A 110,926-nucleotide genomic window follows, 5' to 3' on the forward strand; every position below is an offset into this window, starting at 1 on the left:
TGGAACACCGTCCTCCAGCAGGGCCACGGCGGCTTCCAGGATCGCCCGCTCGACGGCCTCGCTGCGGGGCCTGCCGCGCCGGGGCTCCTTCTCGTCCCCATGGCTCTCCCCGTGGCTCTCATGCCCCGCGTGGCCCTCGTGCCCCCCGTGGTCCCGCTCCCGCACCTGTCCCGCCTCTCCGCCGTGCCCGTACACGGCGCCCGTTCGCCGCGATCGCACCGTGTCGATTCTCGTACACGGGGTGATCCGCGGGCGGCGGCGTGTCCAACTGCCGCCCCTACCCGCCGCCCCTACCCGCCGCTCGTGGCACCCGCGGGTTCGGCGGCGTCGGAGGTCCCGCCCGCAGCGCCGCCCGCCGCCTTCTCCATCGGGGGCCTGCCCGGCAGGAAGAGGGCCACCACCACGGCGCCCGCCAGCGCGACGGCCGCCGAGCCGAGGGCCGTGACATGCATGGCGTCCAGGAACGCGTCGTACGCGGAGCCGATCAGCGGCCGGCCCGCCGGGCCGAGCTTCTCCGCGACGGCGAGGGTGGCCTCGATGGACTCGCCCGCCGCGTCCCGCGCGGCGGCCGGTACGGCGCCGAGGTGCCCCTCGATCCCGCCCCGGTAGGTCGCGGACAGCACCGAGCCGAGTACGGCGATGCCCAGGGCGCCGCCGACCTGGCGGAAGGTGTTGTTGATCGCGGAGCCCGATCCGGCCTTCTCGCGGGGCAGCGCCTGCATGACGGCGACCGTGACCGGCGGCATGATGTGCGCCATTCCGGTGCCCTGGACGAAGAAGACCAGGCAGAGCACCCACACCGGGGTGTCCGCGTCGAAGAGCGCGAACGCCGCGAGGCCGCCCGCGACCAGCAGCATGCCCGCCGTACAGACCGCGCGGGCGCCGAAGCGGTCCACGACCAGCCGGGCGCGCGGCGCGAAGACCATCTGCGCGGCGGCCAGCGGCAGGATCAGCAGCCCCGACCGGAGCGCGCTGTAGCCGCGCACGCTCTGGAGGTAGAAGGCCGAGAAGAACGTCACACCCATGAGCGCGAAGAAGGCCAGCGCGATGGCGGCGACGGCCGCGGCGAACGCGGGCTTCCTGAAGTACGCGATGTCGATGGCCGGGTGGCTGCTGCGCTTCTCGTGCAGGACGAACGCGGTGAGCACGGCCAGGCCGCCGATCAGCGAGACCAGCACCGTGGCGTCGGTGAAGTCGGCGAGTTCGCCGCCGCGGATGATGCCGAACACCAGCAGGACGAGCCCGACGACGGAGAGCACGACGCCCAGCGGGTCGACCCGGCCCGGCGCGGGGTCCCTGGAGTCCGGTACGAGCAGGACCATCGCGATCAGCCCGACGACCGCGACGGGGACGTTGACCAGGAAGATCGAGCCCCACCAGAAGTGTTCGAGGAGCAGCCCGCCGGTGATCGGGCCGATCGCGATGCCGAGGCCCACGCTGCCCGCCCATATACCTATGGCCTTGGGCTGCTCGTCACGCTCGAAGACGTTCATCAGGACGGCGAGGGTGGCGGGCATCACGAACGCGGCGCCGAAGCCCATCAGGGCGCGGTAGCCGATGAGTTCGGCGGGCGATCCGGAGAACGCGGCGAGCGCGGAGCCGAGGCCGAAGACGGTGATGCCGAAGAGCAGCACCTTCTTGCGGCCGATCCGGTCGCCGAGCAGGCCGGAGGTGAAGAGGAGCCCGGCGAAGACGAGCGTGTAGGAGTTGATCGCCCACTCCAGCTCGCTCTGGGTGGCGCCGATGCCGGTGGGCGCGGGGGCGGCGATCGTCCTGACCGCCACGTTCAGGATCGAGTTGTCGAGTACGACGATGAGAAGGCTGAACATCAGCACGCCGAGGATGGCCCACCGGCGGCGGTGGATGTCCTCGGGTACACGGGGTGCGGGCATGCGGGAGGCGGCGCCTGGGGCGCCGGACGGTGCGGACATGGGATACAGCGTAAACGTGTTTCGATACGAGACCGTCTCGTATTGGAAACTCTTTACCGAGGGCGCCACCACAAGAGCGTGCGTCACTACAAGAGCGTCACCACGAGGCGTCACCATGGGGCCCCACTTCCCGTGCGGGTCCGGGGATGCCACCATGGAGGCGGTCCGGGGACACCGTCAGGGTGCCTCGAGATGACGAAAGGGCCTTCGGCCATGACTGCTCAACTGGCGCTCTACGGCGGCAAGCTCTCCCGCCGTATCTCCGTCCACGACATCACCGCTTCCAAGGAACGCGGCGAGAAGTGGCCCATGCTCACCGCCTACGACGCGACGACCGCGTCCGTCTTCGACGAGGCCGGCATCCCGGTCATGCTCGTCGGCGACTCGATGGGCAACTGCCACCTCGGGTACGAGACCACCGTGCCCGTCACCCTCGACGAGATGACGATGCTCTCCGCCGCCGTCGTACGGGGCACCAAGCGCGCCCTGATCGTCGGCGACCTCCCGTTCGGCTCGTACCAGGAGAGCCCCGTGCAGGCGCTGCGCAGCGCCACCCGGCTGGTGAAGGACGCGGGGGTCGGCGCGGTCAAGCTGGAGGGCGGCGAGCGCTCGCACGGCCAGATCGAGCTGCTGGTGCGGGCCGGCATCCCGGTGATGGGGCACATCGGGCTCACCCCGCAGTCCGTCAACACGCTGGGCTACCGGGTCCAGGGCCGGGGCGAGGAAGCCGCGCAGCAGTTGCTGCGCGACGCGAAGGCCGTCCAGGACGCGGGCGCCTTCGCGGTCGTGCTGGAGCTGGTGCCGGCCGAGCTGGCCGCCGAGGTCACACGGGTCCTGCACATCCCGACGATCGGGATCGGCGCCGGGGTCGAGACGGACGCGCAGGTGCTCGTCTGGACGGACATGGCCGGGCTGACGAGCGGCAAGGTGCCGCGCTTCTCCAAGCAGTACGCGAACCTGCGGAAGGCGCTCGGCGACGCGGCGAAGGAGTTTGCCGAGGAGGTCGTTGGAGGAACGTTCCCTCAGGAGGAGCACACCTTCCACTAGGCAGATTCGGCCGGAGCCGAACCGCCCCGGTCCGGCTCCGCCCCCAGACCACTGCCCGCACGACGACAGCCCGCCGATCTTCCCCCGTCGGCGGGCTGTCGAGCGCCCGGCACCTGGATGTCGACGAGTTATCCACAGGCTGTCGGCGGCTTGTCGGCGGGTTGTCGGTGGCGGATGCTCTGATGGGGCACATGACGAAATTCGGCAAGAACCCCAACGGCGGCCGGGCCGGCAACGCCGTCGAGGTACGGGGGCTGGTCAAGCAGTACGGCGGACCGCAGGGCACCCGGGCCCTCGACGGCGTCGATCTCGATGTGCGCGAGGGCACCGTGCTCGGCGTCCTCGGACCCAACGGCGCGGGCAAGACCACCCTCGTCCGCATCCTTTCCACGCTGGTCGCGCCCGACGCGGGCACGGCCATGGTCGCCGGGTACGACGTACTGCGGCAGCCGCGCCAGTTGCGCCGCAGGATCGGCCTCACGGGCCAGTACGCCTCGGTCGACGAGAAGCTCTCCGGCTGGGAGAACCTGTACATGATCGGGCGGCTGCTCGACCTGTCCCGGGCGGACGCCCGGCGCCGCGCCGACGAGCTGCTGGAGCGCTTCTCGCTCACCGAGGCGGCGAAGAAGCCCGCGATGCAGTACTCGGGCGGCATGCGGCGCCGGCTCGACCTGGCCGCGTCGATGATCGGCCGTCCTTCGGTGCTCTACCTGGACGAGCCGACGACGGGGCTCGACCCCCGTACGCGCAACGAGGTATGGGACGAGGTGCGGCGGATGGTCGACGAAGGGGCCACCGTCCTGCTCACCACCCAGTACATGGAGGAGGCCGAGCAGCTCGCCGACGAGCTGACGGTCATCGACCGCGGCCGGATCATCGCCAACGGCGGGGTGGACGAGCTGAAGGCGAAGGTCGGCGGCCGGACGCTCCAGATCAGGCCGGCGGACCCGGCGCAGCTCGCCGCGATGGCGCGGGCGGTCTCCGAGAGCGGTCTCGACGGGATCTCCGGCGTGCAGCCCGTGCCCGACGAGGGACTGCTGTACGTGCCGATCCTGAGCGACGGCCAACTGACCGCGGTCATCGGCCTGCTGGCCGAGCGCGGCTTCGCCATCACCGACATCGGGACCCACCTGCCCAGCCTGGACGAGGTGTTCCTGGCCATCACCGGCCAGAAGACCTCGTCCGTGCCCCCGTCCGACACCACACCCGAGGAGGTCGCGGCATGAGCACGACCGACACCACCGTCACACCGCCCGCTTCGGGCGCCGCCTCCGGCGCGGCCGTCGCCACCTCCCCCGCCGGCTCCGGCGGCCCCGGCTCCCGGGCCGTTCCGGCCGCCGGTTCCGACGAGGGCCGGATCGGGCTGCGGGCCAATCTGCGCCACATCGGCGCGCTGGTGCGCCGCAACGCCCTGCAGATCAAGCAGGACCCCGAGTCGATGTTCGACGTCCTGCTGATGCCGATCATCTTCACGCTGCTGTTCGTGTACGTCTTCGGCGGGTCCGTGGGCGCGAGCCTCGGCGGCAGCCGCGAGGACTACGTGAACTACGTGGTCCCGGGCCTCATGGCGATGATGGGCATGAACATCGCCATGGCCGTCGGCACGGGGGTGAACGACGACTTCCGCAAGGGGGTCATGGACCGGTTCCGTACGATGCCGATCGCCCGCTCCTCCGTACTGATCGCGAAGATAGTCGTGGAGATCGGCCGGATGCTGGTCGCCATAGCGATCCTGCTCGGCATGGGCTTCCTGCTCGGCATGGAGATCAAGACATCGGTGCTCGACCTGGGCGCCGCCATCGGTCTCTCCCTGGCGTTCGGCGCCTCGCTGATGTGGATCTTCATTCTGCTGGGACTCACCATGAAGACGGCACAGGCCGTCCAGGGGGTGGCCATGCTCGTACTGATGCCGATGCAGTTCGGTTCCTCGATCTTCGCCCCGCCGTCGACGATGCCCGGCTGGCTCCAGGCGTTCACCGACTACAACCCGCTCTCCAACCTCGCGGACGCCGCCCGCAACCTGATCAACGGCGGCCCGGTGGCGCACTCCGTGTGGATGACGCTGGGGTGGGCGGCGGCGATCACAGTGGTGACGGCTCCGCTCGCGGTGGCCAAGTTCCGTAAGAAGTCATGAGGTGAGGTGCGGCCCGGGTTCAGACGAGGGCGACGGCCTCCTCCAGCGAGAGGCCGGCGCCCTCGGCCCGCGCCGCGTCGAACGCGGGGCCGTCGAGAACGGCCCGGGTGGCGTCCTCGGCGGCGGCGAGCAGCTCCCGCTCCAGGGTGTTACGGAAGTGCCCGGCGGGGAGCAGCGCCTCGTTCGCGCCGATCAGCCGGGCGGCGTCCAGGGCCCGGCCCCCTGCGGCGGCGGGGAGTCCGCTCAGCGCCCAGGCGGCCGTCAGCAGGTGCCCCACGGCCATCTCGGGCGCGATCATCAAGGACAGCGGGGTCAGCGCCATCCCCAGGGCCACGCGCACGCCCGTCAGCGCCTCGGCGAAGTGGCCTTCCTGGCAGTCCAGCCAGGCCAGGCCGCTCCGTACGAACCCCTCGAACGGGTCCAGGGACTCGTTGCGGAACATGCCGAGCAGCACCGTCATCTGTTCCCTGGCCTCGTCGCGGCGTCCGGTACGCCCCAGCCGCAGCGCGAGGAAGAGCCGGGCGCCCACCACCGCCTCGTGCCCGCCGTCCCGCTCGCCGAGCAGCACATCGCGCAGGATCCACTCGCCCTCGTCGCCCGCGCCCGTCTCGAACATCGTCCCGGCCAGCCGGGTGCGCAGCAGGGCCACCTGGCTGAGCGCGCCGAGCCGTTCGGCGTGGCCGACGGCCGCCGCGTAGTCCTCGGCGGCGGGGGCGTACTCGCCGCGTTTCTCCCGGGCCTCGCCCCGGGCGGACAGCGCCTCCGCGGTGCCCCAGCGGTCGCCGAGCCGGTCGTAGATCTCCAGGCTGCGATCGGCGTCCGCGCGTGCGTCGCCCGCCCATTCGGCGCGGTTGGCGAGGACGTTGGCCCGCATGTGCAGCGCGCCGGCCAGTTCCCATTCGTATCCGAGCTCCTCGCAGGCGCGCACGGTCCCGTCGAGCGCCACCCGCAGGCCCTCGGCGTCCCCGGTGAGCATGATCGCGAAGAACCAGAGGGTGGCCGGGAATCGGCAGGTCTGCGGGAGCCCCGGCCGGTAGACGGTGGACACCACACCGAGCCAGGCGATCCGTTCCGGGGAGAGCCAGTCGCCGTCGTCGTGGTCCATGTTGACCATCTCGACCAACCGCACCTGGCGCCGCGCCTCCTGGAGCAGGTCGGGGGACATCGGCGGCGGCGCGTCCGTGCAGCGGGACAGGATCGGCGGGGCGGGCTCGCCGGGCGGGGCGAACGGATCGGGCCCGAGGGCCGAGGCGGCCTGCGTCCACTGGCGCGCCTCGGCGCGCAGGTCCAGCATCTGCCAGAACCAGACGAGGGAGAGGACGAGAGTGAGCGCCTCCTGCTCGTCGGCGGCGGCCACGGCGCGGCGCAGGGCGGTGCGCAGGTTCTCGTACTCCTGCTGGAGCAGCCGGATCCCGGCGACCTGACCGGGACCGCGCAGCGTGATGTCGGTGGTGCGGGCCAGCTCCCGGAAGTGGACGAGATGGCGGCGCTCGGCGGCGGCACGCTCGCCGCCCCCGGACTCCCCCGACTCGCTCGACTCACCGGAGCGGTCCGCCTGGTCGAGGCGTTCGGCGGTGTACTCGGCGACCGTCTCCAGCAGCCGGTACCGCATGGTGCCGTCCGGCGCGGGTCCGGCGACGACGAGGGACTTGTCGACGAGGGAGCCGAGCAGCCCGGCGACGTCCCGGGCATCGACGACGGGCGCCGACGCGCGTGCCCCCGGGCCGGCGGCCGGGCGGGCGCCGTCGGCGCAGACCGCCTCGGCGGCCGTGAGGTCGCAGCCGCCAGCGAAGACGGAGAGCCGCCGCAGCACGGCGCGCTCCTGGGCGTCCAGCAGGTCCCAGGACCAGTCCACGACGGCGCGCAGGGTCTGCTGGCGCGGCAGTACGGTCCTGCTCCCGCTCGTCAGCAGACGGAAGCGGTCGTCGAGCCGGTCCGCAATCTGACGTGGCGTCAGCATCCGCAGCCGCGCCGCCGCCAGCTCGATCGCCAGCGGCAGACCGTCCAGCCGGCGGCAGATCTCCGCCACCGCCCCCGGGTCGTCCGCCGGGTCGAACCCCGCCCGTGCCGCGCGCCCGCGCTCCGCGAACAGCCGGTGCGCCGGGTCCGGCGGCAGCGGCTCCACCGGGCGCACCACCTCGCCCGGCACCCCCAGCACCTCCCGGCTGGTCGCCAGGACGGTCAGCCCGGGGCAGTGCGCGAGGAGTTCGTCGGCGAGGGAGGCCGCCGCGCCGATCACGTGCTCGCAGTTGTCGAGCAGGAGGAGCATGCGGCGGCGGGCGCAGTGCTCGGTCAGCCGGGCGAGCGGTTCACCGGCGTGCCGGTCGGCGGCGCGCAGTTCCTCGGCGCCGGCGCCGCGCAGTACGGCCTCCCGCGCGCCGAGAGCGGTGAGGACGGCCTCGGGGACCGTCGCGGGATCGTCCACGGGGGCCAGCTCGGCGAGCCAGACGCCGTCGGGCCAGTCCTCGGCCATCAGCTCGGCGGCCTCCTGCGAGAGCCGGGTCTTCCCGGCCCCGCCGGGGCCGAGCAGGGTGACGAGCCGGGCGCCGCCGAGGTCGCTCCGTATCGCCTCGATGTCCGTCTCGCGCCCGACGAAGCTGGTCAGCCGGGCGCGGAGGTTCCCAGGGCGTACGGGCGCGGGGGCGAGCGGCGGAACGGGGGTGCCGGGGCCGTGGGCGGGGGCGGGGGTGCCGTTGGTGAGGGGGCCGGCGGGTATCTCCGGTGTCTCCGGGGGGCGTGGGGCCCTGCGGCCCGTCCCCTCGCTCCCGCCGCTCCCGCCGTGCAGCAGCTCTCCGTGCAGGGCACGCAGCTCCGGGCCCGGGTCGGTGCCCAGCCGGTCCGCGAGGGCGCGGCGCACCTGCTCGTAGGCGGCCAGCGCCGCCGCCGGGCGCGCCGCGTCGCGCAGGGCCCGGATCCGTAGCGCCTGGAGGGGTTCGTCGAGCGGGAACTCACCGCAGAGCGCGGCCAGTTCGGGCAGGGCCTCGTCCGCCCGGCCCAGCGCGAGCGCGGCCGTCAGCCGGGTCCTGCGGGCCTCCATGCGGCGGGTCTCCCAGCGGGCCGCCTCCGTCGTACGGTCGGGGAGGTCGGCCAGCGCGGGCCCCCGCCAGAGCGCGAGCGCGTCGTCCAGCAGGTCGGCCGCCTTGGCGGCGTCGCCCGCCTCCAGCGCCTGCGCGCCCTCGCGGGCGAGGGAGCCGAAGCGGTGGAGGTCCACGTCGTCCTCGTGGGCGCGGAGCAGGTAGCCGCCGTTCTCCGAGGTCACGGCCGAGGCGCCGAGGACCCGCCGCAACCGTCCGACCAGCGCCTGGAGCGCGCCGACCGCGTCGGCGGGCGGATCGCCGTCCCAGACCTCCGCGACGAGCACGCCGACCGGGACGGTACGGCCCGGCCGCAGCGCCAGCACGGTCAGCAGCGCGCGCAGCCGGGCGCCGCCGAGGGCGGCGGGGGTGCCGTCGGCGTGCTGGGCAAGGGTGGGGCCGAGAATCCGGTAGCGCGGGCGCATGGGCCCATTGTCCTGGACGGCGCTCACCGGGACCGCCCCGCATGCGGTGACACCGGACGCCGGGGGCCCACGAGGAGCCCGGCCCGTCCGTCGCGGGCGAGCACCCCGCCCGTACCGTCACGCCCGCCCGTACCGTCACCCGCGCCCCAACCGTCACCCCAGCCCGTCGCCCCGCTGCCGCCCCTTGCCCCGGCCTCGTCCTGCCCCCGGCCGTCCTGCCGCCCGTCGTCGTACGGGATCGTCCACAGCGCCATACGCCCAGCCTCCCCGGAACCGTGCCCGGGGGCGAGACGTTTTCCGCGTGTCGGACGTTCGGGAAGAGTCGGCGGTACGGTCGGGGAGGTCCCGGGCCGTACGGTCCTGCCACGCCCGCCCGCCGGACCAGCCCTCCCCGGGGAGCCCACCCACGACCACGGAGCCCCAGCTATGACCAGCGTCACCTCCCGCCACGGCGACCGCCGGATCTCCCCCGTCTTCCTGGGCATCGTCGCCGTCACGGCGGTCACCGGCTGGGCGGTGTGGACGGACTTCGCCGCGGACATCAGGATCGGCGTCTTCCTCTTCGTCACGGGCGCGTGGATCACCTCGCTCTGTCTGCACGAGTACGCGCACGCCCGCACGGCGCTGCACAGCGGCGACATCTCGATCGGCGCGAAGGGCTATCTGACGCTCAACCCGCTCAAGTACACGCACGCGCTGCTGAGCATCGTGCTGCCCGTCATCTTCGTGATCATGGGCGGGATCGGGCTGCCGGGCGGGGCGGTCTTCATCGAGCGGAACCGTATCCAGGGCCGCTGGAAGCACAGCCTGATCTCGGCGGCCGGGCCGCTGACGAACGTGCTGTTCGCGATCGTCTGCACGGCGCCGTTCTGGCTGGACGCCCTGTCCGGCGTCCCCCTCGGCTTCCGTTACGCGCTCGGCTTCCTCGCCCTGCTCCAGGTCACGGCGGCCCTGCTGAACTTCCTGCCGGTGCCGGGCCTGGACGGGTACGGGATCATCGAGCCCTGGCTGTCCCACAAGTTCCGCCGCCAGGTGGAGCCGTTCGCGCCGTTCGGGCTGCTCGCCGTCTTCGGCGTCCTCTTCATCCCCGAGGTGAACATCGCGTTCTTCGACGGCATCGACGCGCTGCTGCGGGCGCTGGGCGTCTCGGAGCTGGAGACGTACTGCGGCCGGAACCTCTACAGCTTCTGGACGAGCCGGCAGGAATTCGTGTGCGGGCCGGTCGGGTAGCGGTGCAGCGCGGTCCCTACGGCTGGGCCGCCGCCCGCTCCGCCTTCGCCTTGCGTACGTAGTACCAGGCCATGTTGGACGAGAGCCCCGCGAGCAGCACCCACACGACACCGAGCCAACTGCCCTGGGCGAAGGAGACCACGGCCGCGGCCACGGTCAGGACGCAGACGGCGAGGGCGTAGAGAGCGAGGCGGGGCATGCGGGTCGGCTCCTGTCGGGGGCTTTCCGGGCCGGTGGACCGGGCGAACCGGCCAGGACCCGGGGGTCCGGGATGGACCGGGGGGCGTTGTACGGCCCCAGTCTCCCCCAGACCCGCCCGGCGGCGCACGCACGCCCCACACGCACCGGCCACCCACCGGCTGCCGACGGGCCACCGACCCCGGCCACTGACCGGCCGCTGATCGGCCACTGACGGGCGCGGGCTACCCATCGGTAAGGGTGCGCGTCCACACCATGCGGCAGGGAACGGAAGGCAGAGTCCTCGGTTTTCGGGGCAGAATACTTGGCCCCTGCGCTACCTGACGGGGGTCCGCGCGACCGCTAACGTCAGCGCGTGAGCCTCTGGACTTCTCTTGAGCCCGCGTCCACCACGGTGGCCCCTGGCGAAACGACCACCGTGCGGCTGCGTATACGCAACACCGGTGATGTCGTCGACGAATACCACTTCGTTCCCGTCGGTGATGTTGCCCCGTACATCACCGCCGAACCCTCTTCCCTCCGACTTTTCCCGGGGACCACGGGCATCGTCGAGCTCACCTTGTCACCGCCCCGTACCCCGGACGCGACCGCCGGGGCGCATCCGTACGGGGTGCAGGTCGTCCCGACGGAGCACCCCGAAGCCACCACGGTCGCCGAGGGCAACGTCAGCTTCACCCCCTTCACGGAGGTGCGGACCGAGCTGGTCCCGCCGACCGTGAAGGGATGGTTCCGCGGCCGGCCCAAGCTGGCCATCGACAACCTCGGCAACACCCGCCTCACCGCCTCCCTCTCCGGCAGTGACAACGGCGACTCGCTCTCGTACGAGATATTTCCCGCCAGCGTGCAGATCGAGCCGGGCCGCGCCGCGTTCGTGGACGCGAAGCTCAAGCCCCGGCAGATCATCTGGTTCGGCCAGAAACAGGAACGGCCGTACACCCTGGACCTTCAGCGATCGGGAACCACTCGGCTGGAGACGGAAGGGACGTACGTACAACGGGGCTTCCTGCCGCTCTGGCTCGCCACCCTGCTGAGCATCCTCCTCGCGCTGGCGATCACCTTCGCCGTGCTCTGGTTCGCCTACAAGCCCGCGCTGCGCAGCCTCGCCCAGGAGAAGTCCCAGTCGGCCGCCGTGCGTGCGATCCCCCCGGCGGAACCGTCGAAGCCGCCGAGCCTGCCCTCGGCCGAACCGCCCGCCCCCGCGCCCCCCACTCCTGAGCAGGAGTCACCGGCCGCGGAAGAGGACAGCGGGAAGTCGGGCGGCGGCGAGAAGGAGGAAGAGGAGCCGGCCGAGCCGGTGGAGAACACCGCGGCGGTCGCCGTGACCAAGCTGAACGAACGGACCCCGGGCCGGCACATCTGCTACCGCGCCTACGTGCGGGGCACCGGCTGGCAGGACCCGGTCTGCGACGGCCTCACATCGGGTACGGAGGGCCAGGACCGGCCCATCGAGAGCATCAACATCGCCGTGTCCGGCACGGACCGGGTGAGCGCCAACGGGTTCATCGAGAACACGGACTGGGAACCGAAGTGGAAGAGCGTCGAGAACCTGAAGGACCTGTACATCGGCACCCCGGACAAGGACGTGTTCATGCGGGGGATGGCGATCAGCGTCGGTGAGGGCAGCGTCTGTGTCACCGCGCGGGTCCAGAGCCAGGAATGGCTGGAGAAGGCGTGCACCGAGCCCGGCGGTTACAAGTTCGGCGGCACCTTGATCAAGGATCTGGCTCTGGAAGCCTTCAAGCTCATCGTGTGACGGCGGGAACCCGAGAACCCGGGAAGCCGGGAACCCGGGAACCCGGGAACCCGGGAAGCCAAGAAGCCGAGAAGCCGAGAAGCCGCAAAGACATGAGCTGAACGCCTGATGCCGGCCCGCCACCGGGCCGGCATCAGGCCGTCGCGGTCACGACCACGTCTCCGGCCGACCACGCCCCCGGCTACGCGCCCGGCTGGACGCCCTTCGACTGGACGTCCTTCGGCTCGACGTCCGTGATCCGCAGCCCCGCGTGCGCCTTGTAACGGCGGTTCACCGAGATCAGGTTGGCCACCAGCGACTCCACCTGGTGGGCGTTGCGCAGCCGCCCCGCGAAGACCCCGCGCATGCCCGGGATACGGCTCGCCAGCGCCTGGACGAGGTCGGTGTCCGCGCGCACCTCGCCCAGCACCATCACATCCGTCTCGATCCGCTCGATCTCCGCGTCCTGGAGGAGCACCGCGGAGAGGTGGTGGAAGGCGGCGGTCACCCGCGAGTCGGGCAGCAGGGCGGCGGCCTGCTCGGCGGCGCTGCCCTCCTCGGGCTTCAGGGCGTACGCGCCCTTCTTGTCGAAGCCGAGCGGGTTGACGCAGTCGACGACCAGCTTGCCCGCCAACTCCCCGCGCAGCGCCTCCAGCGTCTTGGCGTGCCCGTCCCACGGCACGGCGACGATGACGATGTCGCTGCGGCGCGCGCAGTCGGCGTTGTCGGCGCCCTCGACGCCGTTGCCGAGTTCGGCCGCCGCCGCCTCGGCCCGGTCGGCCGCCCGGGACCCGATGATCACTTTCTGTCCGGCGCGCGCCAGCCGGTAGGCGAGCCCCTTGCCCTGCGGCCCCGTACCGCCCAGCACACCGACGACCAGCCCGGAGACGTCAGGGAGGTCCCACGGGTCCTTGGCGGCGGGCCTGGCCGCGGGCTCGGCGGTGGGCTCGCCGGTGGGCTGGGCGGGCTGGTTGGGCGTGCTGCCACTCTCTGTTGAAGTCATGGTCAGACTCTACGGGTCGGTAACCGGGCTCCCCGCGGCCCCGTTCGCCGGTCACAGGGGTCCCGGCAGCCCCGTTCGGGTGAGAGGGGCCGAGACCCGCCGCGCCCCGCCCCGCACTGCGGCAGGATGCGGGCCCATGGATGCCGTACGCGTCGCCCTGCTCCGCGAAGTCCTCACCGGTACGCAGTGGCCGTCCGCGACCCGGCGGTTCGCGGGGGCGCTGCGCTCCTCCGTCGTGCCCCAGGGCGGCGGGCTGCTGCTGGTCGGGACCGAGGCGTACGAGCCGTGGCACCTCGCCGCGCACCTCGTGGACGAGGCGGCCTGGTCGGGCCAGCCGGAGCTGAACCCCACCCTCGTACGCCACCGGGTGCTGCCCGGCGATCCGGCCCATCTCGCCGTCGGGCTCGGCCGTCTGGAGGCGGCGGGCCGGGGCGAGACGCTGCTCGTCGTGGCGCCGGAGCGGCCGGACGGCGGGCTGCTGGAGCGGGTGCACGACGCGCGGCGCGCCGGGGCGACGGTGCTGTCCCTGGACGGTGGCGACGCGGATGTACGGGGGCTCGCGCATGACGCCCTGACGGTGGCGGCGGCGGACGCGGCGCAGGGCGTGGACCTGGACACCGTGCAGCATCTCGTGGCCGCCGCCACCGGCGAGAACAGCCTGCCCGCGCCACGCGGCCGGCGCCGCTTCCGGGACCGGTTGTCGCGGCTGGCGGACCAGTTGACGGCGCCGCCGCCCGCCCGTTGGTGAGTCGCCCGGCACGCCCCGCCGTCGTCGGGTGAGCCGTCCGGCCGCCCCCCTGGGCCGCCCAATCGGCTTGCCGTGGCACCCCCACGCCACGCACCATGGCCTCTCGTGACCACAGCCCCCCTCCGTTCGATCCGCTCGATCCTGCCGGACCTCTCCCCGTTCCGCTCCTCCCGGGACTTCCGGCTGCTCTGGGTGCAGGGGCTGGTGACGACCTTCGGCAGCTTCATGGCGATGATCGCGCTGCCGCTCCAGATCAAGGACCTCACCGGATCCCCGCTGGCCGTCGGCGCGATGGGCGCCGTGGAGCTGGTGCCGCTGATCGTTTTCGGGCTGTACGGCGGGGCCCTCGCCGACGCCGTCGACCGGCGCCGCGTCATCCTGCTCACCGAGGCGGGGCTCGGTCTGCTGGCCGCCGTCCTGCTGATGAACGCCCTGCTGCCGCAGCCCCTGCTGTGGCCGCTGTACGTCGTGGCCGCCGGGGTCTCCGCGCTCGCCGGGCTCCAACGGCCCGCGCTGGACTCGCTGATGGCCCGTATCGTCCCGCACGACCAGCTCACCGCAGCGGCGGCGCTCAACGCGGCGCGCTGGCAGCTCGGCACGATCGCTGGACCCTCGGTGGCGGGCGTGGTCGTCGCGTACGCCGGTCACGCCCCCGCGTACGGGATCACGATCCTGGGCTTCGCCGCCTCCGTACTCCTCTGTCTGCGCCTGTCGCCCGCGCCCGCCGCGCACGACGCGGAACGCCCGTCGCTGCGCGGCATCGCGGAGGGCGCGCGCTACGCGTGGAGCCGGCCGGTGCTGCTGGGGACGTACGCGATCGACCTGGCCGCGATGTTCTTCGCCTTCCCGAACACGATCTTCCCCTTCCTCGCCGACGAACTGGACGCGCCCTGGTCGCTCGGGCTGATGTACGCGGCGGGCGCGGTCGGCTCGGTGCTGCTCAGCGTGACCAGCGGCTGGACCTCACGGGTGCGGCGGCACGGCCTCTTCGTGGTGTTCGGCGCGGCGGCGTGGGGGCTGGCGATCACGGCCGCCGGGTGGTTCTCCAACATCTGGCTGGTGCTGGTCTGCCTGGCCTTCGCCGGCATGGGCGACACCCTGAGCGGGCTGGGCCGTTCGACCATCTGGAACCAGACGATCCCGGAGGAGCTGCGCGGCAGGCTCGCGGGCATCGAGGTGCTCTCGTACAGCATCGGCCCGCAGCTCGGCCAGGTCCGCGCGGGCGCGATGGCGGGCTGGACGGGGACCAGGCCGGCGATCTGGGGCGGCGGGGTCGCGTGCGTGGCCACGGTGGGGCTGCTGGCGGCGGTGCTGCCGAAGCTGGTGACGTACGACGCGGACACGGACGAGGACGCGCTGCGCCGCCGCGCCCAGAAGGAGGCGACGACGACGGCCGCGCGGGAGTCGCCCGCTCCGGGGGCGATCACGGGTACGGCGACGGAGACGGCGGCGCCCTGAGCACGCGGAAGAGGCGGCGTCCGCGAGGTCGGGGCGGGGGCCGGCGTCCGCGAGGCCGGGGCGGGGGCCGCTGAAGGGCGGGGCGGCCCGGGATCAGCCTCCCGTCCGACCGCCCTGCGAGGTCCCTCCCCGGATCCCCCGGATCCCCCGGGTCCCCCGGGTCCCGGGGCCCCTAAGCTCCCTCCGTCCCGCCCGATCCGCCCGATCCGCCCTTCGACGGGTCGTGCCAGCGCGGATCCGTCTCCCACTCCAGATTGCGCTCCCGCGCCGTCTCCATCGCGTGCTCCGCCTCCTGGCGGCTGGCGTACGGCCCGAAGCGGTCCTTGGCGGGGCAGTCGGGCCCCTCCTCCACCTTCTGGTGCCGCAGGCAGTAGTACCACTCGCCGGGCTTGCCGACCGTGCGCTTCTTGAACAGGGCCATCATCGGCTCCCTTCCTCTGACGTCATGCTGCCCCACCTGGGCCGGTTGAGCCCTGCCATAGACTCGCCGGTATGTCTGGCCAGTCGCTGCTCGTACCAGGGGAGATCTCTCCCGTCCGTTCCGTTCCCGGAAAGATCCGGCGCCCCGAGTACGTCGGGAAGCCCGCTCCCACCCCGTACACCGGGCCGGAAGTGCAGACCGCCGAAACGGTGGAGCTGATGCGGATCGCCGGGCGCATCGCCGCGCAGGCGATGGAGGAGGCCGCGAAGCTCATCGCGCCGGGCGTGACCACGGACGAGCTGGACCGGGTGGCGCACGCGTTCATGTGCGACCACGGGGCCTACCCCTCGACGCTCGGTTACCGGGGGTTCCCCAAGTCGCTCTGCACCTCCGTCAACGAGGTCATCTGCCACGGGATCCCGGACTCGACCGTGCTCCAGGACGGTGACATCGTCAACCTGGACGTGACCGCGTACATCAACGGGGTGCACGGCGACAACAACGCCACCTACTTCTGCGGGAACGTCGACGAGGAGTCGAAACTCCTGGTGGAGCGGACCCGTGAGGCGCTGAACCGTGCGATCAAGGCGGTACGGCCGGGGCGCAGGATCAATGTGATCGGGCGGGTCATCGAGTCGTACGCCAAGCGGTTCGGCTACGGCGTGGTCCGCGACTTCACCGGGCACGGGATCAACTCGTCCTTCCACTCCGGGCTGATCATCCCGCACTACGACAGCCCGCACGCCACCACGCTGATCGAGCGGGGCATGACGTTCACGATCGAGCCGATGCTCACCCTCGGCACGTACGAGCACGACATGTGGGACGACGGCTGGACCGTGGTGACGAAGGACCGCAAGCGGACCGCGCAGTTCGAGCACACGCTCGTGGTGACGGAGACGGGCGCGGAGATCCTGACACTGCCCTGAGCCGGACGTACACACGTACGCCTCGCCTGACGCCTGACACCTGACCGCGCGAAAACCCCGGTATTGCCATGTGGCGATGCCGGGGTAACGTTTTTACCGACAGGACGTCGGGAACCATTGACTTAGGTAAGCCTAAGCAAGAGTATCGGTCCTGGCGGCCGTACGTCGTATCCGCTGCCGGTCCGTCTGCCAGTCCGTCCTTCCCGTCCCCCTCGGTCTCCGGAGGCCCGCCTTGGACGCAACCGCCACCGCCGCCACCCCCTTCTCCACGCTGATCCGGGTCGCCTCGCACGAGAAGCACGACGAGGCGAACGCGGCGCCGTTCATGAGCAACCTGCTCGGCGGCCGGCTCGGGGTGGACGCGTACGTCCGGTACACGGAGCAGCTCTGGTTCCTGTACCGGGCACTGGAAGGCGCCTCCGGGGCGCTGAAGGAGGACCCGGTCGCCGGGCCCTTCATACAGAACGAGCTGGCGCGCACCCCCGAGCTGGAGCGCGACCTGGCACATCTGGGGGGCGCCGACTGGCGTACGGGGCTCGAACCGCTGCCCGCGACGGCCGCGTACGCCGCACGGGTCGAGGAGTGCGCGCGCGAGTGGCCCGGCGGATTCGTGGCGCACCACTACACGCGTTACATGGGGGACCTCTCCGGCGGCCAGATCGTCCGCGACAAGGCGGAGAAGACCTATGGCTTCGCCCGCAAGAGCGACGGCGTACGGTTCTACGTCTTCGAGGGGATCTCCAACCCGGCCGCCTTCAAGCGCGGATACCGGGAGCTGCTGGACACGATCGCGGCGGACGACCTGGAGAAGCAGCGGATCGTCGACGAGTGCAAGCGCGCGTTCGACTTCAACGGGGCGGTGTTCGAGGAGCTGAGCGCGGAGTTCCCGCTGAGCGCGTAGGCGTACGCAGGCGTACGTACGGGGGCCGGCCAGCTCAAGCGGCCCGGGGCCCCTCGGGGCTCAGAGGGCGTGCTCCGTGAGCAGCCGGACGCGTCCGCCGATCTCGATGGTCCCGTCGGGGCCGGGGGCGGTGATGAGCTGCGAACCCCGGCCCTGCGTGATGTTCAGCGCCCGCCCGAGGCGCGCCGTGAGCAGCAGGGCCGCGGCGCCGGTCGCCTCGTCCTCCACGATGCCGTCGTCCCGGCGCGGGAAGGCCCGCGCCCTGACCCGCCCCGCGGCCTCGTCCTCCCAGGCCCACGCGTACAGCCACCCCTCACCGGGCGGCGGCGCGGGCAGCGCCTCGACCTCGGCGGCGGAAGCGCACTGCTCCAGCGCGCGCGGCGGCGCCCACTCGGGGCGCGCGGTGATCCAGGTGAACTCGCCGTCCTGCCGCACCCAGACCTCCCCGGCGGGCGGGTTCACGGCCTCCAGATCGAGCAGCCACGCCGCGCCGACGAGCGGATGCCCGGCGAACGGCAGCCTCAGCCCGGGGGTGTAGATGTCGACCACGCCCCGGTCGGGGTCGTCGACGAAGACGGTCTCGCTGTAGCCGAGTCGGGCGGCGATGGCCTGCCGGGCCGCCGGGTCGGGGTGGTGCCGCCCCTCGCGGACGACGCCGAGCATGTTGCCGTGCCGGCCGTCGGCGCCGCAGAAGACGCTGAGCACGTCGATGTCAGCGGCGGTCGGAGTCGCAGTCCCAGTCCCAGTCACGCACGCATTCAAACATCACCCCCCACGTACGGCTGCCACCAGCGCCCCCTCCCCTTCCTTGCCAACCGGAACATCGTTCCGTATCGTCGAAGTTGAACGATGTTCCGTTTACGCGGCGGAGTGCGCCGCGGCGGGCCACCACACACCTGGGGAGTTTCATGAAATACCGCACACTGGGCCGGACCGGCATCAAGGTCAGCCCGTACTGCCTGGGCGCGATGATGTTCGGCGTCGCCGGGAACCAGGACCACGAGGACTCCGTCCGGATCATCCACCAGGCGCTGGACGCGGGCATCAACTTCGTCGACACCGCTGACGCCTACTCGCGCGGGGAGTCCGAGGAGATCGTCGGGAAGGCCCTCAAGGGCCGCCGGGACGCGGTGGTGCTGGCCACCAAGGCCCACCTCCCGATGGGGGACGACCCCAACCGGCGGGGCAACTCGCGGCGCTGGCTGGTCCGCGCGCTGGAGGACTCCCTGCGCCGCCTGGGTACCGATCACGTCGATCTGTTCCAGGTCCACCGGCCCGCGCCGGACACCGACGTCGAGGAGACGCTTTCAGCCCTCACGGACCTCGTACGCGCGGGCAAGGTGCGGGCCATCGGCGCCTCCACCTTTCCGGCCTCGGACATCGTGGAGGCGCAGTGGGTGGCCGAGCGGCGGGGGCTGGAGCGGTTCCGGACCGAGCAGCCGCCGTACTCGATCCTCAACCGGGGAATCGAGCGCGAGGTGCTGCCCGTCTGCGAGCGGTACGGCATGGGCGCCCTGGTCTGGAGCCCCCTCGCGCAGGGCCTGCTCACCGGTCGGTACCGCAAGGGCCTGCCGGCCGACAGCCGCAGGGCGAGCTACGGCTACAGGCATCTGACCGACGAGCGACGGCTCGACACGGTCGAGCGACTCGTCCCCGTCGCCCAGGACGCCGGAATGTCCCTGACGCACCTGGCGATGGCCTTCGCGATCGCCCACCCGGCCGTCACCTCCGCGATCATCGGCCCGCGCACCATGGAACACCTCGACGACCTGCTCGCGGGTGCGGAGATCGCGCTGACCGACGAGACCCTCGACCGGATCGACGCCGTCGTACCCCCGGGCACCGACATCGGGACGCTCGACATGGCCTTCAACCCGCCCGCCGTCGAACAGGCCCGCCTGCGCCGCCGCCTGCCCGAAGAACGCTCCGCCGCCTGACCTCGCGCCGGCTACTGCCCGTCGCCGGCGTCACGCAGCAATTGCCGGACTCCATGCTCCGGGCGGTATCCGAAGGCGTTCGCGGCGGCGGTCGAGTCGTACACCCGGTCCAGATGATCGGGCACCGGCCACCCCCGGTCGCGGAACCCGGCGAGGACGTCCGGGGCCCGGTCGGCGATCACCGTGCCCGCATCGCCGTACCGGGCGAGGCAGTCCTCCCGCCGGAACGGGTGCGGCCCGGACATGTTGAACATGCCGGTCACGGTGGCGCGCTCCACTGCCAGGCCCCCCGCCGCCGCCACATCGGCCACGTCGGCCGCCCGGTGCAGCAGGTGGGCGGCCGGCACTGGCAGCGACTCCCCCGGCGGGGGCTCCTTTATTTTAAGATTCTTCGCGGCGAGAGCGCGTTTTTCTGTAGCGCATAACACCTATCCCCAGAGCGGGCCCGGCGAGAATACCAGCGGTCGTACCCCACGCCTCCCCAAGAGAAGCGCCGGCCAAGGTCCGCACCACCGCAATGGCCAGATAGAGTGCTGCGAAAACCAGGAAGAAGCCCGCCCAGGGACCTTTCCAAGCACTGGAATCTCTCACCTCAGGCATACACGGTCACTTTCCTTCATGGTGGTGGACACACTCCTCGGGCGCCCCGCCCGCTGCGGCCCGGTGGACAGATCACCCGTCGCCTCACAGACGGCGGCTACAAGGCTCCGGTCCGAGTTCCGAGTGCTACCGGCGATAGGACCTCCTCTCCTCCACATAACCCCGGACGATGGCGAGAGTGGCCACACAGGCGACAGCCACCAAGATCCACAAAGTAGTCTCCGACTCGCGCCAGAAGACGAAGAGTGGTGCTGCGACAGCACATCCCACGAGCGCCAGAGCTCCCACCGTTATCCGTCTCCGGCCCCTCAAGGGGCGCACCGAGCCAAGCGCGTCGGTGAGGTAGTAGTAGCTCTTGCCCTGGTGGTCATGGAGTTCAGGGCGCCCCCGGGCTCACGGTTGAATCCCCTGTCCCTACCGCCCGTTGATGTCGCGGACGGACCGAGCGGGCCGTTGTGGAAGAAGGTGTCACCGAAATTGAAATCGCTGGCTCCGGAACGAAAAATCATCGCCGCGTCAACACCACTATCAATGCGACCAAAAAGGCAAGCAAGACCAGTCCGATTCCCCAGATGGGCAAACTTGCGGCAGAAGAAGGCATGATCATCGCCCATCACCTCTCACAAAGACAAACCATCCCGCAACAGCGATGAGAATTGCTCCGATAACGACGGGGAGGAAACTCCTCCCGCCTTGAGCATTGCTCACGCCAGTGACGACCAACAGCAATCCGCACAATGCGGCAATCGCTGCACCTGCAAGAAAGATCGCTCGTCGCATATCCGTTCCCTTCTTGACTGGAAGTGGCCCCGGAGGTCCGCCAGCCTCCGGGGCCACCCGTGACTAGTTCTGACTGACCGCTGTGGTAGCCCCGGCAGCGCCCGCCGCTAGTACGGAACAACCGGTCAACCCGGCACCCACAGAGACACCCAATGTGGCGAAGGAACCTGCCGCAGCCCCAGTCATGCAGAGGCCCTCCACGCCTATTCCGGTGAGCATGCCCATCTTGGTTGCGTTGGCGCTCTCCGTATTTCCCGTCAGAGTGTCACTGACGAGACTTGCCCAGTCCCCCATACCCGTGACTGTTCCGAAGCTGATGAGTCCGTCTGGGTCGATGCGGTTGACGGGGTCGCCTTCGGCGTAGAGGTAGGGGTTCTTTTCCTGGCCGGAGGGGTCGGGCTGGGTGAAGCGGGCGATGTTGGGGTCGTAGTAGCGGGCGGCGTAGTGGTAGAGGCCGGTGGGGTCGTGGTAGCCGCCGGCGAACTGGTAGGGCTGCGGGACGGATTCGGTGGTGGCGGCGCGGGCTACACCTCGGGGGCTGTAGTAGTACGCGTTGACCTTGGTGCCGGATTCGTCGGCGACGGCCGCGACCGAGCCGAGCGCGTCGGTGAGGTAGTAGTAGCTCTTGCCCCCGGTGGTCATGGAATTCAGGGTGCCCCCGGGTTCCCGGTTGAATCCCGTGTCCGTACCGCCGGTTGATGTGGCGGAGAGGCCGAGCGGGCCGTTGTGGAAGAAGGTGTTGCCGAGTTTGATGCGTTCGCTCTGGTCGGTGGAGCCGTACTGGCCCGTGTAGGTCGTGCCGCCCGCGGTGAGGGAGGTGAGCTGGGAGTGGTCCGACCACTTCTCGGCCGTGCGGGCCAGGGTGGTGGTGGAGGCGCCCGCGGTTTCGTTGCCTGCGGCGTCGTAGGACCAGCCGGTGCTGTTGCCGTTCTTGGCGGTGAGCTGCGAGGCGTCGTCGTAGCTGAACTGCGAGCCGGAGCCGGGGCAGGTGCCCGTGTCGGACTGGGAGGTCAGGTTGCCGGCCGCGTCGTAGCAGTACACCCAGGTGACCTTGAGCGCGGTGCCTTCGGTCTCCTTGGCCAGGGTCATGCGTCCGGCCGAGTCGTAGGTGTAGGTCTGGGTACGGCCCAGGGTTCCGTCGGCGCGGGTGCGGATCTTCGCGGTGTCCTTGGCGCCGTTGGCGTAGGAGTACGTGAAGTCCGTCAGCGTGCCCTTGGCCGAGGTGGCCTTGATGGTCTTGGGGCGGCCGGAGTTGTCGACGGTGACCGTCTGCACCGTGCCACCGGGATAGGTGGTTTTCGTGCGGACGTCGTTGTTGTTGTACCCGTAGGAACTCACCTTGCCTGTCGGGTCTTTGAGCTCCTTGAGCTTGTTGACCTCGTTCCAGGTGTAGTCGATGACACCGGCGGGGTCCTCGTACGTGTCGACGTTCCCGGCCGGGGTGTAGGTCAGGCGGGTCTGCGAACCGTTCTGGAGGGTGCGCACGGTCTCGCGGGAGAGCGGGTCGAAGTCGTACTTCACCACCCCCGTGCCGTCCGAGCGCTGCTTGAGGTTGCCGTCGCCGTCGTAGGCGTAGCTGACCGTCGCGTTCGGCGAGGACACCTTCACGACCCGGTCGCGGTGGTCGTAGACGTAGACGGTTTTGATGCCGCGCCCGTCGGTGACGGTTTCGGGGCGGCCCGCGCTGTCGTACGTGTACGTGGTGGCGCCCTGCGGGGCGGGCGGGGTAGCCTTGGTCAGGTTACCCTTGGCGTCGTAGGTGAAGGAAGTGCTCTTGGAGCGGGCGTCGGTGGCTTTGCAGCGCTGGCCCTGGAAACCGCCGCAGGTGGCGGTGGCCGGGTTGTGGTCGAAGGTGCGGGTGCCGCCGCCCGTGCCGGTGACCGCGACGGATGTGGTGTTGCCCGCCGTGTCGTACGTGTAGCTGGTCTTCTCGTCGTCCGCGGTGGTGAGCGTGCCGGGCAGGTCGGCGCCGGCGATGGTCTGGTAGCCGGTCAGCGACGAGGTGGCGCCGGTCGGCAGCTTGGCCGAGGTGGGGTTGTTGCGTGCGTCCCAGCCGTACGCCGTGACGTTGCCGCCCAACCCGCCCGTGCCCATCGCGTCGGCCGCCGTGTCGACGTTCAGGTTCGTGTCGAAGGTCTTCGACCGGGAGTGGCCGAGCGCGTCGGTCACCTTCGTCACGGCGCCGTCCGCGCGGTGCTCGTACTTCGTGGCGTGCTGCTCGGGGTCGGTGACCGTGGTCGTACCGGCCGCCGAGGGTGAGGTGGCGCTGTAGGCGTAGGTCCAGGTGGGGCCGGTGTGTCCGGAGCCGTTGAAGTCGGTGGCGCGGAGCATCGAGGTGACGCGGTTGGCGGCGTCGTAGGTGAAGACGGTGACCCGGCCCTCGGGGGTGGTGATCTTCGTCAGGCGCCGGGAGGAGTCGTATCCGAACTGCGTCGCCTTGCCCTCGGTGTCGGTGGTCCTCACCAGGTCACCGGTCGAGTTGAGGTCGAAGACGGCGGTACGGCCGGTGTGGTCCTTGGCCTGCCACTGCGAGGCGTCGGTCTTGAGCAGGTCGACCCAGCGGCCCGAGCGGGTCTCGGTGACCTTGAAGCCCTTGTGCTCGCCGCCGCCGTCGTCGTGCTGGGTGACGGTGATGGTGCCGTTGTTGCGGTCGGTGACCTTCGTCAGCGTCCCGTTCGCGTCGTAGGTGTCCTTCGACCCCGACTTGCGGTCGGTCAGGGTGTAGGTGCCGTCCGCGTTCTTCTTCAGGTCCTTCGCGTACCCCGTCGGGGTCTTGTACGTGCCGTCGGCGTTCCGCGTGAAACGGGCCGCGTCGCCGGTCGCGCCGTAGAGGACGACCTCCGCGTCGAAGATCTGCGCGTACCGCTCGTACCCCTGCCACCAGCGCTGCGAGACCTTGCCCCACGGCGCGTCCGACGAGTTGTACGTACGGGACAGTTGGAGGTTCTGGCCGACCCCCGCGACATCGAAGTCGGTGCCGGCCAGCATCAGATTGCCGTTGGAGTAATTGACCCGCGCGACCAGCGCATCGGTGACCCGGAAGTCGGAGACCTGATGCCACGGCACCGCGCCCTGGCCCTCCGGCACATACACCGACGGCGCCGCCGCACGGGCACCGCCGCGCGCCGCCGCCTCCCCCGTAGAGGCAGAAGCGGAGGCGGAGGAGGAACGTTCCTGCTGCGCCGCGCGCCAGGCGGCGACCTCCGCCGACGGCTCCGCCTCCGCCACGGGGGCGACCGGCCTGGTCGCCCCCGTCCGCACCGGCGGTACCTGCAGCGCCGGGGCACTCCCGCCCCACACCGACCCCGGCCCGGACGGATCCGCGGCCGGCGCGACGGGCACGACCGGCGCGGCCAGCGCCGGAAGCGCCGAGGCACCGAGCGCGGCGACCACCATCGCGGCCGTCAGCGAATGCGTCATGGAATGTCTGTAATGGGCACGCCGATTGGGCGCGCCGAAAGCGCGTATGCGCACTGTTTCCCCCGATGAAACGTCAGCACCCGCAGCCTCATTGGCCACGGAGAGCCACACGCTGTCACAGACCCTTCACAGAAACGACAAGGTCCGAAAGCGGATGGTTCACGCCAACCAGAACAAGCCGAACCAGCCGCCCGGGTTCCACCCATATAGTCGCCGCGCAGCAATATTTGCCATGCGGGAACTGTCTGTAGCTTGATCATGAAGTTGGCTGAAAAGTGAGTACCTGGCACGCCGACTCACCGGGTGATCGGAACATCACGGTCAAGATCAGTCATGCCCGGTCCGCACCGGGGAAGGGGCAGATCACGCCCGCACTCCCGGACGCACCCGTCCGACCAGCGCGAACTGTCTCCAGGGGGAATCCATGAACGGCCACGCCCCACCCGAAAGATCCGGCCACCGCCGGTACGACACGGCGACCCGACGGGCCGGCCAACTCCTGTGCTGGACCCACGGCCTGGCCATGATCCTCACCGCCACCGAAGCACTGGCTCACCCCTCACCCGCCTGGTGGCCCTCCCTGTGGCCGACCGCCTGGGCCCTCACCGGCCTGTGGCTCCTCCTCTGGACCGGCCTGCGCGTGGCTCAGAAACGCGCGAGCAGCCGAACGACCCAGGAGACCGGAGAAACGGACACCACGGAACCCGGCACCGCCTTCGACCGGGCGGCCTGAACCCCGGGAGGAACCGGACTCAGGCCGCCATGAACCGGCCCAGCTCACGCGCCTTCTGCCGAAGTGCGGCCTCCCACACCTCCGCCGAGGAATGCATCGACGGGTTCCACAACGTCCGGTCACCCATGTCGTACTACTGGCTCACCGTGTCCTCTTCCTCCTGGTCGGCAGCGAACAGGGTGACGGGGACGCTGAATCCCGGGCAAGTTCCGGCAAGTCCCTCGTTCGACGGGACGGTTGAGGGCAGGCTGTGATCCATCGATCCGCGCCTTCAACCGGAGGTAAGCATCATGGCCCTGCGTAAGCTCGGCAAGGACCCGGAGAGCCCGAGTGGAGGATCGCCCACGGTCTACTTGGACGAGGAGACGGACAACTACCTCGTCCAAGGGCTCAAGGTTCTCGACAGCGAACGGCTCGATCAGATGGACATCCCCAGCCACGAGTCGGTGGTGGAGATCCCCCGACGCATGGTGCGGTTCTTTCTGGAGGTGAAGGGTGACGGAGATTCCGACGTTTGAGGATCTGTTCCGCGACTGCCAGGAAAGTGCCGTCCATCTGGAGATGCGCGACGCCTACATGAAGTCGGACCCGGCCTTCATCTCCTGGAGCGCCGGGGAACTCCTCGACCCCGCAGAACAGTGGGCCGACTGGCACTCCCTCGTTTCCGAGGCAACCTCACGCGGGGTCACCGTACGGCGAGCACGAATCGTCTCCGAGCCGATCAGCACCTACGTCCGCTTCGAATACGAGGTGACGGACGGGCTGAACATCTCGGCCGGCGAGAACGTCCGGTGGCTGTCCCGCCGGAAAGCCACCGGAATCGCTCTGCCCGGCAACGACTTCTGGCTCTTCGACTCAGATCGCGTCCTGGTGAACCACTTCGACGGCGACGGCGAGAATCTGGAACTCGAACTCACGGCGGACGCGAACGTGGTGAAGCTGTGCGCGTCGGCCTTCGACTCCGTGTGGGAACGAGCCGTTCCACACATCGAGTTCCGCCCGCTCTGACCACGGGGAGTCATCCGATTCACCCCCATCCGACATGACGTCACCCTCTTCGAGCATCCAGGAGGCGAGGAAGAACCTCGGTCGACGCCTGTGCGAGATCCGGCTTGACACAGGACTGACCAAAAGGGCGCTGGCCGCTCTCCTGGGCTGGCACGAATCAAAATGCTCCCGCCTCGAAAGCGGCGCTCGTGGCCCCTCGGAAGCGGACATACGCGCTTGGGTGGCAGCGTGTGGTGCGGCGCACCTTGCCGAGGACCTCGTCTCCACGGCGCGCGGAATCGACGGCATGTACGTCGAGTGGCGTCGCATGGAGCGCTCCGGCCTGAGGCGCGCCCAGGAATCCGTGCTTCCCCTGTGGGAACGAACACGGCGGTTCCGTATCTACTCGTCGTGGCTCATCCCCGGCCCCCTGCAGACCGCCCCGTACATCGAAGCCCTCCTCACGTCGATCCGCGACCGCAGGGGCCTCCATGACGACGTGCGGGAAGCGGTCGAGGTACGGGTGGAAAAGCAGCACATCGCCTATAAGGGAAATCGCCGCTTCGCGATCCTCCTGGAGGAAAGCGCCCTCCGTCACCGCATCGGCGGAGCCGCGGTCATGGCCGGACAGCTCGGGCATCTGCTGAGCATGGCTTCGCTCCCTTCGGTGAGTCTCGGAATCATTCCGCTCGACGCCGACCGATCAGGCATCTGGCCGGTTGAGGGATTCTTCCTCTTCGACGACCACACAGCCAATGTAGAATTGGTATCCGCCCACCTGACAATTACCCAGAAGCACGAACTGATCCTGTACGCGAAGACATTCACGGACCTCTCCGGCCTCGCTGTGCACGGGTCCGCCGCCCGCGAGTTGATCACGGCGGCTGGCGATTCCCTCGCCTGACCGGCAAGTCCCGGCACACAGGTGGAGCCTCACCTCCCTCCCTTCCTAGCGTTGTCGGCACGATCAGAAGGAGGAGTATCCGTTGGAAACCTCGGAGCGTGTAAGGCTCGACACCTACTTCGGCAGGATTGCCCGTCGGTTCGCCCCCGACGAGCGCCTTTCCTCGATCCTCGTCACTCATCTGCTGCCCGAGCGCCCGTCCTTCGTGCACGCGGTCAGTGTCGTTTCAGATCTGCGGGCAGTCCTGCCGAAGCCGAAGTCCATCAACCTCGCCGCGCGCCGCACCGTTGAGGCGGCGTTCGCGGTCGACGCGCTGTCGCGTGAGATGTTCGCGGACCCCGACACCGCGCTCGCTTACCTGGAATCCAGGACCGCCGGTGAGAACGTCGTCCTCCTGGACGTGGGCGGCTATTTCGCGCCGACGCTCGACGAGGTGTCCGAACGCTTCTCCGGGAACATCCTCGGCGTGGTCGAGGACACCGAGAACGGGCACAAGAGGTACAGCGAACGTGACAAGCTTCCCTGCCCGGTCGTGTCCGTCGCGAGAAGCCCGCTCAAGGACCCCGAGGACTTCCTCGTCGGTCAGAGCGTCGTCTTCTCGACAGAAGCTCTCCTTCGGCAGCGAGGCGACATCCTGCACGGCCGCCCCGCTCTGGTCCTCGGCTTCGGCAAGTTGGGATCGAGCATCGCCCGCCTGCTCCACGCCAAGGGGGTGCACGTCACGGTGTACGACATCGACGCCGTACGACGGGCCCAGGCCCTGGCACAAGGCTTCGGTGTCGCCAGGGACAGGGAGGCGGCGCTGCACTCCGCGGGACTCGTTCTGTGCGCCACCGGAGCCCTCGCGCTACGCGGCGAGGACTTTCCGACACTCCGGAACGGGGCCTACGTCGCCACGGTGACGAGTTCGGAGGACGAGCTCGAACTCGACGGCCTGCCGAGCGGCTACCTCCGTCACAGCGCCGGCAAGTACGTGACCCGCTACAGCGCGACGGGCCACTACTTCTACTTGCTGAACGGAGGAAATGCGGTCAACTTCATCCACGGCGCCAGCGTGGGACCGTTCATCTTCCTCGTTCAGGCCGAGATCCTCGCCGGGTTACAACTCCTCGCCAGGCGGGAGCTGGGGTGCTCGATGCACGAGGTCTCGGCCGGTCATCGCGCCGTCATCGCCGGAATCTGGCTCGACCACTACAACAGGTGATCATGAACATCACGCAGGAACACATCCGCGACACCACTGTGCAGTACGCGCAGGCCCACCCCGAGGAGAGGCCCGCACTCGCCCGGCTCCTCGAACTCCTCGACCAGGACGCCCCGGTCACCAGCCGCAAGGAATTCCGCGGTCATGTCACAGCCGGGGCCGTCCTGGTCGATCGGACCGGGAATGTGCTGTTCATCCACCACAACGCCACCGGCAGATGGCTCACCCCCGGCGGCCATCTGGAAGCCGAGGACGAGAACCTGATGGGCGCCGCCCTGCGCGAGCTGGTGGAGGAGACGGGTATCCGTGCGGGCATCGCCCCCGTCGGGACGACGCCGATCCACATCGACGTACATCCGATCGACGCCAATGAGGCCAAGGCCGAACCCGGCCATCAGCACTTCGACTTCCGGTACCTGTTCCGTACGGAGGACAGCGCGGTCCCGGTCGGCGATCTGGAACTTCAGGCCGAAGAGGTCAGTGGCTGCGCGTGGCGGAGCGTCGACGCCCTCTCCGACGAACGGTTGCGTGGCCGGGTCTCCGCGATGCTGGGCTGACGGGAGCGGAACGAGGGAGAGCGTGGGGCGGGTTCGGGCCGAGGAGGGGCCAGGGGTGTCTCGCGGCCCGCACCCGCCGCCGTGGTGCCTCTGTTACGCCGTGCCCTCTTCCGTCGGTCGGCGGCGGCGTGCCGCGTAGACCGCTGCCGCTCCCGCTGCCGCGATCGCGCCCGCCGCGCCCAGGAGGGCGCCGGTGGGGATGTCGGAGCCCGTGGAGGCCAGGGCGCCGCCCGTGCCGCCGACCGTGCCGCCGCCCACCGTGCCGCCCGTGGTGCCCGAGCCGCCTGTCGTGCCGCCCGAGGTGCCGCCTGTCGTGCCGGGGAGGTTCGCGTCGGCGTCCAGGGAGATCGCGAGGGTCAGCGGGTCGAGGGGTGTGGCCTCCGGGTACATGCCGCCGAACGCCTTGGTGCCGTCGGCGGTGAGCGTCGCCGGGACGGCGTTCAGGGTGACGACGCCGTCCTGGGCGGCCGGCAGGGTGGCCGGGACGTCGAGGGTGGCGAAGGTGAGGTCCTTGTACGAGGAGACCTTGTGCGTCTCGCGGTCCTTGGTGGAGACGTCCGCGACCAGCGTGCCCTTGCCGTCCTTCACGGTGACCTGGAGGCCGCTGAGCCGCAGGTCGAGCACGTACGTACCGTCGGACTCCTGGTGGCCCAGGAAGCGGACCGTACCGCCGAGGGAGGCGTCGAGGGTCCCCATGGCCGCGTCGAAGGCGCCGGTGGCCTTCGGGAAGCGGTAGGCGGCGCCGCCGGGCTGGGTGGCGCCGTCGCCGAGTTCGACCTTGCCGGAGGCGATCGGGCCGGTGACGTACGACCGGAACGATTCCTTCACGCCCCAGTCGAGGTGGCCGTCGACGATCGCGCCGTCCTCGGCGGACGGGGCCCGGCCCGGGGCCGTGACGCTCGGGCTGGGGATGGGCCCGGCGGGCTGGGTGGGCCGGGTGGTCGGCGCCGTGGAGGTGGGGGGCGGCGTCAGGGTCGGGGTCGGGGTCGGGGTGGGGGTCGGTGTGGGGGTGGGAGTGGGGGTCGGGGAGGAGGCCGCCTCGTATCCGACGGAGAGAGTGGCCTTGTCGAGTTCGGTGCCCTCGGCGTACATGCCGTTGAACGCCTTGGCGCCGTCGGCGGTCAGTTCGGCGGGGATGTCCTTGAAGACCATCGTGCCGTTGGCGTTCTCCGGGCGGATGCCCGTCAGGTCGATCGAGGCCAGCTCGATGTCCTCCTGGGTGGCGCCGTTGAGGGTGACGTCGGCCTCGATGGCGCCGCTCGTCCCCGAGGTGACCAGTCCGACGTCGGCGATCTTGATGTCGAAGCCGTGGGCGGTGGAGGAGAAGCGGACGCCGCCGTCGAACTCCGTCGCCACGTCGTTCGTCGTGGAGTCGTACGTGCCGGTGCCGTTGACAAAGGTGAACGGTCCGTTGCCGGTGGCCTGGGTGGCGCCGTCCGAGGGGGTGATGGTGCCCGCGGCGATGCCCGTCACGTACTTACGGAAGGACTCCTTCAGGCCCCACTCCAGGGTGCCGTCCTTCAGGACGAAGTCCGGGGCGGCGGCGGGTGCGGCGGCCGGCGCGGCGCCGAGGCCGCCCGACGCGAGCGCCGGGAGGGTGAGCACGGTCGCGCCGAGGGTGACCGCCGTCGCGATGGCGGCGGCGAGAGCTACGGGTCGGCGAGTGGCTGCCATGGGCGGGGTACTCCTCGATGGTGTGAGGCATGACGTGTCAGGGAGGGGCAAAGCGGGATCGTCAGCTCGCGTCGGGCGGGCCGGTGGGAGCGGAGGAGTGGGACGCATCGTCCGACGCCGTGGCCGCACGGCGCCTGCGCGCCACGAAGACCGTGACTCCGGCGGCCAGGACCACCCCGGCGCCGATCGCCGCGTACGTTCCCGCGCCCACGGAGGAGGACGACGACGAGGACGACGTGGTCTCGGCACCGGTCGCGGCGGTATCCGTACCGGACGGCGTGGGCGCCGGGGTGGCCGTCGCCGCGTCGCTGCCCAGGTCCGGCAGCGCGGGGAGCTTCGCCTTCGGGTCGACGGTGACGGCGAGCGAGACGGGGTCCATCTCCGTACCGGCCGGGTAGAGGGAGCCGAAGCTCTTGGCGCCCTGTTCCGTCAGTTTCGCCGGGGTCTCGGTGAGGGCGGCGAGGCCGTCCTTCGGTGTGAAGTCCTTGGCCTCGAAGGTGACGAGGGGGACGGCCTTGCGCGGCGGGCTGCCCTCGGCCGCGTCGGTGACATCGGCGGAGAGCGTGCCCTTGCCGTCCTTCACCGCCACGGCGACCTTGCTCAGCGTCAGGTCGAGCCGGGTGCCGGTGAAGCGGACGCTGCCCGCGAAGTCGGCGTCCAGAGTGCCCATCTTCGCGTCGTACGAGCCCTTGCCCCGGGGGAAGCGGAAGAGCGCGCCGCCGTCCTGGGCGCCGTCGCCGAGCGTCCACGTGCCCTGGGCGATGGAGCCGGTGACGTACTCGCGGTACGTACGGCGGACGCCCCAGTCGACGGCCGCGTCCTGGAGTGCGGCCGCCGCGGGCTTCTCCGGTGTCCCGGCGCCCTTCTTCTTCTCCTCGGCGTCCGGTGACGTGGTCGCCGTCGGCGCCGCCGTCCTCTTCGCCGCGGCGACGTCCACGGAGAGGCTGACGGGGTCGAGCGCCGTACCGGCCGTGTAGTACCCGGCGAAGGCCGTCGCGCCCTGTGGGGTGAGGGTCGCCGGGACGTTGCTGAGGGCGATCGGCGAGGAGCCGCCGCGCATGTCGATCCCGGAGAGGTTCAGCGAGGCGAACGGGACCTGGGAGGACGTGGTGACCTTGCCCGAACCCTTCGCCTTGCTGACCAGGTCGGCGTGGAGGGTGCCCTTGCCGCCGGAGATCCGCACGGTGGGGCGGGAGATGCTGAGGTCGAGTTCGTACGAGCCGTCGGACTTCTGGTGGCCGACGAACCGTACGCCGCCGGAGAACGCGGAGCGGAAGGCGCCGCTGTCCGGGTCGTACGAACCGGTCGCCGAGTGGAACCGGAACTGGCTGCCCACCGTGGCCGCTCCCCCGGTGAGGCCCCAACTGCCTTGCGCGATGGGCCCGGTGACATAGCTCAGGAAGGAGGATTTGATGCCCCAGTCCAGCCTGCCGCCCTGCACCGTCCGGTCCGCCGCGTGCGCGCCGGCGGCCGGGAGCAGGGCCGGCGACAACACCATGAGGAGCGCCACGAGCAACATGCCGGGGATCCCGCCGGGGTACCGGGCGGAGAACCCGACGCGGTACGGACGCACGGGTCTGAAGGACAGCATGGGGTCACTCCCGCATCTGGACGTGAAACAGCCTCAGGGCCTGGCAACCGAGGTAAGGCTAACCTAAGCTACTCCCAGCCTGTGCCGGAACCCTTCCGCCACAGAAGCCTCGAACTCGACTCGAACTCGAACTCGACGAAGGACGGTGCACTCCGTGCGCAGATCACGCCTGGCGGGTGCGCTCGTCGCCGTGCTCACCCTCGCCCTGGCCGCCACCGGTTGTGGCGGAAACAGCTCGGGCGGAACAGGTGGTGCAGGTGGTTCGGGCGGTACGGAGCAGCGCGCCCGGGCCGTCGACCGGGTGGAGCCGCTGGCGGCGGTCCCGGAGCCGCGACTGCCCGTCACCGTCGGCTCGGCGGACGGCAGGAAGGTCACCGTCACCTCCACCGACCGGATCGTGCCGCTGACCGGATCGCTGAGCGAGATCGTCTTCACGCTCGGCCTCGGCCAGCGGGTCGTGGCCCGCGACATCACCGCCACGTTCGAACAGGCCGCGAAACTGCCCGTGGTCACACGCGCCCATGACGTCTCCGCGGAAGGCGTGCTCTCCCTCAGGCCGACCCTCGTCCTCGCCGACACCACCACGGGCCCCGCCGAGGCCGTCGGGCAGATCCGGGCGGCGGGCATCCCGCTCCTCGTCGTCGAACCGGCCAAGAGCCTCGCGGATGTCGGCAGGCGGATCGACGCGGTGGCCGGGGCACTTGGCGTCGCGGCGGCCGGGACGGAGCTGAAGGAGCGTACGGAGCAGCGGATCGCCGCCGTACAGAAGGACATTCCGGCCCGCGAGGGCGAGCGGAAGCCGCGTGTCGCCTTCCTCTACCTGCGCGGCTCGGCCTCCGTCTATCTGCTCGGCGGCGCGGACTCCGGGGCGAGTTCGCTGCTGGAGGCGGCCGGCGCGGTCGACGCGGGCAAGGAGTCGGGGCTCGCGAAGGACTTCACCCCGATCACCAGCGAGGCCCTGGTGAAGGCCGCGCCCGACGCGATCCTGGTGATGACGAAGGGGCTCGCGTCGGTGGACGGGCTCGACGGCCTGGTGAAGATCCCGGGGGTCGCGGAGACACCGGCGGGGATGGACCGCCGGGTCGTCTCCGTCGAGGACGGGGTGCTGCTGAACTACGGCCCGCGTACGGACGAGGTGCTGGCGTCGATCGTCGAGCAGCTCTACGCGGACGAGAAGTGACCACCAGTTCCGCCGCGCGGCCCCCGGAAGGGGCAAGGGTCCCGGAGGGGTCAAGAGCCCCGAAGGCGCCGCCGCACGCCGCGGACGGTCCCGGCACCGATCCCGACCGCGGCGTGCGGCGGCCCCGTGCCACCGCCGTCCTCACCGCAGGGCTCCTCGGCGGGCTCGTCGTCCTCTGCCTGTTCTCCGCCGGGATCGGCGCGTACGACATCCCCCTCGGGGACGTCCTCGCCTCCCTCCAGCACCGGTTGGGGCTCGGCGGCGCGGCGCTCGACCGGGTCGGGGAGAGCGTGCTGTGGAACGTACGGCTCCCCCGCGTCGTCCTCGCGCTGCTCGTCGGCGCCTCGCTCGGCTGCGCGGGCGCGCTGATGCAGGGCGTGTTCGGCAATCCGCTCGCCGAGCCGGGCGTCATCGGGATCTCGTCGGGCGCGGCGGTCGGCGCGGTCGCCTCGATCGCGCTGGGGCTGAGCTTCTTCGGCAACTGGACGGTGACGGTCTGCGCGTTCGTCGCGGGGCTGGCGACGGTCCTGCTGGTGTACGCGCTGTCCCGCTCGGGCGGCCGTACGGAAGTGGTCACGCTCATCCTCACCGGCATCGCGGTCAACGCGTTCGCGGGCGCGCTGATCGGGCTGTTCGTCTTCTTCGCGGACAGCGCGCAGATCACCCAGATCACCTTCTGGCAGCTCGGTTCGCTGGCCCAGGCGACCTGGCCGAAGGTGCTCGCGGTGCTGCCGTGCGCGCTGGCCGGGCTGGTGATCGCGCCGCTGGCGTCCCGGAAGCTGGACCTGCTCGCGCTCGGCGAACGGCCCGCGCGTCACCTGGGCGTGGACGTCGAGAGGCTGCGGGTCCTGCTGGTGCTGGTCGTCGCGCTGCTGACCGCGGCGGCGGTCGCGGTGGCCGGGATCATCACGTTCGTGGGGCTGCTCGTCCCCCATCTGCTGCGGATGGCGAACGGCCCGGGTCACCGCTTCCTCGTCCCGGGCAGCGCGCTCGGCGGTGCGCTGATCCTGGTGGCGGGCGATCTGGCGGCCCGTACGGTGGCGGCGCCCGCCGAGCTTCCGCTGGGGGTGCTGACCGCGCTCTTCGGCAGCCCGTTCTTCTTCTGGCTGCTGCGCAGGACCCGTCGTAGGCAAGGTGGTTGGGCATGAGCCTGCGGGCATCCGTCGGGAGTCTGTTCGCCGCGCGGGGGCGCGCCCTGCCCTCCCCCGTCGCGCCCGGCTCCCCCGTCGCCGAGGTCACCGGGCTCCATCTGCGGCTCGGGCGGCGCGAGGTGCTGTCCGGGATCGAGCTGACCGCGCGCGCCGGGGAGGTCGTCGCCCTCGTCGGGCCCAACGGGGCCGGGAAGTCGACCCTGCTCGCCGCGCTCGCCGCCGATCTGCCGGCCGACCGGGGCACCGTACGGATCGACGGGCGCTCCGTACGGGAGTGGTCCCCGGCCGAACTGGCCCTGCGCCGCTCCGTGCTGCCGCAGGCCGCCACGCTCTCGTTCCCCTTCCCGGTCGCCGATGTCGTACGGATGGGCCGGGCGCCGTGGGCCGGGACCGTACGGGAGGACGAGGACGACGAGGCGGTCGCAGCGGCGATGGCGGCCACCGAGGTCGCCGGTTTCGCCGCCCGCCCCTTCTCCGCGCTCTCCGGCGGCGAACGCGCCCGAGTCGCGCTGGCGCGGGTCCTCGCCCAGCGGGCCCCGCTGCTCCTGCTCGACGAGCCGACCGCCGCGCTCGACCTGCGCCATCAGGAACTCGTGCTGCGGCTCTGCCGGGAGCGTGCGGCGGCGGGCGACGCCGTCGTGGTGGTCCTGCACGATCTGGGGCTGGCGGCGGCGCACGCGGACCGTACGGCCGTACTGCACGACGGGCGGATCGCGGCCGAGGGGCCGCCCGCCGAGGTCTTCCGCGACGAGCTGCTGAGCCGGGTCTACCGCCAGCCCGTGGAGGTCCTGCCGCACCCCCGTACGGGCGTTCCGCTGATCGTGCCCAAACGTCCCGGCTGACGCTGCCCCCTTGACCACCGCGCGCCCTTCTTGACCGCCGCACACCCTTCTTGACCCTGGCTTTGCCCTGCCGTGGGGCGGCCGAGGGGCTGCTGTGACCTGCCCGTGTCCGGGTGTCACTCCGGGGCGGGAGTGAGAGCTGAATCACTGGACGAAGGGGTACCACTCAGGTAAGCCTAAGTTAAGTTGAGCGCGCCGCCTTCTCCATCCATATCGGCATTACCACCTCGCATTCCCTTTGTTCCGTTGCGCCTTGCTTGCCCCGTCCCGTTGCCCTGCCCCGTTGCCCCTGTTCGGATCCCATCCGTTTCCCGCCCCTCGTGGAGCCCCGTATGCGACCTGCCCGTCTCTCCGTCGTCACCGCCACCGCCGCGGTGCTGGCCCTGACCGCCGTCACGGGGTGCGCCGAGAAGAGCGAATCCAAGGGCGGCGCGGGCGCCGTCCAGGTCACCGCGAAGGACGACGCCTGCGAGGTCTCCTCGAACGAGTTCCCCGCCGGCCATCTCGAACTGGCCGTCGAGAACAAGGGGTCCAAGGTCACCGAGGTCTATCTCCTCTTCCCCGACGACCGGATCGTCACCGAGCGCGAGAACATCGGCCCCGGTACGAAGGCGAAGATCACCGCCGAGGTGAAGTCCGGTACGTACGAGATCGCCTGCAAGCCCGGTATGAAGGGCGACGGCATCCGGCAGAAGGTCACCGTGACCGGCGGTACCGCCGCCAAGCGCAGCCCGGAGATGGACGCGGCGGTCGCCGCGTACCGCCGTTACGTCCAGGAGCAGGCCGATGCGACGCTGCCGAAGGTGAAGGTCTTCACCGACGCGGTGCGCGCCGGTGACCTGGAGGTCGCGAAGAAGGCGTACGCGCCGTCGCGGATCGGCTGGGAGCGTACGGAGCCGGTCGCCGAGTCCTTCGGTGACATCGACCCGAAGGTGGACGTGCGCGCCGACGGCCTGGAGCCGGGGCAGAAGTGGACGGGCTGGCACCGGCTGGAGAAGGAGCTCTGGCAGGACAAGAAGCTCGGCCCGGACGCGAAGCCCCTCGCCGACGCCCTCGACAAGGACCTGCTCGACTGGCAGAAGCGCGTGGGCCGCGCCGAGATCACGCCGACGTCCATGGCCAACGGCGCGAAGGAACTCCTCGACGAGGTCGCCTCCGGCAAGGTCACCGGCGAGGAGGAGCGGTACAGCCACACCGACCTCGTCGACTTCAAGGCCAACGTCGAGGGCGCGGAGCACTCGTACGAGCTGCTGAAGCCGGTGGCCGCGAAGAACGACCCGGCGCTGGTGACCGAGCTGGACAAGCAGTTCGCCGCGCTCGACACGCTGCTCGACACCTACCGGGAGGGCGCGGACGCCAACGGCTCGGCGGACACGGCCGGTTCGGCGGACTCGTACGCGTTCACGTCGTACGAGAAGGTCGGCAAGGCCGAGCGCAAGGAGCTGTCGGACGGCGTCAACGCGCTGGCCGAGCCGCTCTCGAAGCTCGCCGCCGCCGTGGTGAAGTAGGCGACCGCGCGCGATGTCCGGCACCGATGAGATGAACGACGAAGCGAAGGGCCAGGCCCCGGCCGTCCCGTCCCCGCCCGCCCCGTCCCCGGCCGTCCCGTCGCGGCGCGCCCTGCTCGGCTGGGGCGGTGCCGGGCTCGCGCTCGGGGCCGCCGCGGCCGGCGGCGCCGTGGCGGTGGTCCGGGGCGGGGACGCCGCCGAGCCCGCCGCCGACAGCGGCGCCGCGGTGCCCTTCCACGGCGCGCACCAGGCGGGGATCGCCACGCCCGTCCAGGACCGGCTGCACTTCGCGGCGTTCGACGTGACGACGGACGACCGTACGGAACTGGTCCAGTTGCTGAAGGACTGGACGCGGGCCGCCGAGCGGATGACGGCGGGGCACTCGGTCGGCGAGGGCGCGTACGGCGGTCTCGCCGAGGCGCCGCCGGACGACACGGGCGAGGCGCTGGGGCTCAAGCCCTCCCGGCTCACCCTGACCGTGGGCTTCGGCCCCGGGCTCTTCGCCCACGGCACGGAGCGCACGGACCGGTTCGGTCTGGCGGCGCGCCGGCCGGACGCGCTGGTCGACCTGCCGAAGTTCCCCGGCGACCACCTCGACCCGGCGCGCGGCGGCGGCGATCTCTGTGTGCAGGCGTGCGCGGACGATCCGCAGGTCGCCGTGCACGCGATCCGCAATCTGGCCAGGATCGGCTTCGGGAAGGTCGCGGTGCGCTGGTCGCAGCTCGGCTTCGGCAAGACGTCGTCGACGACGCCCGGCGCACAGACCCCGCGCAACCTCTTCGGGTTCAAGGACGGCACCAGCAACATCGCCGTCACCGAGACCGCAGCGCTGGACCGGTACGTCTGGGTGGGCGGGCGGGCAGGCGGGCCGGAGGGGGCAGGCTGGCTGACGGGCGGCTCGTACCTCGTCGCCCGGCGGATCTCGATGCGGATCGAGAGCTGGGACCGTACCTCGCTCCAGGAGCAGGAGGACGTCTTCGGCCGGGACAAGGGCGAGGGCGCGGCGGTCGGCAGGGCGCGCGAGCACGACAAGCCGAACCTGGCGGCGATGCTGCCGACCTCGCATGTACGGCTGGCCCATCCGGAGTCCCACCACGGGGTACGGATGCTGCGCCGCGGCTACTCCTTCACGGACGGTACGGACGGGCTCGGCCGGCTCGACGCGGGGCTGTTCTTCCTGGCGTACCAGCGGGACGTGCGGGACGCGTTCATCCCCGTACAGCGGTCACTGGCGCGCTCCGACGCGCTCAACGAGTACATCCAGCACGTGGGTTCAGCGGTCTTCGCGATCCCGCCGGGCGTCCGGGACAAGGACGACTGGTGGGGCCGGGCACTGCTCACCTGACCTGCGCATATTCGCAAAGGAGTTCCGACGTGTTCGGAAACTATCTGATCGGCCTGCGCGAGGGGCTGGAGGCGAGCCTCGTCGTCTGCATCCTGATCGCGTATCTGGTGAAGACGGAGCGGCGCGACGCGCTGCGGCCCATCTGGACCGGTATCGGCGTCGCCGTCGTGATCGCGCTGGGCTTCGGCTTCGGGCTCGAATTCGGCTCGCAGGAGCTGACGTTCGAGGCGCAGGAGGCGCTGGGCGGCTCGCTGTCGATCCTGGCCGTGGGGCTGGTGACCTGGATGGTCTTCTGGATGCGGCGTACGGCGCGGCACCTCAGGGCCGAACTGCACGGGAAGCTGGACGCCGCGCTGCGGATGGGGACGGGCGCGCTGGTCGCGACGGCGTTCCTGGCGGTGGGCCGGGAGGGGCTGGAGACGGCGCTGTTCGTGTGGGCGTCGGTGCGCGCCTCGTCGGACGGTACGCACGCGCCGCTGATCGGGGTGCTGCTCGGGATCGCCACCGCGGTCCTCCTGGGGTGGCTCTTCTACCGGGGCGCGCTGCGGATCAATCTGGCCAGGTTCTTCACCTGGACCGGCGGGATGCTGGTGGTCGTGGCGGCGGGGGTGCTCGCGTACGGGGTCCACGACCTCCAGGAGGCGCGCTTCCTGGGCGGGCTGTCGGACAGGGCCTTCGACATCAGTACGACGATCCCGCCGGACAGTTGGTACGGCACGCTCCTGAAGGGCGTCCTCAACTTCCAGCCGGACCCGACGGTGCTTCAGGTCACCGTCTGGTTCCTGTATCTGGTCCCGACGCTCGCGGTGTTCCTGGCCCCGGTAGGGTGGCGAACCGTTCGTACGGGTCCAGGTATGCGTACGGGACCTGGTAGGCGTCAAGGAGCAGAGGCGGCCGATGAGCAGGCGGGGAAGGCCGATGCGGGGGACGGGCCGGGCAGCAGGCCGGGCGGTGGCGGCCCTCGCGGCGGTGACGGTGCTGTCGCTGACGGCGAGCGGGTGCGTGACGGTGCACGGGGAGCTGGCGGTCCTGCCGTCGGCGGACCGGAGTGAGGCCGAGCGGGCCCTGAAGGATTTCACCGACGCGTACAACGCGGCGGACAAGGCGTACGATCCGGCGCTCGACGCGGACCGGGTGACCGGCGCGCTCGGCGCGATCAACCAGGCCGGTCTGAAGGCACGTTCGATCACCTCCCCGAACGGGAACCCCGCGCATCAGCCGCTGGAGCTGGGCGACGCGAAGTTCACGATCCCGAAGAAGGCCGGCTGGCCGCGCTGGTTCGTGGCGGACACCGACAGCAACCGGGACCAGGACAGCGGCGGCGAGCAGGACACCCGCTGGGTGCTGGTCTTCCTGCGCAACGGGCCCGGCCAGAAGTGGGAGGTCCCGTATCTGACGATCCTCGCGGCGGACGCGGTCCCCGAGTTCAGGACGGACGGCGAGGGCTGGGGCGAGGCGGTGGAACCGGGCAGCAAGGGCCTGTCGGTGGCGCCGAAGGATCTGAGCGCGGAGTACGCCTCGTACCTGGAGGACGGCGAGCCGGACCACTTCGCGGACGGACCGCACACCAGCGAGTGGCGGGAGACCCGCAGGCAGAAGGAGCGGCTGCGGGGTCTGACGACGCAGTACGTCGACCAGGCGGCCAGCAGCGGCGACTTCGAGCCGCTGGGGCTCGCGACCCAGGACGGCGGCGCGCTGGTCTTCTTCGCCACGCGCTACTTCGAGCGGCTGACGGGCGCGAAGGGCGTCAAGCCGGAGCTGGGCCCGGACGTGAAGGCGCTGACGACGGGCGAGGTGACGAACACGCTCACCAAGGAGTGGATCTCCAGCCAGGTCGTCCTGGTCCCGCCGGCCGACGCGGGCGACCCGAAGGTGACGGTGGCGGGACGGCTCCAGGGCGTCATCGCGGCGAAGGGCTCGTAGGCGGGGGCTCGTAGGCACGCGCTCGTAGGCGCGGGGGCTCGTAGGCGCGGGGGCTCGTAGGCGCGGGACGCACGTACAAGCCCGCCCGGACTCGTCAACGAAAGGTTCGTAACGGAGCGCGCCGGACGGAAGGGCGGTGGCCCGTCCGTCCGGCGACGCCGTCGCAGTCTTCTAGCGGCCCAGGGGCCAGGCCACCGCGTGCGGATCCAGTTCGCCGTTCTCGCCCGCGTACCGCGCGCACGCGTCGGTCAGCGTCTCCAGGAGGGTCAGCGGATCGGGAAGCGGGTGCTCGGGGCCGCGCAGCCAGCCGACGGACAGTTCGCCGGGGAGCCGCGCCGGGGGTACGAGGACATAGCTGCCCCGGCAGTGCCAGCGCAGCCCGGGGTGCTCGTCCATCGTCTCGGGGTGGCAGTCCAGCTCACAGGGCCACCACTCGTCCTCGTCCTCCGGGGTGCCGCGGGTCGCGGTGAAGAAGAGCATCCGGTCGCCGCCGGAGTCGGCGACGGGGCCGACGTCGATGCCCTGTTCCAGCAGGCGTTCCAGGGCGCGGCTGCCCGCTTCGAGGGGGACGTCGAGGACATCGTGGATCATGCCCGTCGCGGTGATGAAGTTGGCCTCGGGCTGGTTGCGCGCCCAGCGCTCGATCTGCGCCCGGTCGGTCGTGGACTGGGTCTGCCAGGCGAAGGAGATGGGGTGTCTGGCCGGAGTGGGACAGCCGATGCGTTCGCACGAACATCGGTATCCGACGGGGTGGGCGGCGGGCGAGACGGGCATTCCCGCTTCGGCCACGGCGAGCAGCAGCGCCTCACGGCCCGCCGCGTCTCCCTCAAGCGCGGAAGCGGCGCTCTTCTTGGGTCGCCTGCGCAGCCACTGGGGAATCCTGCTCTCCGTGCCGCGGTAGCGGCCGAAATCGTCGCCCATCTATCCCCTCGCCCTCATGCTCGTCCCTGCGGACTCTTCCCATGGTCGCACCATCCTGCGCCTCGGGTCGCCGCGCTCCCGCACCGGGGGAGGAGGACTCATCCCTCGCAGCGCCGAACATTGCGGCCTATGTGGCGATATGCGGGGTCGATCGAGCGTCCCGGGGCCGCTCAGGGGCCGGTGGTCTTCACCACACCCGCCCCACATGCCTCGACGCGCCCCCGCGCGCCCCCGGGACCTCCGGCCTGCCCGGCCGATTCGGGTTCGGCCCGGTTCAGGTGCGCGGGGCCAGCCCGTGGAGCGCGTACTCGACGACCGCGTCCGCGTACTCGTGCGTCAGCGGGAGCGTCCGCAGCAGCCAGCGGTGGGCGACCGGTCCGACCAGCAGCTCCAGCGCGATCCGCAGGTCGAGGTCGCGCCGTACGGCACCGGCGTCCTGCCCGGCGGCGAGGCGCCGTACATACAGCCTGAGCTGCGGTTCGAGCAGCTTGCGCGCGAACTCGGCGCCCAGCTCCGCGTCGATGATCCCCTCGGCGGCGAGGGCCCGGGACGGCAGGTCGTAGGCGGGGTTGTTCATCTCGTCGACCGTGGCGCGCAGCACCAGTTTGAGGTCGGTCTCCAGGTCTCCGGTGTCGGGGATCTCGTACGCCGTCGCCCCGCCGCCCGCCTCGCGCGCCGCCTGGTCGCCGAGGTCGACGAAGGCTTCCAGCAGTACGGCGGCCTTGGAGGGCCACCAGCGGTAGATCGTCTGCTTGCCGACCCCGGCGCGGGCCGCGATGCCCTCGATGGTCGTGCGCGCGTAGCCGGCCTCGGTGACCAGAGCGAGAGCGGCGTCGTAGATGGCGCGGCGGGACCGCTCGCTGCGGCGGGAGGAGTCGGGTGCCTTGCTCTCAGCCATGACGGCCAATCTAGTACTTCTCCCGGGTGGCGGGAGCCGCACGGAGACGGCTGGGCGAGCCGGAACGCACCGTCTCGCCCAGCCGTCTGACATGCGCAAAGAACCACCCGAACGGTGCACAGCGCGAGGACCGCACGCGGCGGACCATGACACTCACGCACACATCGTGCGCACCGCCGCTCGTGAGGAGCCTCCGTTGCCTCGTGACGCCTCGCCCCGCAGCTATCTGATGTGTCCGCCGGAGCACTTCCGCGTGACGTACTCGATCAACCCCTGGATGGATCCGACCAAGCCCGTGGACCAGGCCCTGGCGCTCGTCCAGTGGGAGGACCTGCGCGACCGCTACCGGGCGCTCGGCCACACCGTCTCCGTACTCGACCCGGAGCCCGACCTGCCCGACATGGTGTACGCGGCGAACGGTGCGACGGTGGTCGACGGCCGGGTCCTGGGGGCGCGGTTCGCGCACGAGGAGCGGTACGGGGAGGCGGAGGCGCATCTGGACTGGTTCCGGGGCCACGGCTACCCGGACATCAGCGAGCCCGTGCACATCAACGAGGGCGAGGGCGACTTCGCCGTCACCGCCTCCTACCTGCTGGCCGGACGTGGCTTCCGGTCGAGCCCGCTCTCCCACGGGGAGGCGCAGGAGTTCTTCGGCCGCCCGGTGATCGGCCTGGACCTGGTCGACCCGCGCTTCTACCACCTGGACACGGCGCTCTGCGTACTGGACGACGTGGCCGACGAGATCATGTACTACCCGGACGCGTTCTCCCCCGGCAGCCGCTCCGTCCTCGCCCGGCTCTTCCCCGACGCCCTGATCGCCGCCGGCGCCGACGCGGCCCGGCTCGGCCTGAACGCGGTGAGCGACGGCCTCCACGTCCTGCTGCCGCAGGCCGCCACCGGCCTGTTCGAGCCGCTGCGGGAGCGGGGGTTCGAACCGATCGGGATGGACCTCGGGGAACTGCTCAAGGGCGGCGGCAGCGTCAAGTGCTGTACGCAGGAGCTGCGGAGACCCCCGAGAGCCGTGGAGGCCGTGCCACGGGGCTGAGGCCGCGCCACGGGGCCGGGCCGAACCACTCCTTCGCGGGCCGTGCCCTTGTCGAACAGACGGGCGGCCACGCGATGGGGATGACGTGCGACGCGGCTTGTCGACGGATACGGCCGGATGCCGCCGGATGCCGACGGACGCCGACAGATGCCGTCCGCGGGTCAGATCTGGTTCTCGCCGCCGTCGACATACAGGTTGGCTCCGAGGATGAAGCTGCTCTGCTCGGAGGCGAGGAAGGCCACCACGTCGGCGACCTCCTCCGCGCGCCCGATCCGGCCCAGGGGGACACCCTCGGCGAACTTCGCCTTGGTGAGGGGCGCGTCTCCCGCGGTCACGGCGTCGAGCGCCGGGGTGTCGATGGTGCCCGGAGAGATCGCGTTGACCCGGATGCCGCGGCCCTTGAGCTCGTTGGCCCAGGTGCGGGCGAAGGACCGGACCGCCGCCTTGGAGGCCGCGTACGTGCCGAACGCCGCGACACCGTCGTCGGCGCGCACCGAGGAGTTCAGAATCACCGACGCGCCGTCGTTGAGCAGCGGCAGCGACTTCTGCACCGTGAACAACGTGCCCCGGACGTTGACGCCGAAGGTCACGTCGAAGTGGTCCTCGGTGACCTGCTCCAGTGTCGCGAACGATGCGGTGGCGGCGTTGGCGAAGAGCACGTCCAGGCCCCGCCCCCGGGCGCGGACCGTGTCGTAGAGCACGTCCAGGTCGGCCAGGTCGGAGATGTCGCCCACCACCGCGGTGGCCCTCTCCGGGCCGATGGTCTCGACGGCCGCGTCCAGCACGGTCTTGCGTCGGCCGGTGATGAACACGTGCGCGCCCTCGGCCGCCAGCCGGACGGCGGTGGCCAGGCCGATCCCGGTGCCGCCGCCGGTGACGACGGCGGTCTTGCCTTCGAGCTGTCCCATGATCATGACCTCCACGAATTAAGTACCGATCGATACTGAAAGACCCTAGCATCTTACGCACCGACCGGTACAGAAGAGGTGCGATCGCCATCGCATGGAGACCGAAAACGGGAAAGCAGGGACTACGAAGGCGCCGGCTCAGCCGCCCGTCCGATGCGGGGCCGTCCGATCCGGGGCCGTGACAGGCGGCCAGTTCAGCAGAGCCATGTCGGCCACCCGCTGGAGGACTTCGCGGGTGGCGCCGCCGGATGCCTGGACCGCGATGCCGTTCCCCACGGTCATGAGATAACGGGCGAGCAGGTCGGGATCGGCGTCCGCAGGCAGGTCACCTTCGTCGACGGCTCGCCGGAACCGGTCGCCGAGGTGGGTGGTGTGCTCGTCGCGCCAGGCGGCGAGGGTGTCGCGGGCGCTGCGACCCGGGTCGCCGGCGGCGAGGGACCCCTGCACGCCGAGACACCCGGTGGGGCAGCCGGGACTGGTGGTGGCCCGGACGGAACCGTCGAGGAACGCGACGGCCACCTGCCGGGCGGTCGGCTCCCGCATGGCCCGGACCCCGTACGAGGCGGGACCTTCGGTGTAGCGCTCCAGGGCCTTGCGGAACAGCTCCTCCTTGTTGCCGAAGGCCGCGTACATGCTGGTACGGGTGATCCCCATGGCGCCGGTCAGATCGGTGAGGCTGGCGCCTTCGTAACCCTGCTCCCAGAAGACCCGCATGGCCCGTTCGAGAGCCTCCTCGGCGTCGAACCCCCGCGGTCGGCCGATCGGCGCCTTCTGTCCCGTTTCCATGGCGCCCATCCTACTTCTTCCGTACCGAGCGGTGCACATGTGCGACGTTCCCGTTCGGTCGGCCCGGCGGAGGCTTCTCAGGCCCTATAGGCGCTGAACGGTACTGCGCTCTCCATGCGGCTGTAGGGCGTGAGCGGTCGGCAGACGATCTTGGCACGGGTCATCGCCGTCGGGCTGCCGCATGGTCCCGGACCGTCCGGTGCCACGGCACGTTGAAACCCTGTTCGGGATGGTCTCGGGCATCAGCACAACCGACTCACCGGCCGGAGTCAGGTGGGGCACGTCGCAGCCCTGGACAGCCACCATGCCGTCACAGGGCCTCTCGCAGGTCGACCGTGCCCGGCCCTGCCAGATACTGGCGGTGGCGCCCTTCCGTGAACAGCTCCAGCAGGTACGTTCCCGGGAAGTGCGGGAGCCTCTGCCGCCGGCTGCCAGTCGTACTCACGCCGGTCCTCCCTGCTCGTAACCGGCGGGGCCTCCTGCACATAGGCCACCGGCCCTGGCGCATGCCCCGAGTCGTGGAAGGAACAGGTACGGTCCTTCAGCGACAGAGCGGTCAGGCGCAAGCCGTCCGGTCCAAGTTCGAAGACAACGTCGGCGGCCCTTCCGAGGAACTCGCTCTCCGTACCAGTCATCAACGACAACTAGCCTTCGCGCGGCGGCCACGCGTCGCCCCAGTCCGTGTCCCTCGCCGCGCGGTAGAGGGGGCCGTGGCGCTTCGTGACGGTTTCGCGGCGCAGGGCGTCGTCCGCCGTGCAGAGTTCCAGGAGTACCTGGCCCTTGCGGATCTGCGGCCTGCGGGTCACGCGCGCCGGGGCCGGGTCCGGGGTGAAGCGGACCGCCGCCACGTAGCTGAACTTCTCGTCCTCGTACGGGAGTGAGCCGCCCTTCACCTGGCGGTGCAGGGACGATCTGCTGACCCGGGCCGAGAAGTGGCACCAGTCCGTGCCCGGGGTGATCGGGCAGGGGCGGTCGTGGGGGCAGGGGGCCGCGACGTGGAAGCCCGCGCCGATCAGGAGGTCGCGGGCCTCGATGACGCGCAGGTAGCCGTCGGGGGTGCCCGGTTCCACGATCACCACGGCCTGGGCGGCCCGCGCGGCCTCGGTGACGAGGGCGGTACGGTCCGGCGCGGCCAGTTCCTTCAGGACGTACGAGACCGTCACGAGATCGCTTCCGGCCAGCTTCAGTGCCTCCTCGATCCGGCCGCCGCGCCACTCGGCGGCGCGCAGTGCGGGGAGGCCCGAGGACTGGGCCAGTTCGCGGCCGAGGGCGAGCGCCGGTTCGGCCCAGTCCAGGACGGTGGTGACGCGTGGGGTGTCCGGGGCGTCGCCCCAGACCGCGTCCGCCGCCCATACCGCCGCCCCCGTACCGCCGCCCACGTCGAGGTGGCTGCCCGGTGTCCAGCCGGGCGCCGCGTCCGCCAGGGCCTCCAGTGCGGACCGTACGGCCTCGAAGGTGGCGGGCATCCGGTACGCGGCGTACGCGGCGACGTCCGAGCGGTCCCGGAGTACGGGGGCGTCCGTCGGGGTGGTCCCGCGGTAGTTCGCGATCAGCCGGTCGACGGCCTGCGTGGCCTGCTTGGGCGGCAGCCCGTCGAGCAGGCGGCCGAGCTGGGCGCGCAAGGTTTCCGCGGTGGAAAGAGTGGCGTTCACCGGCCGAATTTTAGTGCCCCTCCCGGCAAGCTTTGCCCCGTCGCGCCGCCCCGCACGCACGCTCGCGGCGTTGGCCAAAAGCCCTGGTAGCTCCGCTACGAGGGCTTCCGGCCGCCTTGCGATCGCACGCACCGGACGACGCTCCTTCGGGGCAAACATTGCCGGTCGCGGCACCAGGCAACCGGGGCAAGCCACAGCACCGTCACCCGTCACCCCGGTGCGAACGCCGAAGGCCCGATGGCCTGTTGCTACGCTGACGGCCTTGTCAGGCGGGGCGGGGGCTCTCACGGGAGGACCACGGGGACCATGGGGACCAGGTGGCAGCGGATCCGGCTCAAAACCATCGGCCCCACGGGGACCTTCAGACCCATGCGGCGGATGCGGCCCCTCGGCGAGGCCCCGACCAGGAGAGAGCGGATCGTACGCGGGTCCCTGGTGGCCGGGGTGGTCGTGCTCGCGCTGCTGCTCCTGCTCGCCACCTGCGGTGGCCCGCCCAAGGACACCAAGGGCGGCCGGGACGGCAAGAGCACGACCACCGGTACCAAGGCCACGATGCCGTCGCCGAGCGGTACGGCGCGGATTCCGCAGCTCCCCGTGCCGGCCGCGTACGACACGGCGCGCGGCTGGGACATCATCGACGGCTCCCCCACCTATGCGATCGCCGAGGACACCGGGCTCGTCGCCTATCTGTCCAGGACCGACGACGACCGGTATCTGATCCGTACCGTCGACCCCGCCACCGGGAAGCCCGGCTGGAACGGTGAGCCCCGGCGCACCCTGTTCCCGGCCGACCGCTTCCCCCGGCTGCTCACCGTGACGACCGGCGACAACCGGGAGTTCTTCGTCACCTGGTCGTACGGGCGGATCAACCAGAGTCCGGGGCAGCCCTCGGACGCGATCATCTCCCTCGACATCTACAGCGCGTCCGACGGCTCCGCGCGGCGGGTCGAGATCCCCTGGGCCGACGCGCCGAAGGTCACCGCGTCGGGGCCCGGTCTGCTGATCACCGACGGCAAGGCCACCAGCGCCGTCGTGGACCCGGTGACCGGCGAGGCGGTCAGTGTGCCGCCGGGCGCGCTCGGCTACCCCAAGGGGTGCAAGGAGTGCCGCAAGCTGACGCAGGTGCGCGGGACGACCGACAAGGGTCTGCTCGTCAGCGGCGCCAAGGAGTTCTGGGTGCGCGGCGGCTGGTACAGCAGGAAGGTCGCGCCGAAGGACACGGACGCGGCGACCGGGGTGCCCGCGTCGACGGCGGGCGGCTACATCCTCGCCACCTGGCAGAAGAAGAAGAGCGCGAAGGACGCCCGTACGCACGAGGTGTGGGCGCTGCACGACGCGGCGACGGGCAAGGCGGTCCTCCAGGTCCGCTGCCGCAAGCCCGCGATCACCCCGGCCGACGACCCGCAGCTCGTCATCTCGCCGCAGGGCAACTACCTGGTCGCCGGGCGGCTCGCCTTCGACCTGGAGGAGAAGCGCGCGTTCTGCTTCGAGGAGGAGGACGGTACGCGCCCGCTGACGCTGGCCACGGTCGCGGACGACGGCACGGCGTACGGGGCGCGCAGCGCCCGGAGCGCGGCGGACGCGCTGGCGGGCGGGGGCAGCGCCCCGGTCACCGTGGATCTGGCGACCGCGACGCCCGAGACGCTGGCCCGCAATGTGCGGCTGCCCGGCGCGGAGATCGCCGGGGTCGGACTCTTCCGCTGGACGGACGGCAGGGACCGGTCGCATCTGACCGGGTATCCGCACCGCGACAACTGGAGCTGAGGGGCCCCGGGGCCGAGGAGCGTCAGGCCGCCGGGCGGTCCATCGGGCGCTGGTGGCGCCACGGCCGTACGAGCCCCGCGAACGCGGCCAGCGCGCCCACCGCGCAGACCAGTTGGACGACGGCCATCGGTACGGCCGTCTCCTCGCCCGCGATCCCCACCAGCGGCGAGGCGATGGCCCCGATCAGGAACGACGCCGTGCCGATGAGCGCGGACGCCGAGCCCGCCGCGTGCGGGGCGCGCATCAGCGCGGAGGCGTTGGTGTTGGGCATCGCGAGGCCCATCGCTGACATCAGGACGAACAGGCCAGCCGCGACCGGGAAGAGGCCCACGTCCCCGAAGACCCCGGCGGTCATCAGCAGCAGCGCCAGCGCGGCGCCCGTGATGACGAGCAGGCCGAAGCCGAGCACCCGGTCCAGGGCGACCCGGCCGACCAGCACCTTGCCGTTGATCTGGCCGACGGCGATCAGGCCGATGGAGTTGACGCCGAAGAGCAGGCTGAAGGTCTGCGGCGACGCGCCGTAGATCTCCTGCACCACGAACGGCGAGGCGGCCACGTACGCGAAGAGCGCGGCGAAGGCGAGCCCGCCCGCGAGCGTGTAGCCGGTGAAGACCCGGTCGGCGAGCAGGCCGCGCATGGTGCGCAGCGCCTGGCCGACGCCGCCGCTGTGCCGCCGCTCCGGGGGCAGCGTCTCGTGCAGCCACTTCCAGACGACGAGGGTGAGGAGGACGCCGACCACGGTGAGGACGACGAAGATGCCGCGCCAGTCCGTGACGCGCAGCACCTGGCCGCCGATGACGGGGGCGATGACCGGGGCGACGCCGGAGATCAGCATCAGGGTGGAGAAGAAGCGGGCCATCTCCACGCCGTCGTACAGGTCGCGCACGACGGCGCGGGCGATCACGATGCCCGCCGCGCCCGCCAGGCCCTGGAGCAGCCGGAAACCGATGAGGAGTTCCACGGTGGGCGCGAACGCGCAGATGGCCGTGGCGATGACGTAGACGACCATGCCGCACATCAGCGGCCTGCGCCGGCCGAACTTGTCGCTCATCGGGCCGACGACGATCTGGCCGAGCGCCATGCCGGCGAGACAGGCGGTCAGCGTGAGCTGGGCGGTCGCGGCGGCCGTGCCGAGGGAGCGGGTGACCTCCGGGAGGGCCGGGAGGTACATGTCCATGGAGAGCGGGGGCAGCGCGGTGAGCCCGCCGAGGACGAGGGTGACCAGCAGCCCGGCCCGGCGCGCGGCGACCACGGCCGCCGGCACGGCCACCGGGTCGGGGACGGGCGTGGGGGGCGGTACGGGCGCGGTGCCCGCCGTGGGGGCGGCCTTGGGGGCGGCCTTGGGGGTGGGTGCCGAGCGGCGCTGCTCGGGTCGTATGTGTGCGGTGCTTCCTTCGGTGGTGCGGCCGCCGTCCGGCATCCATATCTCCATGTCGTTGAAATCCTTACCTATGCTCTCAGCTCAGCCGGAGTGGTCGGGACTTATTAATCGGGAGCGGGCGAACAGTGAGTGAGGCGGCTATGACAGCAGGACGGATTCCGGACGACCGTGCCGTGCGCTGGGGCGTACTGGCGACAGGAGGCATCGCGGAACGGTTCACCTCCGACGTACGGGACCTGCCGGGCGCCGAGGTCGTCGCGGTGGCCTCGCGGCGCGAGGCGTCGGCGAAGGAGTTCGCGGACCGGTTCGGGATCCCGCGCGCGTACGGGGAGTGGGCGGCGCTCGTGGCCGACGAGGAGGTGGACGTCGTGTACGTGGCGACCCCGCACTCCGCGCACCGGGCCGCCGCCGGGCTCGCGCTGGCGGCGGGCAAGCCGGTGCTGTGCGAGAAGGCGTTCACGCTCAACGCCCGGGAGGCCGGGGAGTTGGTCTCCCTCGCCCGGGAGCGCGGCGTCTTCCTGATGGAGGCGATGTGGACGTACTGCAACCCGGTCGTCCTGCGGCTGGCGGACCTGGTACGGGACGGGGCGATCGGCGAGATCCGTACCGTCCAGGCGGACTTCGGCCTCCAGGGCCCCTTCCCGGCCGAGCACCGGCTGCGGGACCCGGCGCTCGGCGGGGGCGCCGTACTGGACCTGGGGGTCTACCCGGTCTCCTTCGCGCACCTCCTGCTGGGCGAGCCCGACCGCGTACAGGCGGACGCCCTGCTCTCCCCCGAGGGCGTCGACCTGAACACCGGCATGCTGCTGGGCTGGGAGTCGGGGGCGACGGCGCTGCTGTCGTGCTCGATCACGGCGGGGACCCCGGCGACGGCCACGGTGACGGGCACGACGGGCCGGATCGACGTACCGTCCGGCTTCTTCCACGCGGACCGGTTCGTACTGCGCCGGAACGGCGCGGAGCCCGAGGAGATCACGGCGGGTCCGGAGGCGACGCTGCACGGTCTCCAGTACGAGGCGGCCGAGGTGGCGCGCTGCCTGCGGGCGGGCGCGACGGAGTCGCCGCTGGTACCGCTGGACGGCACGCTCGCGGTGATGCGGACGCTCGACGCGGTACGGGAGCGTATCGGCGTCCGCTACCCGGTCGACCTGGAGGGCTAGGACGCGGCGCGGGTACGCTCCGGGGCCATGGACGTCATGCGCAGCGGTGAGGACCAGGGCGGAGGGCGGCGCGTCGCCGTCGTGACCGGGGCGGGCTCGGGCATCGGCCGGGCGGTCGCGGTGGCACTGAACGGCGCGGGCTGGTCGGTGGTGCTGGCGGGGCGGCGGGCCGAGACGCTGGAGGAGACGGCCGGGGCGATGGGGCCGGGCGCGGACGTGGCGGCCGTACCGACCGATGTGTCGCAACCGGCGGACGTGGACGCGCTGTTCGCGGCGGTGCGTGAGCGGTACGGCCGGCTCGACCTGCTCTTCAACAACGCGGGCACCTTCGGCCCCGGCGGCATCAAGGTGGAGGACCTTCCGTACTCGGCCTGGCGGAAGGTCCTGGACACCAATCTGACCGGTACGTTCCTGTGCGCGCAGGCGGCGTTCCGGCTGATGAAGGCGCAGGACCCGCAGGGCGGCCGGATCATCAACAACGGCTCCATCTCGGCGCACGCGCCACGCCCCGACTCCGTCGCGTACACCGCCACGAAGCACGGCATGACCGGCCTCACCAAGTCGCTGTCCCTGGACGGCCGTCCGTACCGGATCGCCTGCGGGCAGATCGACATCGGCAACGCGGCGACCGACATGACGGAGCGGATGCGGCAGGGGGTGCCGCAGGCCAACGGGGAGCTGGCGGTGGAGCCGGTGATGGACGTGACAGATGTGGCGCGGACCGTGCTGCACATGGCGGAGCTGCCGCTGGAGGCGAACGTGCAGTTCGCGACGGTACTGGCGACGGCGATGCCGTTCGTGGGACGGGGCTGACGGCTCCCGGAGGGCCGCGACGGGCGTTGAGGTCAGGGCCGGGGCTGTCGGGATCGGGGCTGCCGGGGTCGGGGCTCAGGAGCCGTGCGTGACACGGATCTTGGACTGGCCGTGCGGCAGCTCCTCCCAGTCGTCCATGAAGCGGGCCGACAGGCCGTACTTCCCGGCCAGGGCGATGAGCGTCTCCGTACGGTAGTAGAAGTCCTCCCGCAGCACCTGGTGCTCCTCGCCCTCCGTACGGTCGAAGGTGAAGTCGAACCAGCCGCCGGGCGCCAGGACGCGGCCGACGTGGGCGAGGCACTCCTCGATGACCGGGAGCGGGGAGTGCGAGAAGACGCTGTGCGCGTGCACGACGTCGAACCAGGCGTCGGGCAGGAACGCCAGCTTCAGGTCACGGACCGGGGTCAGTGTGGGCAGCCGGTCCTGGAGCCCCCGGTCGACCAGGGTGTCCTGGGCCGCGGCGAGGATGTCGGGCGAGATGTCGATGCCGTAGTAGTGCGCGGGCTCCAGATGGCTGATGAAGCGCCAGCCCGCCCGCAGGTTGCCGCAGCCGATCTCCAGCATCCGGTGCTCGGGGCGCAGCCCGTGGCCGAGGAGGTAGTCGAACTGCATCGTCCCCAGCGCGAGCCACCGCTCGTGCGTGGCGCTGCCGACCGCCGCGTGCGGGGCGACGCGGGTGTCGGAGCGCATCACAGCACGGTAGTACGCGATGTGGTCCGGCCAGCGGTAACGCAGCCAGGTGTCCCTGGCGGCGCGGGCCAGGAAGCGCGGGGCCCTGCCGGGGTGGCGCAGGGCGTAGCCGACCCGGTGTCCGAGGGAGGCGCGGTTGACGGTGAGATTCTTGGCGGGCATGCGGATTCCTTTGCCTTGGGCGGGCTCGTACGGGTGCGGGTGCTGGTACCAGCCTCGGTGCGGGTGCGGGGCGTCCGGGTCGGCGGAGCGGCCCCGGTTCGGGGGCGGTACGGGTGATGTCCGGGTCGGCCGATCGGTTGATGCGGGACGGCGGAGGAGGGGTTAGGACTGCGGGAGGAAGCTGGAGGAGGGAAGGGCGGTGCGGGGCGATGCGGAGGTCTCCGGTGGTACGGCACGGTGAGCCGGAGGGCGCGGCGCGGGCGGACGCCGACGTACGGTCCTACTCGGACGCACGGGCGGACGGGGACGTACATTCCGACTCTGACGCGCGGGCGGACGCGGCGCGCGCCGACGGGAGCACGAACCCCGACGCGCGGGCCCGCCCCGACGCGCGGGCCGGCGGTGACGCGGATCCCGACGCGCGGTGGCTGCGCGCGGTCCTGCACACCGCGTTCTTCCTGCTGCTGGGCTCCTCGCTCCTCCGGCATGTGCTCCGGTACGGTGACGAGCCGCTGATCGGCTGGATCGTCACCCTCTTCGTGGTCTTCGGGCTCCTCTACGCGCTCGGCCGGGCCCTCGCGCCCGCGCCCCGCCCCGGCGCCCGCCCCACCGCCCGGTATCTGGTCTGGCTGGGGGCGGTGCTGGCGGTCTGGATCGTCCTGCTCGTCCTCGCGCCCAGCTCCGCCTGGTGTGCCATGCCGCTCTTCTTCGCCGGGCTGCACACCCTGCCCACCCGGACCGCGGTGACCCTGGCGGCCGTACTGACGGGACTGGTGGTGGCCTCCAAACTCCGTTTCACGGAGGGCGAGTTCGACCCCAACGTGCTGATCGTCCCGCCCGCCGTCGCCGCCGTGGGCACCGCCGTCCTGATCGCCCTCCAGCGCCAGGCGGCCCGCCAGCGCGTCCTGATCGAGGACCTGGTCCGTACCCGCCGCGACCTGGCGGCCACCGAACGGCGCGCGGGGATCCTGGCGGAGCGGCAGCGGCTGTCCGCGGAGATCCACGACACCCTCGCGCAGGGCCTGTCCAGCCAGCAGATGATGCTCCAGGCCGCCGACCGCCTCTGGCACACGGACCCCGACGCGGCCCGCGGACATGTGCGGGACGCGGCCGGTATCGGGGCCCGCGGGCTCACCGAGGCCCGCCGGTTCGTCCATGACCTGGCCCCCGCCGACCTCGCGGAGCGCACCCTCGTCCAGGCGCTGGGCGCGCTCGCCGACCGCGAGAGCGGCCCCGGCCTGGCCGTGGTCCTCCGGGTCGACGGCGCCCCTGGCCCGCTGCCGCGGCGGACCGAGGCGGCGCTGCTGCGGATCGCGCAGGGCGCGCTGGCCAATGTGCGCGAGCACGCCGGGGCGACGCGGGCCGCGCTGACCCTGACCTGGCTGGGCGACCAGATCTCCCTGGACGTCGCCGACGACGGGGCCGGCTTCGACGCGGACGCCGTGCCCACCCCCGGCGCGGGTTCGGGGCGCGGGCACGGGCTGCCGGCCATGCGGGTCCGGGCGCTCGGCTCGGGCGGCACGCTCACCGTCGAGTCCGAGCCGGGCGGCAGCACCGTCGTGACCGTGGCCCTCCCCCTCACCGCCCCCGACATCCTCGAAGAGGTCGCCCCATGAGCCCGTCCGATGACACGTCGCCCGTACGGCTGCTGCTCTGCGACGACCATGCCGTGGTGCGGGCCGGGCTGCGCGCGCTGCTGTCCAGCACCGAGGGCATCGAGGTGGTCGGCGAGGCGGGCAGCGGTGAGGAGGCCCTCGCCCTGGCCGCCCGGGTCCGGCCCGACGTGGTGCTGATGGACCTCCAGCTCGGCGGCGGTATGGACGGCGTGGCCGCCACCCGCCACCTGGCCTCCGGAGCCGCGTACGGTACGGAGGCGGCGCCGCGCGTCCTGGTGCTCACCATGTTCGACACGGACGCCGACATCACCCGCGCCATCGAGGCGGGCGCCACCGGCTATCTGCTCAAGGCGGAGCGGCCGGACGAGCTGTTCGCCGCGATCCGGGACGCGGCCTCGGGACGTACGGCGCTGTCGGCGCCGGTCGCCGACCGGGTGCTGGCCCAGATGCGCAGCCCGCGTCCCGCGCTCTCCGAGCGGGAGCGGGACATACTCCAGCAGTTGGCGCGCGGCCTGGGCAACCGGGACATCGCGCGCGCCCTGTTCATCAGCGAGGCCACGGTGAAGACCCATCTCGGGCGGATCTACGGGAAGTTGGGCGTGGACACCCGGGCCGGGGCGGTGGCCGTCGCCAACGAGCGGCGCCTGCTGCCCTGAGGCGGACCGCCTCGGACCAGGGCGAGGACATGGGCACAAGGGCGAGGACATGGGCGAGGACATGGGCCGCCCCGGCGCCCTCCCGGCGCTAGGCGGCGAGGAGCGTGGCGATCTCCTTCATCTCGTCCGCGCCGAGCGGCCCGTACCGCAGCGCCCCGGCGTTCTCCTCGGCCTGGGCGACGGAGCGGATGCCCGGGATCGGCACCGTGTGCGGGCTGCGGGCCCAGAGCCAGGCGAGCGCTCCCTGCGCGAGGGTGCGACCGCCGGACGTGAGGAGGTCCCGTACGGCATCGACCCGCGCCGCCTGCTCCGGGACCGGCAGCCCGCCCTCGCCGAACCAGTGCAGCCACGCGGGCGGTACGGCGCGGATGTCACCGGATCCGCGCGTCCAGCCGGTCCCCGCGTCGGCCCCGGCGCCGGGGTTGCAGGCGAGCAGGCCCATCGCGAGCGGGCTGCGGTTCACGCTCGCCAGCCCGCGTTCCGCACACAGCGCCAGCATCTCCGGCGCGTCCTGGAGGACGTTGCACGCGTGCTGCACGGCCGCGCAGTGCTCCCCCCGCGCGAACAGCGCCGCGCGCTCCGGGTCGTCGGTGCTCCAGGCGTACGCGCGGATCAGCCCCTCCCGTACGAACTCCTCGCAGGTGTCGCGGAGTTCGGCGGCGGCACCGAGGGGCGCGTCGGAGATGTGGAGCTGGTAGAGGTCCACGTACTCCGTGCCGAGGCGGCGCAGTGACGCGGTCAGCGCCCGCCGGGCGTGGCCGGGGGTGGCGTCCTGGCCGTGGGCGGTGCGGGTCGTCGCGTCGAAGAGGTTGCCCCATTTCGTGGCGATGACGGCCTCGTCGCGGTGGCCCCGCAGCGCCCGGCCGAGGACGGTCTCGCTGTGGCCCGTGCCGTACGCGTCGGCCGTGTCGAAGAACGTGACGCCGAGGTCGAGCGCCCGCCGGACCGCGGCGACGGACTCGTCGTCGTCGACGGCGCCCCAGCCGAGCGGATCGCCGTCGGCGTTCTGCCATGCGCCACCGATCGCCCAGCATCCGAAGCCGAGCGCGCCGACGGTGATCCCGCTGTGTCCCAGGGTCCTGCCCCGCATGTCATCCATGGGCGGAACGTTAGGAGTTGGAGCGCACCCGAACACAAGGAAACCAGCCCGCCCCAATCGTCAACTTCGGGTTGACGACCCTTCGATCGTCAACCTAAGGTTGACGCTATGGAGAATCCAGGGAACCCCACCGAGAAGCCCCTTCAGATCACCAACCCCGTCCGCCTCGACGACCTGATCGACGGCATCAAGAAGGTCCACTCCGACACCCTCGAACAGCTCTCCAGCGCGGTCGTGGCCGCCGACCACCTCGGCGAGGTGGCCGACCACCTCATCGGCCACTTCGTGGACCAGGCGCGGCGCTCCGGCGCCTCCTGGACCGACATCGGCCGCAGCATGGGCGTCACCAAGCAGGCCGCCCAGAAGCGCTTCGTACCGAAGACCCCCGGCGAGATGTCGGCCCCCGACCCGAACGAGGGGTTCGGCCGGTACACGCCGGGCGCGAAGAGCGCCGTGGTGGCGGCGCAGAACGAGGCGCACGCCGCGGGGAACGACGAGATCGGTACGGCCCACCTCGCGCTCGGGCTGGTCAGCCTGCCGGACACCCTGGCCGCGCGGGCGATCGTCGCCCAGGGCGTGCCGCTGGACACCGTCCGCCAGGCGGCGACGGCGGCGCTGCCGGGCCGGGCGGAGACGACGCCCGCGCTGGTGCCGTTCGACGCGGGGGCGAAGAAGGTGCTGGAGCTGACCTTCCGCGAGGCGCTGCGGCTGGGCCACAACTACATCGGGACCGAGCACATCCTGCTGGCGCTGCTGGAGTTCGAGGACGGTACGGGGATCCTCTCCGGGGCGGGCATCGACAAGGCCGCCTCGGAGACCCAGATCACCGAGGCCCTGGCCGCGATCGTCGCGGCCACCGCGCGGCAGTCGGAGAAGCCGCAGGAGTAGCAGCGGGAGTAGCAGCCCGGACTAGCCGCAGGAGTAGCAGCCGGAGTAGCCGCAGAAGTAGCAGCAGGAGCGGGAGGCGGAACGGCCTCCCCGGGGTTGCCGTCGCGCCGTCGAAACTTATCCGACGCGGGACGGCAACCTTTCCCGTACCGGCGGCGACCAGAGAGCACAGGGGCCCCAACCCCCCACCCCCTCTGGAGGATTCCGTGCGGTTCAGACACCCACCCCCGGGCAGTTCCCGCCCGCGCGCCCGCGGCTGGAAGCCGCTGGCCGTGCTCGCTCCGGCCGGCGCGGTCGTCGCCGCCCTCATGTCCCCCGCGGCGACACCCGCACAGGCCGCCGACCCGGCGCCGTCCGCCGACGCACGGAACGCCCGGGGCGCCCAACTCGCCGCCGCCGTACGCATGGAGCGCCTCGACCGCGGCCTGGTGAGCGTGCACACCGGCAACGACAACCTGGTGAGCTGGCGGTGGCTGGCGACCGACGCCGACAACGTCACGTTCAACCTCTACCGCGGCTCCGCCAAGGTCAACACCGAGCCGATCACCACCACGAACTACCTGCACAAGGACGCGCCCAACTCGGCGGACTACACCGTGCGGGCCGTCGTGAACGGTACGGAGCAGGCCGGCTCGCCCAGCGCGACGCAGTTCCGGCCCGGCTATCTCGACATACCGATCTCGGTGCCGCCGGGCGGCTCCGACTACACGTACGAGGCCAACGACGCCTCCGTCGGTGACCTCGACGGCGACGGCGACCTCGACATCGTCCTGAAGTGGCAGCCCACCAACGCCAAGGACAACTCGCAGTCCGGTGTCACCGGCAACACGATCGTCGACGGCTACACGCTCCAGGGCCAGCGGCTGTGGCGCATCGACCTCGGCCGCAACATCCGCTCCGGGGCGCACTACACGCAGTTCCAGGTCTTCGACTACGACGGCGACGGCAAGGCCGAGGTCGCCATGAAGACCGCCGACGGCACGGTCGACGGCACGGGCAAGGCCATCGGCAGCGCCTCGGCCGACCACCGCAACTCCTCCGGCTACGTACTGGCCGGGCCCGAGTACCTGACCGTGTTCAACGGGCAGACGGGCGCGGTGCGTTCGAGTGTCGAGTACGTGCCGCCGCGCGGCACCGTCTCCTCGTGGGGCGACTCGTACGGCAACCGCGTGGACCGCTTCCTGGCCGGCACCGCCTATCTGGACGGCGCCACCCCCTCCCTGATCATGGCGCGCGGCTACTACACCCGTACCGTGATCAGCGCCTGGAGCTTCACCGGCGGGCAGCTCACCCGTAAGTGGACGTTCGACACCAACAGCTCCACCAACACCGGCAAGGGGTACGACGGCCAGGGCAACCACGCCCTGACCATCGGTGACGTGGACGCCGACGGCCGGGACGAGATCGTCTACGGCTCGATGGCCGTCGACGACAACGGCTCGGGGCTGTGGACGACGAAGAACGGCCACGGCGACGCGGCCCACCTCGGCGACCTCGACCCGTCCCGCCCGGGGCTGGAGTACTTCAAGGTGGACGAGGAGTCCACGAAGCCGTCGTCGTACTTCGCGGACGCCAGGACCGGACAGGTCCTCTGGTCGACCCCGGCCTCCGGTGACAACGGCCGCGGGGTGTCCGGCGACATCTGGGCCGGCAGCCCCGGGGCCGAGTCCTGGTCGGCGGCCGACGGCTCGCTGCGCAGCACCAGTGGCGCGGCCCTGGGCCGCAAGCCGTCCTCGTCCAACTTCCTGGCCTGGTGGGACGGCGACCCGGTGCGCGAACTGCTCGACGCCACCCGTATCGACAAGTACGGCACGTCCGGCGACACCCGGCTGCTGACCGCCTCCGGTGTGCACTCCAACAACGGGACGAAGGCGACCCCTTCGCTCTCCGGCGACATCCTCGGCGACTGGCGCGAGGAAGTCATCTGGCCCACCGCCGACAACACGGCGCTGCGGGTCTACTCCACACCGCACCTGACCGACCGCAAGATCACCACACTGCTCCACGACCGGATGTACCGGACGGCGCTGGCCTGGCAGAACACGGCGTACAACCAGCCGCCGCACCCCAGCTTCTTCATCGGCAACAACATGCCGACACCGCCCCGCCCGGTCATCACCACCCCCTGAACCGCACGACACCCCTCGGGGGCACGTCCCCGCGACTCCCCCGTAATTCCCCCGCAGTTCCCCCGCAGTCCCCCACCCAAGGAGCCATCTCCGTATGACTGACCAGCAGCACGGCACGCAACTCGGCGTCAGGAAGCGCCGGATGATCGCCGGCGGCCTCGGCGCCGTCGCCCTCACCGTCGGCGCGCTGACCTCCGGCCTGACCCTGCCCTCCGCGATGGCCGCCACCTGGCCGTCGGCCAACGGCAGCGAGGCCGTGGGCGCCACCAAGCCGATCAGCGGCACCGTCGACGGCGGCATGAAGCGCTACTACGGCACCGGCGACCTCGGCTCCGGCGGCCAGGACGAGAACCAGGAGCCGCTGTTCAAGCTCGCCGACGGCGCGACGTTGAAGAACGTCATCATCGGCTCGCCGGCCTCCGACGGCATCCACTGCTCCGGGAGCTGCACGCTCCAGAACGTCTGGTGGGAGGATGTCGGCGAGGACGCCGCCACCTTCCGGGGCACCGGCGAGACGTTCAACGTGGTCGGCGGCGGCGCGCGCAAGGCCGAGGACAAGATCTTCCAGTTCAACGGCGGCGGCACGCTGAACGTCTCCAACTTCGCCGGGCAGGACTTCAAGACGTTCGTCCGCTCCTGCGGGAACTGCTCCTCCCAGTACAAGCGCACGATCAACGTCACCAACACGGAGATCACCGCACCCGGCGGGGTGATCGGCGGGATCAACACCAACTACGGTGACTCGCTGACCCTGCGGGGCATCACCATCGTCGGGGACAGCAGCAAGAAGATCGTGCCGTGCCAGAAGTACATCGGCAACAACACCGGTGCCGAGCCGACGAAGAACGGCACGGGCCCGGACAGCACGTACTGCAAGTACGCCACCTCGGACCTGACCTACAGGTAACGGGGAGGCAGGCCCCTCAGGGGCTGTAGACGTCTTCTCCGGTGCTGGTTCCGGTCCCCGTACCGTTACCGGTGCCGGAGGAGGCGTAGCCCTCGCCCTCCTCGACCGCGCCGCCGAGCTTGCTCCTGGCGGCCTCGACGGACTGCGTCTCGTTCGTGCCGATCACCCACCGCGTGCCGATCAGATAGGCGCCGCCGTACATCTGCGCGTAGTCGACCCAGTCGCGCTTGCCCTTGTCGGTGGTGAAGCTGATGAGCGTGTAGGTGGTCCCGCCCTTCTTGCAGACCCCTTGGCGGTAGTCCTCCACCGTCATCCTGATCTGGGCCTCGCAGCCGACGGCGTCGGCGAGCTGCTCCACCGTGGCGGGCCGGGGCGACGGCGAGACGGAGGCGGCGGGCCGCTCGGGATCCGCCGAGCCCTTGCCCTGGTCCGTGCTCCGATTCCTGCCCTGGTCCGTGTCCTGGTCGGTGCCGCCGCCCCCGCATCCGGCGAGCAGCAGCACCCCCGCGGCGATCAGCCCCGCCATCACCGGACGGGGCCCGGGGCGCGAGGTGTACAGCGGTTGCGGCCTGTGCGGAAGAAGGCGTATCACGCCCACGCATACGTACGCGACGGCGTGTGCGTTCAACGCGGACGTTCACCTGCGATGCTCACCTGCGATGCGTTCAACCGCGGTGCGGCGCCCCCGTGTCGGGGCGGCGGGGCACGTTGTTGAGATACGTGAGGACCGCCTGCACCCGGCGGTGTCCGCTGTCGCTCGGCGGCAGCCCCAGCTTCAGGAACACATTGCCGATGTGCTTGGACACGGCCCGTTCCGTGACGACCAGGGCGGCGGCCATGGTCGTGTTGTCATGGCCCTCGGCCATCAGCTTCAGGACCTCACGCTCACGCGGCGTCAGCGAGTCGAGAGGCGAGTCCCGGCGACGGGTGAGAAGCTCCGCCACCACCTCCGGATCGAGCGCCGTGCCACCGGCAGCCACCCGGTCCAGCGCGTCCAGGAACTCGTCGACCCGGCCCACCCGGTCCTTGAGCAGATAACCGACACCCTTCGCCCCGCCGCCCAGCAGCTCGGCGGCGTACGACTCCTCCACATACTGCGAGAGAACCAGCACCGGCAGCCCGGGGATCTCCTCACGCGCCGTGAGCGCCGCGCGCAGCCCCTCGTCACGGAAACCCGGCGGCATCCGGACATCGAGCACCGCGATGTCCGGACGGTGTTCGAGCAGCGCCGGCACAACCTCGGGCCCGCTGCCCGCCACAGCCACGACCTCGTGCCCGGCGGACGAGAGCAGCAGCACAAGCCCCTCCCGCAGCAGGGCATGGTCCTCCGCGATCACCACACGCACGGCAACTCCACTTCGATCAGGGTCGGCCCCCCGACGGGGCTCGTCACCACAACGGATCCGTCCAGCGCGGCGACCCGGCGCCGCAGACCCAACAGCCCCGACCCGCCCGGCTCCAGACCGGAGGCAGCGGATCCCAGGCTCGCCAGGGCATCCTCCACGCCGCCCCTGCCCTCGTCGGACACCCGCACCCGCAGCCCCGCCACCGTACGGTCGAGCCGGACCCCGGCCCGCTCGGAGCCACTGTGCCGGGCCGCATTGGTCAACGCCTCCGCGACGACAAAATACGCGGCAGCCTCGACCGCCGCCGGAGCACGCGCCCCGGCACGCCCGCCGCCCCCATCTCCATCGTCGCCGTCGTCGCCGTCCGCCAGGCCGGTCACGGTGACGGTCACATCCAGCCCACTGCTCGCCGCGAGCGCCCGTACCGCCCCGGCGAGACCACGGTCGGTGAGGATCGGCGGATGAATACCCCGTACGACATGGCGCAGCTCCGTCAGCGCCTCCTCCGCCTGATCCTGCGCGTCGTCCAGAAGCCTGCGGGCCGCCACCGGGTCACCGTCGTACAGCCGCTTCGCCAGCCCGATCCGCATCGACAGCGACACCAGCCGCGCCTGGGTGCCGTCATGCAGATCCCGCTCGATCCGCCGCAGCTCGGCACCGTGCGCGGCGATCGCGCCCGCCCGCGTCTCGGTCAGCACCTCGACCCGCTCGGCGAGCCGCGCCTTCGGCGACGGCTTGAGCAGCGCGGTCGACCAAGCGGCGTCGAGATCCGCGAGCCGGCCGATCAACGGCAGCACGACCGCCTCACGGCGCAGCACCCCGCACCACACACCATCCACGAGCAGACCCGCCACCCACAGCGGCACCGCCAGGACAGCCAGCAGACCGTAGGCGTAATACGCGAACATCCACCGCAGATCGCTGAGCGTGCCAGGGTCGCGGACCACCGTACGCAGCCGCTGCCGGAGCGTCCCCGTGACGGGAAGGTACGCCTCGGGGATCTCCCGGCCCGTCCACGCGGCCACCTGGCGCCGCTTCGCCCCGGCCATCCGGCGCACCAGCAGCACCGCCTCCGGCAGCAGCCCGGCACCGACCACCAGAAGGGTGGCGGCGCCCGTGAACAACAGCACGGTGACGAACAGGTACGTGCCGAAGGCCAGCACCGCGGCCCCGGCGAGCTGGACCGTGGCCCGCGCCGCCTGGCGCACCGTCGTCCGCATGGGGCTCATCTCAGCAGTTCCTACAGGTCCGGGGGCGGCGGCGCTCAGTGGCCGAGCCAGTAGCCGAAGCCCTTGCGGGTGTGGATCAGCGGCGGATCCTCCTGGTTGACCTTGCGCCGCAGACGGGAGACCAGCTTCTCGATGGCGTTGTCGGCGCGGTCCTCGCCCCAGACGTGCCGGCGGATCTGTTCCTTGGAGAGGACCTGTTCCGCGTGGACCAGGAGGTGGCGCAGCAGCCGGTACTCGGCGGGGGTGAGGTCGAGAGTGCGCCGGCCGCGCCGGGCCCGGCAGGTGGCGTCGTCCAGGGTGAGGTCACCGTAGCGCGGCGCCCCGGCCCGGGGCCCCTCGGCGCTGCGGACGCGCAGCAGTGTCTCGGCCCTGGCCAGGACCTCGGCGATACGGAACGGCTTGGTGACGTAGTCGGAGGCGCCCGTGCCCAGGCCGGGGGCCAGGGAGTCGAGGGAGTCCAGGGCGGCGAGGAAGAGCAGGGGCGGGCGGTCGGCGGCGGGGAGGCTGGGGTAGCCGTTGAAGTGCTTCAGGTCGCGCATGGTCAGGTCGACGACGACCAGATCGGCGGGCTGTTCCCCGAGCCGGGACAGCGCCTCCTGGCCGGAGCCGGCCGTTCCGGTGCGGAAGCCCGCGAGTTCCATGGTGGTCGAGAGCAGTTCGACCGTTCCGGGGTCGTCGCCGACGATCAGGACCCGCCGCCCGGCCCCGCGGGCCGACAACGGTCTCTCGCTGAAAGGTCTCCCACTGAACGGTCTCTCACCGACATTCCCGTACATGGACCGACCATTCGTGTAGGGCTCGCGTGCCACCGAGTCGTGCGCCGCCATGGGGTGCGTCCCGCCCGGTCAGGCGGTGGGCTCCGGCCCGGTGTCCTCCTCGTCGACGGCATGGCTGAGGAAGTCGTCGACCATCCGGTTGAAGAGGACGGCGAGCTGGTGGAGCTCCTCGGGGGACCACTCCTCCAGGGCCATCTCCATGCCCCGGCGGCTCGCGTCGCGGATCCGGCCGATCGCGTCCCGGCCGACGGGGGTGAGCTGGACGCGCTGGGCCCGGCGGTCGTCCGGGTCCGGGACGCGGGTCACGTAACCGGACTTCTGCAACTGCTGCACCTGCCGGGTGATGTGCGACGCCTCGACGCCGAGCCGGACGGCCAGCTCGCCGGGGCGCAGGGCGTCGGAGTCGGCCATCGCCCGCAGGAGGGCGACGGCGGCGCGGTCCAGCGAGACCCCGGCCAGCGCCATGAGGCGCTCGTGCTGCCGGACCCGGTTGGTCAGGTACGAGATGTGGGTGAGGGCCCGCTCGATCTCGATGATGTCGGTCGAGACGGGGACTGCGGCGCGCGACGGTGTGGGCATGTGCACCAGTTTATCATCTGCTTGCTTGACTCAAGTAACTCAAACGTGCTTGCCTGACTCAACCAAGCGGGCGCCCACCGTATCGCGCGCGCTCAGGTCCACCCGACCGTATCCGTAGGAAGAAAGCGGGCACCTCATGAGCATCACCGGCCTTCAGGGACGCAGTGTCGTCGTCACCGGAGCGGGATCGGGGATCGGCCGCGCCGCGGCCCTCCACTTCGCCCGCGAGGGCTCGCGGGTCCTGGTCGCGGACCTGAACCAGGAGGGCGCCGACGGGACCGTCGAGGCGATAACGGCCGCGGGCGGGACGGCCGTCGCGGTCGTCGGCGACCTGAGCGACCAGAAGGTGGCGGAGCAGGTCGTCGCCACGGCGGTGGAGAGCTTCGGCGGGCTGGACGTCCTGGTGAACAACGCCGGTGTCATGGACCGCATGTCGGCCCTGGGCGAGACCGACGACGCCGAGTGGGAGCGGGTCATCGGGGTCAACCTGACGGCACCCTTCGTGCTGACCCGCGCCGCCCTGCCGCACCTGCTGACCGCGGGCGCCGCGGGCGGCGGCGCGATCGTCTTCACCGCGTCCGAGGCCGGTCTGCGCGGCAGCGCCGCCGGAGCCGCCTACACCGCCTCCAAGCACGGCGTCGTCGGGCTGACCAAGTCGCTCGCCGTGATGTACCGGACGCGGGGCATCCGTACCAACGCCATCGCGCCCGGCGCCACCGCGACCCACATCCAGGTCGACGCCAGGAGCGAGGCCGAGGGGCCGGCCACCCTCGCCCCGTACCTCCGCCTCGCGGGCAACGTGGCCCAGGCGGAGGAGCAGGCCGCGGCGATCGTCTTCCTCGCCTCGGACGCGGCGAGCAACATCAACGGGGCCATCCTGCCCGTGGACAACGGCTGGTCCGCGATCTGAGCCCGGAGCCCTGAGATCCGGGCTCCGGGCACCGGGCTCCGGGGGAGATCTGAGGGCGGAGACGTTCGAACCGAACGTCTCCGCCCCGGATCACTCGCTCGGGATCACTCGCTCTCCGTCAGCCGCTCTCCGTCGTCAGTCGCTCTCCCTCACCGAGATCGCGGCGGCCGGGCAGACGGTGGCGGCTTCCCGGACCGTCGGCCACAGCTCCGCGGCCGGCTCCGGTTCGAGCAGGATGACGACGCCGTCGTCGTCCCGCTGGTCGAACACCGCGGGCTCCAGCAGTACGCACGTACCGGCGCCGCAGCACTTGTCCTCGTCGACGGATACCTTCATGGTCGTTCCTCCTCGGCTACGGGCGGGGCGTGGCGGGCGCCAGCCACATGCCGACGAGCGCGTCGACCAGGCCGGTGGCGGCGTCGTGCCAGCAGGAGCGGACCGTGCCCGCCCCCTCGGCCAGCGCCCGTTCACGCTCCGCGCACATGTGGACCATCAGATGCCGTGCCATCAGTCCGCGCTCGGCATGCACCTCGGCGGGCAGGTCGGGCAGGGTGCGGTTGAAGCCCTCCACGATCCCCTGGAGCGCCGGGGACGTCAGCGACTCGTCGATCATCGTGGCGCGCAGCGCGGGGTCGGTCATCGCCTGGGCGCAGAACCGCGCGTACCAGGTGGGGGTGCCCAGCGCCTCCAGGTGCTCCGTCATCGGATACACCAGGCAGGTCACCCAGACGCGGACGTCGGTGGAGTCACCGGCGTCGGCGAGCCGCTGCTCCCTGGCCCGTTCGATCTGCGCGGCGTGCTTGCGCGCGATCGCCCGCACCAGATCGGCCTTGGTGCCGAAGTGGTAGCCGACCGCGGCGTTGTTGCCCTGGCCCGCGGCCTCGCTGACCTGCCGGTTGGAGACCGCGTACACCCCGCGCTCGGCGAACAGCCGCTCCGCCGTGGTCAGGATCGACTCCCGTGTCGCGCTGACCTGTTCGGCCCGCACCGTCCTGCCTGCCATGTTCACCATCTCACTGGTACCTCGCGCAAGCCGCCGACCATCAGGCCCTCAAGCTTGGGCAGTTCTTCCACCGTGACAGCGAGGTGCAGCGTGGGCAGCCGGCGCAGCAGTACGTCCAGGACGGCCTGCAACTCGGTGCGGGCCAGCGCCTGCCCCAGGCACGAGTGTGCTCCGGTGCCGAACGCCAGATGGACGTTGGGGGTGCGGCCGAGCTCCATCTCCTCGGCGTGGTCGAAGGCCCGCTCGTCCCGGTTGGCCGCGCTCATGTTGCACATCACGGTGGTACCGCGCGGCACCAGAACCCCGCCGATCTCGGTGTCCTCGCCAATGTATCGCGGCAGGCCGAGTCCCCCGCTGGCGTCCAGCCGCAGCGCCTCCTCCACCGCCGAGCGCACCAGCGACCGGTCGGCGAGCAACTGCTCCCACAGGCGCCGGTCGCCCAGCAGCATGGCGACCATCTTGCCGATCTGGTTGGCCGTCGTCTCGTGTCCGGCGAGCAGCAGCCCCAGTCCGGTGGCGACCAGTTCCTTGTCGGACATCCGGTAGCCGTCGGCGCCGGTGGCCACGATCAGCTCGCTGAGCAGGTCGTCGGTCGGTTCGGCCCGTTTGGCGGCGACATGGCCCGCCATGTAGTCGGAGAACTCGCGGTGCGCCGTCTCGACCTCCTCGTCCGTGTAGCGGGTGAGGTTGAGCAGCGAGTCGGACCAGTGGGAGAACCTGTCGCGGTCCGCCTCGGGCACCCCGAGCAGGTCGCAGATCACCCATACCGGCAGCGGGAAGCCCAGCGCGGCCTTCAGGTCGGCGGGCCGGCCGCTGGCCACCATCTCGTCGATGAGCCGGTCGGCCATCGCCTCGATACCGGGGCGGAGCGCGGCCATCCGCTTGGCCGTGAACCACTTCCCGACCAGCCGCCGCCACTGCTGGTGCCCCGCGCCGCTCTGCGGGATCGTGGCCGACATCTCGCTGTTGAAGAGCCCGCCCGACTCGGTGTCGGAGATCCGGGCCGCGTCCGCCGCGTCGAGCTGCCGGCTGAACCGCGGGTCGGACAGCACCTGTTTGACGTCGTCGTACCGCGTCAGCAGCGCCGCCTCGTCCCCGCTGGGCAGCTTCACCCTGGCCACCGGGCACCCCTGCCGCAGCGCCGCCCACTCGGCCGGCGGGTCCAGCGGCGCGTCGTTGGGGATCGGGTACGTGTGAACCTGGTCGGCCTCGCTGTTGCTCATCGTGTCTCCTCGGTCAGGGAAGAACGGTCGGGGGAAGCGCGGTGGGGGAAAGCAGTGGAGGGAAGAGCCGTGGGAGGGGTTCGGAAAGGGTGGGAGGCGATCACCAGGCCACAGGCAGTTCGTACACGCCGTACACGGACCCGTCGTGCTTGAACGGGACCTTCTCGATCTCGCCGGCCAGCCGCAGCCCGGGGATGCGCCGGTAGAGGGTGCTGTACGCGACCTGGAGCTCCATCCGGGCCAGTGTCTGGCCCAGGCACTGGTGCACCCCGAAGCCGAAGGCCAGGTGGCGGCGGGCGTCGCGCCGGAGGTCGAGCCGGTCGGGGTCCTCGAACACGTCGGGGTCCCGGTTGGCGATGTCGTTGGGCGCGATGACCCCCTCGCCCGCGCGGATCACCTCCCCGGCGACCTCGATGTCCTCCAGGGCCACCCGGCGCCGCCCGTTGTGCGTGATGTTGAGGTAACGCAGCAGCTCGTCCACCGCCGAGGCGACCAGCGCCGGATCGTCGGTGTCGCGCAGCAGGGCGAACTGGTCGGGGTTCTCCAGCAGGGCGAGCGTGCCGAGCGCGATCATGTTCGCGGTCGTCTCGTGCCCGGCGATCAGCAGGAGGACGCCCATCTGGGCCACCTCGGCGCGGGTCAGCTCACCGGCCTCGACCTTCGCGACCAGCCCGGACAGCAGGTCGTCGGTGGGGTGGGCGATCTTCTCGCTCATCAGCTCGTCGAGATAGCGGACCAGCGCCCCCGACGCGGCGGCCCGCTCCTCCGGTGTCACGTCCCGGTTGATGAGGACCTTGCTGCTCTCCTGGAAGAACTCGTGGTCGCCGTACGGCACCCCGAGCAGTTCCGAGATCACGAGCGAGGGCAGCGGCAGGGCGAACGCCTGGACGAGGTCGACCGGTGTGGGGCCGGCCAGCAGGCCGTCGATCAGCTCGTCCGTGATCTTCTGTACGGCGGGGCGCATCGCCTCCACGCGCTTGAAGGCGAACGGCGCCGCGACCATCCGCCGCAGCCGGGCGTGCTCGGGGTCGTCCATCAGGATGAACCCGATCGACGCGTTGCCCGTGACGGGGGCGCTGCTCGGGTAGCCGGGCCGGGTGATGTCGGCGCTGAGCCGCGGGTCGCCGAGCAGGGCGCGCTGGTCGGCGTAGCGGGTGACCAGCCACGGTGTGCTGCCGTCCCACAGCCGCACCTTCGCGAGCGGCCCCTCCTGCTGGGCGTCCCGCAGCTCCGGGGGTGGGTCGAACGGGCAGCGCGCGGCCCGTTCCATCGGAAATCCCGGCAGGGCGGCCTGGTGCTCGTCCGACGGGTTCAGCGTGCTGGTCATCGATCCCTCAACTCTCCTCGGAAGCGGTCCTTCCGGTGTGATCAGGCAAGCCCATCCCGTAACCCAAGTCAAGCAAGTGACTTAAATTCGCGCGCGTCACCCGCGCGAACCGGCCACCGGGCGTCGTCCGGGCCGGAGCGGGCACCTGGTGCACGATGGGGCGAGTCCGGCGAGCGCCCCGCCGTGCCGGGCGACCGAGGTCACCGGCGCGGCTTCGGAGACGAGGCGGAGGAGGCAGTCGTGGCCAGGCACGAGGACGGAACGGCCGACGCACCGAACCGGGGGCGGGAGGAGACCGAGGACGAGCGGGCGGACCGGCAGTGGCATGAACTCATCCAGGAGATCAGAGTCACGCAGACCGGCGTGCAGATCCTCTTCGGCTTCCTGCTCACGGTGGTGTTCACCCCGCACTTCCAGGAGTTGGGGGCGACGGACAAGAACACGTACCTCGTCACCGTCGTGTGCGGCGCCCTGGCCACCGGCGCGCTGATCGGCCCGGTCGCGCTGCACCGGATCGTCTCGGGGCGCCGGATCAAACCGCAGGCCGTCGCCTGGGCCTCCCGGCTCACCTTCGCCGGCATAGTGCTTCTCCTCGCGACGCTGACCTGCGCGCTCTTCCTGGTGCTCCGCGTGGCCGGTCATGACCCGTATGTGCCGTGGCTCGTCTCGGGGGTGGTCGCCTGGTATCTGCTCTGCTGGTTCGTCCTGCCGCTCTGGGTCCGCTTCCGCCACACCGCCACCCCGTGAGCGGGGCCGGGAAACCGTGAGCACGGCCGGATAACCGTGGCGCGCCACCGCGGGGACGCGGCCGCCGGACGTCTTCGCCGAAGCGGTGAAGCCGTACATCGAGGCGGGCTTCACGGAGATCGCGCCGATCCAGATCGGCGGCGACCACCGGGACCGTGCTGCCCGCGCTGCGCGCGCTCCGAGGCTGCGGCAGGCGCGGTCGGCACGTCAGCCTGCGATGTGCGCTGCCCGCTCGCGGAGCTCCTGGGCCTCCGGCACTCCGCTGTACCGCCGAAGGCGGACACGCATGTCCTGGAGGGCGGCCCGGACCTTCACCGAGCGGATGCCGTCGGCGCAGTCGAGGAAGGCGCGCCAGGTGGCCATGGCTCCGCCGACGTCGCCTTGGCGGAGGCGGACGCCGCCGAGGTCGGCGAGGACGATGGCGCGGGTGCGGCGGCGGTCGAGGCCGTGGATGTCGAGGGCCAGGTGGAGATGTTCCTCGGCGGCGTCGAGGTCGCCGAGACGGGAGAGGATCATGCCGGATTCGTGGGCCCAGCGGCCGGGTGAGTAGTGGGCGGCCCAGGAGTCACCGCCTGCGGCGGTGGGCTTGCCGATGGCGGTCTCGGACAGGGCGAGGTGCTTGGTGGCCATGCGGCGGTCGTCGTCCTGGGCGGCGGCGTTGGCGAGGGTGGCCTCGTAGTAGGCGACGGCACGCGGGTTGTCGAGGTGGTGCCCGTATTCCACGCAGGCTTCGCCGAGTTGGACGGCCTCGGCCCGGTGGCCGAGGTCGACGCACTGCACGGCGAGGCCGCGGAGCGCGGTCGCCGACAGCTCCGGGTCGCCGGCTTCGGCGGCCAGGCGGAAGGAGTGGGCGTAGTAGCGCTGGGCGAGCCCGCGGAGTTCGGGGGTGTCGCCTTCGTCCTGGGCCATCCAGCCGGCGAGGTGGACGAGCTGGGAGGTGGCGGCGAACAGGTCCCGCCCGGTGGCTTCGGTGAAGCGGCCCTCCAGCCAGGGCGCGACGTCCTGGGTGAGGTAGCGGACGGCCAGGTGGCGGGCGTGCCCGCCACCGAGTTCGGAAGCGGAGTCGCCGAGGGCCTTGACCATGTGGCGTACGGCGGCCACCTCGCCCTGGCCGACGCGGACGGCTCCGGGACGCGCGGTCCCGGTCCGGCGGGTGATGCTGTCCATGTCGGGCAGGCCGAGTGCGGACAGCGCGTATCCGCTGGAGGCAAGGACGAACTCCCGGCGTTCCACGTCGCTCCTTCCCAGGTGCAGGACTGATGCAACGGTATCTGCGTGGAGTGCTGCAGACAGGGGCTCCGGAAGGCTGATCGCCTCGGGGTCCAGCCCCAGCACCTGCGCGATGTAAGGCCACCAGTGGTCGGGGGTGCGCTCGCCCTCGATCCACCGCCGAGCGTGCTGGCGCTGGAGGCGCCGGGGATCGCCGCTTTCCGCCAGGCCGAGGGCGCGTGCCAACTCGGAAGGACCCCAGCCCCGTTCCCGGCACGCCTGCCTGATCAGTTCCGCGACGGCCGGGTTCCTCGGCACCTCGTCACCTTCCCCACCTGGATTACGCGGGATTACGCGGGACTACATCCTGGCCCCTGTCCTGGGAGGGCGAACCGCCGTTCACTGAACATCACCCCGCAGATCTCACCGAATGGCTCGAACAGGCATAGTTCAGGCCCTTTCGGCACCCGCCCGACACGCGAGAGGAACCGACAGTCGCGATGACCGCCGACAGCGCACGGACCCGCACGATCCCGCCTTCGCGAGGGCCTGTTGGTGCTCACCCCCGGCATGATCGAACGCCGCTGGGGCCGGATCGTGAACATCGGCAGCGTCAACGCCCGCGCCGGCCGGACGAACCTCGTCACATACAGCACCGCGAAGGCCGGACTGCTGGGCCTGACCCGCTCCCTCGCCCGCGAACTGGGCCCGTACGGGATCTGCGTCAACACGGTCATGCCCGGCGCCATCCAGGTCAAGGCCGAGAACACGATCCCCGCCGAGCACCGTGCGCGCCCGGAGGACCAGATCAAACGCCAGTGCGTGCCACGCAGGGGCCGCCCCGAAGACGTCGCGGCCCTGGTGGTGTTCCTCGCGGGCCCCTCCGCCTCGTTCATCACTGGGCAATCGGTCCACGTCGACGGCGGCTGGCTGCTGCACTGAGATCGTCAACAAGCAAGGAGACAGACATGATCGAACGAGTCCGCGCCGTCCTCGTCACCGCAGACGACACGATGCTGGTCATCCGCCGCACCCGGCCCGGCATTCCCGAATACTGGGTCCTGCCCGGCGGCGGCGTCGAACCGGGCGACGACTCCCGGGAGGACGCCCTCCACCGGGAGATCCACGAGGAGATCGCGGGGAAGGCCGACATCATCCGCCTCCTCCACACGATGGAGTCCGACGACGAGCGTCAGCTCTTCTACCTCGCTCACATCGCGACCTGGTCCTTCGAGGACCGCACCGGTCCCGAGTTCAGCGCCGGGGGTCGCGGCGCATACGCGCTGGAGGAGATCCCGCTGACCGTGGAGGGGCTCGACGGCATCGACCTCAAGCCCGAGGAGATCGCCCACGTCCTGCGGGTGGCCATCAGCGCCGGAAGCCTCGGAGGCGAGGCATCGCTCTGAGCCTTCGAGCACGGGTCAGCCGGACCAGGTCCAGTCGGCCACCTCGGGCAGGTCCGTGCCGTGCTCGCGGATCCAGGCGTCCCCGGCGCAGGCCAGCACGGCGTCCGGTTCCCGGGAGCCGTCCTCCGTACCGGCCCACGGCCGGACCCCCGCGCCCCGGTGGGTGTGCACGAGGTTGCGTCCGGGGGAGGTCCCCCAGTGACCGAGCAGCCGGGGCTTGGATGTGCTCCGGCGCCAGCGGCTCCAGGAGCAGCGGGTTGGCCATTGTTCCCGGCCTCCGGGACTCCGGCCGATGGCCCCGCTGATGCCTCTCCTGGGGGCACACTGTCCTCGCGCATGCTCATCCCCCGCCGGGGGCCGCGGGCCGGCCGGAAGGCCGCGGTTCGGTTCACGGCCGGTGGAGTCAGGGCTGGTGGAGTGCTTGCCTTCCCGCTGCCGCGGCGGCACCGACCTCGGTGGTCGCGCTCCGGGTGCTCAGTGTGCCGCCGGCGCTCTCCAGGTGCGCGCGGATGAACCACTGGAAGAGTTCGAGGCTGCGCAGGTGCTGGATCAGCAGGTCCTGGGTGACCGGATCCAGCTTGTCGACCGCGTCGACCGCCCGCCGGTGGTCGGCGATGATCCCCGTGTACACGAGGTCCAGCGCCCCGAGATGCTCGATGGCCTCGGCGCGGCCGACGGCGTAGTCGTCCCAACCGCGCTCCCGCACCAGGGCGCCCGGCGTCCCGGCGGGCGAGCCGCCGAGGGTGGAGATCCGTTCGGCGGTCTCGTCGACCATGCCGCGGACGGCGTCCACCTGGGGATCCAGCATCTCGTGCACCGCGATGAAGTGCGGCCCGACGACGTTCCAGTGGACATGCTTGAGGGTCAGGGCGAGATCGTTGAGCGCGTGCAGCCGCACCCTGAGCAACTGGATGGTCTCTCCGCCCTCCGAGGCCGTCATACCCGGCACGGTGTACCGCGGGTCGTTCTCCGGTGACATGAGGTTTCCTTCCGTGTTCGCCCTACTTGGTTCGCCTCATCGGGTACCACCGGCGCGCCCGCCCAAACTCCCTCCCGGTCCCGGCGGGCGCCTCCGCGCGAAGGCGGCACCGGGACCGTCGTCCGGAAAACCCCTGCTCAGCGCCCGAGCGCCCGGGCGAGCTGCTGCTTGGTCATCGAGGAACGGCCCTCGACACCGCGCTTCCTCGCCTCGGCGTAGAGCTGATCCCTCGTGGGGCCCTGGGCCCCGCTGTGCGAACGCTCGCCGCCGCGCCGCGAGGCCGACTTCGGGTCGCGCAGGGACGTCCTGCTCGCGGTCCTGGACTCCCCCGCCCTGGCCCGTTCCTTGTTCACCGTCCGGGCCGCGATCTCCTTCGCACGCCCGGCGGAGGTGCCGCGCTTCTCGGCGCCCTCCTTGATGTGCTCGTACTGGCGCTCGCGCTTGGCGCTGGAACCACTCGGCATGGCACTTCTCCTCACGGTCGGACGGCCCGTGCCCGGGCTCGCCTGTGGGCTGGTCCGGATCCGCCGCGTATCCGCCCCGCGCGGGTCCTCACCTCACGGCCGGCACGGGCGGGGCCCTACGGGATCCTGCCCCCCACTCCACGCGCCCGGCCCCGGATACGCCACAGGGGGACGGCCGGACGAGTCAGGACCGAGGAGTCCCGGGTGCGAGGCAAAGGGACACATTGTGCAAGCGAAGTCACGACTGTCAGGCGCCGCTCCGGGCGCGGCCCTTATCTCTCCCACCGTGGGGGCGACCGCCCACGCCACGCCGGCCCCGGAAAGCGAGGGCACCGTGCAGATCATGGCGGGCATCTGCTCCACCGGGAATTTCTGCATGTTCGACCTCGCCGACTTCAACGCGGGGTCGACCACGAGTACCAATCTTTGGCGCGACATCGTGTACGACGACAACACCTTCGCGGGGAATCACCGGCGGGACGGGAACGGGAGTCTCACCGCCCTGATCATGGACAACGCACCAGCTCGGTGAAGAACCGAGCCGGGTGCTTCGTCTACCTCTACGCGGGGCCGGGACACACCGGCAACGCCATCCGCTACGCGAACGGCGCGGACGACGCCTCCCTGGTGGGCAGCATCGTCGGAGACAACGCGGCGAGCTCGGCCGACTTCTCCTGCTGACAGCGGATTCACCGCTGCTTCATCCGTTTCCTCGGCCTTCATCACCACAGACGGAAAAATGGGGGGGCGCCCGGCCGGGCGGCCATGAAAAAGGGACAAGCTTCCGTGCACTGGAGAACCACCGGGCTCGCGCTGTTCCTCACACTGACGTCCGTGCTGCCCGTGGCGTGCGCTGCCCGGGAAGGCACGGGCGGTCAGCCGCCCCGGCACCCCACGGCCGCGCCCCTGTGGACACAGGCGGCCGGCATGTCCCTGGAGCTGCCCTTCGACGCGTACAAGTGGACCCCGCGCGAGGACTGGTCGCTGGAGAGAGCGCGGCGCGTACTGCTGGAGCACTGCGTCAGGGCCGCCGGCGTCGACTTCACCATGCCGGTGACCACGGCGCGAGAGGCGCCTGCGGCAGGCTACGACAACAGCAGACGGTACGGAGTGACGGACGAGCGCGTGGCGGCACGGTTCGGTTACCACATGCCCGTCACGGAGGACGAGCGGGAACGGCGCAGCGCGGTACGGGAATGGGGCGCGCAGGTCGGCGCCGAGGAGGCGACCGCGCTCTGCGGGCAGGGCGACGGGAACGGCACAGCTGGCTGCTACCGCGAGGCCGACACCGTCCTCAGCGCGGACGTCCCTGAGGCCGACACCGACTGGCTGACCGAGCAAGGCGCCGCCACGCTGCGGCCCAGCGCCGTATCGTCGAGCACAACCCGGAGATGTTCCGTGCCCTCGGCGCCAACAAGGGCGCCCACGTGGAGAACGTACGCGAAGTACTGGCGAAGTGGGACCCGTCGCGGTCCGTCCCGTAGGAGCGGGCTCGAACGGTGCCTCGTCACGCCGTGCGCGGTGGCCGGCGCCCCGGCCGCCGCGCACGGATCGTGCCCGTGGTGTGGCCGTACACACGTGGATCAGTCGTAGAAGCGGGCCGTGGTGGCGCGGGAGTCCGTGGTGAGGAGATAGAACTCCGCCGTTCCGTCGCTGCCGTCGACCCAGGCGGAGATATTCAGCCAGTCGATGCAGCCGCTCCCCGCACGGGTGCCCACACCCACATATTCGTCGGGGTTGTCCGGGTCGTACTCCCACAGTTCAAAGGGGTGCGATGTGGTGCTGCCGGTCGTCACGCAGGTCCTGAAGTTGTTGCCGTGGGACCGTGCCCAACCGGTTCCGTAGACCCCGTTGCCCTCGGAGAGGAAGGGGCCTTCGCCGACGAAGTCCCAACCAGGTCCGAACGTCCCCGGCAGCAGGGCCGATACCGCGCCCGGCGCATGGGCGGACGGGACCGGATTCCGTCCGGACGAGTCACCGGGGTCACCGCTGTGGGCCAGGGCCGGCGCGGTGGCGGACACCATGAGCAGTACCGCCGTCAACGCGCCGGCAGCCAGGACTCCACGCTTGCAGAAATGTCTCATTCCCTATCCTCCGGCGTTCTTGCACGCTCTGCTCTCTGCAGGTGGAATCGATTCTGTGCAAGGCGGACCCAACCCGTCGTTGACGCACAGCCGCTGATTTCTTGATTATCCGTGCACTGTCGGACCGACCGATGATCCGGAATGATCCGAGGGGACAGATGAGAGAGACGGTATTCCGCAGCGACGAAATACCGCGGGCGGGAAGGTTCGACGGTCTCCGTGAACGCATGATCACGCTGGACGCGCCCAGGGACATCAGCACCGACCGCGTGGACGGCTTCTCCGCCGATATGAGGTTCCTGCAGCTCGGCTCCGTCTGTGTCTGGCCCGCGACCATGCGGTCACTGCGTATGCGGCGAACCCCCGGCCTCATCCGGCAGGGCGATCCGGAGCACTACCACGTCACTCTGCTGCTGCAAGGGACCAAGGGGATCGTCCAGCAGGGCCGCGAGGCCGTACTCAGCCCCTACCAACTGCACGTCGTCGACACCTCGCGGCCCTACCTGGCCCACATGGGCGGCCCCGAAGAAGACGCCCGGGTCATCGGCGTCGAATTACCCAAAGCCCTGCTGCCGTTGCCCCTGGACAAGGTCGACCGGCTCGTCGCCCGAAGCCTTCAGGGCCGAGAAGGAGTCGGTGCGCTGTTCACCACGTTCCTCACCCGCCTCGTCCAGGACGCCGGTTCCTACCGGCCCACGGACAGCCCACGGTTGGAAACAGTCCTGACGAACCTGTTCGCCGCTCTCCTCGCCCACGAACTCGACACCGAGGACGCGCTTCCGCCCGAGACCCGTCGGCAAACCCTGACCCTGAGCATCCGGGCATTCATCCGGCAACACCTCCACGACCCCGCCCTGACACCCGACGCCGTAGCCGCGGCGCACCACATCTCAGCCAGCTACCTGCACCGTCTGTTCCAGGGCCAGCACCACACCGTCTCCTCCCTGATCCGCCGGGAGCGCCTCGAACACGCCCGTCGCGACCTGGCCGACCCCGCTCTCCGCGACGAACCCGTCCACCGCATCGGCGCCCGCTGGGGCTTCACCCACCACGCCGTCTTCACGCGCGCGTTCAGCTCCCTGTACGGTCTCCCGCCCCGCGACTACCGCCGACAGGCACTGGGCGCCTGAGACGACGACGCGCGGCACAGTTCCCGAGCCCGGTCGCGGGCCACCGTTCCCCGCTCTCCGGCCCCCGGTGGAGCGTTGTGCAGGGGCCGGCCGTGCGGGATTCACCGGTCAGGGTTACTGGGCGGCAGACGAGTCGGGCTGTACGCCGGATTTTGTCGCCCGGTCGCCTCGCGGCGGCCGGGGAGACGGCCATCCATCTAGGACCGGCGTTGCCGCCGGTCTCGTGCGGTCTACCCGCGGACTCGGGCGGGCAGCCCTCGATCGTCCGCGCAGGGACGCCGTTCCTCGCGGAACGACGGCCCCTCTTGACCTTGCTCCGGGTGGGGTTTACCGAGCCGTCCGAGTCACCCCGGACGCTGGTGGTCTCTTACACCACCGTTTCACCCTTACCTGGGCCGTCCTCTTCAGAAGAGCACAGCCCCGGCGGTCTGTTTTCTGTGGCACTGTCCCGCGGGTCACCCCGGGTGGGCGTTACCCACCACCCTGCCGTGTGGAGTCCGGACGTTCCTCGGCAAGATCGAAGATCTTGACGCGGCCGTCCGCCCGGCTCGTCTGCCGTGCTGGCCATCGTACCCGGCCGGGCCACCACCCGTGGTCCCGGCTTGACCTTGCCGCGACGTCAGGGTTTGTACTGAACCCATGAGAATCGCCGAGATCGCCGCTCTCGTCGGGGTCACCTCCCGTGCGGTGCGCCACTACCACCACGTGGGCCTGCTGCCCGAGCCCACGCGGCGGCCCAACGGTTACCGGGACTACTCGGTACGGGACGCCGTTCTCCTCGCCCGGATCCGGCGGCTGACCGAGCTGGGGCTCTCCCTGGACGAGGTGCGGGACATCCTCGCCGACGACGCCGGGCGCGAACTCACCGAGGTGCTGAGCGAACTGGACGACGATCTCGCCCGGCAGGAGGCGGAGATCCGGGAACGCCGGCGCCGGCTCGCCGAGCTGATGGAGTCGCCGCCGACCGCCGACGGGCCGCTCTCCCCCGGGCTCGCGCGGTTCCTGCACTCCCTGCCCGCCGTCGACTCCCCCGCCGCCGCCACGGACCGCGCGCTGCTCGTCCTGCTCGACCGGTACAGCGAGGAGAGCGGCGACGGCGCGACCGGGGCCGGGGGCGGGAGCACCGGGGGTTTCTACGACGCGCTGCGCACCCTCGCCGCCGCCCCGGAGATCCTCGTCCTCTACCGGCGGCTCGACGAACTCGCCGACGCCCCGCCCGACGATCCCCGGATCGCCCCTCTCGCGGACGATCTGAGCGCGCTCGCCACCGACGAGATCATGGCCGCGCTGCCGGACGGCGACGGCCCGTCCCTCGACGGGTTCGGGGACGCCCTGCTCGCCGAGTACAGCCCGGCCCAGGCCGAGGTCGTACGCCGGACCATGGACGCGCTGGCGCGGCGGGTACGGGAGCGGGCGCAGGAGCGGACGCGGGAGAAGGGGCGGGCGTCGTGAAGCGCGTCGCGTGGTTCGCCGTACCCGTGTGCGAGATCGGCCTGATCGTCTGCCTGCTCGCCGGGGTGTCCCTCCCCACGCCCCTGCTTCTCGCCGCCGAGGCGGTGGTACTCGTCCTCGTCGTCCTGGAGGCGCTGATCCTGCGCCGCCACTACGCCGCGGCGCGGCGCTCCGGCACCGGGCACCGGGACGCGCTGGCCGCGGCCGTCCGCACCGCCGTGCCGACCCCCGTACGGCGGCTGACCGCCCAGGAGATACGGAGCTGGGGCAACCTCGTGCGCTGGGCCGCGCGGCGCACGCACGGGGTGGGCGCGGCCGATCTCCCGGTTCCGTACACCGGACCGCAGACGGCGATGCTCTACGGGCTGCTGTCCGTCGCCGTCGTCGAGACGGTCGCGCTGGCCCTGCTGATCCCCTGGCCGCTGGTGCATCTGATCATGCTGGTGCTGGACGTGTACACGGTGGTGATGGTGCTGGCGCTGCACGCGGGCTGTGTGACGCGGCCCCATGTGGTGGGCGCGGACGGCTCGTTGAGGATCCGTTACGGCACCCTCTTCGACCTGCGGATCCCGGCGGCCGACATCGTCTCCGTACGGGCCGACCGGCGCTTCCCGGACGGCGGGCTCCTCCAGTACGCCCCGGCGCAGGAGGACGGGGACGGGGACAAGGACGGAGGCGGGGTGCTGGATCTCGTCGTGGGCAGCCAGACGACCGTACGGGTGGAGCTGTCGGCGCCCGTCCCCTTCGTACGGCCGCTCGGTGCGACGGGCCGGGCGCGGGTGGTCCGGTTCCACGCCGACCGTCCGGAGGAGTTGGTGAAGGCGGTCAGGGCGGCGCTGCCGCCGGCCCCGGGTGTACGGGGGTGAAGCCCAAGGGCCGGGTTCACCTACGCTGACGCGAGGGCCGCACCCGTCGCCCCGTTCCGTCACGCCCCTCCGAGGAGAACCACCGTGCTCGTGCTGTTGCCGCCGTCGGAAGGAAAGGCCGCTTCCGGGCGCGGCGCTCCGCTGAAGCCGGAGTCGCTGTCGCTGCCCGGTCTGGCCGGGGCGCGCGCCGCCGTACTGGACGAGCTGGTGGAGCTGTGCGCCGCCGACCAGGAGAAGGCGCGCGAGGTACTCGGGCTGAGCGAGGGGCTGCGCGGCGAGATCGCCAAGAACGTGGAGCTGCGCACGGCGGGCACCCGGCCGGCCGGGGAGATCTACACCGGCGTGCTGTACGACGCGCTGGGCCTGGCCACGCTGGACCCGGCCGCGCGCCGGCGGGCGGGGAAGTCGCTGCTGGTCTTCTCCGGGCTGTGGGGCGCGGTACGGATCGGTGACCGTATCCCCTCCTACCGCTGCTCGATGGGGGTCAGGCTGCCGGGGCTGGGCGCGCTGGGCGGGCACTGGCGCACGCCGATGGAGTCGGCGCTGCCGGAGGCGGCGGAGGAGGCCGGGGGCGGACTCGTACTGGATCTGCGGTCGTCGGCGTACGCGACGGCGTGGAAGCCGAAGGGTGAACTGGCGGGCCGTACGGCGACGGTACGGGTGCTGCACGCGCAGACCGATCCGGTGACCGGCGTGGAGAAGCGGTCGGTGGTCAGCCACTTCAACAAGGCGACGAAGGGCCGGCTCGTACGGGATCTGCTGACGGCGGGCGCCCGGCCGAAGGATCCCGCGCACCTGGTGAAGACGGTGCGGGAGCTGGGGTACGTGGTGGAGGCGACGGCCCCGGCGCGGGCGGGGCGGCCCTGGGCGCTGGATGTCGTCGTCACGGAGATCCACTGACGGGGGCCCGGAAACAGCCCGTTGCGCCCTGCGCAACGGGCATTGCGCATCGTGAGGGCGAGCGGCAGGATGACCCCATGACCTCCGTGCTCGACCTCGCCCCCGTGATCCCCGTCGTCGTCCTCGACGACGCCGCCGACGCCGTACCGCTCGCCCGCGCCCTGGTCGCGGGCGGGCTGCCCGCCATCGAGGTGACGTTGCGGACGCCCGCCGCACTGGACTCGATCCGCGCGATCGCGGCGGAGGTGCCCGACGCGGTGGTCGGCGCGGGCACGGTCCTCACACCGGACGCGGTGAGCGCGTCGGTGGCGGCGGGTGCGCGCTTCCTGGTCAGCCCGGGGTGGACGGAGACGCTGCTGACCGCGATGCGGGACTCGGGCGTGCCGTTCCTGCCGGGGGTGTCGACGACGTCCGAGGTCGTGGCGCTGCTGGAGCGCGGGGTGACGGAGATGAAGTTCTTCCCGGCGGAGGCGGCGGGCGGCAGGCCCTATCTGAAGTCGCTCGCGGGACCGCTCCCCGGCGCCCGCTTCTGCCCCACGGGCGGTATCACCCCCGCCTCCGCGCCGGAGTATCTGGCCCTGCCCAACGTGCGCTGCGTCGGCGGTACCTGGCTGCTCCCGGCGGACGCGCTGGCGTCGAAGGACTGGGCCCGGGTCGAGACGCTGGCGCGCGAGGCCGCCGCGCTGGGCGGGAAGCGCGGGGCCTGAGCCGTCCCCTCACGATCCTGAACCGCCTCCATCACGGCCGGAGTCAGGCGAGTTCCGCCGTGGCGTACACCTCCATCGGGCGGTAACCCAGGCGCTGGTACAGGGCGTTGGCCGTCGGGTTGGCGTTGTCGGCGAAGAGCAGCACCTCCTCGGCGCCCTTGCGCAGAGCCGTCTCGCCGACCGCGGCGGTCACCCCCGCCGCGTATCCGCGTCCGCGGTGGGCGGGCGGCGTGTAGACGGGGGCGACGCGGATCTGCCCGGCGATCAGCGGGGCGTGGCCGGCCAGGGAGACCGGGACGCCGTCCACCTCCCAGAGGAGCAGCCGCCGTTCCTCGATCCGGGCGACCGCCAGGGCCCTCCGGTCCCGCGCGGGCGGGTCCCCGATCTCCTCGGCGAACGCCGTCAGCCACTCCACCGCCAGCGGGATGTCCTGGGCCGCCGCGTACCGCGCGCGGCCCTCGGGCGCGGGGTCCGGCGGGGTCGGTTCGCCCAGCCGGAAGAGCCGCATACCGTCGGAGAGCCGGTACGGGGGCGCGTTCCCGGCCCCGGTCCCCGCGCCGGGCCGCCGCGCCGTCCACGCGGCGCCGAATGCCTCGACGTCGGCGACCCGGCCCCGTACGCCCGACAGCGGGGGGCCGTGGCCCTCCGGGGTGCCGCCCAGCGTCCTGGCCAGTTCGGCGGCGGCCCGCGCCGGCATCGTGCCGAGGAACGGCGGGTGCGGCGGGGTCTCCAGGAAGGCGCCGGTCACCGGGGCGTCCGCGGTCTCCCGCCACCAGCCGAACCGTACGGGCCCGGCGTACGCCACGCCTCCGGTCCGCAGCGATTCGCTGACCGTGAGCAGGATGGTGTGACGCGCGGCGTCGGCCGCGAGGTACGGGTCCGCCGCGGCGCGGAACTCTTCGACGTCGTGGGTCAGTTGCCAGGTCATGCCGGTCATCGTCCTACGGCGGACCCGCCCCTGGCCAAGCCTTTTGGGGCGGGGCGGGGCGGGGCCGTCAGCGCAGGTGCGAGGTGTCGTTGAAGAGCCGCACCGACGCGTTGCCGTCCGCGTAGTACGCCACGACCGAGACCGACGCCGCCGACAGCTCCATCCGGAACAGCGACTCCTGCGGGGCGCCGAGGGCCAGCCGTACCAGCTCCTTGACCGGGGTGACATGCGTGACCACCAGGACCGTACGGCCCCGGTAACGGTCGAGCAGGGCGTCACGGGCCGCCGCGACGCGCCGTCCCACCGTCGCGAAGCTCTCGCCGCCGCCGGTCGGCTCGACGTCGGGCGAGGCGAGCCAGGCCGTCAGGTCGTCCGGGTACCGCTCCTGCGTCTCGCCGAAGGTCAGGCCCTCCCACGCGCCGAAGTCCGTCTCGCGCAGGCCCTCTTCGATCCGTACGTCGAGACCGAGCCGGTCGGCGACGGCCTGCGCCGTCTCGCGGCAGCGGCGCAGCGGGGAGGAGACGATGTCCTGGACCGTGCCGCGCGCGGCGAGCGCGGTGGCGATCGCGTCGGCCTGGCGGCGGCCGATGGCCGACAGTTCGGGGTCGGTGCCGCCGCTGCCGGAGAAGCGCTTGTCGGGGGTGAGGGCGGTCTCGCCGTGCCGCAGCAGGACGAAGGTGGCGGGCGGGCCGAGGTCGGCGGCGCCCCAGCCGACGGACGAGGAGGACTCGGAGGAGAGCGGGACGTCCTCACGGGTGGCGGCGGAGGCGGCAGCGGAGGCGGCCGAGCGGGCCGCGCCCGCGTCGAGGGCCGCCGTGGAGGCCGACGCCTCCCACTGGCGGCCCTGCTTGCCCGCGTCCATCGCCTCATTGGCCAGCCGGTCCGCGTGCTTGTTCCGCTCGCGCGGGATCCACTCGTACGTGACCTGGCCCGACGGCAGGATCCGTGCCGCCTCGGCGGCCAGGGGCTTCATGTCGGGGTGCTTGATCTTCCAGCGCCCCGACATCTGCTCGACGACAAGCTTGGAGTCCATCCGGACGCGCACCCGGGCGCCCGGGTCCAGCGCCTTCGCGGCCCTCAACCCGGCGACCAGGCCCTTGTACTCGGCGACGTTGTTCGTCGCGACGCCGATGTACTCGGCGGCCTCGGCGAGCGGCTCGCCCGTGGTCCCGTCGAGGACGACGGCGCCGTACCCCGCGGGCCCCGGGTTGCCCCGGGAGCCGCCGTCCGCCTCCACGATGAACGTCCGCATCAGGGGGTCACAGCCCCGAGTCGGCGGTGCGGACCAGGATGCGGCGGCAGTTCTCGCACCGCAGCACCGCGTCCGCGGCAGCCGCCTTGACCTCGTTGACCTCGGTGATGTTCAGCTCCAACTGGCAGCCCTCGCAGCGCCGCCGGAAGAGCCGGGCCGCGCCGACCCCGCCCTGCTGGACGCGGAGCTTCTCGTACAGCTTGAGCAGGTCCGCCGGTACGGAACCGGCGACGATGCCGCGCTCCTTGGTGACGGTCGCGGACTCGGCGTCGAACTCCGCGACGGCGGTGTCACGGCGTGTGGCGGCGTCGTCGGCCTTGGCCTGGACGGCGGAGACCCGCTCGGTCAGCTCGGTGACGCGCTCCTGCGCGGACTCGCGGCGCTCCATGACCTCCAGGACGACGTCCTCCAGATCGCCCTGGCGCTTGGCGAGGGAGACGATCTCGCGCTGGAGGTTCTCCAGGTCCTTGGGCGAGGTGACCGTGCCGGAGTCCAGACGCTGCTGGTCCCGTACGGCGCGCTGGCGCACCTGGTCGACGTCCTGCTCCGCCTTGGTCTGCTCGCGGGCGGTGTCGCTCTCCTCGGTCGTCGCGGCGACCAGCAGGTCGCGGAGTTGCGCGAGGTCCTTGGTGAGCGACTCGATCTCGGCGTGCTCGGGCAGCGCGGTGCGCTTGTGGTCGAGCTGCGACAGCCGTACGTCGAGGGCCTGGACGTCGAGGAGTCGGATCTGGTCTGCGGGCGCGGCGTTCAGTTGGGGGCTCCTGAGGAGTGGTGGGCTGACCAGGGGTCGGTGACCGTCTTCGAGACGTGGACCCGCAGGTCCCAGCCGTGGCGGTCGGAAATCTCGTCGAGCTGGGCGGCGGCCTGCTCGCACCAGGGCCATTCGGTGGCCCAGTGCGCGGCGTCGACCAGCCCGAGCGGGCTGTGCTGCGTGGCCTCGGAGACCGGGTGGTGGCGCAGGTCGGCGGTGAGGAAGGCGTCGACGCCGGCCGCCCTGACCTGGTCGAAGAGGCTGTCGCCCGAGCCGCCGCTGACCGCGACCGTACGGACGAGGGCGTCCGGGTCGCCGGCCACGCGGATGCCCTGCGCGGTGGCGGGCAGCCGGTGCGCGACGCGGGCGGCGAAGTCGCGGAGGGTGGCGGGGCGGTCCAGCTCGCAGATCCGGCCGAGGCCGCGCCGCCCGGCGGGGTCGGTGGGGTCCGGGACGAGGGGCCGTACGACCCGCAGGTCGAGGGCGCCCGCGAGGGCGTCGGAGACACCGGGGTCGGCGCTGTCGGCGTTGGTGTGCGCGACGTGCAGCGCGATGCCGTTCTTGATGAGGGTGTGCACGACGCGGCCCTTGAAGGTGGACGCCGCGACCGTCGTCGTACCGCGCAGATAGAGCGGGTGGTGGGTGACGATCAGATCGGCGCCGAGCCGCAGGGCCTCGTCGGCGATGTCCTGGACGGGGTCGACCGCGAACAGGACGCGGGTGACCGGGGCGTCGGGGTCACCGCAGACCGTGCCGACGGCATCCCACTGCTCGGCCCGCTCGGGGGGCCAGAGGGCGTCGAGCGCGGCGAGTACGTCGGCGAGACGGGGCGCGGAGGGGACTGGAGGCACGGAGCAAAGGCTACCTGCCCTCGCTGTCGCGCCCACCATGCCTGTGGATACCGCCGGTACCCCTGGACGGGCCATGTCCCTCCGCGCCCCGCCGGACCCCCGCCCACCGGACCCCCGCCTCCGGTCGGCCGCCGCTCCCGTTACTTGACGAGGTAGCCGCGCAGGTCGTCCAGGACCAGTTCGGCGGCCGTCACGCCCAGTCCGAGGTACCAGGTCTCGTCGGCGACGTCCTTGGCGTGGCCGTCCTTGACGGCCTTCAGGTTCTTCCACAGCGGGTTGGAGCGTGCGCTGTCCCGCTGGGTCTTCGACGGGTCTCCGTACACCCCGGTGAAGATCCAGTCGGCGTCCGCGTCGTCGATCTTCTCCGGGCTGATCTCCACGGCCAGATCCTCGACCTGCTGGTTCTTCGGGCGCGGCAGGCCGACGTCGTCGAGGATCGTGCCGATGAAGGACGCCTTCGCGTACAGCCGCAGCCGGTCCGGCATGTAGCGGACCATGGAGACGGTCGGCTTGTCCGGCCCGATCTCCTTGCCGAGGGCCCGCGCCTTCTTGTCGTACGCGGCCAGCGCGGCCTTCGCCTCGGCGGTGCGGTCCAGCGCCTGGGCGTTGAGGAGGTAGTTCTCCTTCCAGGTGAAGCCGGGCCGGATGGCGAAGACCGTGGGGGCGATCGCCGAGAGCGCCTTGTACTTGTCCGCGGCGCGGAGCTGGCTGCCGAGGATCAGGTCGGGCTTGAGGGCCGCGACGGCCTCCAGGTTGAGGTTGTTGATCGTGCCGACGTTCTTCGGGCTGCCCGCGCCCTTCTTGAGGTAGCCGGGGAGCGAGGCGTCGCCCTCGGTCGGGGCGTAGCCGACCGGCTCCACTCCGAGGGACACGACGTTGTCGAGTTCGCCGACGTCGAGCACGACGACGCGCTCGGGGCGCTTCGTGAGTTCGGTGGTGCCCATGGCGTGGGTGATGGTGCGCGGGAACTCGCCCGCCTTGGCGTCGGTCCCGTACGAGGCGGTCTTCTTTGCCGCGTCGGCGAAGTCCTTGCCGCCCGTGGCGACGGCCGCCTTCTTCCCGCCTCCGTCGCCGGAGCCGGCGTCGCTGTCGGAGGAGCCTCCGCTGCCGCAGGCCGCGAGGGAGAGTGCGGCGGCGAGCGCGACGGCGGCGGCCGTGCCACGGCGTCTTATGGACATCTTCAAGCTCCTGACAGGGTCGCTTAGGGTCGCCTTACCTTAAAGGTGGCCCTCTGCGTCAGCACACCCGCCCCCGCACTTTCAGTCGAATCATGCGACGGCCACCCTTATGTGTGAAGTGAGAGGTGTCGTGTTGTTCGGCAGGAAGTACGAAAACTAGCTTCTTCGCCGGAGGTGACGGATCGATGACTGCCTGTGCTGTCGAGACGGCGGGGCCCGCGGAGTTCACGGTCACGGCGGACGGGGCGTACGCCGCCCGGCTGGCCCTCAAGGCCGGTACCGGGGACGCGTGGTTCCCGGAGCGGTGGACCCTCGACGGGCCGGAGCCGTACGCGGTGCCTCTCCCCCTCGACCAGCCCGAGGAGCCGGACACGGAGGTGCTGCCGCTGACCGACGGGCGGGTGCTGGTCCGCCGCCGGGTCGCGGACCGGCACGATCTCTCGCTGCTCTATCCGACCGGCCCCGGGACGGGTCAGCTCCCGGTGGGCGCGGTGCGGTGCCCGGAGCTGAGGCTGCTGCCGCCGTCGCCGGACGGCCGGCGCGCGTACGCCCTGTCGGCGGGCGCCCGCTCCACCACGGTCTGGCTGGTGGCGGGCGGCGCCTTCGGCCCCGAACGGGTCGCCGAGGTGCCGGGGAGGTGCGCGGGCGGGGTCTGGCTGGACCGTACGGGGCGGATACTGGCGCTCGACCGGGAGACCGACGGCGTGGTCAAGGCCGTGGCCGTGGATCTGGCGCGGGGCGGCGAGGCGACGCCGCTGCTCCAGATCACGGAGGAGAGCAACGACCGTCTGCTGCTGGCGGATCCGGACAGCGGGCTGCTGCTGATCCGCTCCGACGCCCCGGGCCACGACCGGCTGGGCTGGGGGGTGCTGGGGAGCCGTCGTCCGGTGCGGTTCCCCGAGTGCCTGCGGTTCGCGGACCGCGCGGTGACGCCCTTCGCCGTCCAGCCGGGGCAGGTGCTGATGCCGGAGAGCTGCGCGGTGGCGCTGCGGATCGACGGCCCGGCGGGAAGCTGGGTGGGGGTGTGGCGCCCGGCGGGCCGTCGGCTCCATCAGCGGCCGGCGCCGCAGGGGTGGCTGGCGGGGGCCGGACTGTGGACCCGGGAGGGGGTGCTGCGGCTGCCGTACGCGACGGACACGGTGCCGTGCGGGGTGGCGTCCCTCCAGGCGCCGGTGGACGCGCCACCGGACGCGGCGATGGACCCGGCGGCGGACGCACCGATGGGCCCGCCGGTGGACCCGACAGCGCCCGTCGGCCGTCCGTACCAGGGCGAGGTCACGGAATCCACGCAAGCGGAATCCGCCGGCGGGGAACCGTCCGGCGCTCCACGGACTCCTGCCATGTGCAGGCCGGTGCCGTTGCAACAGGCGCCGCTCACCGGCCGTGGGGCCCCTGGATAGACTTTCCTCCGGCCCTGTGCCACAGAACAAGAAGCGAACACAACGGGGTGACTTCCCACATGTCCGAAACCCGAACCGACACGACGCAGCAGCGCCCGCAGGGGATGGCGACCGCGGGCAGCGGTGACAACGACGGTCTCGGTAAGCACCGCGGGGGTGCGGCACCGGCGGAGGACTCCACGTCTCCCGCCTACGGCCGCCACCGCCGCCCGGAAGAGGGCAGGAACGCGGCCTGAGGGCCGGGTTCACGAACCCGCGCACACGACGGAGAGCCGAGAGGCCGCCACGGAAGCCGTGGCGGCCTCTCGCCGTTCGCACGCACGGTGCCGCGCCGGGAGCTCCCACGCGCTTCCGTGTCAGGCGTCCGAGGAAGCGCGCGGCAGCCACAGCACCATCAGGACCACAGCCCCGAGCAGCACCCCGCAGCCCGTCCTGAAGGCGAGCGCGTACCCCTCGGTGAGCGCCTGCGGCCCCGTGCCGCCCGCAGTCCGGGACGCGGCGACGGTGGAGAGTACGGACAGGCCGAGCGCGCCGCCCATCGTGCGGGAGGTGTTGACCAGTCCGGAGACCAGGCCCGCGTCGCCCGGTGCCGCGCTCCCCGTGGCGAGGGCGGCCAGCGGGGTGGTGGCCAGGCCCAGGCCGGCCATCATCAGGATGCCGGGGCCGAGGATCACCGAGAGGAACGTTCCGTCGGCGGTCATCGTGGACTGCCAGCCGAAGCCGGCCGCCGCCACCAGCGTCCCGGTCACCGCGAGGGCGCGCGCCCCGGTCCGTGGCATCAGCCGCGGTGCGAGCTTCGAGCCGAGCACCACACTCAGCGAGCTGGGGACGAGCGCGAGCCCGGCCTCCAGCGGCGTGTAGCCCAGGACATTCTGGGCGTACACCGTCATGAAGAACCACATGCTGAAGGAGGCGGTGCCGCAGACGAACAGCGCCGCGTTGGCCGCCGACACGGCCCGGATACGGAACAGCCCCAGCGGCATCAGCGGCTCCCTCGCCCGCGCCTCCACCACCACGAACACCCCGAGCAGCAGCACCCCGCCCAGCAGCGGCAGCAGCGTCACCACCTGGCCCCAGCCGCGCTCCTCGGTCTGCACGATGCCGTACGCCACCGCCGCGAGCCCGGTCGTGACCAGCATCGCGCCCGGCAGGTCGAGGCGGCGCCCCGCGGCGTCCCGGGACTCGGTCAGCCAGAACGCGGCGCCCGCCAGGACCAGGACACCGACCGGCACGTTGATCAGCAGCACCCAGCGCCAGGAGAGCAGGTCGGTGAGGAGTCCGCCGACCAGTCCGCCCGCCGCGCCGCCGCCCGCGCCGACCGCCGACCAGGTGCCGATCGCGCGGGTCCTGGCGGCGCCCGCCGGCACGGCCGAGGTGAGGATGGTGAGGGTCGCGGGGGCCAGTACGGCCGCGCCGAGCCCTTGGACGGCGCGGGCGGCGATCAACTGCCACCCCTCCTGGGCGAATCCGCCGGCCGCGGAGGCGAGCGTGAAGACCGCGAGCCCGGCCAGGAAGGTCCGCTTCCGGCCGAAGAGATCGGCCGCGCGCCCGCCGAGCAGCATGAAGCCGGCGAACGCGATGGCGTAGGCGTTGAGGACCCATTGGAGCCCGGGGGCGGAGAGCCCGAGGTCGGCGCGCATGGACGGCAGGGCGACATTGACCACCGACACGTCGAGGACGACGAGGAACTGCCCGGCGCAGGCGGCCAGGATCACGGCCCAGGTGCGGGCCCCCGGTCTGGTGCGCCCGGCGGGGGTGGCGGGGACGGCGGGGCCCGGCGGGGCGGCGGAACCCTTGGGGCCGGAAGGGCTCTTGGAGCCGGAAGAGCCCTGGGGGCCGGAAGGGTCCTTGGGGCCGGAAGGGTCCTTGGCGAGGGAGGGACCGGTGAGGACGGAAGGGGGCGCCGGGGCGGACAGGGCTGCCGGTACGGAGGAGGCTGCGGAAGCGGATATCGCGTCGGCTTCGGTTTCCGACTCGAATTCTGACTCTGAGGAGGCTCGGACCATGGCTGTCATGGTCGCAGTCGACGAGTGCCCCGTACATGGATATTTCGCCGGAGCCGCAGGCCGGTCGGGGTCGCCCCGTTCACACACCGTTTACCGGAATATGACCGCCGGAGCCGGAATACGGCGGCGGCGCCCCGGGTTGGACTGAGAAGCTTTCATGGTGCACGCACTTTACGGCCGACGCGGTCGTGTCCAGTGCGGCACCGGGGCCCGCGCCCCCATCGACAGACACCGCGATACACCGAGAGACCCCGCCAGACCCTGCCAGAACCCGACAGACCGCGCCGGATCCCGCCGGACCCGCACCCCCCGTACGTACCCCTGGTACGCCTTTTCCTTTTTTCTGCCCCGGAGGCCGCACGTATGCCGCAGACGACGACCGAACAGCACGCCGGAGGGCTCCCGGACCCACGACCCCGCAAAGCCGGCGGCATCGTCCCCGTCCTCGCCTTCGCGGGCATCACCGTCGCGGTGATGCAGACCCTGCTCGTTCCCGTCATCAAGGACCTGCCCACCCTTCTCAGCACCGCGCCCGCCAACGCCACCTGGGTCATGACCGCGACCCTCCTCGCGGGCGCCGTCGCCACCCCGATCATGGGGCGCCTCGGCGATCTCTTCGGCAAGCGGCGCATGCTGCTCGCCAGCCTCGCCGTCATGGTGGTCGGCTCACTCATCTGCGGCTTCACCGACGACCTGGTGATCATGATCGTCGGCAGGGCGCTCCAGGGCTTCGCCATGGGCGCGATACCCCTCGGCATCGGCATCATGCGCGACGAACTGCCGCGCGAGAAGCTCGGCTCGGCCATGGCGCTGATGAGCTCCTCCATCGGCGTGGGCGGCGGACTCGCCATGCCCGTCGCGGCGCTGATCGCCCAGAACGCCGACTGGCACGCCCTGTTCTTCGCCGCCGCCGGTCTCGGCGCGCTGTCGATCCTGCTCACCGTGGTCTTCGTACCGGAGTCGTCCGTACGCGCCCCCGGCACCTTCGACTGGCTCGGCGCGATCGGGCTCTCCGCCGGTCTCGTCTCCCTGCTCCTGCCGGTCACCAAGGGCAGCGACTGGGGCTGGACCTCCGGCACCACGCTCGGGCTCTTCGGCCTGGCCCTCGTCATCCTGCTGCTGTGGGGCGTGATGGAGCTGCGCAGCTCCGCCCCGCTGGTCGACCTGCGCACCAGCGCGCGCCGTGAGGTGCTGCTCACCAACCTCGCCTCGATCATGATCGGGGTGGCCTTCTACGCGGTCACCCTCGTCCTGCCGCAGCTTCTCCAGCTCCCCGCCTCGACCGGGTACGGACTGGGCCAGTCGATGGTGGTCGCGGGCCTGTGCGTGGCGCCGCTCGGCCTGACGATGATGCTCACCGCGCCCCTGTACGCGCGGATATCGGCCCGCCGCGGCCCGAAGGTCACCCTGATCATCGGCATGCTGATCATCGCCCTCGGGTACGGGGCTGGCCTCGGCCTGATGAACGCCGCCTGGCAGACCGTCATCATCTCGGTCGTCCTCGGCGCGGGCATCGGACTCGCGTACTCCTCGCTCCCCGCCCTGATCATCGGCGCCGTCGACGCGTCGGAGACCGGCGCTGCCAACGGTCTGAACACCCTGATGCGCTCCATCGGCACGTCGATGTCGAGCGCGGTGATCGGCATGGTGCTGGCCCACACCTCCGTCCAGGCGGGCGGGGTGGCGCTGCCGTCGATGCACGGCTTCCGCATCTCGTTCGTGATCGCCACCGGCGCGGTCCTGGTCGGTCTGGTGCTGGCGATGTTCCTCCCCGGGCAGCGGCCCGCCGCCCGGCCGGAGCCGCAGGCCGCCGGTGAGGAGCTCGCGTACGGGACGGCCGAGCACCGCATGACCCTGGTCGCGGGCTCCGGCGGCTTCACCGGGCGGGTGCTGGACGCGGACGGCGCGCCGGTCGCGCGGGCGAACGTCACGCTGATCGACCGGCGCGGCCGGCAGGCGGGCCGCACCACGGCCGACGCGGAGGGCCGCTACGCGCTGCTGCCGCCGGGCGCCGGGCCCTACGTGCTGGCGGGGACGGCCTCGGGGTACGGGTCCCACGCGTGCCCGGCGGAGTACCGGGGCGACGGGGTCCCGGTCGCGGTCGACCTGGTCCTCGGCCAGAGGCAGGGGCAGGGCGCGCAGGAGTGCAGCTCGGCCGTCACGTCCTGACACCCGGCCCGTGCGCCGCGCCCGTACCCCGGCCGGGGCCCCCGCCCCGGACCTCGTACGGTCGCGGCCGTACGGCACCATGGACGCGCCCGGTATCCGGCACACCGCCGGATCGGTCCGAGGAGGCAGCCCCCAAATGACTGGCACATCCGGCACGTCCGGCACGTCCGCAGTGGCCGCAGCCGTCGGAGCGCCCGCGCCCGGACCCGCGCCGGACGTCCTCGCCGCGTTCGAGGCGGCGAAGGGCTTCATGCCCGTCCACGAGGGGCTCGCCCTGTACGCGGCGGCCGCCGAGGCCGGGGCGCTCGGGCTGCCGCTCCTGGAGATCGGCACGTACTGCGGGCGCTCCACCCTGCTGCTGGCCGCCGCGGCGCGCGAGGCGGACACGGTCGTCGTCACCGTGGACCACCACCGCGGCAGCGAGGAGCAGCAGGAGGGCTGGGAGTACCACGACCGGGAACTGGTCGACCCCGCCTCCGGCCTGATGGACACACTGCCCGTCTTCCGCTCCGTCCTCCGCCGGGCCGGTCTGGAGGAGCACGTCATCGCGGTGGTCGGCCGCTCGCCGCGGGTGGCGCGCGCCTGGGGCGACGGGCGGTTCGGTCTCGTCTTCATCGACGGCGGCCACACCGACGAGCACGCGGGCGGCGACTACGAGGGGTGGGCCCCGCGGGTCGCCGAGGGCGGGCTGCTCGTCATCCACGACGTCTTCCCCGACCCGGCGGACGGCGGCCAGGCGCCGTACCGGGTCTGGCTCCGGGCCCTCGCGTCCGGCGACTTCACCGAGGTGTCGGTGACCGACACCCTGCGCGTGCTGCGCCGTACGGCGGCGGGAGCCCCAGGGCTCTGACCCGTCGGAGGGGTCCCTGACCGCTCCACGGGCCCGCCCTGCCCCCGATCGGCGGGCGGGACGTCTAGCATCGCGACGTGTCGTACGACGAGAGCCCGCAGCCCGCACGCCGCCGCTTCGGCCGGCGCCAGCTCACCGTCGCGGTCGCCGCGCTGGTGCCGACCGCCCTGGCGGGGTGGCTCGTGTGGCAGGGGACGGGCGGATCCGACGGCGCCGGCGCCTCCGCCGCGACGGCCACCGGATCCGCCTCCTCCCCCTCCGCGCCCGCCTCCCCCGCCGCCACCGCGTCCGGCCGCACGGCCGCCCCGGGCGACGGCGCCCCCGGCGGTGCCGATCCGGCCGGACCGCTGGCCGGCAAGGTCGTGGTCATCGACCCCGGCCACAACCTCCGTAACAAGGACCACCCCACGGAGATCAACAAGAAGGTCGACATCGGCACGACCACCAAGGAGTGCGACACCACCGGCACCGCCACCAAGTCCGGTTACGCGGAAGCCGCGTTCACCCTCGACGTCTCCCAGCGGCTGCGTACCCTGCTCACGCGGCAGGGCGCCACGGTCTCCTTCACGCACGACGACGACCGCCCGTACGGCCCCTGCGTGGACGAGCGCGCCCGTATCGGCAACAAGGCGAAGGCCGACGCCGTCGTCTCCGTCCACGCCGACGGCTCCGCGCCCGGCAACCGCGGCTTCCACGTCATCCTGCCCGCCCTGGTCAAGGGCGGCGGCGCGGACACCTCCGCGATCGTCGGCCCCTCCCGCGAACTCGGCGAGCGCATCGTCGGCGATTTCCGCCGGGAAACCGGAAGTTCTCCGGCCAACTACCTGGGTGACGGTACGGGGTTGGACGTACGCGAGGATCTCGGCGGTCTCAACCTTTCGACCGTCCCGAAGGTCTTCATCGAGTGCGGCAATATGCAGGATTCGGCCGATGCCGCACTGCTGTCCGACGCGGAATGGCGGCAGAAAGCGGCGCGGGGACTGGCGGCCGGCATCAGCGGTTTCCTGGAGAACTAAAGAAGAAGAAGTGAATCGCTGTGAGACCGCTGTGAGGAAGTCGGCGGGGAGTTGGTGAAGGAGTTGGTCAAGGGGTTCGTGAGGGAGTCGGTACGGCAGTTGGCGCGTATGTCGCGGAAGGGGCCGGAGCGGGCCCTGTGACACCCCTTCGAGGTCGCGGAACCGCATAGCGGACCCTCGTAACGGCCCGGTACCAGGCCGGATACCCGGCAGACGACCCGATCGGGCAGACGATAGATTCATCCGTACGATAGGGAGCCGCCCCCGAGCTTCGCACCGTGCACCGCACCCTGAGCGGCCCGCGACGACCGCCCCGACGAGACGACTGACGAAGGATTTTTCACGTGAACATCCGCTCCCTCACTAGAGGCGACGGCGTGGTGATCGGAGCAGCGGTGTTGCTGTTCATCGCCTCGTTCCTCAATTTCTACGACTCGACGAGCTTCAACAGCGGGCCGAAGGCATGGGACATCCTCGGCGTCGTGATGAGCGTCCACATCGCCGGTGTCCTCGCCGCGGCCCTGATTGTCGTCTCGCACGCCCTCCCGCAGTCCCCGAAGAAGATCGCGGGCCTTGACCTCGGCCAGTTCGGCGTCGCGCTCGCCCTCTTCGCCGCCTGGACCTCGCTCTGGTACCTGCTCGGTGACGGCAAGGCCGGCGGCGGCCAGATCCTCGGCTTCTTCAGCGCCGTCGCCCTCGCGGGCGCCGCCGTGGCGACCCCGCTCGTCCCCGCGCTGAAGGTCGCCCTCGTCGGCCCCCCGAAGCCGCAGACGCCCCAGCCGTACGGCGGGGCCCCGGGCGGCCCGGCGCAGGGTTACGGCTACCCGGGCGGCCAGCAGCCGTACGGTACGCAGGGCCAGCCGCAGCCGTTCGGCGCGGGCGCCCAGCCGGCCGCGCAGCAGGCCCAGCCCTCCCAGGGCGGGGCGGCTCCGGCGGGCGACTTCTCGCCGTTCTGGTTCGCGGTACCCGTGGCGCGCCCGCTCTTCGGTGAGGACGGCTCGCAGTCCCCGATCGCCGAACTGGCGCCCGGCACCTGGTACTTGGCGGTCGAGCAGCGCGGCCCCAGCCTGGTGGCCCAGACGCAGGACGGCCGTCGCGGCGTTCTGCAGGACACCTCGGGCATCCAGCGCGGCTGACCGCCGCCCGCTCCGTCAGGCGTACGACAGGGGCCCTGGCCCGGAACTTCGCGTTCCGGGCCAGGGCCCCTTCCGTTCGGTCCCGCGTGCCACCGGTTCCGCGTGTCACCGGCCCCGCGTACCTCCGGTCAGCCGGAGCCGCTGGTGAGCTGGGACAGCGAGGGCACCTTGTTCTTCACCGGTGCTCCCGCGCTCTCGCCGGCGCTCTTGATGCCCGTGATGGTCTTCTCGAAGCTGCTGATGTCCACGCCGCTCGCGTCGCCCTTGCGGAGCTTCGTGGCGAGCCCCTTCAGCGAGGCGATCCCGGCCGACAGCGGTGCCACGGCCTTGGACAGCAGCGGATCCCCCTTGGCGTTCTTGGTCGCCGCCTTGAGCCTGTTGTAGGTGAAGGCTCCGGCGAGGGCCGCCTTGACCAGGGCGAACTTCCGCCCCTTCGCGCCCTTCTTGAACTTGCCCGCCTTGTACGGCTTGATGATCCACTGGTACGTCGCGCCGGCCGCGAGAGCGGCGTTGGCGACGAAGCGCGTCTTGGCGAACTTCTGCTTCTCCGCGGTGCCGGTGGGCGAGGCAGCCGCCTCATCGGCGGCGGGTGCCACCTGGGCGGCTCCGGCGGCCTTCTCGGCCTTGGGGGACGCGGCGCCCCCGCACGCGCCCGTCGTCAGCAGCAGGGCGCAGGAGAGCAGCAGGGCCAGTGCGGCGCGGCGCACCGTCACCCGGGGCGCGCCCGGTATGTGAGGGGTGTCGGACATGGGAACCTCCCTGGCAGACTGCCTGTAGCCTCACCGGCGCCCGGTCCCGCCGCCACGCGGACTGGGCCGTTCGGGTCGGTCACGGAGGGTCGGCCCGGGAAGGTGGTCACCGGCGGTCGGCCGGGGAGGTGGTCACCGGCGGTCAGCCCGGGGAGACGGTCAGCGGCGGCCGGCCCAGGAAGGCGGTCAGCGGCAGCAGTCCGGTTCCAGGCCGTGCGGGAGCCGCTCGCCGCTGAAGACGGCGGTCGTCGCCTCGTCGCCGCCGAGGGCGGCCACGGCCAGCAGCAGGGACCCGGCCGTCCAGGTGGTCAGCTCCTCGGGCCACATGCCGCGCTCGTCGCCGTCGAAGACGTACCCCGTCCAGTACATCCCGCCGTCCGCGCGCAGATGCTGGATGGACTGGAGTACTTCCAGCGCACGGTCGGACTCCCCCATCACCCAGAGCGCCAGGGCGAGTTCACAGCTCTCGCCGCCCGTCACCCAGGGGTTGGGCAGTACGCAGCGCACCCCGAGGCCGGGCACGACGAAGCGCTCCCAGCCCTCCTCGATCCGGGCCGTGGCCGGGGCTCCGGTCACGGCGCCGCCGAGCACGGGGTAGTACCAGTCCATCGAGTAGCGGCTCTTGTCGAGGAAACGTTCGGGGTGGTCGCGGATCGCGTGCGCGAGCGCGCCCGCCGCCAACTCCCAGTCGGGCTGCGGCTCTTCGCGTTCCTCGGCGATCGCGAGCGCGCAGCGCAGCGCCTGGTGCACGGACGAACTCCCGGTCAGCAGCGCGTCGTCGAGCGCGGTGCCGTCCGCCTCGCGCCGCCAGCCGATCTGCCCTCCGGGCCGCTGGAGTTCGAGGACGAACTCGACCGCCGCGTGGACGACGGGCCACATCCGGTCGAGGAACGCGTCGTCGCCGGTGGCCAGGTAGTGGTGCCAGATGCCGACGGCCGGGTACGCGCAGAAGTTGGTCTCCCGGCCCCGGTCGGCGGGGAGGCTCACCTCGTGGTCCGCGTCGGCGTAGGCCGCGTACCAGGAGCCGTCCTCGTTCTGGCGCCGGGCCAGCCAGTCGTAGGCGCGCGCCGCCGCCTCGTGCTCGCCCGCCGCGTCCAGCGCCATGGCCGCCTCGGTGTGGTCCCACGGGTCGAGGTGGTGGCCGCGGAACCAGGGGATCGCGCCGTCGGGCCGCTGGACGGCGAGGATCCCGGCCACGGTCAGCGCGGCCTGTTCGGCGGTGAGCACGCCGGGCAGGACGAGGTGTTCCGTGGCGCCGGGACCGGTGCCGGCCCCGGAACCGAAGCTGGGCCAGGTCACTTGACGGCCGCCGCTGAGGTGTCCGCGGACGGCGCCGGCGTACCGGCCGCCGCGGGCAGGTGCGGTTTGGTCGCGTACGCCACGAAGCTCTTGCCGACGACGGGGTTGAGGAGCTGCTCGGCGACCCGGGTCGCGAGGGGCTTCTTCATGATGTCCCAGACCAGCAGTTTGTGGTACGCGCGGACCGGCAGCGCCTGGTCGTTGTCGACCCCGAAGGCGCACTTGAGCCACCAGTACGGCGCGTGCAGCGCGTGCGCGTGGTGGGTGCCGTACGGCTTGAGCCCGGCCTCCCGCATCCGGCCGAGCAGTTCGTCCGCCTTGTAGATGCGGATGTGGCCGCCCTCGACCTCGTGGTACGCGTCGGAGAGCGCCCAGCAGACCTTCTCGGGGCCGTAGCGCGGCACGGTGACGGCGATCCGGCCGCCCGGGCGCAGCACGCGGACCATCTCGGCGAGCACGCCCTTGTCGTCGGGGATGTGCTCCATCACCTCGGAGATGATCACGACGTCGAACGACTCGTCGGGGAACGGCAGGTTGAGCGCGTCGCCCTCCATGGCGGTGGCCGTGGCGCCTTCCGGTGCCTCGCCCTCCGCCTTCATCGCGGCGAACCACCTGGCCACCTCGCGGATCTCCTCGCCGTTCCGGTCGAGGGCCACGACCTGAGCGCCGCGCCGGTAGCACTCGAAGGCGTGCCGGCCTGCGCCGCACCCCAGATCGAGCACGCGGTCGCCCGCGGCGAGCGGGAAGCGGGTGAAGTCGACGGTCAGCACAGGGTCGTCCTGCTTTCGCGGTCGAAGGAGCGGGGGCGGGAGCGGTGGCAGGAGCGGGGGCGGGTACGGACGTACGGGCCGGCCATCAGCGGCGTCCGCCGCCGCGGGGAGGGTCGGTACGGGGCACGTCGGTACGTACGGCGGTCGCGGACCCGGAGGCGGACGTGGCGGCGGGCGTGGCGGCCCGGGGGCCCCGTCTCCCGTGCGCCTGCCGGGCGATGGCCTCGCGGTACAGCTCCGCCGTCCCCTGGGCGGCCCTGGCCCAGGTGAACCGCGCGAGCACCCGCTCGCGGCCCGCCGTGCCCAGCCGGGCGCGCAGCTCCGCGTCGTCGAGCAGCCGCCCGAGGGCGGCGGCGAGCGCGCCCGCGTCGCCCGGCGGTACGGCGAGGCAGCTCTCCCCGTCCGCCCCGGCGACCTCGGGGATCGCGCCGCCGGTGGTGGCGACGAGCGGGGTGCCCGTGGCCATGGCCTCGGCGGCGGGCAGCGAGAAGCCCTCGTACAGGGACGGCACGCAGGCGACCTGCGCGCCCCGCACCAGATCGACCAGTTCGGCGTCGGAGATGCCCTTGACGAACTCGACGGCCCCTTCGAGCCCGTACCGTTCGATGGCCTGCGCGACCGGACCGTCCTCGGCGCGCCTGCCGACCACGACGAGGTGCGCGTCGGGGTGTTCGGTACGGAGCTTGGCCAGCGCCTCGACGAGATGTACGAGGCCCTTGAGCGGGACGTCGGCGCTGGAGGTGGTGACGATCCGGCCGGGGATCTCCCGGACGCCCGGGTCCGGCGAGAACAGCTCCGTGTCGGCGCCGATGTGCACGACGTCGATACGGTCCGCCCGTACCCCGAGGTGGTCGGTGATCTCCTGCCGGGAGGAGCCGGAGACGGTGAGGACGGACGGCAGCCGGCGCGCGACGCGCTTCTGCATGCGGGTGAAGCCGTACCAGCGGCGTACGGAGGCCCGGCGGCGCCAGTCCTCGGCGGCGTCCAGGTCGAGCCGCCGGTCGACGGTGATGGGGTGGTGGATGGTGGTGACCAGCGGCGCGCCGAGGTCGCCGAGCAGCCCGTACCCGAGGGTCTGGTTGTCGTGGATGACGTCGAACTGCCCGGCGCGGGCGGCGAGATGGCGCCGGGCGCGGAGCGAGAAGGTCAGCGGTTCGGGGAAGCCGCCGGTCCACATGGTGGCGACCTCGACGGCGTCGATCCAGTCGCGGAACTCGTCGCGGCGCGGTGTACGGAACGGGTCAGGCTGCCGGTAGAGGTCGAGGCTGGCCAGCTCGGTGAGCGGGACGCCCTCGTCGAGCACGGGGTAGGGCTGAGCGCCGATGACCTCGACGCTGTGGCCGAGGCGGGCGAGTTCGCGGGAGAGATGGCGTACGTAGACGCCCTGGCCGCCGCAGAAGGGGTTGCCCTTGTAGCTGAGGAGCGCGATGCGCAGCGGCCGTTCGCCGCCGCCTCTGCCGCCCCGGTCGTCCTGGGACTCCGGCCCGGTGCCCGCCGCTATGGCCTCAGCGGTCACACTCGGCCCCCTTCATCACTGCGTTCTCCGTGTTCCGACGGATTCGCCGGAGCGTAACCGCTGCCGACGATCTAGAACAAGTTTCAGACCCGTCCGCCCGCAGCCCTCGAATCTACCGGCAGGTAGCGTCGGCGCACGAGCCCCCGCAGGTGATTCCCGCCACGGCGGGGTCTGCCATGCTGTGCGCCCGTACTGTGCGCCCGCAGAGCCCCGAAGGGAGCGGCAACCGATGGCAACGGCCTCGCGCCCCTGTACGGCCGCGCTGACGGAGCGCCAGGAGGCCCGGCGGCGGCGCATCCTGGACGCCACGACGCGGCTCGCCTGCCGGGGCGGGTTCGACGCCGTACAGATGCGCGGGGTCGCCGAGGAGGCGGAGGTGGCCCTCGGCACGCTCTACCGGTACTTCCCCTCGAAGGTCCATCTGCTGGTCGCGACGATGCAGGACCAGCTCGACGGCCTCCACGCCACCCTCCGCAGACGGCCCCCGGCCGGTGACACCCCGTCGGAGCGGGTCGCCGGGACGCTGCTCCGGGCGTTCCGCTCGCTCCAGCGCGATCCGCAGCTCGCGGACGCGATGGTCAGGGCGCTGACCTTCGCGGACCGGGGGGTGAGCGGCGAGGTGGAGACGGTGTCGCGGCAGACGACCGCGATCATCCTGGACGCTATGGCCCCGCACGCCGCGCCCCGGACCCCCGCCGCCCGGACGGGGACGCCCGCCCGGACAGGAACGCCCGCGACCGGGACGCCCTCGCTGACGCCGCAGGAGCCGACTCCGGAGCAGCTCTCCGCGGTCCGGGTCATCGAGCACACCTGGCACGCGACCCTGATCGCCTGGCTGTCGGGGCGCGCCTCGGTCGCGCAGGTACGGGCGGACATCGAGACGGCCAGCAGGCTCCTCGACCTGACGGCGCGGGGCGTTCCGGAGCCGCGCTGAGTGCTCCGTCCGGGGGCGGGAGGCCGCCGTCGTACGGAACCGGCGGGTGCGTCCGGGTGAGAAGGCGTCAACTCCACGTAGCGGGCGGTGTACCGTGCTCGGTCGTTGTGTCAGCCCGTTCGCCGCCCGTTCACCGGAGGAGTGAGGTCCCCCATCACTGCCGTGCCGCCGTATGCCCCTCTCAGCGTCGAGATCGTCACCGGCCAGGACCGCGTTCTGGTGCGGGTCCGCGGCGAACTGGACTGCGACACGGGCCCCGACCTCTTCGCCGCCCTGGCCCCGCTGGCGCACCGGTACGTCGAGGTGGACTTCAGCGAGGTGCCCTTCATGGACTCCACGGGCCTCAACCTCCTCCTCGGCCAGCGCCGCGCGAGCCGCAGGGCGGGCGGTGACCTGACCCTGCTCCGCTGTTCACCCCCGGTACGGCGGGTGCTCGACGTCACCCGGACCTTCACCCACCTGACGACCCCGTGGGACACCGCGCCCGATCTCCCCCGGCCCGACACGTTCTAGGTCGCCGTCGTGTCTGGCACACCCCTGGCGGTCGCACAGTTGTTCAATGGGCGCATGTTCACCGCAAAGGCGCCGGGATCCGCGCAGGCCCGTCCGCGTCACTCCGTTCTCGTCCGGCTGATCCCGGTGCTGTGGACCCTCGCCCTCGGCTTCTGGGGGCTGTCCCGGCAGGACAGTGTGTGGCGGGACGAGGCCGCGACCTGGCAGGTGGCCCAGCGCTCCACGGCCGAGATATGCCGCATGCTGGGGAACGTCGATGTCGTGCACGGGCTCTACTACCTGCTGATGCACGGGCTGTTCGCCTGCTTCGGGCCCGGTACGACCACCCTGCGGCTGCCCTCGGTGCTGGCCATGGGGGTCGCGGCGGCCTGTGTGGCGGCCATCGGCCACCGGCTGGCCGGGCGGTGGGCGGGTCTGGCCGGCGGGATGGCGTTCGGGCTGCTTCCGGCCGTGCAGTTCCATCTCCAGGAGGGCCGTCCGTACGCACTGGTCGCGGCCGGGGCCGGGATCTCGACCCTGCTGCTCGTGACCGTGCTCCAGGGGCGCGCCAGGACGGTGCACTGGGTCGCGTACGGCGCCACCGTCCTGCTGTGCGGGCTGCTGAACTGGTTCTCGCTGATGATCCTGCCGGCCCATCTGGCGACGCTGCTCCGGACGCGCGCCGGGCGCGGGGTGTGGGCACGCTGGGCGACGGCCTCCGCGGTCGCCGTGGCGGGTGTGCTGCCGCTGGCCCTTTTCAGCCGGAGCCAGTCCGTACAGGTGTCCTGGATACCGCCGCTGACCTGGCACATGATGATCGGCCCCGCGGTCCTGCTGGCGATCGGTGGCGTCGGCGCCCTGCTGGACCGGCCCCGGGCGGGCGGGCCCTCGGTGGCGGCCGTCGGGCTGCCGCTGCTGGCGGTGCCTCAGCTCGGCCTCATCGGCCTCTCCCTGATCCAGCCGCTCTTCCTGGACCGGTACATCCTCTTCAGCCTGCTGGGTCTGGCGCTGCTGATCGGTACGGCCGTCGGCTCCGCGGTACGGGCGGCCGAGCCGCGCCTGCCGAGAGCGTCCGCGTGGATCCTGCCCGCGGTGGTCGCCGTGGCGATGGTGGCGCTGCTGCCGCAGTCGCTGGCCAAGCGGTCCCCGGAGGGCCGGGCGGACGATGTGCTGGCCATAGCGTCGGACGTACGGCGGCTGAAGGAGCCCGGAGGCGCGGTGCTGTTCCTGCCGTCGGCGCGCCGGGACACCGCGTCCGTCTCGCCCGACGCCTTCGCCGGTCTGCGGGACATCGCGCTGACGCGGAGCCCGCGGAAGTCCGGCACGCTGAAGGGTCTGGAGGCGGACCCGGGCCGGATACGCGCCGCGATGCTGGCCCACCGGCGGATCCTGCTGGTGACGGACGCCCCCGGGGTGGCGAGACCGGTGCGGGGAGCGCGGGACCGGACGAAGATCTCGGTGCTGGAACGGCACTTCACGGTGGTGGCCGACGAGCAGGTCCGCGGCCGGAGGGTCACGGTGTACGAGCGGCTCGCGCCCGCCCGCTGACCGCCGGTCCCCCGCGTACGGCGTGACGTGTGGGCGCCCCACGCACGGGGCACCCACACGCCACCCGGCGCAGGCGGGTCAGCGGATGCGGACCACCTGCGGGTCATGGTCGCTCGCCTGGTCGGCGAACTCGGCGTTGATGTGGACGACGTCGTAGTCGGGCTTCTTGACGCCCGGGCTGACCAGGATGTGGTCCAGGGTCTGCGAGTTGCCGTCGTACACGTAGCTGTAGCGCTCGTTCTTCGGAAGCTTGTCCATCAGGTCGGTGAGGACCTTGCCCCGGGTGAGGGCGGCGACGGGCTTGGAGAACGGGTAGTCGTTCAGGTCACCGAGGACGACGACCTTGGCCGTCGCGTCCTGCGAGAGCAGCCCGGTGACGAAGGAGTTGACCTCCTTGGCCTGCGCCAGGCGCTGGGTCTCGGAACCGAGGACCGGCGGCTGGAAGCGGCTGTGCAGCGACTGGTCGCCGCCCTTGGAGTTGAAGTGGTTGCCGATGACGAAGACCTGCTCGCCCCGGAAGGTGAACTCCCCGACGAGCGGCTTGCGGCTGTTCTGCCAGGCGTCGGCGGTGGGGTTGATCCGGCCCGGGGAGACGGACAGGGTGATGCCCCGGTCCTTGCCCTTCTGGTCGGCCTTGGGCGCCTTGACGACCTTGGTGGCCGTGGTGGCGTCGCCGCCGGGACGGTCCACGAAGCTGACACGCTGAGGGTTGAAGAGGAAGACGTTGCGGATGTTGCCGCCGGGCTCGCCGCCGTCGACCTTGTCCTGCGGGTCGACCGAGCGCCAGTCGTACGTGGGACCGCCCTGGGCCTTGATCGCCGCGATGAACTGGGCGAGGGTCTTGTCGGCGGCGACCGTGCCGTCGTCCTTGGCGCCGTTGTTGTCCTGGATCTCCTCCAGGCTCACGACGTCGGGCGAGGAGAGGTTCTTGACGACGCCCTCGGCCAGCCGGTCGAACTTCGCCTGCGGGTCGGTCGGGTCGAGGTTCTCCACGTTGTACGTGGCCACCGCCAGCTCGTCGGCCTTGGCCTTCCTCGCCACCTCGGGCTTGAGGCCGCCGGACCTCACCGTGCCGAGCGTGGTGGACTGGAGGCCGTAGCCGCCGTAGTTGGAGTAGTCCAGCACGCCGGTGGTCGCGCCGGTGAGCGTGTCGCCCACGTTGGCCGCGGCCTTCTCACCGGTGAGCGAGGCGATCAGCAGACGGCCCGAGTTGGGCTGGGAGTAGGAGCCGTAGAGCGTGCCGCCGCGCGGGGTGGCGTTCTGCTTCGGCTTGGTGGTGACCCATGTCTCGCCGTACGCGTTGGAGGCGCCGACGACCCGGGCGTCCTTGACCTGGACGCGCATGCCCTCGCGGGACTCCAGCCAGTCCAGGGCGAACTTCTTGGGCTTCAGGGCCAGCGGCTCGATGTTCAGGCCCTTGACCTTGGGCGCGTACGCCTCGGGGAGCGTCTTCTCGTCGATGACCTCGGCGGCGGGCAGCGCGTTGCCGGAGGACAGGACGGTGGAGGTGGGGCCGGTCAGCTCCGTGACGGACTGGTTGCCGCCCGCGGCGCCGCCCGGGTAGTACTCGGTGACCTTGCCGCTGACCAGGACCGAGTCGCCGACCTTGACCTGCGGGGTGGCGGAGCCGGTGAAGACGAACACGGCCTCGCTGGTCGCCGGGTCCTTGTCCGGGTTCGGGTCCTGGAGCCAGTAGCCGCGCGCGGATCCGATGGCGCGTACGGCGGTGACGACGCCGGGCACGTCGGTGACGGTCGAACCGGCGTGCGGGGAGAGGCGGGTGGCGCCCTGGATGTCGTGGACGCGCAGCTCACCGGGGGTGGTGCTGGTGGGCGAGGGCGTCGGGGACGGCTCCGAGCCGCCGCCCGCGCCCGCGCTGTTACGGGGGGAGGGAGTGGCGCCCGTGAAGTCGGCGGAGTTGTCGTCGGTGTCGGTGAGCGCCGCGTTCCTGGCGACCGAGGTGGTGTTGCCCGCGCCGGTGGCCGGGGTGGTCTCCCGTACGACGGCGGTGCCGAAGCCGACCAGGTCCTTGACCGTGGTGTCGGCCGTGCAGTCGGCGGCGGTCAGGCAGGTCAGCGCGGTGGTGGAGTGGACGAGCGCGACGGTGCCGCTGCTCGCCGACATCGCGATCGCGCCGGTGGCGTCCGGGGTGGGCAGGGCGGTGTCGCCGCCCGCGCCCTTGCCCTCCTCGACGAGGTAGCTGCCCCCGGCGGGGATGGCGCCGGTCAGCGGGGTGACCTGCCACTTGGAGCTCGCGGTGGGCGAGCCGCTGAGGTACTGCACGGACCAGCCGGTGAGGTCGAAGGCGCCGCCGCCCGCGTTGCCCAGCTCGATGAAGTCGTGGGTGAGGGTGGCCCCGGAGTTGCCGCCACCGCCGAAGACCTCGGCGATCACGGCGTCCGGGGACGGGGTCGCCTGGGCGGCAAAGGGCAGCACGACGAGGGAACCGGCGAGACCTACGGGGACCGCCAGCGCGACGATCTTCGCGCGACGGCCACGAAAGGCCGGGGGTATGGAGGAAGACACGAGTGACTCTTTCTGTTCCTTGGGCTGCGACTTCCGGCGGGCCCCCCGTGGGTTCCTTCGGTGACGTCGCGGATGAGCGTGATTGGCGGAAAAGTCGGCTCAAGATACGCGCGTAGATACTGCCCGAACAAGAGGTCGCGCACACCAAGGGGCAAGTGTTTCCCGAGTGTTCGCCGGATTTAACCTGGCCGACGGGGAGGACCGCTCCGGGGCCCTCCTCCGGACGCCCCGGGGACAGCCCGGGGACAGGCCGGGGCCGGGGGATCCGGCGGGGCCGGGCCGGTAGAGTGGGCGCGTCGTCATCATGCCCGTATGGAGGGAAGCCGGTGCGAAACCGGCACTGACCCGCAGCCGTGAGCCGCCGTCACCGGCGGCGAGTCGGAATGCTCCGTACGCGGTCGTGACCGGCTCATGCCACCGGCAACCCGCCGGGGCAGGCATCGTCGAGGTACACGAGGCCGGAGTCTGGTGCCTGAGTGTGCCTGGTGTCCGGCTCGCGCAGGAGAGGCCCAGCAGCCCATGACCACCGTTCGCCGCTGCACCGCGGCGCTCGCCGTATCCGCCGTGCTCTGCGTGGTGTTCGCCCCGGCCGCCTTCGCGGGCGGCGACGTGCCTCCCCCGGCCTCCGGCTCCTCGCCCGACCCTTCTCCGTCGGCCTCCCCGTCGGCGTCTCCGTCAGTGTCCGCGCCGGCCCCGGCGGTGAAGCTCCCGCGCGGGCTGTACGGCGAGAAGGACCCCACGTACGACGGCGTCTGGCGGCAGTCCCTCGCCCTGCTGGGGCAGGCCGCGTCCGGGGTCAGGCCCGCCAACGACGCCGTGCGCTGGCTGAAGAAGCAGCGGTGCGCGAACGGCGGGTTCGCCGCGTTCCGCGCCGACCCGGCCGCGCCGTGCGACGCGAGCACGCCGATCGACTCCAACTCCACGGCGGTCGCCGTCCAGGCGCTCTCCTCCCTCGGCGACCAGCGGCCCTTCATGACGACGAGCGTGGCCTGGCTGCGCTCCACCCAGAACAAGGACGGCGGCTGGGGCTACACCCCGGGCGCGCCGAGCGACGCCAACTCCACCTCCCTGGTGATCGGCGCGCTGACCTCGGCCGGCGTACGGCCCACCTCGATGCGCGTGCCGCAGGGCGACCCGGACGGCAAGCACGCCTACGACGCGCTGGTGGGGCTCTCGATCCCGTGCGACGCCGGGTCGGGCGCGGACGCCGGGGCCTTCGCGTACCAGCCGGACCAGGACGGCAAGCTGACCGCCAACGACGACGCCACGGCGGCGGCCGTACTCGCCGGGCTCGGCAAGCGGCTGGTCACCGCACCGGTCACGGCGGGCGCCGCGCCCACCTGCGTACCGTCCACCGCCTCCCGGCGGCCCTCCCCCGAGCGGGCCGCCCGCAACGGCGCCGCCTATCTGGCCGGGGCGCTCGCGGCCACCGGCCACCTCGACCAGCCGCCGCTGCCCGGGACCAGTAACAGCGACGCGGGCGCCGCGACGCCGGACATCGGGAACACGGCGGACGCGGTGGTCGCCCTGACGGCGGCCGGTTACGGGGACCAGGCGACCGGCGCCCTGGAGTGGCTGAAGAAGAACTCCGGGACCTGGGCACAGCAGCAGGGGCCCGCCGCCTACGCCCAGTTGATCTTCGCCGCGTACGCGACGGACACCGACCCGCGCAACTTCGGCGGTATCGACCTCGTGGAGCGGCTGAACGCGACCGGGCCCACGCCCAGGTCCGTGGCGCCCCCGGAGCCGCGCCCCGGCAACGCCGCGGAGAGCGCGATCGCCGACGGCGGGGCCGCGGTGCTCCTGTGGGTCGCCGGGGTCGGTGTGGTCGCGGCGCTGGGGACCGCGTTCCTGCTCAGCCGCAGGAAGACCCGGCAGCCGTGACGCGTTCGCGGTACGCGCTCGCTCTGACGGTGGCGCTGGGGCTCGTGCTCGGGGCGGGGGCGGGCGGCGCGCAGGCCGCCGGTTACCGCTACTGGTCGTTCTGGCAGGCCACCGGCGGGAGTTGGGCGTACGCCACCCAGGGCCCTGCGGTGCTCCGCCCCGCCGACGGCACCGTCACCGGCTTCCGCTTCGCGGTGAGCGCGGACAGCGGGGACGCGGCCCGGCCCCGTACCGCGCCGGACTTCGCGGCGGTCTGCGCGGCCACCCCGGCGCGGGACGGCGCCAAGCGGATCGCGGTCGTCGTCGACGCCGGTACGGCGGCGGACGCCCCGGCCGGGGAGGAGCCGCCCGCGCCCCGGGCGCGGTGCGCGCGGGTCGGCGCGGACGCCACGGCCGCCGACGCGCTCGCGGCGGTGGCGAAGCCGCTGCGCTACAACAGCGACGCGCTGCTCTGCGCGATCTCCGGCTACCCGGAGTCCGGCTGCGGGGAGCAGGTGCGCGACGGCGCGACGGCGGACCCCGCGTCGACCGCTTCCCCCTCCCCTGCTCGCACTCCCACCGCCGACCGTGCGGGAGCCGCCGATACTCCCGTCGCCGGGCCGGAGCGGGACGGCGGCGGTCCCTCGCTCGGCCTCTTCGCGGGTCTCGCCGCCGTGGCCGTCCTCGCCGTGGCCGGGCTGTGGCAGGCACGCCGCCGGCGCGGCTGAACCGCCCCATGAATCGCCCCGCCGAGCGCCCCGCGCACCGCCCTGCCGACCACACCGTGGACCGTCCGATGGACCCCGCCGCTCCCCGGCGTACGGTGCGGGCGCCCGAGGCGAGCCGGTTCAACGCCCTGCACGCCGGGGCCTGGTGGCTCTGGGCGCTCGGGCTGGCCGCGGCGGCCTCCCGTACGACCAACCCCCTGCTGCTCGGACTGCTCGTCGGGGTGGCGGGCTATGTGGTGGCGGCCCGGCGCACGGACGCGCCCTGGGCCCGTTCGTACGGCGCCTTCGTCAAGCTGGGGCTGGCCGTGCTCGCCGTCCGGCTGCTGTTCTCGGTCTTCCTCGGCTCCCCGGTGCCCGGCGCGCACGTCCTGTTCACGCTGCCCGAGGTGCCGCTGCCCGGCTGGGCGGCTGGGGTGCGGCTCGGCGGCCGGGTCACGGCCGAGCAGGTCGTGTTCGCGCTGTACGACGGCGCGAAGCTGGCCACGCTGCTGATCTGCGTGGGCGCCGCCAACGCCCTCGCCAATCCGGTGAGGCTGCTCAAGTCGCTGCCGGGCGCGCTCTACGAGGTGGGTGTCGCCGTCGTCGTGGCCATGACGTTCGCGCCGAACATGGTCGCCGACGTCGGACGGCTGCGCACCGCCCGCAGGCTGCGCGGCCGGTCCACCGGCGGGGTCGGGGCGGTGCTCCGGATCGGGCTGCCGGTGCTGGAGGGCGCGCTGGAACGTTCGGTCGCGCTCGCCGCGTCGATGGACGCCCGGGGGTACGGCCGTACGGCAGAGGTCCCGCCCGCCGTGCGCCGCACCACCACCGCGCTCACCCTCGGCGGGCTGCTGGGCATCTGCGCGGGCGTGTACGGGCTGCTCTCCTCCGCGGGCACCGGATACGGGGTGCCCCTGCTGGTGGCGGGGGCCGTCGCGGCGGCGGCCGGGCTGCGGCTCGGCGGGCGGCGCTCGGTCCGTACCCGCTACCGGCCGGACCGCTGGGGCGCCCGCGCCTGGCTGGTCGCTGGGTCGGGCGCGGCCGTCGCGGCCGCCCTGATCGCGGCGGGCGTCGCCGATCCGGCCGCGCTGCACCCCGGGGTCGTACCGCTGGAGGCGCCGACGCTGCCGCTGTGGCCGGCGGCGGGGGCGCTGATCGGGCTGCTGCCCGCGTTCGTCGCGCCCGCGCCAGGGCCGCCACCCCCATCCGAGGAGCCGACACCGTGATCCGATTCGAGCGGGTGTCGGTGACGTACTCCGACAGCGACGACGACGGCGGCAGCGGAGGCAGCGCTCCCGCGCCCGTGCTCGGCGGGGTCGATCTGACCGTGCCCGAAGGCGAACTGGTGCTGCTCGTCGGCCCGTCGGGCGTCGGCAAGTCGACCCTGCTGGGTACGGTCTCCGGCCTCGTCCCGCACTTCACGGGCGGCACCCTGCGCGGCCGGGTCACCGTCGGCGGCCGGGACACCCGTACCCACAAGCCGCGCGAACTCGCCGATCTCGTCGGCACGGTCGGCCAGGACCCGCTCGCCCACTTCGTCACCGACACCGTCGAGGACGAACTGGCCTACGGCATGGAGTCGCTGGGGCTGGCGCCCGATGTGATGCGGCGCCGCGTCGAGGAGACGCTCGACCTGCTGGGCCTCGCCGAGTTGCGGGACCGGCCCATCGCGACGCTCTCGGGCGGCCAGCGGCAGCGGGTCGCGATCGGCTCCGTACTGACCCCGCACCCCAAGGTGCTGGTGCTGGACGAGCCGACGTCGGCGCTGGACCCGGCGGCGGCCGAGGAGGTGCTCGCGGTGCTGCAACGGCTGGTGCACGACCTCGGCACGACGGTCCTGCTGGCCGAACACCGCCTGGAGCGGGTGGTGCAGTACGCGGACCAGGTCATCCTGCTGCCGGGCCCCGGTCTGCCCCCGGTGATCGGCGCGCCGGAGCGGATCATGGCGGTGTCGCCGGTGTGCCCGCCGGTCGTCGCGCTCGGCAGGCTGAGCGGCTGGGAGCCGCTGCCCCTCTCCGTACGGGACGCGCGGCGCCGGGCCGCCGGGCTGCGCGCACGGCTGGCCGGGGCGGAGCCGGTCGCGGTTCCTCCCGTACCGACGCGGCCGGACCCCGGCGCTCCGGCCGCACCCGTACGGCGGGGGCTCGGCGCCCTGTTCCACCGGCGGCCCGCGCGGGCCGAGGACGACACCGGGGCCGGCGGTCCGGCGGCGGTCGAGGGGCTGCGGGTACGGCACGGGCGGACCGAGGCGCTGCGCGCCGTGTCGCTGACCGTCGCGCCCGGCGAGACGGTGGCCCTGATGGGCCGCAACGGCGCGGGCAAGTCCACCCTGCTCTCCGCCCTGGTGGGAACGGTCGCGCCGACCGCCGGGACGGTACGCGTCGGGGGCCGCGCCCCGCACCGTACGCCGCCGCGCGAGATGGTCCGGCACGTCGGCCTGGTCCCGCAGGAACCGCGCGACCTGCTGTACGCCGACACGGTCGCCGCCGAGTGCGCGGCGGCGGACGAGGACACGGGCGCCGCGCCGGGCACCTGCCTGGCCCTGGTCGGTGAACTCCTGCCGGACATCGCGGGCAGCACGCATCCGCGCGACCTGTCCGAGGGGCAGCGGCTGGCGCTGGCGCTCGCCGTGGTCCTGACGGGACGGCCGCCGCTGCTGCTCCTCGACGAGCCGACGCGCGGCCTCGACTACGCGGCGAAGGCGCGGCTCGTCGGCGTGGTGCGCGCGCTGGCGGCCGAGGGGCACGCGGTCCTCCTGGCGACGCACGACGTGGAACTCGCCGCCGAACTCGCCCACCGGGTGGTGATCCTGGCCGACGGCGAGATCGTGGCGGACGGCCCGACGCCCCGGGTGGTGATGTCGTCGCCCGCGTTCGCGCCGCAGGTCGCGAAGGTCATGGCGCCGCAGGAGTGGCTGACGGTGGCACAGGTGCGTACGGCGCTCGCCGCGACGACCGAGACCTCAGGGACGACCGAGACTCCAGGAACGGCCGAGACCTCAGGAACGGCGGAGACCCCGTGACCGGGCGGACGCGGGCCGTGTCCGGGGTGCGCGCCGTACGGCTGGGGCCGCGAGCGGTCTGCGCCCTCGCCCTGACCGGCGTCATCGGGGTGGCCGCCTTCGGCTGGCCGCTGCTCGCGGGACCCGATTCCGGGCTCGCGCACTCCGGCGACGCCCCGTGGCTCTTCGCCGCGCTGCTCCCGCTGCTCGTCGGGGTGGTCGTCGCGACCATCGCCGACTCCGGGCTGGACGCCAAGGCGGTGGCGATGCTGGGGGTGCTGGCCGCCGTGGGCGCCGCGCTGCGCCCGCTGGGCGCGGGGACGGCGGGGCTGGAGCCGATGTTCTTCCTGATGGTGCTGAGCGGCCGGGTGCTGGGGCCCGGATTCGGTTTCGTGCTCGGCTCGGTGACGATGTTCGCGTCCGCGCTGCTGACCGGCGGGGTCGGCCCCTGGCTGCCGTTCCAGATGCTGGCCATGGGCTGGTTCACGATGGGCGCCGGGCTGCTGCCGGGCCACGGATCGCTGCGCGGCCGGGCCGAGCGGGCGATGCTCGCGCTGTACGGGGCGGGCGCGGCGTTCGCGTACGGCACGGTCATGAACCTCCAGGGGTGGACGTACCTCGGCGGGATGTCCTCCGGGGTCTCCTTCCACCCGGGGGACCCGGTCCAGGCCAACCTGGCGCGCTTCCTCGCGTACTGCGCGGCGACGTCCTTCGGCTGGGACCTGGGCCGGGCGGTGCTGACGGTCGCCCTGACCCTGACCGCCGGCCCGGCCCTGCTCAGGGCGTTGCGCAGGGCCACGCGCCGGGCGGCGTTCGACGCGGAGGCGGTCTTCCGCTAGTCGCGCGCCGCGCCGGCCCCTAGTCCCGCGCCGCGCCCGCTAGTCCCGCGCCGCGCCCGCCGTCTTCACCGACACCCCGGCACCCGTACCGGCACCTGTGCCCGCACCCGTACCGGCACCGCCCGGGGCCGGGGTCGCGTCGTCGGCGGCCTCCCGGCTCCTCGGGAACGGATCGGCCTTCGGCACCACCCGCGGCAGCAGCCGCCGCGGCCCCGCCAGCAGATACGTCAGCGCGAAGCCCGCGCCCACGACCGCGGCGCCGCCCACCGCGTCCAGCACCCAGTGGTTGGCCGTGGCGACGATGGCGCACACCGTGAAGAGCGGGTGGAGCAGCCCGAGGAGCTTCATCCACATCTTGGGCGCGAGGACCACGATCACCACGCCGCACCACAGGGACCAGCCGAAGTGCAGCGAGGGCATCGCCGCGTACTGGTTGGTGAGCGCCGTCAGCGCGCCGTAGTCCGGGTTGGTGAGGTCCTGCGGGCCGTGCACGGTGTCGATGAACCCCATGCCCGGCATCAGCCGCGGCGGGGCCAGCGGGTAGAACCAGAAGCCGATCAGCGCCAGCACGGTGGCGAAGCCGAGGGAGGAACGGGCCCAGCGGTAGTCGGCGGGGCGGCGTACGTACAGGACGCCGAGGATCGTCAGCGGCACCACGAAGTGGAACGACGTGTAGTAGAAGTTGAAGAAGCTCTCGGCCCACTTGATGTCCACGACCGCGTGGTTGACCCAGTGCTCGATGTCGATCCCGAGCGCCCGCTCGATCCCGTGGATCTGGCGGCCGTGCTCCTCCGCCGCCTCCCGGCCGCCCGTCGCGGCGAGCCTGATGTGCGAGTACGCCGAGTAGCCGACGCGGATGACCAGCAGTTCGAGCAGCAGGTTGGGCCGGCTGACCAGCCGCTTCCAGAACGGTGCCAGCGGGACCCGGCTCCAGCGCGCGGGCTCGGCCCGCGCGTACTCGGTCGGGACCGGCCGGTCGAAGTAGGGCGAGGCGCGCGTCAGGAACGGCACCGCGCAGGCCGCCGCCAGCGCCGCGATCAGCGGGATGTTCTCCCGGAGCGGGGCGAGGGCGGCCATGTTCGGCAGCATCATCTTGCCCGGCAGCGTCATCACCAGCACCACCACCGCGGGCCACACCAGCCGGTCCCTGGCCCGGGTGCCGACCCGGCCGACCAGCGCCAGCAGCACCCACAGGAGCTGGTGCTGCCAGGCCGTCGGGGAGACCGCGATCGCGACGCAGCCGGTCAGCGCGACGGCCAGCAGGAGCTGTCCGTCGCGCGCGTAGTGGGCCGCCCTGCGCAGGCCGAGTACGGCGACGACCGCCGCGAGGGCGATGACGAGCACGACCTCCAGCGGCCCTTCGAGACCGATCCTGAGCAGCGCGCCGTGCAGCGACTGGTTGGCGAGGCTGTCCGCGCGCTCGCCGAGCCCCGCGCCCGCCACGTGGTGCACCCAGTACGCCCACGAGTCGTTCGGCATCGCCGCCCACGCCAGCGCCGTCAGCGCCGCGAAGCTCCCCGCCGAGGTCGCGGCGGCCTTCTTCCGTCCCGTCAGCCACAGCAGCGGCGTGAAGAGAAGCACGGCGGGCTGGAGGGCCGCGCCCAGGCCGATGAGGAAGCCGGAGCCGCGTTCCCCGCGTACGGCGAAGCAGCCGAGCAGCACCAGCAGGACGGGGATGATGCTGGTCTGGCCGAGGGAGAAGCTGTTGCGCACCGGCAGCGAGAGCATGAGCAGGCTGATCGCGACGGGCGCAGCGAGCAGCCCCG

The 110,926-nt window shown here is 72.0% G+C and carries 106 protein-coding genes, 1 other RNA gene and 1 riboswitch (2 of these 108 only partly in view); of the genes, 59 read left to right on the forward strand and 48 right to left on the reverse strand.

The genetic code is table 11. From position 1 onward, the window contains the following. Both ACIO3P_RS02575 and ACIO3P_RS02580 read right to left on the reverse strand, forming a co-directional pair. Positions 1-219, reverse strand: the start of a protein-coding gene (locus ACIO3P_RS02575) for a TetR/AcrR family transcriptional regulator (RefSeq protein WP_401850461.1). 579 nt of this gene lie to the left of the window's left edge; only the first 219 of its 798 coding nucleotides appear in the window; the start codon lies at positions 217-219; its stop codon lies off the left edge, out of view. 71 nt (positions 220-290) lie between these two features. Then, positions 291-1,931, reverse strand: coding sequence for an MFS transporter (locus ACIO3P_RS02580; RefSeq protein ID WP_401850462.1), 1,641 nt, complete (start codon positions 1,929-1,931; stop codon positions 291-293). A gap of 213 nt (positions 1,932-2,144) precedes the next feature. Here ACIO3P_RS02580 and panB point away from each other — a divergent pair, with 213 nt between their 5' ends. The 3 genes from panB (at position 2,145) to ACIO3P_RS02595 (ending at position 5,112) form a co-directional block, all read left to right on the forward strand. Further along, positions 2,145-2,978, forward strand: a complete 834-nt coding sequence (gene panB, locus ACIO3P_RS02585; protein WP_329825890.1) for a 3-methyl-2-oxobutanoate hydroxymethyltransferase — start codon at positions 2,145-2,147, stop codon at positions 2,976-2,978. A gap of 182 nt (positions 2,979-3,160) precedes the next feature. Continuing rightward, a complete protein-coding gene (locus ACIO3P_RS02590) occupies positions 3,161-4,204 on the forward strand; it encodes an ATP-binding cassette domain-containing protein (protein WP_401850463.1) in 1,044 nt (347 codons plus the stop codon). Then, positions 4,201-5,112 carry an ABC transporter permease gene (locus ACIO3P_RS02595; RefSeq protein WP_329825888.1) on the forward strand — a complete coding sequence of 304 codons (912 nt, stop codon included), beginning with the start codon at positions 4,201-4,203 and terminating at the stop codon, positions 5,110-5,112. The genes ACIO3P_RS02590 and ACIO3P_RS02595 overlap by 4 nt, the downstream gene beginning before the upstream one ends. A gap of 19 nt (positions 5,113-5,131) precedes the next feature. On the opposite strand, the gene ACIO3P_RS02600 is transcribed toward ACIO3P_RS02595, so the two are convergent. Together ACIO3P_RS02600 and ACIO3P_RS02605 are read right to left on the reverse strand one after the other, a co-directional pair. Then, positions 5,132-8,611, reverse strand: coding sequence for an AfsR/SARP family transcriptional regulator (locus tag ACIO3P_RS02600; RefSeq protein WP_401850465.1), 3,480 nt, complete (start codon positions 8,609-8,611; stop codon positions 5,132-5,134). A gap of 23 nt (positions 8,612-8,634) precedes the next feature. Then, the gene (locus ACIO3P_RS02605) at positions 8,635-8,865 is read right to left on the reverse strand and encodes a hypothetical protein (RefSeq protein WP_329825886.1); all 231 of its coding nucleotides are present in this window, start codon (positions 8,863-8,865) and stop codon (positions 8,635-8,637) included. A 172-nt stretch (positions 8,866-9,037) separates the two neighbouring features. On the opposite strand from ACIO3P_RS02605, the gene ACIO3P_RS02610 reads away from it, so the two are divergent. Beyond that, positions 9,038-9,841 (forward strand): site-2 protease family protein, encoded by an 804-nt coding sequence (locus tag ACIO3P_RS02610; protein WP_329825885.1) that lies wholly within the window; start codon positions 9,038-9,040, stop codon positions 9,839-9,841. A gap of 16 nt (positions 9,842-9,857) precedes the next feature. On the opposite strand, the gene ACIO3P_RS02615 is transcribed toward ACIO3P_RS02610, so the two are convergent. Continuing rightward, complete coding sequence (locus ACIO3P_RS02615; protein WP_401788239.1) at positions 9,858-10,040, reverse strand: hypothetical protein; 183 nt, start codon at positions 10,038-10,040, stop codon at positions 9,858-9,860. A 354-nt stretch (positions 10,041-10,394) separates the two neighbouring features. Here ACIO3P_RS02615 and ACIO3P_RS02620 point away from each other — a divergent pair, with 354 nt between their 5' ends. Continuing rightward, positions 10,395-11,792, forward strand: a complete 1,398-nt coding sequence (locus ACIO3P_RS02620; protein ID WP_401850467.1) for a hydrolase — start codon at positions 10,395-10,397, stop codon at positions 11,790-11,792. 181 nt (positions 11,793-11,973) lie between these two features. Here ACIO3P_RS02620 and npdG read toward each other — a convergent pair whose 3' ends face one another. Further along, positions 11,974-12,774, reverse strand: a complete 801-nt coding sequence (npdG, locus tag ACIO3P_RS02625) for an NADPH-dependent F420 reductase (protein WP_401850469.1) — start codon at positions 12,772-12,774, stop codon at positions 11,974-11,976. A gap of 136 nt (positions 12,775-12,910) precedes the next feature. Here npdG and ACIO3P_RS02630 point away from each other — a divergent pair, with 136 nt between their 5' ends. Together ACIO3P_RS02630 and ACIO3P_RS02635 are read left to right on the forward strand one after the other, a co-directional pair. Continuing rightward, the gene (locus tag ACIO3P_RS02630) at positions 12,911-13,522 is read left to right on the forward strand and encodes a hypothetical protein (RefSeq protein WP_329825881.1); all 612 of its coding nucleotides are present in this window, start codon (positions 12,911-12,913) and stop codon (positions 13,520-13,522) included. A gap of 105 nt (positions 13,523-13,627) precedes the next feature. After that, positions 13,628-14,980: an MFS transporter gene (locus ACIO3P_RS02635; protein ID WP_401850470.1), complete on the forward strand. Its 1,353-nt coding sequence runs from the start codon at positions 13,628-13,630 to the stop codon at positions 14,978-14,980. A 172-nt stretch (positions 14,981-15,152) separates the two neighbouring features. On the opposite strand, the gene ACIO3P_RS02640 is transcribed toward ACIO3P_RS02635, so the two are convergent. Further along, positions 15,153-15,401: a hypothetical protein gene (locus ACIO3P_RS02640; RefSeq protein WP_401850472.1), complete on the reverse strand. Its 249-nt coding sequence runs from the start codon at positions 15,399-15,401 to the stop codon at positions 15,153-15,155. A gap of 71 nt (positions 15,402-15,472) precedes the next feature. On the opposite strand from ACIO3P_RS02640, the gene map reads away from it, so the two are divergent. Both map and ACIO3P_RS02650 read left to right on the forward strand, forming a co-directional pair. Beyond that, complete coding sequence (gene map / locus ACIO3P_RS02645) at positions 15,473-16,330, forward strand: type I methionyl aminopeptidase (protein WP_401788248.1); 858 nt, start codon at positions 15,473-15,475, stop codon at positions 16,328-16,330. Positions 16,331-16,562: 232 nt separating this feature from the next. Continuing rightward, a complete protein-coding gene (locus ACIO3P_RS02650; RefSeq protein WP_401850474.1) occupies positions 16,563-17,231 on the forward strand; it encodes a heme oxygenase (biliverdin-producing) in 669 nt (222 codons plus the stop codon). Positions 17,232-17,291: 60 nt separating this feature from the next. On the opposite strand, the gene ACIO3P_RS02655 is transcribed toward ACIO3P_RS02650, so the two are convergent. Next, positions 17,292-17,981: a PhzF family phenazine biosynthesis protein gene (locus tag ACIO3P_RS02655; protein ID WP_401850476.1), complete on the reverse strand. Its 690-nt coding sequence runs from the start codon at positions 17,979-17,981 to the stop codon at positions 17,292-17,294. Between the two features lie 158 nt (positions 17,982-18,139). On the opposite strand from ACIO3P_RS02655, the gene ACIO3P_RS02660 reads away from it, so the two are divergent. Further along, entirely contained in the window at positions 18,140-19,168 is a 1,029-nt protein-coding gene (locus ACIO3P_RS02660) for an aldo/keto reductase (protein WP_401850478.1), read from the forward strand. Between the two features lie 11 nt (positions 19,169-19,179). Here ACIO3P_RS02660 and ACIO3P_RS02665 read toward each other — a convergent pair whose 3' ends face one another. Next, entirely contained in the window at positions 19,180-19,515 is a 336-nt protein-coding gene (locus ACIO3P_RS02665; protein ID WP_329825876.1) for a hypothetical protein, read from the reverse strand. Positions 19,516-20,223: 708 nt separating this feature from the next. Between ACIO3P_RS02665 and ACIO3P_RS02670 the strand changes: the two genes are divergently transcribed. After that, on the forward strand, positions 20,224-20,421 hold the full coding sequence (locus tag ACIO3P_RS02670) for a hypothetical protein (protein WP_329825875.1): 198 nt from the start codon (positions 20,224-20,226) through the stop codon (positions 20,419-20,421). Between the two features lie 190 nt (positions 20,422-20,611). Here ACIO3P_RS02670 and ACIO3P_RS02675 read toward each other — a convergent pair whose 3' ends face one another. After that, entirely contained in the window at positions 20,612-23,968 is a 3,357-nt protein-coding gene (locus ACIO3P_RS02675) for an RHS repeat-associated core domain-containing protein (protein ID WP_401850479.1), read from the reverse strand. Positions 23,969-24,392: 424 nt separating this feature from the next. Here ACIO3P_RS02675 and ACIO3P_RS02680 point away from each other — a divergent pair, with 424 nt between their 5' ends. From ACIO3P_RS02680 to ACIO3P_RS02705, 6 genes are all read left to right on the forward strand, one after another. After that, entirely contained in the window at positions 24,393-24,701 is a 309-nt protein-coding gene (locus ACIO3P_RS02680; RefSeq protein ID WP_401850480.1) for a hypothetical protein, read from the forward strand. Between the two features lie 290 nt (positions 24,702-24,991). Next, positions 24,992-25,219, forward strand: coding sequence for a hypothetical protein (locus ACIO3P_RS02685; protein WP_401788270.1), 228 nt, complete (start codon positions 24,992-24,994; stop codon positions 25,217-25,219). Next, entirely contained in the window at positions 25,197-25,709 is a 513-nt protein-coding gene (locus tag ACIO3P_RS02690) for a DUF6879 family protein (RefSeq protein WP_401788271.1), read from the forward strand. The genes ACIO3P_RS02685 and ACIO3P_RS02690 overlap by 23 nt, the downstream gene beginning before the upstream one ends. A 34-nt stretch (positions 25,710-25,743) precedes the next feature. Continuing rightward, positions 25,744-26,592, forward strand: coding sequence for a helix-turn-helix domain-containing protein (locus tag ACIO3P_RS02695; protein WP_401850481.1), 849 nt, complete (start codon positions 25,744-25,746; stop codon positions 26,590-26,592). An 82-nt stretch (positions 26,593-26,674) separates the two neighbouring features. After that, complete coding sequence (locus ACIO3P_RS02700; RefSeq protein WP_401788276.1) at positions 26,675-27,796, forward strand: NAD(P)-binding domain-containing protein; 1,122 nt, start codon at positions 26,675-26,677, stop codon at positions 27,794-27,796. A gap of 2 nt (positions 27,797-27,798) precedes the next feature. After that, positions 27,799-28,353: an NUDIX hydrolase gene (locus ACIO3P_RS02705; protein ID WP_401850482.1), complete on the forward strand. Its 555-nt coding sequence runs from the start codon at positions 27,799-27,801 to the stop codon at positions 28,351-28,353. A gap of 93 nt (positions 28,354-28,446) precedes the next feature. On the opposite strand, the gene ACIO3P_RS02710 is transcribed toward ACIO3P_RS02705, so the two are convergent. Continuing rightward, positions 28,447-30,027, reverse strand: a complete 1,581-nt coding sequence (locus ACIO3P_RS02710) for an HtaA domain-containing protein (protein ID WP_401850483.1) — start codon at positions 30,025-30,027, stop codon at positions 28,447-28,449. Between the two features lie 61 nt (positions 30,028-30,088). Further along, positions 30,089-31,618, reverse strand: a complete 1,530-nt coding sequence (locus ACIO3P_RS02715; protein ID WP_401850484.1) for an HtaA domain-containing protein — start codon at positions 31,616-31,618, stop codon at positions 30,089-30,091. Positions 31,619-31,763: 145 nt separating this feature from the next. On the opposite strand from ACIO3P_RS02715, the gene ACIO3P_RS02720 reads away from it, so the two are divergent. The 7 genes from ACIO3P_RS02720 (at position 31,764) to ACIO3P_RS02750 (ending at position 39,567) form a co-directional block, all read left to right on the forward strand. Then, the gene (locus tag ACIO3P_RS02720) at positions 31,764-32,798 is read left to right on the forward strand and encodes a hemin ABC transporter substrate-binding protein (protein WP_401850485.1); all 1,035 of its coding nucleotides are present in this window, start codon (positions 31,764-31,766) and stop codon (positions 32,796-32,798) included. Positions 32,799-32,911: 113 nt separating this feature from the next. Continuing rightward, positions 32,912-33,946, forward strand: coding sequence for a FecCD family ABC transporter permease (locus ACIO3P_RS02725; RefSeq protein WP_401850487.1), 1,035 nt, complete (start codon positions 32,912-32,914; stop codon positions 33,944-33,946). Continuing rightward, entirely contained in the window at positions 33,943-34,791 is an 849-nt protein-coding gene (locus ACIO3P_RS02730; RefSeq protein WP_401788287.1) for a heme ABC transporter ATP-binding protein, read from the forward strand. Before ACIO3P_RS02725 ends, ACIO3P_RS02730 begins: the two co-directional genes overlap by 4 nt. Before the next feature lie 332 nt (positions 34,792-35,123). Continuing rightward, positions 35,124-36,299, forward strand: coding sequence for an iron uptake system protein EfeO (gene efeO / locus ACIO3P_RS02735; protein ID WP_401850489.1), 1,176 nt, complete (start codon positions 35,124-35,126; stop codon positions 36,297-36,299). A gap of 31 nt (positions 36,300-36,330) precedes the next feature. Next, positions 36,331-37,644 (forward strand): iron uptake transporter deferrochelatase/peroxidase subunit, encoded by a 1,314-nt coding sequence (efeB, locus tag ACIO3P_RS02740; protein WP_401850869.1) that lies wholly within the window; start codon positions 36,331-36,333, stop codon positions 37,642-37,644. Positions 37,645-37,673: 29 nt separating this feature from the next. After that, the gene (efeU, locus tag ACIO3P_RS02745) at positions 37,674-38,696 is read left to right on the forward strand and encodes an iron uptake transporter permease EfeU (RefSeq protein ID WP_329821424.1); all 1,023 of its coding nucleotides are present in this window, start codon (positions 37,674-37,676) and stop codon (positions 38,694-38,696) included. Then, positions 38,614-39,567 (forward strand): hypothetical protein, encoded by a 954-nt coding sequence (locus ACIO3P_RS02750; protein WP_329821433.1) that lies wholly within the window; start codon positions 38,614-38,616, stop codon positions 39,565-39,567. Before efeU ends, ACIO3P_RS02750 begins: the two co-directional genes overlap by 83 nt. A 171-nt stretch (positions 39,568-39,738) precedes the next feature. On the opposite strand, the gene ACIO3P_RS02755 is transcribed toward ACIO3P_RS02750, so the two are convergent. Together ACIO3P_RS02755 and ACIO3P_RS02760 are read right to left on the reverse strand one after the other, a co-directional pair. Further along, entirely contained in the window at positions 39,739-40,488 is a 750-nt protein-coding gene (locus tag ACIO3P_RS02755) for a bifunctional DNA primase/polymerase (RefSeq protein ID WP_329821425.1), read from the reverse strand. Positions 40,489-40,762: 274 nt separating this feature from the next. Continuing rightward, positions 40,763-41,386 carry a TetR/AcrR family transcriptional regulator gene (locus ACIO3P_RS02760; protein WP_329821426.1) on the reverse strand — a complete coding sequence of 208 codons (624 nt, stop codon included), beginning with the start codon at positions 41,384-41,386 and terminating at the stop codon, positions 40,763-40,765. 91 nt (positions 41,387-41,477) lie between these two features. Here ACIO3P_RS02760 and ddaH point away from each other — a divergent pair, with 91 nt between their 5' ends. Beyond that, the gene (ddaH, locus tag ACIO3P_RS02765; protein WP_401850491.1) at positions 41,478-42,431 is read left to right on the forward strand and encodes a dimethylargininase; all 954 of its coding nucleotides are present in this window, start codon (positions 41,478-41,480) and stop codon (positions 42,429-42,431) included. 161 nt (positions 42,432-42,592) lie between these two features. Here the strand turns inward: ddaH and ACIO3P_RS02770 are convergent, their stop codons facing one another. The 4 genes from ACIO3P_RS02770 to ACIO3P_RS02785 form a co-directional block, all read right to left on the reverse strand. Then, entirely contained in the window at positions 42,593-43,339 is a 747-nt protein-coding gene (locus ACIO3P_RS02770; RefSeq protein WP_401850493.1) for an SDR family oxidoreductase, read from the reverse strand. A 138-nt stretch (positions 43,340-43,477) separates the two neighbouring features. Further along, positions 43,478-44,125 (reverse strand): TetR/AcrR family transcriptional regulator, encoded by a 648-nt coding sequence (locus tag ACIO3P_RS02775; protein ID WP_401850494.1) that lies wholly within the window; start codon positions 44,123-44,125, stop codon positions 43,478-43,480. Between the two features lie 310 nt (positions 44,126-44,435). Next, on the reverse strand, positions 44,436-44,570 hold the full coding sequence (locus ACIO3P_RS02780; protein WP_329821430.1) for a hypothetical protein: 135 nt from the start codon (positions 44,568-44,570) through the stop codon (positions 44,436-44,438). A gap of 199 nt (positions 44,571-44,769) precedes the next feature. Beyond that, a complete protein-coding gene (locus ACIO3P_RS02785; RefSeq protein WP_401850496.1) occupies positions 44,770-45,777 on the reverse strand; it encodes a small ribosomal subunit Rsm22 family protein in 1,008 nt (335 codons plus the stop codon). Between the two features lie 369 nt (positions 45,778-46,146). On the opposite strand from ACIO3P_RS02785, the gene ACIO3P_RS02790 reads away from it, so the two are divergent. After that, positions 46,147-47,541, forward strand: coding sequence for a hypothetical protein (locus tag ACIO3P_RS02790; protein ID WP_401850498.1), 1,395 nt, complete (start codon positions 46,147-46,149; stop codon positions 47,539-47,541). 22 nt (positions 47,542-47,563) lie between these two features. On the opposite strand, the gene ACIO3P_RS02795 is transcribed toward ACIO3P_RS02790, so the two are convergent. Beyond that, positions 47,564-48,961 (reverse strand): multidrug effflux MFS transporter, encoded by a 1,398-nt coding sequence (locus tag ACIO3P_RS02795; protein ID WP_401850870.1) that lies wholly within the window; start codon positions 48,959-48,961, stop codon positions 47,564-47,566. Between the two features lie 101 nt (positions 48,962-49,062). Between ACIO3P_RS02795 and ACIO3P_RS02800 the strand changes: the two genes are divergently transcribed. Together ACIO3P_RS02800 and ACIO3P_RS02805 are read left to right on the forward strand one after the other, a co-directional pair. After that, positions 49,063-50,082 (forward strand): Gfo/Idh/MocA family protein, encoded by a 1,020-nt coding sequence (locus ACIO3P_RS02800; RefSeq protein ID WP_401850500.1) that lies wholly within the window; start codon positions 49,063-49,065, stop codon positions 50,080-50,082. Positions 50,083-50,109: 27 nt separating this feature from the next. Beyond that, the gene (locus tag ACIO3P_RS02805) at positions 50,110-50,895 is read left to right on the forward strand and encodes an SDR family oxidoreductase (RefSeq protein ID WP_401788318.1); all 786 of its coding nucleotides are present in this window, start codon (positions 50,110-50,112) and stop codon (positions 50,893-50,895) included. 75 nt (positions 50,896-50,970) lie between these two features. Here ACIO3P_RS02805 and ACIO3P_RS02810 read toward each other — a convergent pair whose 3' ends face one another. Beyond that, the gene (locus ACIO3P_RS02810) at positions 50,971-51,747 is read right to left on the reverse strand and encodes a class I SAM-dependent methyltransferase (protein WP_329821374.1); all 777 of its coding nucleotides are present in this window, start codon (positions 51,745-51,747) and stop codon (positions 50,971-50,973) included. Between the two features lie 209 nt (positions 51,748-51,956). On the opposite strand from ACIO3P_RS02810, the gene ACIO3P_RS02815 reads away from it, so the two are divergent. Next, complete coding sequence (locus ACIO3P_RS02815; protein ID WP_401850501.1) at positions 51,957-53,363, forward strand: sensor histidine kinase; 1,407 nt, start codon at positions 51,957-51,959, stop codon at positions 53,361-53,363. Further along, entirely contained in the window at positions 53,360-54,019 is a 660-nt protein-coding gene (locus ACIO3P_RS02820) for a response regulator (RefSeq protein ID WP_401850503.1), read from the forward strand. Before ACIO3P_RS02815 ends, ACIO3P_RS02820 begins: the two co-directional genes overlap by 4 nt. An 88-nt stretch (positions 54,020-54,107) precedes the next feature. Here ACIO3P_RS02820 and ACIO3P_RS02825 read toward each other — a convergent pair whose 3' ends face one another. Then, complete coding sequence (locus ACIO3P_RS02825; protein WP_401850505.1) at positions 54,108-55,118, reverse strand: aldo/keto reductase; 1,011 nt, start codon at positions 55,116-55,118, stop codon at positions 54,108-54,110. Positions 55,119-55,226: 108 nt separating this feature from the next. On the opposite strand from ACIO3P_RS02825, the gene ACIO3P_RS02830 reads away from it, so the two are divergent. The 3 genes from ACIO3P_RS02830 to ACIO3P_RS02840 all read left to right on the forward strand — a co-directional run bounded on the left by ACIO3P_RS02830 (position 55,227) and on the right by ACIO3P_RS02840 (position 59,042). Next, positions 55,227-56,006 (forward strand): Clp protease N-terminal domain-containing protein, encoded by a 780-nt coding sequence (locus ACIO3P_RS02830; protein WP_329821370.1) that lies wholly within the window; start codon positions 55,227-55,229, stop codon positions 56,004-56,006. 206 nt (positions 56,007-56,212) lie between these two features. Beyond that, the gene (locus ACIO3P_RS02835; protein WP_401788331.1) at positions 56,213-58,135 is read left to right on the forward strand and encodes a rhamnogalacturonan lyase; all 1,923 of its coding nucleotides are present in this window, start codon (positions 56,213-56,215) and stop codon (positions 58,133-58,135) included. A gap of 94 nt (positions 58,136-58,229) precedes the next feature. Continuing rightward, entirely contained in the window at positions 58,230-59,042 is an 813-nt protein-coding gene (locus tag ACIO3P_RS02840; protein ID WP_401788334.1) for a pectate lyase, read from the forward strand. A 16-nt stretch (positions 59,043-59,058) separates the two neighbouring features. Here the strand turns inward: ACIO3P_RS02840 and ACIO3P_RS02845 are convergent, their stop codons facing one another. The 5 genes from ACIO3P_RS02845 to ACIO3P_RS02865 form a co-directional block, all read right to left on the reverse strand. Next, positions 59,059-59,568: a hypothetical protein gene (locus ACIO3P_RS02845; protein ID WP_401850507.1), complete on the reverse strand. Its 510-nt coding sequence runs from the start codon at positions 59,566-59,568 to the stop codon at positions 59,059-59,061. A 139-nt stretch (positions 59,569-59,707) separates the two neighbouring features. Beyond that, positions 59,708-60,388 (reverse strand): response regulator, encoded by a 681-nt coding sequence (locus ACIO3P_RS02850; protein WP_401850509.1) that lies wholly within the window; start codon positions 60,386-60,388, stop codon positions 59,708-59,710. Further along, positions 60,376-61,608 carry a histidine kinase gene (locus ACIO3P_RS02855; protein ID WP_401850871.1) on the reverse strand — a complete coding sequence of 411 codons (1,233 nt, stop codon included), beginning with the start codon at positions 61,606-61,608 and terminating at the stop codon, positions 60,376-60,378. The genes ACIO3P_RS02850 and ACIO3P_RS02855 overlap by 13 nt, the downstream gene beginning before the upstream one ends. A gap of 44 nt (positions 61,609-61,652) precedes the next feature. Beyond that, complete coding sequence (locus tag ACIO3P_RS02860) at positions 61,653-62,393, reverse strand: response regulator transcription factor (RefSeq protein ID WP_401850511.1); 741 nt, start codon at positions 62,391-62,393, stop codon at positions 61,653-61,655. A 69-nt stretch (positions 62,394-62,462) separates the two neighbouring features. Continuing rightward, positions 62,463-62,972, reverse strand: coding sequence for a MarR family transcriptional regulator (locus ACIO3P_RS02865; protein ID WP_329827392.1), 510 nt, complete (start codon positions 62,970-62,972; stop codon positions 62,463-62,465). A gap of 136 nt (positions 62,973-63,108) precedes the next feature. Here ACIO3P_RS02865 and ACIO3P_RS02870 point away from each other — a divergent pair, with 136 nt between their 5' ends. Then, the gene (locus ACIO3P_RS02870) at positions 63,109-63,882 is read left to right on the forward strand and encodes an SDR family NAD(P)-dependent oxidoreductase (protein WP_401850513.1); all 774 of its coding nucleotides are present in this window, start codon (positions 63,109-63,111) and stop codon (positions 63,880-63,882) included. Between the two features lie 135 nt (positions 63,883-64,017). Here the strand turns inward: ACIO3P_RS02870 and ACIO3P_RS02875 are convergent, their stop codons facing one another. The 4 genes from ACIO3P_RS02875 to ACIO3P_RS02890 form a co-directional block, all read right to left on the reverse strand. Further along, on the reverse strand, positions 64,018-64,218 hold the full coding sequence (locus ACIO3P_RS02875) for a ferredoxin (protein ID WP_329827390.1): 201 nt from the start codon (positions 64,216-64,218) through the stop codon (positions 64,018-64,020). 16 nt (positions 64,219-64,234) lie between these two features. Next, positions 64,235-64,885, reverse strand: coding sequence for a TetR family transcriptional regulator (locus tag ACIO3P_RS02880; RefSeq protein ID WP_329827389.1), 651 nt, complete (start codon positions 64,883-64,885; stop codon positions 64,235-64,237). Between the two features lie 2 nt (positions 64,886-64,887). Continuing rightward, positions 64,888-66,108, reverse strand: a complete 1,221-nt coding sequence (locus ACIO3P_RS02885) for a cytochrome P450 (RefSeq protein ID WP_329827388.1) — start codon at positions 66,106-66,108, stop codon at positions 64,888-64,890. A 100-nt stretch (positions 66,109-66,208) separates the two neighbouring features. Then, positions 66,209-67,435 (reverse strand): cytochrome P450, encoded by a 1,227-nt coding sequence (locus ACIO3P_RS02890; RefSeq protein ID WP_329827387.1) that lies wholly within the window; start codon positions 67,433-67,435, stop codon positions 66,209-66,211. A 240-nt stretch (positions 67,436-67,675) separates the two neighbouring features. Between ACIO3P_RS02890 and ACIO3P_RS02895 the strand changes: the two genes are divergently transcribed. After that, on the forward strand, positions 67,676-68,182 hold the full coding sequence (locus ACIO3P_RS02895; protein WP_329827386.1) for a DUF6328 family protein: 507 nt from the start codon (positions 67,676-67,678) through the stop codon (positions 68,180-68,182). Positions 68,183-68,389: 207 nt separating this feature from the next. Here the strand turns inward: ACIO3P_RS02895 and ACIO3P_RS02900 are convergent, their stop codons facing one another. Then, positions 68,390-69,709, reverse strand: coding sequence for a tetratricopeptide repeat protein (locus tag ACIO3P_RS02900; protein ID WP_401850516.1), 1,320 nt, complete (start codon positions 69,707-69,709; stop codon positions 68,390-68,392). Between the two features lie 237 nt (positions 69,710-69,946). On the opposite strand from ACIO3P_RS02900, the gene ACIO3P_RS02905 reads away from it, so the two are divergent. Continuing rightward, on the forward strand, positions 69,947-70,333 hold the full coding sequence (locus ACIO3P_RS02905) for an SDR family oxidoreductase (RefSeq protein WP_401850874.1): 387 nt from the start codon (positions 69,947-69,949) through the stop codon (positions 70,331-70,333). A gap of 26 nt (positions 70,334-70,359) precedes the next feature. Beyond that, positions 70,360-70,797, forward strand: coding sequence for an NUDIX domain-containing protein (locus tag ACIO3P_RS02910; RefSeq protein ID WP_401850518.1), 438 nt, complete (start codon positions 70,360-70,362; stop codon positions 70,795-70,797). A gap of 15 nt (positions 70,798-70,812) precedes the next feature. On the opposite strand, the gene ACIO3P_RS02915 is transcribed toward ACIO3P_RS02910, so the two are convergent. The 3 genes from ACIO3P_RS02915 to ACIO3P_RS02925 form a co-directional block, all read right to left on the reverse strand. Beyond that, positions 70,813-70,968 carry a hypothetical protein gene (locus tag ACIO3P_RS02915; protein WP_401850911.1) on the reverse strand — a complete coding sequence of 52 codons (156 nt, stop codon included), beginning with the start codon at positions 70,966-70,968 and terminating at the stop codon, positions 70,813-70,815. A gap of 232 nt (positions 70,969-71,200) precedes the next feature. Then, positions 71,201-71,776, reverse strand: a complete 576-nt coding sequence (locus ACIO3P_RS02920; RefSeq protein WP_329827383.1) for a DNA starvation/stationary phase protection protein — start codon at positions 71,774-71,776, stop codon at positions 71,201-71,203. Positions 71,777-71,913: 137 nt separating this feature from the next. Continuing rightward, entirely contained in the window at positions 71,914-72,240 is a 327-nt protein-coding gene (locus ACIO3P_RS02925; protein WP_401850520.1) for a plasmid stabilization protein, read from the reverse strand. 286 nt (positions 72,241-72,526) lie between these two features. On the opposite strand from ACIO3P_RS02925, the gene ACIO3P_RS02930 reads away from it, so the two are divergent. From ACIO3P_RS02930 to ACIO3P_RS02940, 3 genes are all read left to right on the forward strand, one after another. After that, positions 72,527-72,772, forward strand: coding sequence for a hypothetical protein (locus tag ACIO3P_RS02930; protein ID WP_401850522.1), 246 nt, complete (start codon positions 72,527-72,529; stop codon positions 72,770-72,772). Beyond that, entirely contained in the window at positions 72,769-72,921 is a 153-nt protein-coding gene (locus tag ACIO3P_RS02935; protein WP_401850524.1) for a hypothetical protein, read from the forward strand. The genes ACIO3P_RS02930 and ACIO3P_RS02935 overlap by 4 nt, the downstream gene beginning before the upstream one ends. A 105-nt stretch (positions 72,922-73,026) precedes the next feature. Beyond that, positions 73,027-73,833: a hypothetical protein gene (locus tag ACIO3P_RS02940; RefSeq protein WP_401850525.1), complete on the forward strand. Its 807-nt coding sequence runs from the start codon at positions 73,027-73,029 to the stop codon at positions 73,831-73,833. On the opposite strand, the gene ACIO3P_RS02945 is transcribed toward ACIO3P_RS02940, so the two are convergent. Beyond that, a complete protein-coding gene (locus tag ACIO3P_RS02945; protein WP_401850527.1) occupies positions 73,824-74,324 on the reverse strand; it encodes a hypothetical protein in 501 nt (166 codons plus the stop codon). The genes ACIO3P_RS02940 and ACIO3P_RS02945 overlap by 10 nt on opposite strands. Before the next feature lie 158 nt (positions 74,325-74,482). Between ACIO3P_RS02945 and ACIO3P_RS02950 the strand changes: the two genes are divergently transcribed. Beyond that, complete coding sequence (locus tag ACIO3P_RS02950; RefSeq protein WP_401850529.1) at positions 74,483-75,454, forward strand: helix-turn-helix domain-containing protein; 972 nt, start codon at positions 74,483-74,485, stop codon at positions 75,452-75,454. A gap of 125 nt (positions 75,455-75,579) precedes the next feature. Here the strand turns inward: ACIO3P_RS02950 and rnpB are convergent. After that, positions 75,580-76,005: RNase P RNA component class A (gene rnpB, locus ACIO3P_RS02955), an RNA gene on the reverse strand. 88 nt (positions 76,006-76,093) lie between these two features. Here rnpB and ACIO3P_RS02960 point away from each other — a divergent pair. From ACIO3P_RS02960 to eda, 4 genes are all read left to right on the forward strand, one after another. Further along, entirely contained in the window at positions 76,094-76,906 is an 813-nt protein-coding gene (locus ACIO3P_RS02960; protein ID WP_401850530.1) for a MerR family transcriptional regulator, read from the forward strand. Continuing rightward, positions 76,903-77,772 (forward strand): hypothetical protein, encoded by an 870-nt coding sequence (locus tag ACIO3P_RS02965; protein ID WP_329827375.1) that lies wholly within the window; start codon positions 76,903-76,905, stop codon positions 77,770-77,772. The genes ACIO3P_RS02960 and ACIO3P_RS02965 overlap by 4 nt, the downstream gene beginning before the upstream one ends. An 84-nt stretch (positions 77,773-77,856) precedes the next feature. Further along, positions 77,857-78,672 carry a peroxide stress protein YaaA gene (gene yaaA, locus ACIO3P_RS02970; protein WP_401850532.1) on the forward strand — a complete coding sequence of 272 codons (816 nt, stop codon included), beginning with the start codon at positions 77,857-77,859 and terminating at the stop codon, positions 78,670-78,672. A gap of 77 nt (positions 78,673-78,749) precedes the next feature. Beyond that, positions 78,750-79,379, forward strand: a complete 630-nt coding sequence (eda, locus tag ACIO3P_RS02975) for a bifunctional 4-hydroxy-2-oxoglutarate aldolase/2-dehydro-3-deoxy-phosphogluconate aldolase (protein ID WP_401850533.1) — start codon at positions 78,750-78,752, stop codon at positions 79,377-79,379. 43 nt (positions 79,380-79,422) lie between these two features. Here the strand turns inward: eda and ACIO3P_RS02980 are convergent, their stop codons facing one another. The 5 genes from ACIO3P_RS02980 to ACIO3P_RS03000 all read right to left on the reverse strand — a co-directional run bounded on the left by ACIO3P_RS02980 (position 79,423) and on the right by ACIO3P_RS03000 (position 84,339). Then, positions 79,423-80,307 (reverse strand): GNAT family N-acetyltransferase, encoded by an 885-nt coding sequence (locus tag ACIO3P_RS02980; RefSeq protein ID WP_401850535.1) that lies wholly within the window; start codon positions 80,305-80,307, stop codon positions 79,423-79,425. A gap of 67 nt (positions 80,308-80,374) precedes the next feature. Then, positions 80,375-81,559, reverse strand: a complete 1,185-nt coding sequence (locus ACIO3P_RS02985) for a bifunctional RNase H/acid phosphatase (RefSeq protein WP_401850537.1) — start codon at positions 81,557-81,559, stop codon at positions 80,375-80,377. A 7-nt stretch (positions 81,560-81,566) separates the two neighbouring features. Continuing rightward, a complete protein-coding gene (locus tag ACIO3P_RS02990; protein ID WP_401850877.1) occupies positions 81,567-82,310 on the reverse strand; it encodes a zinc ribbon domain-containing protein in 744 nt (247 codons plus the stop codon). Then, positions 82,307-83,200 carry a Nif3-like dinuclear metal center hexameric protein gene (locus ACIO3P_RS02995; protein ID WP_401789685.1) on the reverse strand — a complete coding sequence of 298 codons (894 nt, stop codon included), beginning with the start codon at positions 83,198-83,200 and terminating at the stop codon, positions 82,307-82,309. The genes ACIO3P_RS02990 and ACIO3P_RS02995 overlap by 4 nt, the downstream gene beginning before the upstream one ends. A gap of 101 nt (positions 83,201-83,301) precedes the next feature. Continuing rightward, complete coding sequence (locus tag ACIO3P_RS03000; protein ID WP_329827366.1) at positions 83,302-84,339, reverse strand: iron-siderophore ABC transporter substrate-binding protein; 1,038 nt, start codon at positions 84,337-84,339, stop codon at positions 83,302-83,304. Positions 84,340-84,524: 185 nt separating this feature from the next. On the opposite strand from ACIO3P_RS03000, the gene ACIO3P_RS03005 reads away from it, so the two are divergent. Continuing rightward, positions 84,525-85,739, forward strand: coding sequence for a hypothetical protein (locus tag ACIO3P_RS03005; RefSeq protein WP_401850539.1), 1,215 nt, complete (start codon positions 84,525-84,527; stop codon positions 85,737-85,739). A 59-nt stretch (positions 85,740-85,798) separates the two neighbouring features. Further along, complete coding sequence (locus ACIO3P_RS03010; protein ID WP_329827364.1) at positions 85,799-85,975, forward strand: hypothetical protein; 177 nt, start codon at positions 85,799-85,801, stop codon at positions 85,973-85,975. Positions 85,976-86,095: 120 nt separating this feature from the next. Here ACIO3P_RS03010 and ACIO3P_RS03015 read toward each other — a convergent pair whose 3' ends face one another. Beyond that, positions 86,096-87,754: an MFS transporter gene (locus ACIO3P_RS03015; protein ID WP_401850541.1), complete on the reverse strand. Its 1,659-nt coding sequence runs from the start codon at positions 87,752-87,754 to the stop codon at positions 86,096-86,098. Between the two features lie 354 nt (positions 87,755-88,108). Between ACIO3P_RS03015 and ACIO3P_RS03020 the strand changes: the two genes are divergently transcribed. The 4 genes from ACIO3P_RS03020 to ACIO3P_RS03035 all read left to right on the forward strand — a co-directional run bounded on the left by ACIO3P_RS03020 (position 88,109) and on the right by ACIO3P_RS03035 (position 92,916). After that, entirely contained in the window at positions 88,109-89,914 is a 1,806-nt protein-coding gene (locus ACIO3P_RS03020) for an MFS transporter (protein WP_329827363.1), read from the forward strand. A 136-nt stretch (positions 89,915-90,050) separates the two neighbouring features. Then, complete coding sequence (locus tag ACIO3P_RS03025) at positions 90,051-90,764, forward strand: class I SAM-dependent methyltransferase (protein ID WP_401850543.1); 714 nt, start codon at positions 90,051-90,053, stop codon at positions 90,762-90,764. A 77-nt stretch (positions 90,765-90,841) separates the two neighbouring features. Beyond that, the gene (locus ACIO3P_RS03030; RefSeq protein ID WP_329827362.1) at positions 90,842-91,780 is read left to right on the forward strand and encodes an N-acetylmuramoyl-L-alanine amidase; all 939 of its coding nucleotides are present in this window, start codon (positions 90,842-90,844) and stop codon (positions 91,778-91,780) included. A gap of 344 nt (positions 91,781-92,124) precedes the next feature. Beyond that, positions 92,125-92,916 (forward strand): hypothetical protein, encoded by a 792-nt coding sequence (locus tag ACIO3P_RS03035; RefSeq protein WP_329827361.1) that lies wholly within the window; start codon positions 92,125-92,127, stop codon positions 92,914-92,916. A 128-nt stretch (positions 92,917-93,044) separates the two neighbouring features. On the opposite strand, the gene ACIO3P_RS03040 is transcribed toward ACIO3P_RS03035, so the two are convergent. From ACIO3P_RS03040 to ACIO3P_RS03055, 4 genes are all read right to left on the reverse strand, one after another. After that, positions 93,045-93,665 carry a hypothetical protein gene (locus ACIO3P_RS03040; RefSeq protein ID WP_329827360.1) on the reverse strand — a complete coding sequence of 207 codons (621 nt, stop codon included), beginning with the start codon at positions 93,663-93,665 and terminating at the stop codon, positions 93,045-93,047. Positions 93,666-93,851: 186 nt separating this feature from the next. Beyond that, positions 93,852-94,964: a prenyltransferase gene (locus ACIO3P_RS03045; protein WP_329827359.1), complete on the reverse strand. Its 1,113-nt coding sequence runs from the start codon at positions 94,962-94,964 to the stop codon at positions 93,852-93,854. Continuing rightward, entirely contained in the window at positions 94,961-95,734 is a 774-nt protein-coding gene (locus ACIO3P_RS03050; RefSeq protein ID WP_401850546.1) for a methyltransferase domain-containing protein, read from the reverse strand. Before ACIO3P_RS03050 ends, ACIO3P_RS03045 begins: the two co-directional genes overlap by 4 nt. An 85-nt stretch (positions 95,735-95,819) precedes the next feature. Further along, the gene (locus ACIO3P_RS03055; RefSeq protein WP_401850548.1) at positions 95,820-97,250 is read right to left on the reverse strand and encodes a glycosyltransferase family 4 protein; all 1,431 of its coding nucleotides are present in this window, start codon (positions 97,248-97,250) and stop codon (positions 95,820-95,822) included. A 229-nt stretch (positions 97,251-97,479) separates the two neighbouring features. On the opposite strand from ACIO3P_RS03055, the gene ACIO3P_RS03060 reads away from it, so the two are divergent. The 3 genes from ACIO3P_RS03060 (at position 97,480) to ACIO3P_RS03070 (ending at position 100,224) form a co-directional block, all read left to right on the forward strand. Continuing rightward, positions 97,480-98,184, forward strand: coding sequence for a TetR family transcriptional regulator (locus ACIO3P_RS03060; protein WP_329827356.1), 705 nt, complete (start codon positions 97,480-97,482; stop codon positions 98,182-98,184). Between the two features lie 162 nt (positions 98,185-98,346). Then, positions 98,347-98,697, forward strand: a complete 351-nt coding sequence (locus tag ACIO3P_RS03065) for an STAS domain-containing protein (RefSeq protein ID WP_329827355.1) — start codon at positions 98,347-98,349, stop codon at positions 98,695-98,697. Between the two features lie 54 nt (positions 98,698-98,751). Then, positions 98,752-100,224 carry a hypothetical protein gene (locus ACIO3P_RS03070; protein ID WP_401850551.1) on the forward strand — a complete coding sequence of 491 codons (1,473 nt, stop codon included), beginning with the start codon at positions 98,752-98,754 and terminating at the stop codon, positions 100,222-100,224. Between the two features lie 78 nt (positions 100,225-100,302). On the opposite strand, the gene ACIO3P_RS03075 is transcribed toward ACIO3P_RS03070, so the two are convergent. Then, the gene (locus ACIO3P_RS03075; protein ID WP_401850552.1) at positions 100,303-102,750 is read right to left on the reverse strand and encodes an endonuclease/exonuclease/phosphatase family protein; all 2,448 of its coding nucleotides are present in this window, start codon (positions 102,748-102,750) and stop codon (positions 100,303-100,305) included. Positions 102,751-103,068: 318 nt separating this feature from the next. Then, positions 103,069-103,137: riboswitch (cobalamin riboswitch) on the forward strand. Between the two features lie 132 nt (positions 103,138-103,269). Here ACIO3P_RS03075 and ACIO3P_RS03080 point away from each other — a divergent pair. From ACIO3P_RS03080 to ACIO3P_RS03100, 5 genes are all read left to right on the forward strand, one after another. Continuing rightward, positions 103,270-104,634 carry a prenyltransferase/squalene oxidase repeat-containing protein gene (locus ACIO3P_RS03080; protein WP_401850553.1) on the forward strand — a complete coding sequence of 455 codons (1,365 nt, stop codon included), beginning with the start codon at positions 103,270-103,272 and terminating at the stop codon, positions 104,632-104,634. After that, the gene (locus ACIO3P_RS03085) at positions 104,631-105,341 is read left to right on the forward strand and encodes an SCO2322 family protein (protein ID WP_329827352.1); all 711 of its coding nucleotides are present in this window, start codon (positions 104,631-104,633) and stop codon (positions 105,339-105,341) included. Before ACIO3P_RS03080 ends, ACIO3P_RS03085 begins: the two co-directional genes overlap by 4 nt. A 68-nt stretch (positions 105,342-105,409) precedes the next feature. Further along, the gene (locus tag ACIO3P_RS03090; RefSeq protein WP_401850879.1) at positions 105,410-106,546 is read left to right on the forward strand and encodes an energy-coupling factor transporter transmembrane component T; all 1,137 of its coding nucleotides are present in this window, start codon (positions 105,410-105,412) and stop codon (positions 106,544-106,546) included. Continuing rightward, entirely contained in the window at positions 106,543-108,342 is a 1,800-nt protein-coding gene (locus ACIO3P_RS03095) for an ABC transporter ATP-binding protein (protein WP_401850555.1), read from the forward strand. The genes ACIO3P_RS03090 and ACIO3P_RS03095 overlap by 4 nt, the downstream gene beginning before the upstream one ends. Continuing rightward, on the forward strand, positions 108,339-109,160 hold the full coding sequence (locus ACIO3P_RS03100) for an ECF transporter S component (RefSeq protein ID WP_401850556.1): 822 nt from the start codon (positions 108,339-108,341) through the stop codon (positions 109,158-109,160). Before ACIO3P_RS03095 ends, ACIO3P_RS03100 begins: the two co-directional genes overlap by 4 nt. Before the next feature lie 39 nt (positions 109,161-109,199). Here ACIO3P_RS03100 and ACIO3P_RS03105 read toward each other — a convergent pair whose 3' ends face one another. Next, positions 109,200-110,926 carry the 3' portion of a bifunctional glycosyltransferase 87/phosphatase PAP2 family protein gene (locus ACIO3P_RS03105; RefSeq protein ID WP_401850882.1) on the reverse strand. The gene runs 310 nt beyond the window's last position, so only the last 1,727 of its 2,037 coding nucleotides appear in the window; its start codon lies off the right edge, out of view — the gene reads right to left on this strand; its stop codon occupies positions 109,200-109,202.

The organism is Streptomyces sp. NPDC087310, assembly GCF_044744405.1.
Lineage (GTDB): Bacteria > Actinomycetota > Actinomycetes > Streptomycetales > Streptomycetaceae > Streptomyces.

Excerpts from the sequence above, each read along its gene's own strand:
- ACIO3P_RS02580 (WP_401850462.1), bottom strand. The coding sequence starts at position 1,931 with ATGTCCGCACCGTCCGGCGCCCCAGGCGCCGCCTCCCGCATGCCCGCA.
- panB (WP_329825890.1), top strand. The coding sequence starts at position 2,145 with ATGACTGCTCAACTGGCGCTCTACGGCGGCAAGCTCTCCCGCCGTATC.
- ACIO3P_RS02590 (WP_401850463.1), top strand. The coding sequence starts at position 3,161 with ATGGGGCACATGACGAAATTCGGCAAGAACCCCAACGGCGGCCGGGCC.
- ACIO3P_RS02595 (WP_329825888.1), top strand. The coding sequence starts at position 4,201 with ATGAGCACGACCGACACCACCGTCACACCGCCCGCTTCGGGCGCCGCC.
- ACIO3P_RS02600 (WP_401850465.1), bottom strand. The coding sequence starts at position 8,611 with ATGCGCCCGCGCTACCGGATTCTCGGCCCCACCCTTGCCCAGCACGCC.
- ACIO3P_RS02605 (WP_329825886.1), bottom strand. The coding sequence starts at position 8,865 with ATGGCGCTGTGGACGATCCCGTACGACGACGGGCGGCAGGACGGCCGG.
- ACIO3P_RS02610 (WP_329825885.1), top strand. The coding sequence starts at position 9,038 with ATGACCAGCGTCACCTCCCGCCACGGCGACCGCCGGATCTCCCCCGTC.
- ACIO3P_RS02615 (WP_401788239.1), bottom strand. The coding sequence starts at position 10,040 with ATGCCCCGCCTCGCTCTCTACGCCCTCGCCGTCTGCGTCCTGACCGTG.
- npdG (WP_401850469.1), bottom strand. The coding sequence starts at position 12,774 with ATGACTTCAACAGAGAGTGGCAGCACGCCCAACCAGCCCGCCCAGCCC.
- ACIO3P_RS02630 (WP_329825881.1), top strand. The coding sequence starts at position 12,911 with ATGGATGCCGTACGCGTCGCCCTGCTCCGCGAAGTCCTCACCGGTACG.
- ACIO3P_RS02640 (WP_401850472.1), bottom strand. The coding sequence starts at position 15,401 with ATGGCCCTGTTCAAGAAGCGCACGGTCGGCAAGCCCGGCGAGTGGTAC.
- map (WP_401788248.1), top strand. The coding sequence starts at position 15,473 with ATGTCTGGCCAGTCGCTGCTCGTACCAGGGGAGATCTCTCCCGTCCGT.
- ACIO3P_RS02660 (WP_401850478.1), top strand. The coding sequence starts at position 18,140 with ATGAAATACCGCACACTGGGCCGGACCGGCATCAAGGTCAGCCCGTAC.
- ACIO3P_RS02675 (WP_401850479.1), bottom strand. The coding sequence starts at position 23,968 with ATGACGCATTCGCTGACGGCCGCGATGGTGGTCGCCGCGCTCGGTGCC.
- ACIO3P_RS02680 (WP_401850480.1), top strand. The coding sequence starts at position 24,393 with ATGAACGGCCACGCCCCACCCGAAAGATCCGGCCACCGCCGGTACGAC.
- ACIO3P_RS02685 (WP_401788270.1), top strand. The coding sequence starts at position 24,992 with ATGGCCCTGCGTAAGCTCGGCAAGGACCCGGAGAGCCCGAGTGGAGGA.
- ACIO3P_RS02695 (WP_401850481.1), top strand. The coding sequence starts at position 25,744 with ATGACGTCACCCTCTTCGAGCATCCAGGAGGCGAGGAAGAACCTCGGT.
- ACIO3P_RS02705 (WP_401850482.1), top strand. The coding sequence starts at position 27,799 with ATGAACATCACGCAGGAACACATCCGCGACACCACTGTGCAGTACGCG.
- ACIO3P_RS02710 (WP_401850483.1), bottom strand. The coding sequence starts at position 30,027 with ATGGCAGCCACTCGCCGACCCGTAGCTCTCGCCGCCGCCATCGCGACG.
- ACIO3P_RS02715 (WP_401850484.1), bottom strand. The coding sequence starts at position 31,618 with ATGCTGTCCTTCAGACCCGTGCGTCCGTACCGCGTCGGGTTCTCCGCC.
- ACIO3P_RS02730 (WP_401788287.1), top strand. The coding sequence starts at position 33,943 with ATGAGCCTGCGGGCATCCGTCGGGAGTCTGTTCGCCGCGCGGGGGCGC.
- efeO (WP_401850489.1), top strand. The coding sequence starts at position 35,124 with ATGCGACCTGCCCGTCTCTCCGTCGTCACCGCCACCGCCGCGGTGCTG.
- efeB (WP_401850869.1), top strand. The coding sequence starts at position 36,331 with ATGAACGACGAAGCGAAGGGCCAGGCCCCGGCCGTCCCGTCCCCGCCC.
- ACIO3P_RS02755 (WP_329821425.1), bottom strand. The coding sequence starts at position 40,488 with ATGGGCGACGATTTCGGCCGCTACCGCGGCACGGAGAGCAGGATTCCC.
- ACIO3P_RS02760 (WP_329821426.1), bottom strand. The coding sequence starts at position 41,386 with ATGGCTGAGAGCAAGGCACCCGACTCCTCCCGCCGCAGCGAGCGGTCC.
- ddaH (WP_401850491.1), top strand. The coding sequence starts at position 41,478 with ATGCGCAAAGAACCACCCGAACGGTGCACAGCGCGAGGACCGCACGCG.
- ACIO3P_RS02770 (WP_401850493.1), bottom strand. The coding sequence starts at position 43,339 with ATGGGACAGCTCGAAGGCAAGACCGCCGTCGTCACCGGCGGCGGCACC.
- ACIO3P_RS02775 (WP_401850494.1), bottom strand. The coding sequence starts at position 44,125 with ATGGAAACGGGACAGAAGGCGCCGATCGGCCGACCGCGGGGGTTCGAC.
- ACIO3P_RS02790 (WP_401850498.1), top strand. The coding sequence starts at position 46,147 with ATGCGGCGGATGCGGCCCCTCGGCGAGGCCCCGACCAGGAGAGAGCGG.
- ACIO3P_RS02795 (WP_401850870.1), bottom strand. The coding sequence starts at position 48,961 with ATGCCGGACGGCGGCCGCACCACCGAAGGAAGCACCGCACACATACGA.
- ACIO3P_RS02800 (WP_401850500.1), top strand. The coding sequence starts at position 49,063 with ATGACAGCAGGACGGATTCCGGACGACCGTGCCGTGCGCTGGGGCGTA.
- ACIO3P_RS02805 (WP_401788318.1), top strand. The coding sequence starts at position 50,110 with ATGGACGTCATGCGCAGCGGTGAGGACCAGGGCGGAGGGCGGCGCGTC.
- ACIO3P_RS02810 (WP_329821374.1), bottom strand. The coding sequence starts at position 51,747 with ATGCCCGCCAAGAATCTCACCGTCAACCGCGCCTCCCTCGGACACCGG.
- ACIO3P_RS02815 (WP_401850501.1), top strand. The coding sequence starts at position 51,957 with ATGCGGAGGTCTCCGGTGGTACGGCACGGTGAGCCGGAGGGCGCGGCG.
- ACIO3P_RS02820 (WP_401850503.1), top strand. The coding sequence starts at position 53,360 with ATGAGCCCGTCCGATGACACGTCGCCCGTACGGCTGCTGCTCTGCGAC.
- ACIO3P_RS02825 (WP_401850505.1), bottom strand. The coding sequence starts at position 55,118 with ATGGATGACATGCGGGGCAGGACCCTGGGACACAGCGGGATCACCGTC.
- ACIO3P_RS02830 (WP_329821370.1), top strand. The coding sequence starts at position 55,227 with ATGGAGAATCCAGGGAACCCCACCGAGAAGCCCCTTCAGATCACCAAC.
- ACIO3P_RS02840 (WP_401788334.1), top strand. The coding sequence starts at position 58,230 with ATGACTGACCAGCAGCACGGCACGCAACTCGGCGTCAGGAAGCGCCGG.
- ACIO3P_RS02845 (WP_401850507.1), bottom strand. The coding sequence starts at position 59,568 with ATGGCGGGGCTGATCGCCGCGGGGGTGCTGCTGCTCGCCGGATGCGGG.
- ACIO3P_RS02855 (WP_401850871.1), bottom strand. The coding sequence starts at position 61,608 with ATGCGGACGACGGTGCGCCAGGCGGCGCGGGCCACGGTCCAGCTCGCC.
- ACIO3P_RS02860 (WP_401850511.1), bottom strand. The coding sequence starts at position 62,393 with ATGTACGGGAATGTCGGTGAGAGACCGTTCAGTGGGAGACCTTTCAGC.
- ACIO3P_RS02865 (WP_329827392.1), bottom strand. The coding sequence starts at position 62,972 with ATGCCCACACCGTCGCGCGCCGCAGTCCCCGTCTCGACCGACATCATC.
- ACIO3P_RS02870 (WP_401850513.1), top strand. The coding sequence starts at position 63,109 with ATGAGCATCACCGGCCTTCAGGGACGCAGTGTCGTCGTCACCGGAGCG.
- ACIO3P_RS02875 (WP_329827390.1), bottom strand. The coding sequence starts at position 64,218 with ATGAAGGTATCCGTCGACGAGGACAAGTGCTGCGGCGCCGGTACGTGC.
- ACIO3P_RS02880 (WP_329827389.1), bottom strand. The coding sequence starts at position 64,885 with ATGGCAGGCAGGACGGTGCGGGCCGAACAGGTCAGCGCGACACGGGAG.
- ACIO3P_RS02885 (WP_329827388.1), bottom strand. The coding sequence starts at position 66,108 with ATGAGCAACAGCGAGGCCGACCAGGTTCACACGTACCCGATCCCCAAC.
- ACIO3P_RS02890 (WP_329827387.1), bottom strand. The coding sequence starts at position 67,435 with ATGACCAGCACGCTGAACCCGTCGGACGAGCACCAGGCCGCCCTGCCG.
- ACIO3P_RS02910 (WP_401850518.1), top strand. The coding sequence starts at position 70,360 with ATGATCGAACGAGTCCGCGCCGTCCTCGTCACCGCAGACGACACGATG.
- ACIO3P_RS02920 (WP_329827383.1), bottom strand. The coding sequence starts at position 71,776 with ATGTCACCGGAGAACGACCCGCGGTACACCGTGCCGGGTATGACGGCC.
- ACIO3P_RS02925 (WP_401850520.1), bottom strand. The coding sequence starts at position 72,240 with ATGCCGAGTGGTTCCAGCGCCAAGCGCGAGCGCCAGTACGAGCACATC.
- ACIO3P_RS02945 (WP_401850527.1), bottom strand. The coding sequence starts at position 74,324 with ATGAGACATTTCTGCAAGCGTGGAGTCCTGGCTGCCGGCGCGTTGACG.
- ACIO3P_RS02950 (WP_401850529.1), top strand. The coding sequence starts at position 74,483 with ATGAGAGAGACGGTATTCCGCAGCGACGAAATACCGCGGGCGGGAAGG.
- ACIO3P_RS02960 (WP_401850530.1), top strand. The coding sequence starts at position 76,094 with ATGAGAATCGCCGAGATCGCCGCTCTCGTCGGGGTCACCTCCCGTGCG.
- eda (WP_401850533.1), top strand. The coding sequence starts at position 78,750 with ATGACCTCCGTGCTCGACCTCGCCCCCGTGATCCCCGTCGTCGTCCTC.
- ACIO3P_RS02980 (WP_401850535.1), bottom strand. The coding sequence starts at position 80,307 with ATGACCTGGCAACTGACCCACGACGTCGAAGAGTTCCGCGCCGCGGCG.
- ACIO3P_RS02985 (WP_401850537.1), bottom strand. The coding sequence starts at position 81,559 with ATGCGGACGTTCATCGTGGAGGCGGACGGCGGCTCCCGGGGCAACCCG.
- ACIO3P_RS02995 (WP_401789685.1), bottom strand. The coding sequence starts at position 83,200 with ATGGTGGGCGCGACAGCGAGGGCAGGTAGCCTTTGCTCCGTGCCTCCA.
- ACIO3P_RS03000 (WP_329827366.1), bottom strand. The coding sequence starts at position 84,339 with ATGTCCATAAGACGCCGTGGCACGGCCGCCGCCGTCGCGCTCGCCGCC.
- ACIO3P_RS03005 (WP_401850539.1), top strand. The coding sequence starts at position 84,525 with ATGACTGCCTGTGCTGTCGAGACGGCGGGGCCCGCGGAGTTCACGGTC.
- ACIO3P_RS03010 (WP_329827364.1), top strand. The coding sequence starts at position 85,799 with ATGTCCGAAACCCGAACCGACACGACGCAGCAGCGCCCGCAGGGGATG.
- ACIO3P_RS03015 (WP_401850541.1), bottom strand. The coding sequence starts at position 87,754 with ATGACAGCCATGGTCCGAGCCTCCTCAGAGTCAGAATTCGAGTCGGAA.
- ACIO3P_RS03020 (WP_329827363.1), top strand. The coding sequence starts at position 88,109 with ATGCCGCAGACGACGACCGAACAGCACGCCGGAGGGCTCCCGGACCCA.
- ACIO3P_RS03025 (WP_401850543.1), top strand. The coding sequence starts at position 90,051 with ATGACTGGCACATCCGGCACGTCCGGCACGTCCGCAGTGGCCGCAGCC.
- ACIO3P_RS03040 (WP_329827360.1), bottom strand. The coding sequence starts at position 93,665 with ATGTCCGACACCCCTCACATACCGGGCGCGCCCCGGGTGACGGTGCGC.
- ACIO3P_RS03060 (WP_329827356.1), top strand. The coding sequence starts at position 97,480 with ATGGCAACGGCCTCGCGCCCCTGTACGGCCGCGCTGACGGAGCGCCAG.
- ACIO3P_RS03070 (WP_401850551.1), top strand. The coding sequence starts at position 98,752 with ATGTTCACCGCAAAGGCGCCGGGATCCGCGCAGGCCCGTCCGCGTCAC.
- ACIO3P_RS03080 (WP_401850553.1), top strand. The coding sequence starts at position 103,270 with ATGACCACCGTTCGCCGCTGCACCGCGGCGCTCGCCGTATCCGCCGTG.
- ACIO3P_RS03090 (WP_401850879.1), top strand. The coding sequence starts at position 105,410 with ATGGACCCCGCCGCTCCCCGGCGTACGGTGCGGGCGCCCGAGGCGAGC.